110 protein-coding genes (1 of these 110 cut by a window edge) are annotated in these 112,876 nt (G+C 61.9%); 47 read left to right on the forward strand and 63 right to left on the reverse strand.

The window, feature by feature from the left end:
- Window positions 1-35: 35 nt before the first annotated feature.
- The 3 genes from HX851_RS04395 to dksA are packed head-to-tail and all read right to left on the reverse strand — an operon-like array spanning window position 36 to window position 2,329.
- Entirely contained in the window at window positions 36-686 is a 651-nt protein-coding gene (locus HX851_RS04395) for a DUF1826 domain-containing protein (protein WP_177063284.1), read from the reverse strand.
- The gene (gene zigA / locus HX851_RS04400; RefSeq protein WP_177063283.1) at window positions 686-1,897 is read right to left on the reverse strand and encodes a zinc metallochaperone GTPase ZigA; all 1,212 of its coding nucleotides are present in this window, start codon (window positions 1,895-1,897) and stop codon (window positions 686-688) included. The genes HX851_RS04395 and zigA overlap by 1 nt, the downstream gene beginning before the upstream one ends.
- 27 nt (window positions 1,898-1,924) lie before the next feature.
- Entirely contained in the window at window positions 1,925-2,329 is a 405-nt protein-coding gene (dksA, locus tag HX851_RS04405) for an RNA polymerase-binding protein DksA (RefSeq protein ID WP_017129362.1), read from the reverse strand.
- A 123-nt stretch (window positions 2,330-2,452) separates the two neighbouring features.
- On the opposite strand from dksA, the gene HX851_RS04410 reads away from it, so the two are divergent.
- Window positions 2,453-2,830 carry a glutamine synthetase gene (locus HX851_RS04410; protein WP_177065151.1) on the forward strand — a complete coding sequence of 126 codons (378 nt, stop codon included), beginning with the start codon at window positions 2,453-2,455 and terminating at the stop codon, window positions 2,828-2,830.
- Window positions 2,831-2,984: 154 nt separating this feature from the next.
- On the opposite strand, the gene HX851_RS04415 is transcribed toward HX851_RS04410, so the two are convergent.
- On the reverse strand, window positions 2,985-4,217 hold the full coding sequence (locus HX851_RS04415; RefSeq protein WP_177063281.1) for an N-acetylmuramoyl-L-alanine amidase: 1,233 nt from the start codon (window positions 4,215-4,217) through the stop codon (window positions 2,985-2,987).
- A gap of 131 nt (window positions 4,218-4,348) precedes the next feature.
- On the opposite strand from HX851_RS04415, the gene folE2 reads away from it, so the two are divergent.
- From folE2 to thrS, 8 genes are read left to right on the forward strand one after another with little or no spacing between them, the layout of a single operon-like run.
- A complete protein-coding gene (gene folE2 / locus HX851_RS04420) occupies window positions 4,349-5,245 on the forward strand; it encodes a GTP cyclohydrolase FolE2 (RefSeq protein WP_177065153.1) in 897 nt (298 codons plus the stop codon).
- Entirely contained in the window at window positions 5,242-5,910 is a 669-nt protein-coding gene (locus HX851_RS04425) for a metal ABC transporter ATP-binding protein (RefSeq protein ID WP_177065155.1), read from the forward strand. Before folE2 ends, HX851_RS04425 begins: the two co-directional genes overlap by 4 nt.
- 2 nt (window positions 5,911-5,912) lie before the next feature.
- A complete protein-coding gene (locus HX851_RS04430; protein ID WP_177063286.1) occupies window positions 5,913-6,779 on the forward strand; it encodes a metal ABC transporter permease in 867 nt (288 codons plus the stop codon).
- 11 nt (window positions 6,780-6,790) lie between these two features.
- A complete protein-coding gene (locus tag HX851_RS04435; protein WP_177063278.1) occupies window positions 6,791-7,678 on the forward strand; it encodes a metal ABC transporter substrate-binding protein in 888 nt (295 codons plus the stop codon).
- Window positions 7,675-8,109, forward strand: a complete 435-nt coding sequence (hisI, locus tag HX851_RS04440; protein WP_177063277.1) for a phosphoribosyl-AMP cyclohydrolase — start codon at window positions 7,675-7,677, stop codon at window positions 8,107-8,109. Before HX851_RS04435 ends, hisI begins: the two co-directional genes overlap by 4 nt.
- Complete coding sequence (locus tag HX851_RS04445; protein ID WP_017129354.1) at window positions 8,106-8,666, forward strand: gamma carbonic anhydrase family protein; 561 nt, start codon at window positions 8,106-8,108, stop codon at window positions 8,664-8,666. The genes hisI and HX851_RS04445 overlap by 4 nt, the downstream gene beginning before the upstream one ends.
- 2 nt (window positions 8,667-8,668) lie before the next feature.
- The gene (locus HX851_RS04450; RefSeq protein WP_177063276.1) at window positions 8,669-10,006 is read left to right on the forward strand and encodes a dihydroorotase; all 1,338 of its coding nucleotides are present in this window, start codon (window positions 8,669-8,671) and stop codon (window positions 10,004-10,006) included.
- Between the two features lie 38 nt (window positions 10,007-10,044).
- Entirely contained in the window at window positions 10,045-11,937 is a 1,893-nt protein-coding gene (gene thrS, locus HX851_RS04455; RefSeq protein ID WP_177063275.1) for a threonine--tRNA ligase, read from the forward strand.
- A gap of 177 nt (window positions 11,938-12,114) precedes the next feature.
- Here thrS and HX851_RS04460 read toward each other — a convergent pair whose 3' ends face one another.
- Window positions 12,115-12,630 carry a DUF3617 domain-containing protein gene (locus tag HX851_RS04460; protein ID WP_177063274.1) on the reverse strand — a complete coding sequence of 172 codons (516 nt, stop codon included), beginning with the start codon at window positions 12,628-12,630 and terminating at the stop codon, window positions 12,115-12,117.
- 128 nt (window positions 12,631-12,758) lie between these two features.
- On the opposite strand from HX851_RS04460, the gene cls reads away from it, so the two are divergent.
- Window positions 12,759-14,198 carry a cardiolipin synthase gene (gene cls, locus HX851_RS04465; RefSeq protein WP_177063273.1) on the forward strand — a complete coding sequence of 480 codons (1,440 nt, stop codon included), beginning with the start codon at window positions 12,759-12,761 and terminating at the stop codon, window positions 14,196-14,198.
- A gap of 23 nt (window positions 14,199-14,221) precedes the next feature.
- Here cls and cfaB read toward each other — a convergent pair whose 3' ends face one another.
- From cfaB to hflK, 8 genes are all read right to left on the reverse strand, one after another.
- Entirely contained in the window at window positions 14,222-15,406 is a 1,185-nt protein-coding gene (cfaB, locus tag HX851_RS04470; RefSeq protein WP_177063272.1) for a C17 cyclopropane fatty acid synthase CfaB, read from the reverse strand.
- Between the two features lie 85 nt (window positions 15,407-15,491).
- A complete protein-coding gene (locus HX851_RS04475; protein ID WP_177065157.1) occupies window positions 15,492-16,280 on the reverse strand; it encodes an HvfC/BufC N-terminal domain-containing protein in 789 nt (262 codons plus the stop codon).
- Window positions 16,271-17,116, reverse strand: a complete 846-nt coding sequence (gene bufB, locus HX851_RS04480; RefSeq protein ID WP_177063270.1) for an MNIO family bufferin maturase — start codon at window positions 17,114-17,116, stop codon at window positions 16,271-16,273. The genes HX851_RS04475 and bufB overlap by 10 nt, the downstream gene beginning before the upstream one ends.
- 69 nt (window positions 17,117-17,185) lie before the next feature.
- Window positions 17,186-17,437: a BufA2 family periplasmic bufferin-type metallophore gene (gene bufA2 / locus HX851_RS04485; RefSeq protein WP_177063269.1), complete on the reverse strand. Its 252-nt coding sequence runs from the start codon at window positions 17,435-17,437 to the stop codon at window positions 17,186-17,188.
- A 398-nt stretch (window positions 17,438-17,835) separates the two neighbouring features.
- Window positions 17,836-19,758: a cation-translocating P-type ATPase gene (locus tag HX851_RS04490; protein ID WP_177065159.1), complete on the reverse strand. Its 1,923-nt coding sequence runs from the start codon at window positions 19,756-19,758 to the stop codon at window positions 17,836-17,838.
- Window positions 19,755-20,813 carry an SPFH domain-containing protein gene (locus tag HX851_RS04495; protein ID WP_177065161.1) on the reverse strand — a complete coding sequence of 353 codons (1,059 nt, stop codon included), beginning with the start codon at window positions 20,811-20,813 and terminating at the stop codon, window positions 19,755-19,757. Before HX851_RS04495 ends, HX851_RS04490 begins: the two co-directional genes overlap by 4 nt.
- A complete protein-coding gene (hflC, locus tag HX851_RS04500; RefSeq protein WP_177063266.1) occupies window positions 20,810-21,850 on the reverse strand; it encodes a protease modulator HflC in 1,041 nt (346 codons plus the stop codon). Before hflC ends, HX851_RS04495 begins: the two co-directional genes overlap by 4 nt.
- Window positions 21,847-23,808: a protease modulator HflK gene (hflK, locus tag HX851_RS04505; protein WP_177065163.1), complete on the reverse strand. Its 1,962-nt coding sequence runs from the start codon at window positions 23,806-23,808 to the stop codon at window positions 21,847-21,849. Before hflK ends, hflC begins: the two co-directional genes overlap by 4 nt.
- 682 nt (window positions 23,809-24,490) lie before the next feature.
- Between hflK and HX851_RS04510 the strand changes: the two genes are divergently transcribed.
- The 8 genes from HX851_RS04510 (at window position 24,491) to lpdA (ending at window position 32,544) form a co-directional block, all read left to right on the forward strand.
- Window positions 24,491-24,829 (forward strand): hypothetical protein, encoded by a 339-nt coding sequence (locus HX851_RS04510; protein ID WP_177063264.1) that lies wholly within the window; start codon window positions 24,491-24,493, stop codon window positions 24,827-24,829.
- Between the two features lie 239 nt (window positions 24,830-25,068).
- Window positions 25,069-25,683, forward strand: a complete 615-nt coding sequence (locus tag HX851_RS04515; RefSeq protein WP_177065165.1) for a CDP-alcohol phosphatidyltransferase family protein — start codon at window positions 25,069-25,071, stop codon at window positions 25,681-25,683.
- Window positions 25,684-25,767: 84 nt separating this feature from the next.
- Window positions 25,768-27,525, forward strand: coding sequence for a bifunctional alpha/beta hydrolase/class I SAM-dependent methyltransferase (locus HX851_RS04520; protein ID WP_177063262.1), 1,758 nt, complete (start codon window positions 25,768-25,770; stop codon window positions 27,523-27,525).
- The gene (locus tag HX851_RS04525; RefSeq protein WP_177065167.1) at window positions 27,522-28,883 is read left to right on the forward strand and encodes a phosphatase PAP2/dual specificity phosphatase family protein; all 1,362 of its coding nucleotides are present in this window, start codon (window positions 27,522-27,524) and stop codon (window positions 28,881-28,883) included. The genes HX851_RS04520 and HX851_RS04525 overlap by 4 nt, the downstream gene beginning before the upstream one ends.
- Complete coding sequence (locus tag HX851_RS04530) at window positions 28,873-29,328, forward strand: hypothetical protein (RefSeq protein WP_177063260.1); 456 nt, start codon at window positions 28,873-28,875, stop codon at window positions 29,326-29,328. Before HX851_RS04525 ends, HX851_RS04530 begins: the two co-directional genes overlap by 11 nt.
- Window positions 29,329-29,337: 9 nt before the next feature.
- Window positions 29,338-29,958 (forward strand): lysophospholipid acyltransferase family protein, encoded by a 621-nt coding sequence (locus HX851_RS04535; protein WP_177063259.1) that lies wholly within the window; start codon window positions 29,338-29,340, stop codon window positions 29,956-29,958.
- Window positions 29,959-30,891, forward strand: coding sequence for a phosphatidate cytidylyltransferase (locus tag HX851_RS04540; protein WP_177063258.1), 933 nt, complete (start codon window positions 29,959-29,961; stop codon window positions 30,889-30,891).
- A gap of 252 nt (window positions 30,892-31,143) precedes the next feature.
- On the forward strand, window positions 31,144-32,544 hold the full coding sequence (gene lpdA / locus HX851_RS04545) for a dihydrolipoyl dehydrogenase (RefSeq protein WP_177063257.1): 1,401 nt from the start codon (window positions 31,144-31,146) through the stop codon (window positions 32,542-32,544).
- A 1-nt stretch (window position 32,545) separates the two neighbouring features.
- On the opposite strand, the gene HX851_RS04550 is transcribed toward lpdA, so the two are convergent.
- Window positions 32,546-33,019 carry an Lrp/AsnC family transcriptional regulator gene (locus HX851_RS04550; RefSeq protein ID WP_177065229.1) on the reverse strand — a complete coding sequence of 158 codons (474 nt, stop codon included), beginning with the start codon at window positions 33,017-33,019 and terminating at the stop codon, window positions 32,546-32,548.
- Between the two features lie 152 nt (window positions 33,020-33,171).
- Between HX851_RS04550 and HX851_RS04555 the strand changes: the two genes are divergently transcribed.
- Window positions 33,172-33,807 carry a LysE family translocator gene (locus HX851_RS04555; protein ID WP_177063256.1) on the forward strand — a complete coding sequence of 212 codons (636 nt, stop codon included), beginning with the start codon at window positions 33,172-33,174 and terminating at the stop codon, window positions 33,805-33,807.
- Between the two features lie 262 nt (window positions 33,808-34,069).
- Window positions 34,070-35,572, forward strand: a complete 1,503-nt coding sequence (locus tag HX851_RS04560) for an aldehyde dehydrogenase family protein (RefSeq protein WP_177063255.1) — start codon at window positions 34,070-34,072, stop codon at window positions 35,570-35,572.
- Window positions 35,573-36,309: 737 nt separating this feature from the next.
- Here the strand turns inward: HX851_RS04560 and HX851_RS04565 are convergent.
- The 4 genes from HX851_RS04565 to HX851_RS04580 form a co-directional block, all read right to left on the reverse strand.
- Entirely contained in the window at window positions 36,310-38,355 is a 2,046-nt protein-coding gene (locus HX851_RS04565; RefSeq protein WP_177065169.1) for a 2Fe-2S iron-sulfur cluster-binding protein, read from the reverse strand.
- 55 nt (window positions 38,356-38,410) lie between these two features.
- The gene (locus HX851_RS04570) at window positions 38,411-39,040 is read right to left on the reverse strand and encodes a glutathione S-transferase family protein (protein ID WP_177065171.1); all 630 of its coding nucleotides are present in this window, start codon (window positions 39,038-39,040) and stop codon (window positions 38,411-38,413) included.
- Window positions 39,041-39,184: 144 nt separating this feature from the next.
- A complete protein-coding gene (locus HX851_RS04575) occupies window positions 39,185-40,087 on the reverse strand; it encodes a LysR family transcriptional regulator (protein WP_177061869.1) in 903 nt (300 codons plus the stop codon).
- Between the two features lie 85 nt (window positions 40,088-40,172).
- Complete coding sequence (locus tag HX851_RS04580) at window positions 40,173-40,988, reverse strand: alpha/beta fold hydrolase (protein WP_177061871.1); 816 nt, start codon at window positions 40,986-40,988, stop codon at window positions 40,173-40,175.
- Window positions 40,989-41,220: 232 nt separating this feature from the next.
- On the opposite strand from HX851_RS04580, the gene HX851_RS04585 reads away from it, so the two are divergent.
- Window positions 41,221-41,670 carry a hypothetical protein gene (locus HX851_RS04585; RefSeq protein WP_177061873.1) on the forward strand — a complete coding sequence of 150 codons (450 nt, stop codon included), beginning with the start codon at window positions 41,221-41,223 and terminating at the stop codon, window positions 41,668-41,670.
- A 73-nt stretch (window positions 41,671-41,743) separates the two neighbouring features.
- Entirely contained in the window at window positions 41,744-42,136 is a 393-nt protein-coding gene (locus tag HX851_RS04590; RefSeq protein WP_177061874.1) for a YciI family protein, read from the forward strand.
- A 13-nt stretch (window positions 42,137-42,149) separates the two neighbouring features.
- Here HX851_RS04590 and HX851_RS04595 read toward each other — a convergent pair whose 3' ends face one another.
- Window positions 42,150-43,052: a LysR family transcriptional regulator gene (locus HX851_RS04595; protein ID WP_177065173.1), complete on the reverse strand. Its 903-nt coding sequence runs from the start codon at window positions 43,050-43,052 to the stop codon at window positions 42,150-42,152.
- A gap of 122 nt (window positions 43,053-43,174) precedes the next feature.
- On the opposite strand from HX851_RS04595, the gene HX851_RS04600 reads away from it, so the two are divergent.
- Window positions 43,175-43,813 (forward strand): glutathione S-transferase family protein, encoded by a 639-nt coding sequence (locus tag HX851_RS04600; protein WP_177065175.1) that lies wholly within the window; start codon window positions 43,175-43,177, stop codon window positions 43,811-43,813.
- Window positions 43,814-43,839: 26 nt separating this feature from the next.
- Window positions 43,840-44,946: an alkene reductase gene (locus HX851_RS04605; RefSeq protein ID WP_177065177.1), complete on the forward strand. Its 1,107-nt coding sequence runs from the start codon at window positions 43,840-43,842 to the stop codon at window positions 44,944-44,946.
- 39 nt (window positions 44,947-44,985) lie between these two features.
- On the opposite strand, the gene glmS is transcribed toward HX851_RS04605, so the two are convergent.
- The 22 genes from glmS to rpmH form a co-directional block, all read right to left on the reverse strand.
- A complete protein-coding gene (gene glmS / locus HX851_RS04610) occupies window positions 44,986-46,821 on the reverse strand; it encodes a glutamine--fructose-6-phosphate transaminase (isomerizing) (protein ID WP_177061882.1) in 1,836 nt (611 codons plus the stop codon).
- An 11-nt stretch (window positions 46,822-46,832) separates the two neighbouring features.
- Entirely contained in the window at window positions 46,833-47,600 is a 768-nt protein-coding gene (locus tag HX851_RS04615; protein ID WP_177061884.1) for a DeoR/GlpR family DNA-binding transcription regulator, read from the reverse strand.
- A 316-nt stretch (window positions 47,601-47,916) separates the two neighbouring features.
- Complete coding sequence (glmU, locus tag HX851_RS04620) at window positions 47,917-49,284, reverse strand: bifunctional UDP-N-acetylglucosamine diphosphorylase/glucosamine-1-phosphate N-acetyltransferase GlmU (RefSeq protein WP_177061887.1); 1,368 nt, start codon at window positions 49,282-49,284, stop codon at window positions 47,917-47,919.
- Between the two features lie 113 nt (window positions 49,285-49,397).
- A complete protein-coding gene (locus tag HX851_RS04625) occupies window positions 49,398-49,823 on the reverse strand; it encodes a F0F1 ATP synthase subunit epsilon (protein ID WP_177061889.1) in 426 nt (141 codons plus the stop codon).
- Window positions 49,824-49,868: 45 nt separating this feature from the next.
- Window positions 49,869-51,245 (reverse strand): F0F1 ATP synthase subunit beta, encoded by a 1,377-nt coding sequence (gene atpD, locus HX851_RS04630; protein ID WP_177065179.1) that lies wholly within the window; start codon window positions 51,243-51,245, stop codon window positions 49,869-49,871.
- Window positions 51,246-51,272: 27 nt separating this feature from the next.
- Complete coding sequence (atpG, locus tag HX851_RS04635; protein ID WP_017129297.1) at window positions 51,273-52,133, reverse strand: F0F1 ATP synthase subunit gamma; 861 nt, start codon at window positions 52,131-52,133, stop codon at window positions 51,273-51,275.
- 50 nt (window positions 52,134-52,183) lie between these two features.
- Window positions 52,184-53,728 (reverse strand): F0F1 ATP synthase subunit alpha, encoded by a 1,545-nt coding sequence (gene atpA, locus HX851_RS04640; protein ID WP_177061893.1) that lies wholly within the window; start codon window positions 53,726-53,728, stop codon window positions 52,184-52,186.
- 21 nt (window positions 53,729-53,749) lie between these two features.
- Entirely contained in the window at window positions 53,750-54,286 is a 537-nt protein-coding gene (locus HX851_RS04645; RefSeq protein ID WP_017129295.1) for a F0F1 ATP synthase subunit delta, read from the reverse strand.
- A 12-nt stretch (window positions 54,287-54,298) separates the two neighbouring features.
- Complete coding sequence (locus HX851_RS04650) at window positions 54,299-54,769, reverse strand: F0F1 ATP synthase subunit B (RefSeq protein WP_017129294.1); 471 nt, start codon at window positions 54,767-54,769, stop codon at window positions 54,299-54,301.
- A 57-nt stretch (window positions 54,770-54,826) separates the two neighbouring features.
- Window positions 54,827-55,084 (reverse strand): F0F1 ATP synthase subunit C, encoded by a 258-nt coding sequence (gene atpE, locus HX851_RS04655; protein ID WP_002555987.1) that lies wholly within the window; start codon window positions 55,082-55,084, stop codon window positions 54,827-54,829.
- A gap of 133 nt (window positions 55,085-55,217) precedes the next feature.
- Window positions 55,218-56,087, reverse strand: coding sequence for a F0F1 ATP synthase subunit A (atpB, locus tag HX851_RS04660; RefSeq protein ID WP_017129292.1), 870 nt, complete (start codon window positions 56,085-56,087; stop codon window positions 55,218-55,220).
- A gap of 16 nt (window positions 56,088-56,103) precedes the next feature.
- On the reverse strand, window positions 56,104-56,511 hold the full coding sequence (locus HX851_RS04665; protein WP_177061895.1) for a F0F1 ATP synthase subunit I: 408 nt from the start codon (window positions 56,509-56,511) through the stop codon (window positions 56,104-56,106).
- A 148-nt stretch (window positions 56,512-56,659) separates the two neighbouring features.
- Window positions 56,660-57,532, reverse strand: coding sequence for a ParB/RepB/Spo0J family partition protein (locus HX851_RS04670; protein ID WP_177061898.1), 873 nt, complete (start codon window positions 57,530-57,532; stop codon window positions 56,660-56,662).
- A gap of 9 nt (window positions 57,533-57,541) precedes the next feature.
- Window positions 57,542-58,336, reverse strand: a complete 795-nt coding sequence (locus tag HX851_RS04675; RefSeq protein ID WP_042937020.1) for a ParA family protein — start codon at window positions 58,334-58,336, stop codon at window positions 57,542-57,544.
- A gap of 18 nt (window positions 58,337-58,354) precedes the next feature.
- On the reverse strand, window positions 58,355-58,999 hold the full coding sequence (rsmG, locus tag HX851_RS04680) for a 16S rRNA (guanine(527)-N(7))-methyltransferase RsmG (RefSeq protein ID WP_177061899.1): 645 nt from the start codon (window positions 58,997-58,999) through the stop codon (window positions 58,355-58,357).
- Window positions 58,996-60,894, reverse strand: coding sequence for a tRNA uridine-5-carboxymethylaminomethyl(34) synthesis enzyme MnmG (mnmG, locus tag HX851_RS04685; protein ID WP_177061901.1), 1,899 nt, complete (start codon window positions 60,892-60,894; stop codon window positions 58,996-58,998). The genes rsmG and mnmG overlap by 4 nt, the downstream gene beginning before the upstream one ends.
- 543 nt (window positions 60,895-61,437) lie before the next feature.
- Complete coding sequence (locus HX851_RS04690) at window positions 61,438-61,887, reverse strand: MEKHLA domain-containing protein (protein ID WP_256262801.1); 450 nt, start codon at window positions 61,885-61,887, stop codon at window positions 61,438-61,440.
- A 5-nt stretch (window positions 61,888-61,892) separates the two neighbouring features.
- A complete protein-coding gene (gene mnmE / locus HX851_RS04695) occupies window positions 61,893-63,263 on the reverse strand; it encodes a tRNA uridine-5-carboxymethylaminomethyl(34) synthesis GTPase MnmE (RefSeq protein WP_177061904.1) in 1,371 nt (456 codons plus the stop codon).
- Window positions 63,264-63,344: 81 nt separating this feature from the next.
- Window positions 63,345-65,024 carry a membrane protein insertase YidC gene (yidC, locus tag HX851_RS04700; protein ID WP_177061906.1) on the reverse strand — a complete coding sequence of 560 codons (1,680 nt, stop codon included), beginning with the start codon at window positions 65,022-65,024 and terminating at the stop codon, window positions 63,345-63,347.
- Window positions 65,025-65,026: 2 nt separating this feature from the next.
- Window positions 65,027-65,272 carry a membrane protein insertion efficiency factor YidD gene (gene yidD / locus HX851_RS04705; RefSeq protein ID WP_039792602.1) on the reverse strand — a complete coding sequence of 82 codons (246 nt, stop codon included), beginning with the start codon at window positions 65,270-65,272 and terminating at the stop codon, window positions 65,027-65,029.
- Window positions 65,265-65,666 (reverse strand): ribonuclease P protein component, encoded by a 402-nt coding sequence (gene rnpA / locus HX851_RS04710; RefSeq protein ID WP_042937055.1) that lies wholly within the window; start codon window positions 65,664-65,666, stop codon window positions 65,265-65,267. The genes yidD and rnpA overlap by 8 nt, the downstream gene beginning before the upstream one ends.
- 16 nt (window positions 65,667-65,682) lie before the next feature.
- Window positions 65,683-65,817, reverse strand: coding sequence for a 50S ribosomal protein L34 (gene rpmH, locus HX851_RS04715; RefSeq protein ID WP_003213577.1), 135 nt, complete (start codon window positions 65,815-65,817; stop codon window positions 65,683-65,685).
- 566 nt (window positions 65,818-66,383) lie between these two features.
- Between rpmH and dnaA the strand changes: the two genes are divergently transcribed.
- The 5 genes from dnaA to HX851_RS04740 all read left to right on the forward strand — a co-directional run bounded on the left by dnaA (window position 66,384) and on the right by HX851_RS04740 (window position 73,245).
- Window positions 66,384-67,895 carry a chromosomal replication initiator protein DnaA gene (gene dnaA / locus HX851_RS04720; RefSeq protein ID WP_177061908.1) on the forward strand — a complete coding sequence of 504 codons (1,512 nt, stop codon included), beginning with the start codon at window positions 66,384-66,386 and terminating at the stop codon, window positions 67,893-67,895.
- Window positions 67,896-67,933: 38 nt separating this feature from the next.
- Window positions 67,934-69,037: a DNA polymerase III subunit beta gene (gene dnaN / locus HX851_RS04725; protein WP_017129282.1), complete on the forward strand. Its 1,104-nt coding sequence runs from the start codon at window positions 67,934-67,936 to the stop codon at window positions 69,035-69,037.
- Between the two features lie 35 nt (window positions 69,038-69,072).
- Complete coding sequence (gene recF / locus HX851_RS04730; RefSeq protein ID WP_177061910.1) at window positions 69,073-70,176, forward strand: DNA replication/repair protein RecF; 1,104 nt, start codon at window positions 69,073-69,075, stop codon at window positions 70,174-70,176.
- A gap of 4 nt (window positions 70,177-70,180) precedes the next feature.
- On the forward strand, window positions 70,181-72,598 hold the full coding sequence (gyrB, locus tag HX851_RS04735) for a DNA topoisomerase (ATP-hydrolyzing) subunit B (RefSeq protein ID WP_177061912.1): 2,418 nt from the start codon (window positions 70,181-70,183) through the stop codon (window positions 72,596-72,598).
- Window positions 72,599-72,840: 242 nt separating this feature from the next.
- Window positions 72,841-73,245, forward strand: coding sequence for an ImmA/IrrE family metallo-endopeptidase (locus HX851_RS04740; RefSeq protein WP_177065181.1), 405 nt, complete (start codon window positions 72,841-72,843; stop codon window positions 73,243-73,245).
- A 246-nt stretch (window positions 73,246-73,491) separates the two neighbouring features.
- Here the strand turns inward: HX851_RS04740 and HX851_RS04745 are convergent, their stop codons facing one another.
- Complete coding sequence (locus HX851_RS04745; protein ID WP_177061917.1) at window positions 73,492-74,379, reverse strand: LysR family transcriptional regulator; 888 nt, start codon at window positions 74,377-74,379, stop codon at window positions 73,492-73,494.
- Window positions 74,380-74,514: 135 nt separating this feature from the next.
- Here HX851_RS04745 and HX851_RS04750 point away from each other — a divergent pair, with 135 nt between their 5' ends.
- Together HX851_RS04750 and HX851_RS04755 are read left to right on the forward strand one after the other, a co-directional pair.
- Window positions 74,515-76,164, forward strand: coding sequence for a GMC family oxidoreductase (locus HX851_RS04750; protein WP_177065182.1), 1,650 nt, complete (start codon window positions 74,515-74,517; stop codon window positions 76,162-76,164).
- 220 nt (window positions 76,165-76,384) lie between these two features.
- Window positions 76,385-78,007: an MFS transporter gene (locus tag HX851_RS04755; protein ID WP_177065183.1), complete on the forward strand. Its 1,623-nt coding sequence runs from the start codon at window positions 76,385-76,387 to the stop codon at window positions 78,005-78,007.
- A 174-nt stretch (window positions 78,008-78,181) separates the two neighbouring features.
- On the opposite strand, the gene HX851_RS04760 is transcribed toward HX851_RS04755, so the two are convergent.
- From HX851_RS04760 to glyQ, 4 genes are read right to left on the reverse strand one after another with little or no spacing between them, the layout of a single operon-like run.
- Window positions 78,182-78,976 (reverse strand): lysophospholipid acyltransferase family protein, encoded by a 795-nt coding sequence (locus HX851_RS04760; RefSeq protein WP_177061923.1) that lies wholly within the window; start codon window positions 78,974-78,976, stop codon window positions 78,182-78,184.
- A 59-nt stretch (window positions 78,977-79,035) separates the two neighbouring features.
- The gene (gene gmhB, locus HX851_RS04765; RefSeq protein WP_177062144.1) at window positions 79,036-79,575 is read right to left on the reverse strand and encodes a D-glycero-beta-D-manno-heptose 1,7-bisphosphate 7-phosphatase; all 540 of its coding nucleotides are present in this window, start codon (window positions 79,573-79,575) and stop codon (window positions 79,036-79,038) included.
- A gap of 3 nt (window positions 79,576-79,578) precedes the next feature.
- Entirely contained in the window at window positions 79,579-81,633 is a 2,055-nt protein-coding gene (gene glyS / locus HX851_RS04770) for a glycine--tRNA ligase subunit beta (RefSeq protein WP_177065184.1), read from the reverse strand.
- A complete protein-coding gene (glyQ, locus tag HX851_RS04775) occupies window positions 81,630-82,583 on the reverse strand; it encodes a glycine--tRNA ligase subunit alpha (protein ID WP_177061927.1) in 954 nt (317 codons plus the stop codon). Before glyQ ends, glyS begins: the two co-directional genes overlap by 4 nt.
- Window positions 82,584-82,665: 82 nt before the next feature.
- On the opposite strand from glyQ, the gene HX851_RS04780 reads away from it, so the two are divergent.
- The 3 genes from HX851_RS04780 to HX851_RS04790 all read left to right on the forward strand — a co-directional run bounded on the left by HX851_RS04780 (window position 82,666) and on the right by HX851_RS04790 (window position 84,472).
- Window positions 82,666-83,229 carry a DNA-3-methyladenine glycosylase I gene (locus tag HX851_RS04780; protein WP_177061929.1) on the forward strand — a complete coding sequence of 188 codons (564 nt, stop codon included), beginning with the start codon at window positions 82,666-82,668 and terminating at the stop codon, window positions 83,227-83,229.
- A gap of 33 nt (window positions 83,230-83,262) precedes the next feature.
- Window positions 83,263-84,150, forward strand: coding sequence for a lysophospholipid acyltransferase (locus HX851_RS04785; RefSeq protein ID WP_177065185.1), 888 nt, complete (start codon window positions 83,263-83,265; stop codon window positions 84,148-84,150).
- A gap of 76 nt (window positions 84,151-84,226) precedes the next feature.
- Entirely contained in the window at window positions 84,227-84,472 is a 246-nt protein-coding gene (locus tag HX851_RS04790) for a PilZ domain-containing protein (protein WP_177061939.1), read from the forward strand.
- On the opposite strand, the gene HX851_RS04795 is transcribed toward HX851_RS04790, so the two are convergent.
- From HX851_RS04795 to def, 5 genes are all read right to left on the reverse strand, one after another.
- Window positions 84,459-84,782, reverse strand: a complete 324-nt coding sequence (locus HX851_RS04795; protein ID WP_177061941.1) for a tetratricopeptide repeat protein — start codon at window positions 84,780-84,782, stop codon at window positions 84,459-84,461. The genes HX851_RS04790 and HX851_RS04795 overlap by 14 nt on opposite strands.
- A gap of 112 nt (window positions 84,783-84,894) precedes the next feature.
- Window positions 84,895-86,268, reverse strand: coding sequence for a Trk system potassium transporter TrkA (trkA, locus tag HX851_RS04800; RefSeq protein ID WP_177061944.1), 1,374 nt, complete (start codon window positions 86,266-86,268; stop codon window positions 84,895-84,897).
- A gap of 22 nt (window positions 86,269-86,290) precedes the next feature.
- Window positions 86,291-87,601 carry a 16S rRNA (cytosine(967)-C(5))-methyltransferase RsmB gene (rsmB, locus tag HX851_RS04805; protein WP_177065186.1) on the reverse strand — a complete coding sequence of 437 codons (1,311 nt, stop codon included), beginning with the start codon at window positions 87,599-87,601 and terminating at the stop codon, window positions 86,291-86,293.
- Window positions 87,598-88,557, reverse strand: a complete 960-nt coding sequence (gene fmt, locus HX851_RS04810) for a methionyl-tRNA formyltransferase (protein WP_177061947.1) — start codon at window positions 88,555-88,557, stop codon at window positions 87,598-87,600. Before fmt ends, rsmB begins: the two co-directional genes overlap by 4 nt.
- 108 nt (window positions 88,558-88,665) lie before the next feature.
- Window positions 88,666-89,172, reverse strand: coding sequence for a peptide deformylase (gene def / locus HX851_RS04815; RefSeq protein ID WP_177061949.1), 507 nt, complete (start codon window positions 89,170-89,172; stop codon window positions 88,666-88,668).
- 154 nt (window positions 89,173-89,326) lie between these two features.
- Between def and HX851_RS04820 the strand changes: the two genes are divergently transcribed.
- The 3 genes from HX851_RS04820 (at window position 89,327) to tsaC (ending at window position 92,260) form a co-directional block, all read left to right on the forward strand.
- Window positions 89,327-90,349 (forward strand): LysM peptidoglycan-binding domain-containing protein, encoded by a 1,023-nt coding sequence (locus HX851_RS04820; protein WP_177061951.1) that lies wholly within the window; start codon window positions 89,327-89,329, stop codon window positions 90,347-90,349.
- Between the two features lie 205 nt (window positions 90,350-90,554).
- Window positions 90,555-91,655, forward strand: coding sequence for a DNA-processing protein DprA (gene dprA, locus HX851_RS04825; RefSeq protein WP_177065187.1), 1,101 nt, complete (start codon window positions 90,555-90,557; stop codon window positions 91,653-91,655).
- Window positions 91,656-91,702: 47 nt separating this feature from the next.
- Window positions 91,703-92,260, forward strand: coding sequence for an L-threonylcarbamoyladenylate synthase type 1 TsaC (tsaC, locus tag HX851_RS04830; RefSeq protein WP_177061962.1), 558 nt, complete (start codon window positions 91,703-91,705; stop codon window positions 92,258-92,260).
- 358 nt (window positions 92,261-92,618) lie between these two features.
- Here the strand turns inward: tsaC and HX851_RS04835 are convergent, their stop codons facing one another.
- The gene (locus HX851_RS04835) at window positions 92,619-93,596 is read right to left on the reverse strand and encodes an NADPH:quinone reductase (protein ID WP_177065188.1); all 978 of its coding nucleotides are present in this window, start codon (window positions 93,594-93,596) and stop codon (window positions 92,619-92,621) included.
- Between the two features lie 171 nt (window positions 93,597-93,767).
- Between HX851_RS04835 and hemF the strand changes: the two genes are divergently transcribed.
- A complete protein-coding gene (hemF, locus tag HX851_RS04840; protein WP_177061967.1) occupies window positions 93,768-94,688 on the forward strand; it encodes an oxygen-dependent coproporphyrinogen oxidase in 921 nt (306 codons plus the stop codon).
- Window positions 94,688-95,509, forward strand: coding sequence for a shikimate dehydrogenase (gene aroE / locus HX851_RS04845; RefSeq protein WP_177065190.1), 822 nt, complete (start codon window positions 94,688-94,690; stop codon window positions 95,507-95,509). The genes hemF and aroE overlap by 1 nt, the downstream gene beginning before the upstream one ends.
- A 139-nt stretch (window positions 95,510-95,648) precedes the next feature.
- Here the strand turns inward: aroE and HX851_RS04850 are convergent, their stop codons facing one another.
- The 3 genes from HX851_RS04850 to betC form a co-directional block, all read right to left on the reverse strand.
- A complete protein-coding gene (locus HX851_RS04850) occupies window positions 95,649-97,217 on the reverse strand; it encodes a SulP family inorganic anion transporter (RefSeq protein ID WP_177061971.1) in 1,569 nt (522 codons plus the stop codon).
- A gap of 259 nt (window positions 97,218-97,476) precedes the next feature.
- Window positions 97,477-98,397 (reverse strand): choline ABC transporter substrate-binding protein, encoded by a 921-nt coding sequence (choX, locus tag HX851_RS04855; protein ID WP_177061974.1) that lies wholly within the window; start codon window positions 98,395-98,397, stop codon window positions 97,477-97,479.
- 19 nt (window positions 98,398-98,416) lie between these two features.
- Window positions 98,417-99,931, reverse strand: a complete 1,515-nt coding sequence (gene betC / locus HX851_RS04860) for a choline-sulfatase (RefSeq protein WP_177065192.1) — start codon at window positions 99,929-99,931, stop codon at window positions 98,417-98,419.
- Window positions 99,932-100,045: 114 nt separating this feature from the next.
- Between betC and HX851_RS04865 the strand changes: the two genes are divergently transcribed.
- On the forward strand, window positions 100,046-100,996 hold the full coding sequence (locus HX851_RS04865; protein WP_177061978.1) for a choline sulfate utilization transcriptional regulator: 951 nt from the start codon (window positions 100,046-100,048) through the stop codon (window positions 100,994-100,996).
- A 38-nt stretch (window positions 100,997-101,034) separates the two neighbouring features.
- Window positions 101,035-101,364, forward strand: coding sequence for a DOPA 4,5-dioxygenase family protein (locus HX851_RS04870; protein ID WP_177065194.1), 330 nt, complete (start codon window positions 101,035-101,037; stop codon window positions 101,362-101,364).
- 138 nt (window positions 101,365-101,502) lie between these two features.
- Here the strand turns inward: HX851_RS04870 and HX851_RS04875 are convergent, their stop codons facing one another.
- From HX851_RS04875 to trpB, 5 genes are all read right to left on the reverse strand, one after another.
- Window positions 101,503-101,946 (reverse strand): anti-virulence regulator CigR family protein, encoded by a 444-nt coding sequence (locus HX851_RS04875; RefSeq protein ID WP_177061982.1) that lies wholly within the window; start codon window positions 101,944-101,946, stop codon window positions 101,503-101,505.
- 186 nt (window positions 101,947-102,132) lie between these two features.
- Entirely contained in the window at window positions 102,133-103,269 is a 1,137-nt protein-coding gene (locus tag HX851_RS04880; protein ID WP_177065197.1) for a hypothetical protein, read from the reverse strand.
- A 140-nt stretch (window positions 103,270-103,409) separates the two neighbouring features.
- A complete protein-coding gene (locus HX851_RS04885) occupies window positions 103,410-104,504 on the reverse strand; it encodes a hypothetical protein (protein WP_177065199.1) in 1,095 nt (364 codons plus the stop codon).
- A 208-nt stretch (window positions 104,505-104,712) separates the two neighbouring features.
- Window positions 104,713-105,522 (reverse strand): tryptophan synthase subunit alpha, encoded by an 810-nt coding sequence (trpA, locus tag HX851_RS04890; RefSeq protein ID WP_177061988.1) that lies wholly within the window; start codon window positions 105,520-105,522, stop codon window positions 104,713-104,715.
- The gene (trpB, locus tag HX851_RS04895; RefSeq protein WP_177061989.1) at window positions 105,522-106,742 is read right to left on the reverse strand and encodes a tryptophan synthase subunit beta; all 1,221 of its coding nucleotides are present in this window, start codon (window positions 106,740-106,742) and stop codon (window positions 105,522-105,524) included. Before trpB ends, trpA begins: the two co-directional genes overlap by 1 nt.
- A gap of 111 nt (window positions 106,743-106,853) precedes the next feature.
- On the opposite strand from trpB, the gene HX851_RS04900 reads away from it, so the two are divergent.
- A complete protein-coding gene (locus HX851_RS04900; protein WP_177061992.1) occupies window positions 106,854-107,750 on the forward strand; it encodes a LysR family transcriptional regulator in 897 nt (298 codons plus the stop codon).
- 144 nt (window positions 107,751-107,894) lie between these two features.
- Here the strand turns inward: HX851_RS04900 and HX851_RS04905 are convergent, their stop codons facing one another.
- Window positions 107,895-108,221 carry an ElaB/YgaM/YqjD family protein gene (locus HX851_RS04905; protein WP_177061994.1) on the reverse strand — a complete coding sequence of 109 codons (327 nt, stop codon included), beginning with the start codon at window positions 108,219-108,221 and terminating at the stop codon, window positions 107,895-107,897.
- 150 nt (window positions 108,222-108,371) lie between these two features.
- Between HX851_RS04905 and HX851_RS04910 the strand changes: the two genes are divergently transcribed.
- Together HX851_RS04910 and HX851_RS04915 are read left to right on the forward strand one after the other, a co-directional pair.
- The gene (locus HX851_RS04910) at window positions 108,372-108,587 is read left to right on the forward strand and encodes a dodecin (protein WP_017129246.1); all 216 of its coding nucleotides are present in this window, start codon (window positions 108,372-108,374) and stop codon (window positions 108,585-108,587) included.
- A 134-nt stretch (window positions 108,588-108,721) separates the two neighbouring features.
- Window positions 108,722-108,949: a DUF1161 domain-containing protein gene (locus tag HX851_RS04915; protein WP_177061996.1), complete on the forward strand. Its 228-nt coding sequence runs from the start codon at window positions 108,722-108,724 to the stop codon at window positions 108,947-108,949.
- A gap of 60 nt (window positions 108,950-109,009) precedes the next feature.
- On the opposite strand, the gene HX851_RS04920 is transcribed toward HX851_RS04915, so the two are convergent.
- A complete protein-coding gene (locus HX851_RS04920; RefSeq protein WP_177061998.1) occupies window positions 109,010-110,011 on the reverse strand; it encodes an LLM class flavin-dependent oxidoreductase in 1,002 nt (333 codons plus the stop codon).
- A 358-nt stretch (window positions 110,012-110,369) separates the two neighbouring features.
- Here HX851_RS04920 and HX851_RS04925 point away from each other — a divergent pair, with 358 nt between their 5' ends.
- Window positions 110,370-110,801, forward strand: coding sequence for an OsmC family protein (locus HX851_RS04925; RefSeq protein ID WP_177062000.1), 432 nt, complete (start codon window positions 110,370-110,372; stop codon window positions 110,799-110,801).
- Window positions 110,802-111,046: 245 nt separating this feature from the next.
- Window positions 111,047-111,286, forward strand: a complete 240-nt coding sequence (locus tag HX851_RS04930) for a DUF1161 domain-containing protein (protein ID WP_177062002.1) — start codon at window positions 111,047-111,049, stop codon at window positions 111,284-111,286.
- 6 nt (window positions 111,287-111,292) lie between these two features.
- Here HX851_RS04930 and HX851_RS04935 read toward each other — a convergent pair whose 3' ends face one another.
- On the reverse strand, window positions 111,293-111,706 hold the full coding sequence (locus tag HX851_RS04935) for a PA0061/PA0062 family lipoprotein (RefSeq protein WP_177062004.1): 414 nt from the start codon (window positions 111,704-111,706) through the stop codon (window positions 111,293-111,295).
- Window positions 111,707-111,870: 164 nt separating this feature from the next.
- Here HX851_RS04935 and HX851_RS04940 point away from each other — a divergent pair, with 164 nt between their 5' ends.
- Window positions 111,871-112,876 carry the 5' portion of an aminopeptidase gene (locus HX851_RS04940; protein WP_370590649.1) on the forward strand. It continues 71 nt past the right edge of the window, so only the first 1,006 of its 1,077 coding nucleotides appear in the window; the start codon lies at window positions 111,871-111,873; its stop codon lies off the right edge, out of view.

Below are 112,876 nucleotides of genomic sequence, written 5' to 3' on the forward strand. Positions count from 1 at the left end.
CATCGCCGGCTTGCCGGCTCCTACAACATCCGTAATCAGGCCAGCCAATCCAGGGTCAGGATCAGTCGCCGCTCGCCTTCGGCCACTTGCGGCGAGCGATGCACCAGGCCAAAGCCTTCATTGCCATGCCAGCGTTCGCCCTTGAGCAAGGCCACCGCACCGCTGTCCACCTGACGGATCAGCGCAGCAGCCGTGGGTTCCGCCGCCGGATCGCCCAACTGCCGACGATCGAGCGCACCTTCCTCCAGCCACTCGCTGCCCACCCCGGCGTAAGTGGTGATCAGCCTGACCGGCACATGGTCGACGTGAAACCTTGGACACATGGCCTTGTCCAGCACCCGCAGGCGCAAGCCGATCCGCCGCGCTCCCAGCAGGCAGGCATAGGCACTGACCAACCAGGACACATCGGTCAGAAAACCTTCATAGCCCTCCAGATCACTGAAGCCCGAGGCCAGACCATGCAGGTTCGGCAGCGCCTCGTCATCCGGCATTTCCAGGCTCAGCGACTCCGCCAACGGCTCGCCCAGGGACAGCAGCAGATGGGCGAAATCAGCGATATGGCTGGGCAACTGACGCTGCCAGACCGCCAGGTTCACGCCATCCTCGAAGATCTCGCCAAGGACGGTCGGCGTCTCACCCCGGACCTGACGAACCGGCGGGCGCGCCTGCAAGCGCGGCGCCAGCATCAGGCGGCCGCCTCTTCGTCGTGCCACGGACCGAACGGATCGCGCAACAGCTGCCAGCCTTCGACGCCCAGGGCCATCTCGTCATCGGTCAGCAGGCAGCTGTCCAGGCGCGCGGTCATCTGCGCGAAGTCGATGTTCTGGCCGATAAACACCAGCTCCTGACGGCAATCGCCGGTGTCGACCGTCCAGTTCTGCATGATCGCCGCCGTGCTCTCGGCATCCTGCGGCCAGTGCTGCTTCGGCACGAAACGCCACCAGCGCCCGGCGAAACCGTGACGCATCAGGCCACCGGCCTGGGACCAGCTGCCCGCCTCCTGGTATTTGCTCGCCAACCAGAAGAAGCCCTTGGAGCGCAGCAGCTTGCCGTTCACCCAGGGCCGGTTGATAAAGTCGAAGAAGCGCTCGGGATGGAACGGCCGCCGCGCGCGATAAGCAGTGGAGGCGATGCCGTATTCCTCGGTTTCCGGCACGTGCTCGCCGCGCAATTCCTGCAACCAGCCGGGGGCCTGGGCCGCCCGTTCGAAGTCGAAGCGACCGGTGTCGAGAATCTTCGCCAACGGCACTTCGCCCATCACCATCGGGATGATTTCGGCCTGGGAATTCAGGCGCTCGAGGATGGCGATCAGTTCCTCGCGCTCCTGGCTGCTGATCAGGTCGATCTTGCTGACCAGGATCACATCGGCAAATTCGACCTGCTCGATCAGCAGGTCGGTGATCGAACGCTCGTCTTCCTCGCCAAGGGTTTCGCCACGGGAGGCCAGGCTTTCCGCAGCCTGGTAGTCGAGCAGGAAGTTCATCCCGTCGACCACCGTGACCATGGTGTCGAGCCGGGCGATATCGGCCAGGCTCTGGCCCTCTTCGTCGCGAAAGGTAAAGGTCTCGGCCACCGGCAGCGGCTCGGAGATACCGGTGGACTCGATCAGCAGGTAGTCGAAGCGGCCATCGCGGGCGAGCTTGCCGACCTCTTCCAGCAAGTCCTCGCGCAAGGTGCAGCAGATGCAACCGTTGCTCATCTCGACGAGTTTTTCCTCGGCACGGTTGAGACTGACGTCGCGCTGGACCTCGCTGCCATCGATGTTGATCTCACTCATGTCGTTGACGATCACCGCCACCCGCAGGTTCTCGCGGTTGCGCAGGACATAGTTGAGCAGGGTACTTTTACCGGCGCCGAGAAAACCGGACAGCACGGTAACGGGAAGACGTTGGGTCATGGTTGATTCCTCATCAGGTCGGCCGGGTCAAAGCGCCCGTTTATGGCGTTCGCGCAGCTCTTCACGTTCTTTGGCTTCGATGCACAGGCTCGCGGTAGGCCGCAGCAGCAGGCGCTTGAGGCCGATCGGTTCGCCGGTCTCGCGGCACCAGCCGTATTCACCACGGGCCAGGCTGTCGAGGGTCTGGTCGATCTTGTCCAGCAACTTCTTCTCCCGCTCCAGCAGGCGCAGTTGCCATTGCCGTTGCTCTTCGGCACTGCCGATGTCCGCCGGGTCGCTGCTCGGTTCGTGTTCGCGCAGGACGTCGAACTCGCCGCTGATACGCTCCTGCAGCTCACGGCGCTGGCTCAGCAACAGCTCGCGGAAGAACCCTTGCTGCGCGTCGTTCATGTAATCCGCCTCGGGCTGGGCGAGCAGTTCTTGTTCAGTCATGGGAGGTCAGGCATCGGGGATTTATTTAATGTTATATTATAACAATGCAATTTAGCCAATCCCCGCTTGCTCGCCGCGACGAAGGGCGCAATGCTGGAGCCGATTCCGCCCACGAGAACGCCGATGCGCCCTGCCCTGAAATGCTCGCTGCTGAGCCTGCTGCTGTTTGCCGCCGACGCCTCGGCACAGATCCCCGGCCCGCTGACCAGTTGCACCCGCAGCGCCACCCTGCTGGCGTGCAAGGACGCCGCCGGCAACGCCTATGGCGTCGCCACGGTGGGCAAGACGATTTACCTGCAGGGTTTCGAAGTGATCGGCAAGCGCTACTGGGCGCAGACCAGCAGCCGCTACGGGCAACTGACCTTCTTTACCGGCATCGCCTCGGATGGCGAAGCCTGGGTCGGTTACAGCCGACGCGTCGGCTGGACCACCCAGAACCGGTTTTCCAGCTCAGGCGGGTTGAGCCGGAAATTTGTCTGTGACCGGATGGTGGGCTGCTAGGCAATTCCATGAAATGCAAACTTGTAGGAGCCGACTTGCCGGCGATGAGGCCCTTGAGACCTGCATCGCCCGAACAGACGCCATCGCCGGCAAGCCGGCTCCTACAGGAGTAGCGTTCCTCAAGCACTGCGTGTCCATCGATGCCGCGCAGGATCTATACCAGCGCTTCCTGGCTTTCCTGCTGCCGCCAGGCGATATAGCTGTCCTGCGGCGGATTCTTCTCGAAGTAGGTCTTCAGGCCCTGGAACAAGCCATCGGCGATCGCCTGCTGGTGCCGGGCGGTGACCAGGCGCTCGCTGTCGCGGACGTTGGAAATGAAGCCGGTCTCCACCAGGATCGACGGCACGTCCGGCGACTTCAGCACCGCGAACCCGGCCTGCTCCACGCGTTTCTGGTGCAGGGTGGTGATGCCTTCCAGGCTGCCGAGCACGGTGTGGCCCAGTTGCAGGCTGGCGGCAATGGTGGCGTTCATCGACATGTCGAGGATCACCCCGGCCAGCATCGGATCCTTGTCCTTGAGGTTGAGCAGGCTCTGGGCACCGATCAGGTCGGCGCCGTTTTCGCGCTGGGCCATGAACCGCGCGGTGGTCGAGGTCGCGCCGCCTTCGGACAGGCAATACACCGAAGCCCCCGACGCGGTGATGCGCGGCGCCGCATCGGCATGCACCGAGATAAACATGTCGGCGTTGTTCTTGCGGGAAAACTCCACGCGCTTGCGCAGCGGCACAAAGAAGTCGTCGTTGCGCACCAGGCGTACATCGAAGCCCTTCTCGCGCTTCAGGCGCTTGGCCAGCAGTTGGGCGATGGACAGCACCACATCTTTCTCGCGTTGGCCCTTCGAGCCCAGGGCTCCCGGGTCCTTGCCGCCGTGTCCCGGATCGACCACCACCATGATGTCGCGCTTGGGATGCGGCTTGCCGGGCGCGGTTTCATGGCGCACCTGCGGTGCCGCCGCAGTCGCCGCCAGGGTTTGCGGCGCCACGGCCGCGGTGCCATTGCTGGTCAGGTCGAGCACCAGCCGATGACCCTGGCCGTCCTGGGGCGGCAGCAGGAAGCTGTTGAGCTGGATCGGCGTCGCCAGGTCCAGGACGATCCGCGTATCGCCCTGGCCGAAATGCCCGGAGCGGATCGAACGGATCACCGTGTTCTTCAAGGCCAACTGGCTGAAATCGCCGGTCAGCTTCGCCCCGCTCAGGTCGATGATCAGCCGCTCGGGCGAGGTCAGGGAAAACGTCTTGTATTGCACCGGGCCGCTGAGATCGAGCACCAGGCGCAGCTTGTCGCCGGTACGCCACAGGCGCGCATTCTGGATCTGTGCCGCGGACAGGCCCAGGGGTATGAAGGCCGCACCGGCCAACAGGAAATTGAGCAACTGACGTCTATGCATGAACCGATAACCAAAAATTAAGGGAGCGTCCGTACTCGATATCGCTGTGTGAAAGCCCCAGCAAAAAAGGCATCGTCGACAGAATAGTTATAATATAACATGTCATTTTATTTCCGACGATGGACCTGCTCATGAATGCGTTGACGCTGCCGGATATCGCCGCGCAGTCATCCCGGCAAGCCTTGCCCCTTGAGTGGGTGGGCATGTGCGGCATTGCTCTACCGGTCGCAATTGACGGCCACCGTCTCAATGCGCAAGCCGACGCTGGCGTCAGTCTCGACGACGGCGAGGCGCGTGGTATCCACATGTCGCGCCTGTACCTGGCCCTGGAGCGCCTGGAACAGCAGGAGCTAACGCCCGCGCTGATCCGTGAAGTGCTGCAACAGTTCCTCGACAGCCACGACGGTTTGTCCCACAACGCCTACCTGCGCATTCATACCGATCTGTTGCTCAAGCGCCCGGCGCTGGTCAGTCCGCTGGCCGGCTGGAAAACCTATCCAGTCAGTGTGTTAGCCGAACTGAAAAACGGAATGTTCCACGTGGAACTAAAAATTGACGTGGCCTATTCCTCGACCTGCCCCTGCTCGGCAGCCCTCGCCCGACAACTGATCCAGCAACAATTCGCCAACGACTTCGCCAACAAGCCTCTGGAGCACAGCGATATCCTCAGCTGGCTCGGCGGTACCCAGGGCATCGTCGCTACACCGCATAGCCAGCGCAGCATTGCACACCTGCAAATTCATCTTGATGAAAAAACGTATCGGTTTCCCTTCGAGGCCTTGATCAACGACGCCGAAGCCGCGCTCGGCACCGCCGTGCAGACCGCCGTGAAGCGCGCCGACGAGCAGGCCTTTGCCCTCGCCAACGGCCAGAACCTGATGTTCTGCGAAGACGCGGCACGTCGCCTCAACCTGGCGCTCAAGCGCTCGGACGCGGTACAGGGTTTCCAGTTGCGGGTGGTGCATGCCGAAAGCCTGCACGCCCATGACGCGGTGGCCGAAAGCCGCTGGAACTGGAGGCAGTCATGATCCGCTGCCAAGGCCTGCGCTGGGGCGCACCGGGCCAACCTCTCACGCCCGCGGTGGATTTCGAACTGGCCGCCGGCAGCCTGACGGGCGTGATCGGCGCCAACGGCACCGGCAAAAGCAGCCTGCTGAAGGTGATCGCCGGGCTGCAAAAACCCTTGGCGGGCAAGGTCATCCTCGATGTTCCACGCCGTGGCAACCTGTCTTTCCTGCCGCAGCAACAGCACCTCGACCGGCAATTTCCCATCAGCCTGCAAGAGCTGGTAGCGGCCGGTTTCTGGGGCATCAAGCTGACGCCGCAGCAACGTAGCGAACGCCTGGAGGCGGTGCTGGAAGACTGGTGCCTGAGCGGCCTGGAGCACCGGCCGTTGATGGCCTTGTCCGGTGGCGAATTGCAACGCGCCCTGCTCGCCCGCCTGAGCCTGGCCGAAGCGCCGATCCTGCTGCTCGACGAACCCCATGCCGCGCTCGACGAGGATGGCAATGCCCTGCTGTGGAAACATATCCATGCCTGGCACGCGGCGGGTCGCACCCTGGTGGTGGTCTGCCATGACCTGGCCTCCGTGCGTCACCACATCCCCGACGCCTTGCGAATCAAGAGCAGCGGCTGCGTGCTGGCGCCGAGCACCGAACTGATCGTGCAACAACCGATCACGCAGGTGGCCTGATGCTGATGTTTGCCCACCATCTCTGGCAGCCGTTCCAGGATTTCGTCTTCATGCGCCGGGCCTTGCTCGGTGGCCTGGTACTGGCCTGCAGTACCGCACCGCTGGGGGTGTTCCTGATCCTGCGGCGCATGAGCCTGATCGGTGACGCGGTGGCCCACGGCATCCTGCCGGGCGCCGCCCTCGGTTTCTGGATCGCCGGCCTGAGCCTGCCGGCCCTGACCCTCGGCGGACTCGGCGCGGGCATGGGCATGGCCGGCCTGTCGGCGTGGATCACCCGCCGCACCGGCCTGCGCGAAGACGCCAGTCTCGCGGCGATCTATCCGATCTCCCTGGCCAGCGGCGTGCTGATCCTTGGCATCGCCGGCAAGCGCCTGGACCTGCTGCACCTGCTGTTCGGCTCGGCGCTGGCGGTGGACGGCCCGACCCTGACCGGCATGCTCTGGGTCTGCGGCATCAGCCTGGTGCTGCTGGCGGCGATCTATCGGCCGCTGCTGCTGGACACCCTCGACCCATTGTTCCTGCAGACCGTCAGCCGCCTCGGCCCGTTGGCCCACGGCGTGTTCCTGACCCTGGTGGTACTCAACCTGGTGATCGGCTTCCAGGCCATCGGCGCGCTGATGGTGGTCGGCCTGATGATGCTGCCGGCCATCGCCTCGCGTTTCTGGAGCCGGCGCCTGCCGGTGCTGATGGCGATCGCCGCGCTGATCGGCTGCGTCTCGGTCGCCCTCGGATTATTGCTGTCGTTCTACTACTCGCTGCCCAGCGGCCCGGCCATCGTGCTGGTGGCTGGCGGCTTTTACCTGCTGTCCGTGGTTTTCGGTCCGGTGCACGGTCTGCTGCGCCGCCCGCCTTCGCTTACATCCCAATGAGGTGTCACCCGATGCGCGCTTTACTCGTGTTGTTCAGCTCCATGCTGGCCTTGTCATTGAACCTGTCCAGCGCCCAGGCGGCGGACAAGCTTCCCGTGGTCGCCAGCTTCAGTATCCTGCGAGACATCACCCAACAGATCGGCGGTGACCATATCGAGGTCACCGGCATGGTCGGCCCGGACGCCGACGCCCACACCTACGAGCCGACCCCGGATGACGCCAAGGCGTTGCTCAAGGCCAGGCTGATCGTCAAGAACGGCCTGGGCTTCGAGCCCTGGCTCGATCGCCTGGTGACCAGCACCGAGACCAAGGCCACCGTGGTCACCGCCAGCAAGGGCGTGATTTCCCACACCATGGAAGAGGACGGCGAGACCATTCCCGATCCGCACGCCTGGCACAACCTGGCGAACGCCGAACTGTATGTGAACAACATCACCAAGGCGCTGATCCAGGTCGACCCGGCGAACAAGGACGACTACACCCGCAACAGCCAGGCCTACCTGAAGCAGATCTATCGCCTGCTGGCCGAAGCCAAGGTCAAGCTCGGCAACCTGCCGGCCGGCAATCGTCGCATCGTCACCTCCCATGATGCCTTCGGTTACCTGGGCCAGGCCTACGGTATCCAGTTCCTCGCACCCCAGGGCCTGTCCACCGAACGCGAGCCGTCCGCTGCCGAAGTCGCCACGCTGATCACCCAGATCCGCAAGGACAAGGTCAAGGCCGTGTTCATGGAAAACATCAAGGACGCCCGCCTGCTCAAGCAGATCGCTGACGAGAGCGGCGCGCAGATCGGCGGCACCCTGTATTCCGACGCCCTCGCGGCCGAAGGTCCGGCGAGCACCTTTACCGGTCTGTTCGAATACAACATGAACACCCTGCACGCGGCGCTGAGCAAATGACCGCGCGGCCGCCCCTGTCGATGCTCGATCTGGAGAGCGCCGTTACGGGCAGCCGCTGGTCCCTCGCGGCAGTGCTCGATGCACTGCCGTGGAACGATGACGGCCTGATCGCCGCCATCGCCCAGCAACACGACAGCGGCGAAGTGCTGATGCTGGCCTGGATGAATCGCCAGGCCCTGGCAGAAACCCTCGAACAACGCCAGGTCTGCTACTGGTCGCGCTCGCGCCAGCGCCTGTGGCGCAAGGGTGAAAGCTCCGGACATCACCAGCGCCTGGTGGAAGCCCGTCTCGATTGCGACGGCGACGCCATCCTGCTGTTGGTCGAACAACAGGGCCCGGCCTGCCATACCGGGCGCCCCAACTGTTTCTACAACGCGATTCGTGATGGCGCGGTGGAAGTCATCAGTGCCCCCCAGGAGACCTCTGCATGATTCGCAAGAACCCTTCCGGCGACCTGCCGGTGATCGCCGAGTCCGCCTATGTGGACAAGACCGCGATCATCTGCGGCAAGGTGGTCATCGGCGAGAACGTCTTTGTCGGCCCCTACGCGGTGATCCGCGCCGACGAAGTGAATGAACGCGGCGAGATGGACCCCATCGTCATCGGCGCCAACTCGAATATCCAGGACGGCGTGGTGATCCACTCCAAGTCCGGCGCGGCAGTGACCATCGGCGAGTTCACCTCCATCGCCCACCGCTCGATCGTCCACGGCCCCTGCACGGTCGGCAACCGGGTCTTCATCGGTTTCAACAGCGTGCTGTTCAACTGCGCGGTGGGCGACGGCAGCGTGGTGCGGCACAACTCGGTGGTCGACGGTCGTGACCTGCCCCCCGGCTTCTATGTGCCTTCCACCACTCGCATCGGTCCGAGCACCGACCTGTCGCAGTTCCCTCCGGTGAGTGTCAGTGCCTCGGAGTTTTCCGAGGACGTGGCGCGCACCAACGTCGACCTGGTCCGGGGCTACAAGGCCCTGCAAAACGAGTTCTGAACATGAGCAGCCTGCTGATCCGCAATGCCCGCGTGGTGAACGAGGGCCGAGAGTTCGACGCCGATATCCGGGTGAGCAACGGCCGCATCGAGCACATTGCCCCACAGATCAGCAACGCCAGCGCCGACCGGGAAATCGACGCCGCCGGCGACTGGCTGCTGCCGGGGATGATCGACGACCAGGTGCATTTCCGCGATCCCGGCGCGCCGGACAAGGGCAGCCTTTATACCGAGTCCCGCGCGGCGGTGGCCGGCGGCATCACCAGCTACATGGACATGCCCAACACCCGCCCGGCGACCCTGACCCTCGACGCCCTGGCCGACAAGAAACGCCGGGCGGCGATCAACTCGGTGGCCAACTACGGTTTCCATTTCGGGGTCAGCAACGACAACCTCGACACCGTGGCGGCCCTCGATCCGCGACTGGTGGCCGGGGTCAAGGTGTTCATGGGCGCCTCCACCGGCAATATGCTGGTGGACGACCCGCGAGTGCTCGAACGGCTGTTCGCCGAGGTGCCGACCATCCTCCTGGCCCATTGCGAACATACACCGACCATCGATCAACGCATGGACAACCTGCGCGAATTGTTCGGCGACATGATCCCACCCGCCGCCCACCCGCTGATCCGCAACGCCGAGGCCTGTTATCGCTCCTCGTCGCTGGCGGTCGAGCTGGCCCGGCGGCATGGCACCCGACTGCATGTCCTGCACCTGACCAGCGAACGCGAGCTGGCCCTGTTCGAGAACAAGCCGCTGAGTGAAAAGCGCATCACCGCCGAGGTCTGCCTGCATCACCTGCTGTTCGATGACCGTGACTACCCGCGCCTGGGCAACCTGATCAAATGCAACCCGGCGATCAAGCACCAATCGGATCGCGATGCCTTGCGCGAAGCGCTGCTGAGCAACCGGCTGGATGTGATCGGCAGCGATCACGCCCCGCACACCTGGGAAGAAAAGCAGCGCCCCTACAGCGAAGCGCCTTCCGGCTTGCCATTGGTCCAGCACGCGCTACCGGCACTGATGGAACTGGTGGCGGCCAAGGTCCTTCCGCTGACCACCCTGGTGGAAAAGACCAGCCACCGGGTCGCCGACCTGTTCGCCATTGCCGAACGCGGCTATCTGCGCGAAGGCTATTGGGCCGACCTGGTGCTGATCAACCGCCAGCCGGTGAGCCGCGCGGTGAGCAACGAACCGATTCTCTACCAGTGCGGCTGGACGCCATTTGTCGAGCGCAGCTTTCGCCATCACGTCGGCACCACCGTGGTGTCCGGACAGCTCGCCTGGCATGCCGGGCAGGTCCATGACAGCTGCCAGGGCCAACCCCTGCAGTTTCTTCGCTGATTCACCTCTATCGCCTGATCGACCAAGGACACCCACCGATGATCCGCATCACCCTCCCCGACGGCTCGCAACGCGAGTACGACCAGCCGCTCTCGGTCTTCGAAGTGGCCGCCAGCATCGGCATCGGCCTGGCCAAGGCGGCGGTGGCCGGGCGGGTCGACGGCCACCTGGTGGACTGTGCCACCCTGATCGAACGGGATGCGCGCGTGAGTATCGTCACCGGGCGGGACGACGAGGGCCTGGAGATCCTCCGGCACTCCTGCGCGCACCTGCTGGCGATGGCGGTCAAGCAACTGTATCCCTCGGCCCAGGTGACCATCGGTCCGGTGATCGAGGACGGCTTTTTCTATGACTTCGCCTACGAACGGCCCTTCACCCCCAAGGACCTGGAACTGATCGAGGCGCGGATGCAGGCCCTGGCCGCGACCAATCATTCGATACGCCGGCGCACCTTGCCGCGCGCCGAAGCCATCGAATACTTCGAGGCCCTGGGCGAGCACTACAAGGCCGAGCTGATCCGGGCGATACCGGAAGGTGAAGCCTTGTCGCTGTATCGCCAGGGCGATTTCGAGGACCTGTGCCGCGGCCCCCATGTGCCGTCGACCGGCATCCTCCAGGCGTTCAAGCTGACCAAGGTGGCAGGCGCCTACTGGCGCGGCGATGCGAACAACGCGCCGCTGCAACGGATCTACGGCACCTGCTGGGCCAACGCCAAGGATCTCAAGGCCTACCTCAGCCGCCTGGAAGAAGCCGGCAAGCGCGACCACCGCAAGCTCGGCGCGCAACTGGACCTGTTCCATTTCGACGACTGCGCGCCGGGCTCGGTGTTCTGGCATGCCAAGGGCTGGACCCTGTTCCAACAGTTGATCGGCTATATGCGCAAGCGCCAGGAACAGGCCGGCTATGTCGAGGTGAACACCCCGGACGTCATGGACCGTGGCCTGTGGGAAACCTCCGGGCACTGGCAGAACTACCGCGATCACATGTTCACCACCACCACCGAGGATGAGCGGGTGTTCGCCCTCAAGCCGATGAACTGCCCCGGCGCGGTGTCGATCTTCGGCCATGGCCTGAAAAGCTACCGCGACCTGCCGTTGCGGATCGCCGAGTTCGGCAAGGTGCATCGCTACGAACCATCAGGCGCCTTGCACGGGCTGTTGCGGGTACGCCACTTCACCCAGGACGACGCCCACATCTTCTGCACCCCGGCGCAGATGCAAACCGAGTGTGAAACGGCGATTGCCCTGGTGTTCGATATCTATCGCGAGTTCGGCTTCGAGGATGTCGTGGTGAAGCTGTCGACCCGTCCGCTCAATCGCATCGGCAGCGACGAGACCTGGGATCAGTTGGAAGGCGCGCTGATCGGTGCCCTGGGACGGATGGGCATCGAGTACCGGATCAATCCCGGCGAAGGCGCCTTCTACGGGCCTAAACTGGAATTCGTACTGCGCGATGCCATCGGTCGCGACTGGCAGTGCGGCACCTTGCAGGTGGACCTCAACCTGCCGGAGCGTTTCGACATCGGTTACATCGGCGAAAATGGCGAACGCCAGCGGCCGGTGATGCTGCATCGGGCGCTGTTCGGCTCGCTGGAGCGGTTTATCGGGATCCTGATCGAACACTACAGCGGTGCCCTGCCGCTATGGCTGGCACCACGCCAGGCGGTGGTACTGAATATCAGCGAGGGCCAGGCCGATTATGCCCGGGAGCTGGCCGAGGGTCTGAAGAGCCGTGGTATCCGCGCCGTGGCGGACCTGCGCAACGAGAAGGTCGGCTACAAGATCCGCGAGCACAGTCTGCAGAAGGTGCCGTACCTGCTGGTGGTGGGTGAGAAGGAAAAGGCCGCGGGGCTGGTCAGCGTGCGCAGCCGGCAGGGAGAGGATCTGGGGGTGATGAACCTGGAGGCGGCGGTTCAGCAACTGACGCCATAACCCCTTGTAGGAGCCGGCTTGCCGGCGATGAGGCCCTTCTGATCGTTGATCGTTCCCACGCTCCGCGTGGGAACGCCTCTCTGGACGCTCCGCGTCCGCTCTTGTGACGCGGAGCGTCACGGGCTGCATTGCCCACGCGGAGCGTGGGAACGATCAGTTATCGGCGATCCGTGGGTTTCAGGAACGCGGCTTGACCGCCCCGCAGTCCTGCCCCAGCCAGACCGCCTTGGTGTCCATGCTGCCGTTCTGCTGGATACCCGTGGCATTGAAGGTGCCACTGACCTGGGTGGTGAACTCGCGATCACTGACAAAATGCGCCGTGCCCGCACCCTGGGCCTTCGGACAACTGAACTTGAACTTCCAGTTCGGCCCATTGCGTTCGGTGATCTGCTGGCTGCAGCCGGACTGCGGATCGGTCAACGGAATCGACTCGGAGGCCACCTGCTGCGGAGTCAGGCACATCCGCACGCCCTGCCCGCCGAGATTGATGCCCTGCTTTTCCAGGGCCGCCCGCTGCTCCGGCGTCGTGTTCTGCTTGAGCACACCCAGCAGCATGCCGACATCCAGCGACTGGTTTTCCACCTGCACATTGCTGGAGGTCAGCTCCCACAAACCGGGCTGCAGCACTTGCGCCTGGGCCACGGGAATCACGAAGGCACAGGCGATGGCCAGACCCGGCAGACGAAGGTTCATCGTATTGCTCCTAGAGAATTGTCCTGCTTAGACGTCAGAATGATGCTTGGGTTGCGTGATGAATTAAATAGCGACAATCGTGATGGAACATGGTCTGTTAGGCATTGAGAAATAAGGATCAGGACCTTATGGATTATTTTGGCCCCCATGTTTTCGGCTATCTGATTGCACTGATTCATTCACTCGGGACCATCGCGGCGATCCATGCCGTACTGACCGTGCGCACCGCACAGGGCTCGATTGCCTGGGCGCTGTCGCTGATCTTCATTCCCTACCTGACGCTGATCCCCTATCTGGTCTTCGGCCGCAGCACCTTCGATGCCTACATCAAGGCCCGGCGCCAGGCCAACGTGGAAATGCGCAAGGCCATCGCCGACCTGAACTGGCGTCCCTGGGTCGAGGAAGCCCTGGCGGCGCGCAACTCCCAGGCCTATGCCGCACTGCGGGCGATGCCCAAGCTCGGCCGCATGCCGTGCCTGGCGAATAACCAGGTGCGCCTGCTGATCAATGGCGAAGCCACGTTCGAGGCGATTTTCCAGGCCATCGGCCAGGCCCGTCATGCCGTGCTGGTGCAATTCTTCATCGTCCATGACGACCAGCTCGGGCGCCGCCTGCAAAGTCTGCTGTTGGAAAAGGCCGCCGAAGGGGTCGAGGTCTATCTGCTGTATGACGGTATCGGCAGCCACGCCCTGCCCCATGGCTACGCCGACACCCTGCGCGAAGGCGGTGTTCGGGTAAAGGCCTTTGCCACCCGCAGTGGCTGGCTCAACCGGTTCCAGGTGAATTTCCGCAATCACCGCAAGGTAGTGGTGGTCGATGGCCTGACCGGCTTTGTCGGCGGGCACAACGTCGGTGACGAATACCTCGGTGCCAAACCGCCGCTGTCGCCCTGGCGCGATACCCATGTGCAGGTCAGCGGCCCGGTGGTGGCCTGCCTGCAGGAGTCGTTCGCCGAAGACTGGTTCTGGGCCGCGCGGCAGTTACCACCGCTGATCCTGCCGGATGCCTATCCGGACGACGGCGTGCTCTGCCAGTTGCTCGCCAGCGGTCCGGCCGATCCCTTCGAAACCTGTTCGCTGTTCTTCGTCGAGGCGATTCACGCCGCCCGCGAGCGGGTCTGGATCACCAGCCCCTACTTCATCCCCGACGAAGCCGTGTTCGCCGCCCTGCGCCTGGCCGTGCTGCGCGGGGTGGACGTGCGCCTGCTGCTGCCCTCGCGGCCGGACCACCGGATCGTCTACGCCGCCTCCAGCCTCTATGCCTTCGAAGCGGTGCGCGCCGGGGTCCGGGTATTCCGCTATGGCCCGGGGTTCCTGCATCAGAAAGTGGTGCTGGTGGACAACGAAATCAGTGCCATCGGCAGCGCCAACCTGGACAACCGCTCGTTCCGGCTGAATTTCGAGTTGATGCTGCTGACGGTCGACGAAGCTTTCGCCAGCGACGTGGAGACCATGCTCCTGAAGGACTTCGACCTGGCCAGGGAAGTCACCCGCGAAGACAGCCGGGAAACCCACCGCCTGCAACAGCTCGGCATGCGGGTTGCCCGACTGATCTCGCCGATTCTCTAGATTACGAGCTCTAGCTTGCGAGCCTAGCGATACAAATCGTCGCGGGTCCAGGGCAGGTCGTGGCTGCCATCGGCGAAAGGTTTTACCGCGAGGATCTGGTGCAGATTGATCCAGCCTTTCTCGAAGGCGTAGGCGCAACCGGCCAGGTACAGCCGCCAGATCCGCAGGGCCTTTTCCGGAACCTGCCGGGCCGCGGCTTCCAGGTTGTTTTCCAGGCGCTGGCTCCAGATATTCAGGGTCTTGGCGTAGTGCAGCCGCAGGCTTTCCACATCGACCACTTCCAGTCCGGCTTCGCTGACATACGCCGAGATCATCGACAGGTGCGGCAGCTCGCCATTGGGGAACACGTAGCGATCGATAAAGTCCCCGGCCCCGCGCCCCACCGGACGCCCGTCGGTATGCTTGGCGGTAATGCCATGGTTCATCACCAGGCCGCCCTCGCGCACCGCGCCGAAAAGGATATCGCTGTACTGCTTGAGGTTGGCATGGCCGACATGCTCGAACATGCCGACACTGACCACCTTGTCGAAACGTCCGTCCTGCGGCAGGTCGCGGTAGTCGAGCAGTTGCAGGTCGACCTTGTCCTGCAAACCTTCGGCAATCACCCGTTCCTTCGCCAGGGCCAGTTGCTCCTTGCTCAGGGTAATGCCGAACACCTTGACCCCGAACTCGCGGGCCGCGAAGCGCGCCAGGCCACCCCAGCCACAGCCGACATCCAGCAGGTACTCGCCCGGCTGCAGGCGTAGCTTGCGGCACAGATGGCGGAACTTGGCCTGCTGGGCTTCCTCCAGGGTCGCGTCTTCAGTTTCGAAATAGGCGCAGGAATAGACCATCTCGCGGTCCAGCCAGAGCTGGTAGAACTCGTTGGAAAGGTCGTAGTGATAGGAAATCGAAGCCGCGTCGGTTTCCTTGTCGTGGGCCTGGCGCACCGGAAGGCTGTCCCCTTCGTCTTCCAGCAAGGCCTGGCTCAACTCGTCACAGACCCGCACCACCTCGCTGACCGAGCCTTCGAGCTCCAGCTTGCCCTCGACAAACGCAGTACCCAGCAGATCCAGCGTGGGATGCGTGAATTGCGCGACCAGCTGCGGGTCCTTGACGATGATGGTGACACTGGGTGTCGGCCCGAGATTGAATTCATGGCCGTCCCAGAGTCTCAGGCGTAGCGGAAGCTGAAGATTCTGTAAGGCCGGTGGAAGTTGCGCGAGCATGAGTAGTCCCCCCTTGTTTCAGACGTCTGATTAAAGGGTAGCGCATCCACGGAAACTGTCAGCCTATCGAGATAATAGTCCCGAACTATGAGGTTCGCCGCTGCACCAGGCCATCGTTCACCCACTGCTTGAGCCAGGTCACCGCCTGCAACGGCGCGCCCTCGCCCAGGCTGTCCGCCAGTTCGCCGCACAGTTGTGCGAAGCTCCAGCCGTCACGGGCCATGCCGCTCAAGGCCAGGGCTTCGGCCGGCTCCAGGCTGCGATAATGGCAGACCAGGCCAGCGCGCCAGACCAGGCAAGTCTGTGGTGCATCCAGCCGCTCGCTGTCCGGAAACGCGGTTTCAGCCTTCACTGCCCGCCACATCGCCAGGCTGTTGAAGGCGCATTCGAGCCAGCGGACGCTGGGCACCAGCTCAAGCTGCAGTCCCGGCCAGTCCTCGGGCGGCAGGGTCGCCATGCGCTCCAGGGTCATGGGGTCGCCGGGCAAGGCATCGAAGGCCAGGGTGAAGGCCCATTCCAGGCGGATCAGGTCGGTCAGCGGCGCACTTTGCTCCGCGATCAGGTGGCGCTGGACAAAGGCTTCGAATCCCGCCCCCAGCCAGCGCAGGCTGTAGTTCGACGAGGGGCACTCACGCAGGTAGGCGTGGGTCAGCGCATCGAATTCGTCGTCGCCCAGCCAGTTCCAGACCGTCGGGAAATCGCTGAGCAGGGTTTCCTGCAACCGCGAGCGATAGGCGTTGTGGTAGATCGCCAGGCCGGTTTCGACATCCAGCGTCGGCCCGCCGATCAGGCTCTCGCTCAAGACCGCACTGGCGCCGGGCGCCTCGCCCAGCAGGTAGCGTTCAAAGGCCAGTTGCCAATCGTTCAAGCGCATAACGGTCTCCGCGCCAGCGCAGCGCTGCCCAGCTCGCGGGCCTTGCCCAGCTCCGTCACCAGCTCTTCCAGCGGTGGGAAGTGATCGTCGCGCTCCAGCAGGGTCGCCACCGGCCCGAGGTGTTCCAGGGTGCGCTGGTAAAGGTCCCACACCGGGTCGCAGACCGGATGGTCATGGGTATCGATCACATAGTCGCCATAGTCGGCGTGTCCGGCCAGGTGCAACTGGCGGATCTTGCGCGCCGGCAGGCTTTGAATAAAGGTCCAGGGATCGAAACCGTGGTTGCGCCCGCTGACATAGACATTGTTGACGTCGAGCAACAGCTCGCAGTCGCTGAGACGGCTCAGGGCCTCGAGGAATTCCCATTCGGAAAACTCGTCGGAAGCGGCGCGCACGTAACTGGAGACGTTCTCCAGTACCAGCGGCTGTTGCAGTACGTCCTGCACCTGGCGCACCCGGCCGGCCACGTAATACAGGCTTTCTTCGGTGTAGGGCAGCGGCAACAGGTCGTGCAGTTGATGGGCGTTGCCACGGCTCCAGCACAGATGGTCGGAAATCCACGCGGGCTTTACCCGGTCGGCCAGCTGCTTGAGATTCTTGAGGTACTGCGCATCGAGTTCATGGGGCCCGCCGATGGACAGCGACACGCCATGCATCACCAGCGGATAGCGCTCGGCGATGGCATCCAGGTAATACAGCGCCTTGCCGCCCTGGACGAGGTAATTCTCGGAAACGATCTCGAACCAGTCCACAGCCGGCGACTGCTCGAGAATCTCCTGGTGGTAGTGACTGCGCAAACCCAGGCCATAACCCAGGAAAGGACGGGAAGCGGACATGCTGGACTCCTTGCAAAGTGTCCGCAGCGGCATGGGGGGCCGACCGCTGCGGGAGCACTCGGTCGTCGATTATTCGCCGACTTTACCGCCAGCCGCGTCGCAGGCCGACTTGCTCATTGCCTTGAAGCCCTGGCCTTTGCAGGAACCCTGGCCTTTGCAGGCGTGATCCTTGGTTTTGCAATCGTTCTGGCCTTTGCAGGCGTTGACGCCATAGCAGTGAACCTGAGCATCGGCAGCCGACGCCTGGGTCACAACGCCCGCAAACATGGTGGCAGCAGCGAGAGCGAGAGCAGCACCGGCGGCAGCAGATTTGATGTTCATGTTTTATATCCTCGAAATGATCGCTAGGGGTGTCGGTCCGAACGGAATGTTCAGTCTCGACATAGCACTAGAGAGCGCTCGCTTTCGGCTGTTACAGCGAGCGACAAATATTTTCGAGAGAAACCCTGAGTCCTGCCTTTGGGGGTGACGCGGAGCGTCACAGGCTGCATTCCCACGCAGAGCGTGGGAACGATCAAAGCCCTTTGTGTACCCTCGGAAAACAGTGAACCCTGTGGGAGGGGGCTTGCCCCCGAAGCTCTTGGCGCCCGCCAGGACGCCTTCGGGGGCAAGCCCCCTCCCACATTCCTTCCCACATTCCCTCCCACACATTCCCTCCCACACATTCCCTCCCACACATTCCCTCCCAAACAAGCCAGCCTTCACACAAGCTTTGCTGCTTATTCGGGCAATTTGAGCAGCGGCTCCTGGAAGCGCAACAGGCGTCCGGCATTGCCCAGCACCAGCAAGGTACTGAGGTTGTGCAGCAGCGCCGCGATCATCGCCCCTGCCGCCCCCAGCCAGCCGAAAGCCGCCGCCGCGACAATCGCCAGGGTCCAGCCCAGGCCGATCACCACGTTGACCTGCAAGGTCCGCCGGCACTGGCGGCTCAGGCGCACGCAGGTGCCCAGGCGGCGCAGGTCGCTGCCGATCAGGACCACGTCCGCCGAGGCCAGGGCGATATCCGCCCCGCCCGCGCCCATCGCCACGCCGACCACACCGGCCTTGAGCGCCAGGGAGTCGTTGATGCCGTCCCCCACTACCATAGGCCGGAAACCGCTGCCGATCTCGCCGAGCACACGAGTGAGCTTGTCTTCGGGCAAGGCCTGGGCCTCGATATCGCTGATCCCGACTTCCCGCGCCAGGCTGTCCGCCACGCTCTGGCGATCGCCAGTCAGCAGCAGTTGTCGCCCCAGCCCCAGTTCACGCAATTCGGCCAGCGCCTGCCGCGCTTCCGGCTTGACGCTGTCGGCCAGCAACAGCCAGGCGAGAAACTCGCCATTGAGCGCCAGCCCGGCAATCGGTCCGTCGTGCTCGGGCACCGCCGGGGTGGTGATCGCCAACTGCTTGAACAACTCGGGCCGGCCCAGTGCCGCCTGCCCCTGGGCGGTGCTCGCCACCACACCGAGCCCCTGGCGCTCATGGACTTCGCTCAGCTCGATCCACTGCGTCGGCGCCACCAACCCGGCCAGCGCACGGCTGACCGGATGGCTGCTGGCCGAGCCGAGGCTCGCTGCCAGGCTCAGCAATGGCGCCTGATCGGCAACGTCAGTCTGCAGCGATTGCAGGCGCAAGGTGCCATAGGTCAGGGTGCCGGTCTTGTCCACCACCAGCGAGGTCAGGTCCGCCAGCTCTTCGAGAAACGCCGAGCTGCGAATCAGGATCCCGTGGCGCGCCGCCACGGCAATCCCGGCAATCGCCGTCGCCGGTGCCGACAACACCAGCGCACAGGGACAGGCCGCCACCAGTACCGCGAGCATCGCCTGGGCATCGTTGGTGATAAACCAGGTCACCGCCGCAATCATCAGCACCAGCACCATGTAGCTGCCGGCGTAGCGTTCCAGCAGGCGGGTGATCGGCGGCTTGGAACGCTCGGCGCTCTGCATCAGCGCGATGACCTTGCCCAGGGTCGATTCGTCGCCGGTGCGGGTCACTTCGATGCGCAGCAACCCGTCGAGGTTGATCGCCCCACCGAACACCTGCACACCGGGGCCGGCCTCCAGCGGCACCGACTCGCCGGTGATCGGCGCGGTATCGAGGCTCGCCTGACCGGACAGCACCACGCCGTCGGCGGGCACCCGGTCGCCGGCGCGCACTTCCACCTGGTCACCAGCCTTGAGCGTGGCGTTATCCACTTCCACCACGCTGCCATCGGCCTGCACCCGGCGGGCATGGCTGCGGGTCAGGCGGCCGAGGGCGCCGATGGCTTCCTGGGAACCGATGACACTGCGCTCTTCGAGCACATGGCCGAAGATCATGATGATCGGCAACAAGGCGGCGGTCAGCAGGTCGCCGGTGGCCCAGGCGCCGAGCATCGCCAGGGCGATCAACTGGTCGGTGATCCCGTGCAGGCTCGGATAACGCAGGCTGTACCAGGCCGAACGCATGACCGGCACGGCCACCAGGACAGAGGCGAAGCCCAGCAACAACTGGCTGACACCGACCTGTCCGGGCGCCAGCCAGCGCCATACCAGGCCCAGCCCGAGCAGGCCGAGGGCAAGCATCGCCAGTACCAACTGGCGCGCCGCACTGCGTTGTTCGGCGCTGCTCAACAGACTGGGCGCGGGGCTCGCAACGTGGCTGCTCACAACATGGCTACTCATTGTTCAGCTCCCTGAATGATCAGGCGGGAATCGTCCCGTGGGTCGACCGTGGTCACCGACCCGGCCTGACCGAGAATCTTCGGCAAACGCTCGCGGTACAGGCGCAGCAACAGGCCCGGATCGCTGCCGTCCTGCTGCGCCCTGGCCAGGCTCACCACCGTTGCCGTATCGGCCTGGGCCTTGGCCAGGCGCTCGCTGGCCTGGGCCTCGGCGACCCGCACCAGGCGGTCGGCATCCTGGGTCGCCGACTGGCTGAGCTTGGCCGCTTCGTTATGGGCATTGGCGACCGCCTTGTCGGCCTGCTGGCTGGCGGTCAGCACCGCATTGAAGGCATTCACCGCCGGGCCCGGCAGGCTCGACTGGACGTCGACCCGCGCCACTTCGACGCCGATCCCCTGCCCCGTCGCTGCCAGCTCGACCAGCCGCCGGTTGACCCCTTGCAGCAGATCGCCGCGCAGACGCTCGCGGCGTTCGGCGGCCTGGCTGTCGCTGCCGATCAGTTCCGGGCGGGCCACCAGAATGGTGTCGAGGTCGCGCGCCGCCGTCAGCGCCACGGCGCTACGAGTGACGATACGATCGAGGGCCGGCAGCACATGCCCGGCCTGAAGCACAAAGGCGTAGGGATCGGTGACCTTGTAGAACACCCGCACATCCAGTTGCACCACCCCGGCATCGCCGGTCAGCAGGTAACCGGAGCCGGCCAGCGCATCGTTGACCGGCGTCGCCAGAGTCGCCTGGCGATCGGCCTGCAGGGCGGCGTCGGAGCGCAGCAGGCCTTCCACCCGCCGCTCGATCACCCGGTCCGCCGCCGGCAGGATCACCACCTGCTCGAATGGCCGCGGCCAGGCCAGCAACAGCCCGGCATTCTGGATCCGCTCCAGGGCGCCGAGACGCAGGACCACCGCACGGTCCTGCGGGTCGATCTGCCGGACATTGGAAAAGGCCCAGGCCAGCGCCGCCAGCAGCGTCACCGCATACAGGCCGAGAAACGCCAGGCGCCCGGCCTGGATCCACGGGCTGCTAAGGCCCACTTCCTGTTCAGGCCGCTCGCTCATGGCTGCGATCCGGTCTTGTCAGCCGACCCGGGCGGACCGTCCACCAATACCCGGAACGGCGCCGCATCGGTACGCAGGATCAGCTTGGTGCCGGGGGTGACAATGGTGCCGAGGGTGTCCAGCGAGCGCAGCAGGTTGTACAACTGCGGCGAACCGGCGTAGGCACGACCATAGATCCGCGCCGCCTCGACCCGCGACTGCGCCTCGATATCCGCCGCCTTGACCGTGGCATCGGCTTGCAGGATGCGCGCATCGCGTTCGGCGGCGGAGCGGATCTGCGCCGCTTCACGCTTGCCGATCGCCGTGCGTTCGGTGGCGATGGTTTCTCGCTCGGCGCGCATCCGGTCGACGGTGGCCGAGAGCGTGACCGAAGGCAGGGTCAGGCGCTCGACACCCACCTGCAGGACCCGCACGCCATAGGTCGAGAGCAATTGCTGGTCGATCTGCTGGCGCAGCTGGGCTTCGAAATCGGCGATCCGCACCTGGCTGGCATCGGTGTTGACCAGGCTCGACAGGTCGAAGCTGGCCGCGGTGGTTTCCAGGGCCGAACCGACGAAGGTGCGAATCTGCCGCGCCGCTTCGTCCGGCTGGTTCTGCACCGCGCGCATGAAGCGCTCGACATTCTGCGGATCGCCCTGCACCTGCCACGCCACATAGGCCTGGATGATGATGCGCAAACCGTCGCGGGTCCCGACATCCTGCAGGCCGCTGGAGGTGGTGCGCAGGCGCAGGTCGACCGGGATCGCCGCTTCGAACGGTGCCGGCCAGCGCCAGCCGAGGCCCGGCTCCAGCAGGACCCGCGACGGGTTGCCGAAACGGGTGATCACCGTGGCCTCGCCGGAACGCACCTGCACCAGACTCGCCGCCGCGACCGCGAACAGGATCAGCAACAGCGCCCAGCCCATGCGGCGCCACGGAAAAGGCCCGCCGCTCTCGCCCGCGCCATGGTGATGATGGTGGTGGCCGTGATGATGACCGTGACCGGCGTGATCGTGGCCCGCGTGATCGTGATGATCGTGTGAATGAGACAGGCTCAAGGGGTGACTCCTTGCTGAACGGCTTTACGCGGCGGCGCAGGATCGGCCGGCGGCGTGAATGAACGCAGATCGATGGTGGGCGCGCTGTTGCCACCCAGGCGATGATCGAGAATAAGCAGCCTGGCCTTGCCCAGGCCCTGGCTCAGTTGCGCCAGGTACTGCTCCAGCACGAAGGCCCGGCCGGCCTGGGCATAGGCTTTCTGTTCGGCGCTGAAACGCAGGTCCGCCGCCCGGGCGCCGGCCTGCACTTCATGCGCGGTGGCCTGGGCCTGGTCGCGGACAATGCTGGCCTGCAACTGCGCCTGGTTGGCCTGTTCGCTGGCGGCGCCGCGTTCGCGGGAGATCAGGGCCTGGGCGCTGATCTGCGCGGCCTGCACCGCGTGATAGGCATTGGCCGCGCCGGCCGGCGGGTGTATCGCCTCGACCACCGTGGCGAGGATCTCCACGCCACTGTCGAGTTGCTGCAGGTCGGCCTGCACCGCACGGCCGATATCGTCGGCCAGGGCACTGCGCTGTTCGCCCAGCAGGCCATCGAGGGTGCGGGAAGCGAAGTCATGCACCAGCACCCGGCTGGCGGTGCTGCGGATCAGCGTCGGCACATCGGCACTGTTGTAGGTGGCGGCCAGCGCCGCCTGATCGCTCAGGCCGATACGGTAGACAAAGCGCACGTCCATGTTGACGATCTGGAAGCCCTGTTTATCGCCACTGCTGCTGGCGATCACCTGGGATTTTTCGTTGACATGGCTGGCGTCCCACAGGCGGTTGGCGCTGGCCGGCGGCAGGCCCTCGGCCGGTTCGAGTTCGGCTGGGGCGGCGGCGTCGACGCTGGTCGCCAGTTCGTGGACCACGCCGTTCTCTACCGCCAGCACACGGCCCAGCGGCCAGGGCAGGCCGATATGCAGCCCGGGGCCGAAGACTTCCACGGGTTTGCCGAAACGTTCGTAGATGCCACGGCCCTGCAGCGGCACTTCGCTGATCCCGCTGAGCAGCCAACCGACCGCGAGCACCACCGCCAGCACCGGGGCAAACGCCCGGCGCATGTAGCTGAAGGCCCAGATCTGGCGCAGGTCGATACCGAAGCGGTTATGCAGTTCATGTTGCAGCGCCATCAACGGCCGGGGCGGCCAGCGCAGCAATCCGGCGACAAAACTGGTGGCGATCAGCCGTGGCTCAAGGCGTTCACGGCGCGGGCTGAACAGCGACAGCAACGCCCGCAGCAGCAACTCCGCCGCCACCAGTACCGGCAACAGGCCGATCAGCGTGGCCAGGCGTACCGGCCACACGGTGTCCGGACCGGTGAACAACAGGCACAGGGCACTGAGCACCAGCACCGTGATCGCGACCCTGCTCACCTGGGCCAAGGCCTGCGCCTCCGGCCATTCGGCCTCGTGGGCCTGGGCGAACTGACGCTCCAGCACCAGCAAGGCGAATGCCAGCAACAGACCCAGCGCCGCCGCGACGGAACCGCTCAACCCCAGGTTCGTCCCGACCAGCGCCAGGTTCCAACTCTGCTCGACACTCAACAGGACCAGCAGCGACCAGCCGACCAGCCACAGCGTGTCGGCACCGATCTGCGCCAGGGCGTTGCGCCAGGCGCCATTGAAGCGCTCGACCAGGCGATCGTAGAAACCGGGCGGCTCGACCGGCGATTGCGCCGCCACCTCGTCGGTCGCCACCGCCAGCGGTGCCCGCGCCTGCTCGCGCCAACGCGCCAAGCCGGCGGCCGACTGCAACGCCGCGACCACCACCAGCAGCGCAGCGGCGTTATTGCTCAGCAGGGTCGGCCAGATCGAAACCGGGGCAAACAACCCGACAAAGAACCCCAGTACCAGGCCACTGATCGCCAGCACGGCCAGGCCAATGCCCAGGCGGCGCAGCCGGCGAGCCTGGTAGCCCGCCTGTTGGAAACGCGGCAGGCCTTCCAGATCGGCCCCCGGCGCTTCAAGATCCACTCGCATGTCCACTCCAGACCCGATGCAACCATCGAGGTCATCCATCGTCGAAATCACTGGCGCGCCGGAACGCACATCGAACCGCCATGAAAGGGCGCGTTGCCGGACACCTTGAAGCATTTGGTTACGATATAACAGAAAGAGTGAATTTTCTGTTCACAGAACGCTTTTTATTCACATCGCTGGCAGATCCCGGCATTGCTCCGGGCACGCCGATAGACCGCAGGGCCTTAATATAAAAAGGAAGACCCCCGAAAAAAGGCAAGCCTGAATTTTTTTGTTATAGCGTTGGACAACTAAAGCAGATCGCTCTTACATACAACTTATATAGCTCCTACAAACTGATATACGCCGATAGATTGTTATTGTTCAGGGTTTGACCAATGTAACAAAATCCAACAACTACGCGACTTGATCGACGAATCACCAGTGACTAACATCCTGCCACTTGAATATTTATATGGCACCTTTTTCAGCGAGCCCACTCCGTTAAAACGAAGCCACTGAAAAGGTTGAAGATAAAGCCCGGCGCCTGCCAAACGGGCCTGGATATTCATGTAATGAAATACAATAAGTTCGAAACCCCATAACTATAGGCCGAACGGCCAAGACACTTGATACCCCTGTGCATGCTGGTGACCCATACTATCGCCAACACTCGGCATGCATTCCGAGCGACGGAGCCGCCATGAGTCAAGATCTGAATCAATATCGTTATTTTCAACGGTCGCCAAGGCCTGCCGGTCACTCCGGCAGAACCAGTTGCCTGACCATCAATCAACCCGGGGCACGCCTGGCACTGAACAACCTGCTGGATCTGATCAGCCATGAAATCCGCCAGGAAGACGATGAGAAAGTTCATCGCCTGACCTTCAAGAGCGGCCAGACACTTTGCATCACTATCGACGCCAGCCTGATCACGGTCCGAGGATCACGTGTCGATTTCCACACTGACTCGCGTTATCCCCATACCACCTATCTTGAAGATCCTTCCCTGATCAGTACTAGCAATAAGCTATCACTTTGAGTGTCCCGCCCATGAATCCAGGGGACTGACAGCTGGATTCATGGCGTGATCTGCACCTTCTGCGTGGGCTGTCCGAAGTTTGTTTCCAGAATATGTCCAGCCGCACGCATTTTTATCCGGAACCTAATGTCAGCCCTTGTCATTTGTGGCAATAATTCAGTTGCGCAAAAAACAGCCGTGCCTGCTTGCGCAAATCCTTCCCGGAACCGCTTCCCTCTCAGACAAGGACCGTCGCTTCCATGCCTTCGATCTACCAGCTCAAGCCTCGCTTCCAGAACCTGTTGCGGCCCATCGTCCAGCGCCTCTTCGACAATGGCACCAGCGCCAACCAGGTGACCCTGAGCGCGGCGATCATTTCCCTGCTGGTGGGTGCCGTGGTGGCGACCTTTGCCGTTCATCCCGGGGTGTTCCTGATCATCCCGCTGTGGATGATCCTGCGCATGGCCCTGAATGCCATCGACGGCATGCTGGCCCGGGAGTTCGGCCAGCAATCGAAGCTGGGCGCCTACCTGAACGAGCTGTGCGACATCGTCGCCGACAGCGCGTTGATCCTGCCATTCGCGTTGCTGCCCGAAGTCAGCCTGCTCGCGGTGCTGCTGGTGACCCTGCTGGCACTGTTCAGTGAGTACGCCGGCGTAATGGGGCCGCTGATCGGTGCCTCGCGGCGCTATGACGGCCCCATGGGCAAGAGCGACCGCGCCTTTGTCCTGGGTGTGATCGCCACCGCCGTGGCCTTCGGCCTGATCAATGCCCTGTGGATAAACGGCTTGTTCCTGCTGATGGCGGCACTGTTGCTGGTCACCCTGGTCAACCGCGTACGCCAGGGCCTGAAAGAGGTTGCCACGGCACCCTGACAGCGGCTCAGGAACCAGAAATCATAAAAATACAGACCTGCCCAAGCTCCCCACCGATCTGCGACACAGCACAAGGATATTGCAATGCGCGACGAGCAAGCCCGCACCTTCAGCACCCACGATGGCGTCGAACTGTTTTATCGTCACTGGCCGGCCAGCGCGCCCGTCGCCGGCGAGCCGCGCAAGGCCATCCTGCTGTTCCACCGGGGCCACGAGCACTCCGGGCGCATTGCCCATCTGGTGGATGAACTGAACCTGCCGGACTTCGATTTCTTCGCCTGGGACGCCCGTGGCCACGGCCAGTCGCCGGGCGCACGGGGCGACAGCCCGAGCTTCGCCACCAGCGTGCGCGACGTACAGACCTTCTGCGATCACCTCGGCGCCACGTTCGATATCGCCGAGGAAAATATCGCCGTGGTCGCCCAGAGCGTCGGCGCGGTGATCGTTGCCACCTGGGTGCACGATTACGCTCCACGGATTCGGGCCCTGGTGCTGGCCTCACCGGCCTTCAAGGTCAAGCTCTACGTGCCTTTCGCCCGGCCGGGCCTGGCCCTGATGCGGCGCTTTCGCGGCAACTTTTTCGTCAACAGCTACGTCAAGGCCAAGTTCCTCAGTCACGACCCGGAGCGCATTGCCTCCTATGACAGCGACCCGCTGATCACCAAGGCCATTTCGGTGAACGTGCTGCTCGGGCTCTACGAGGCCGCCGACCGGGTGGTCGCCGACGCCAATGCGATCCAGGTGCCGACCCAACTGCTGATCTCCGGTGCGGACTTCGTCGTCCATCGCAAACCCCAGGAGCAATTCTTCCAACGCCTGGGCAGCCTGAAAAAGGAGTTGCACATACTGCCGGGGTTCTTCCACGACACCCTCGGCGAACGCGACCGGCACCTGGCCGTCAGCCGTGCCAAACGCTTTATCGAGCAGAACTTCCTCAGCCCGGTCAATCGCCCGGCACTGCTCGACGCCGACCGTATCGGCGATACTTGCGCCGAATCCGAGGCACTGGCCGCGCCGCTGCCGCACAACTCGCCGCGCGATCTCTACTGGCGCCTGACCCGCGCCAGCATGGGCCTGGGCAGCAAGTTGTCGGCCGGGGTCAAGCTCGGCTTCGACACCGGTTTCGATTCCGGCAGCACCCTGGACTACGTCTACCGCAACACCCCCACCGGGCACAGCGCCCTCGGCCGGATGATCGACCAGAACTACCTGAACTCGATCGGCTGGCGCGGTATCCGCCAACGCAAGTTGCATGTCGAAGAGTTGTTGCGCCAGGCCATGGCCCAGTTGCGCGAACAGGGCCGCGAAGTACGTATCGTCGACATCGCCGCCGGCCACGGGCGCTATATCCTCGAAGCCCTGCAAGGGGTGACGCCACTGCCGGAATCGATCCTGTTGCGCGACTACAGCGATATCAACGTGCGCGACGGCAGCGCCCTGATCGTCGAAAAGGGCCTGGAAACTATCGCCCGCTTCGTCAAGGGCGACGCCTTTGACCGCGCCGACCTCGCCGCACTGGAACCCAAGCCGAGCCTGGCGGTGGTATCGGGCCTGTACGAACTGTTCGCCGACAACACGATGGTCGGCAACTCCCTGGCCGGCCTGGCCGAGGCCTGCGAGCCGGGTGCCTATCTGGTCTACACCGGGCAGCCGTGGCATCCGCAGCTGGAGCTGATCGCCCGGGCGCTGACCAGTCACCGCCAGGGCCAGGCCTGGGTCATGCGTCGGCGCAGCCAGGCGGAAATGGACCAGTTGGTGGAAGCCGCCGGGTTCCGCAAGATCACCCAGCGCGTCGATGAATGGGGGATCTTCAGCGTATCCCTGGCCCAACGGGTGCAATGATGATCGCCACCGTGCGCGAAGCCGGCCTGCTGAAACGGGCCGTGCTCTGGCTGATCCTGCTGGCGCCGCTGTTCTTCGCCAGCTACGGCTTCGCCACCTGGTACACCAGCCAGCGCAGCGATGTCGGCAGCTACGTGTTCGACTGGGAAAGCCACATGCCGTTCTGGGCCTGGACCATCGTGCCCTACTGGTCCATCGACCTGCTGTACGGCTTGTCGCTGCTGCTGCCCGGGAGCAAGCGCGAGCTCGACCGGCACGCCTTGCGCCTGCTCACCGCCCAAGTGATCGCCGTCTCCTGCTTCCTGCTCTGGCCGCTGACCTTCACCTTCAGCCGACCACCGCTGGACGGCGTGTTCGGCTGGCTGTTCGCGGTGCTGGCGGGCTTCGACAAGCCCTTCAACCAGGCACCGTCGCTGCATATCGCGCTGCTGGTGATCCTCTGGGTCATGTATCGCCGGCATTTCGCCGGGGTCGGACGCTGGCTGGTACATGGCTGGTTCGCCCTGATCGGGGTGTCGGTGCTGACCACTTATCAACACCACTTTATCGATGTCCCCACCGGCGCCCTGGCCGGCTGGCTGTGTGTCTGGCTGTGGCCGGACGATCGCTCCAGCCCTCTCGCCGTGGCGCGCCTGGCCCATGACGGCAAACGCCTCGGCCTGGCCGTGCGCTACGGGCTGGGAGCGGCGCTGTTGGCCATCGCCGCCTGCGGTTTTGCCGGTGTCGCCTTGTGGCTGCTGTGGCCGGCGCTGGCCCTCGGGCTGGTGGCGCTAAACTATGCGCTGCTCGGTGCCGCGGGCTTCCAGAAACGCGCCGATGGCAGCCTGAGCCCCGCCGCACGCTGGCTGTTCGCTCCCTACCGGGCTGGCGCCTGGATCAATTCACGGCTGTGGACAAGATCCCATCCACAGCCCGACCAGGTTGTGGATAACCTTTGGCTGGGGCGCCTGCCGAGCCGCCGCGAGCTGCAGGCCGGTCCGTTCAGGGCTGTTGTCGACCTGTGCGCCGAGCTGCCGCTGGCGCCACAAGGCCGGGCCTACCGGAGCATTCCGCTACTGGATCTGATCGCCCCGTCCGCCGAGCAATGCCGGCAAACGGCGCTGAGTATCGAGGAACTGCGCCAGCACGGGCCGCTGCTGGTCTGCTGTGCCCTGGGTTATTCGCGCAGTGCCACGGCACTGGCGGCCTGGCTGCTGCACAGCGGCCGGGCAGCAGAGATCGATGGTGCGCTGGCGCTGATCCGCGCGGCACGTCCCGGCGTGGTCTTGCATCCGCACCATCGCCAGGCGCTGGAAGCCATGCTCCACCTGGCGCCCGAGCCGACGCCCGGCAACCTGGGGATCGCCGATGTCCGCTGACATGCCGCTGCAAGTGGTCGCCAGCCTGCTGCGACGCGGGCGCTCGCTGGATCAGTTATCCACAGGGCTGACGCTGCTCGGCGTGCTGCTGGGACTGGCGCCGCTGCTGATCGGCACAATCAGTCACTGGTGCCTCCTGCTCAGCGCCTGGCTGGTGCTGTCGGGCCTGCTGCAGAAATACTGGGCCTTTCGCGTCGCCTTCGATGCCGACCTGTTCCAACTGATGGCGGGGGAACCCAGCGTCCTGGGCGACCGCACCGAAGCCCTGGACCAGGCGCTGCATGACCTCGACCTGCAACCACGGCAGGTGCCGACGCGGCCCTGGGCCGAACGCAGCCGCGGCGCGCTGGGTCTGCTCAAGCGCCAGGCGCTGCTGTTGATTGTGCAAATTTCCCTGCCACTGATCGTCATTCTGGCCAGCCCCTGGCTGCCCTTCGCCAGATAAGGAATCGTCATGTTCGAACCTGTGGTTGCCACCCTGATCACTTCCGGCGCCCGCCTCGTTACCGGCGCCCGCAGCCTGTGGATAGGTTGCGGGCCAGACCCGGTGCAGCGGATCTACTTCGCCAACCACAGCAGCCACGGCGACTTCGTGCTGCTCTGGGCCTCGCTGCCGCCAGCGCTGCGCAAGCTGACGCGGCCGGTGGCCGGCGCCGACTACTGGAACAAGAGCGCACTGCGCCGCTACATCATCCGCCGGGTGTTCAACGGCGTGCTGATCGACCGCGAACGCAAGGAGCCTGGGGATAACCCGCTGCAACCGATGCTCGACGCGCTGGAACAGGGCCACTCACTGATCATCTTTCCCGAAGGCACGCGCAACCAGGAAGACGGCCTGCTGCCATTCAAGAGCGGGATCTTCCATCTGACGCGGACTTATCCACAGGCGCAGCTGATTCCGGTGTGGATCGCCAACCTCAACCGCGTCATGCCCAAGGGTAGAGTCTTGCCCTTACCGCTGTTGTGCACCACCAGCTTCGGCGCCCCGCTGCGGCTCGAAGAAGACGAAAGCAAAGAACACTTCCTGCAACGCAGCCGCGATGCGCTGCTGGCCCTGGCACCGGAGCAACACTGAATGGATAGGCAGACCCTGATGTTGTTCGCCGGGATCGGCATGATCCTGGTCCTGGCTTCGCTGATCGGCTTCGCCCTGCAATGGCGTAGCCGCGGCACGCCGAACGCGGTGATCGACAACCTCAACGCGCGGATCAATGCCTGGTGGGTGATGGTGCTGGTGATCGGCGTGGCCTTCTGGCTCGGTACCGGCGCGGTGATCCTGCTGTTCTATGCGGTGTCGTTCTACGCCCTGCGCGAGTTCCTGACCCTGACACCGACCCGGCGCAGTGACTATCCCGCGCTGGTGGCGGCGTTCTACCTCGCCCTGCCGCTGCAATACCTGCTGATCTATAGCGACTGGTACGGGCTGTTCTCGATCTTCATCCCGGTCTACGTGTTCCTGCTGCTGCCGATCCTCGCCTCGCTGGGCGGTGACAGCACGCACTTCCTGGAACGGGCCTCGAAGGTGCAGTGGGGGCTGATGATCGCGGTGTTCTGCGTGTCATTCGTACCGGCGCTGCTGACCCTGGATATCGCCGGCTACGAAGGTCGCAACTTGCTGCTGATCGCTTACCTGGTGATCGTGGTGCAACTGTCGGATGTGCTCCAGTACGTCTGCGGCAAGCTGTTGGGCAAACGCAAGATCGCGCCCAACCTGTCGCCATCGAAGACCGTCGAGGGCTTTGTCGGCGGCATCACCCTGGCCTCGCTGATCGGCGGCGCGCTGTTCTGGATTACTCCGTTCAATCCCTGGCAGGCATTCCTGATCGCCTTGCTGATCAACCTGCTGGGCTTTGCCGGCGGCATCGTCATGTCGGCGATCAAGCGCGACCGTGGGGTCAAGGACTGGGGTCATATGATCGAAGGCCACGGCGGCATGCTCGACCGGCTGGATTCGGTGTGCTTCGCCGCGCCGATCTTCTTCCACCTGGTGCGCTACTGGTGGACCTGAAGCCGGCCTTGAAGAGATAAAACCTTGTGGCGGGTACGCTCGCCACACAGGTTGCCGCGTGGCAGCGAAGAGGCCCATGAAGCCGCTAAAAGCTTCGCTGGCAAGCCAGGCTCCTACAGGGTCCGTGTTCATCTTGACTGACAGGCATTGGGGCTTGTGCTGCCCGGTCGCTTGACCGGCGCTCTTCAATGCGCTCATATTATACTCATAATATTTTTACCCCCTCGCGACAAAACTTGCAGGAGAACAGCCATGAGCAGCTACGACGTCATCATCATCGGCGGCGGACCAGGCGGCTACAACGCGGCCATCCGTGCCGGCCAGCTGGGCCTGAAGGCCGCTTGCATCGAAGGCCGGGAAACCCTCGGCGGCACCTGCCTGAACGTCGGCTGCATGCCATCCAAGGCCTTGCTGCACGCTTCCGAGCTGTATGAAGCGGCGGTTGGCGGCGAACTCGCCAATCTCGGGATCGAGGTGACGCCCAGCCTCAACCTGGCGCAGATGATGAAGCAGAAGGACAACAGCGTTGCCGGGTTGACCCAGGGCATCGAGTACCTGTTCCGCAAGAACAAGGTCGAGTGGATCAAGGGCTGGGGCCACATCACCGGGCCGGGCCAGGTCGAAGTGACCAACGCCGCGGGCCACAAGACGCTGCTGCAAGCCAAGGACATCGTGATCGCCACGGGCTCCGAGCCGACGCCATTGCCCGGCGTGGCAATCGACAACCAGCGCATTCTCGATTCGACCGGCGCCCTGTCGTTGCCGCAAGTGCCCCGGCACCTGGTGGTGATCGGCGCCGGGGTGATCGGCCTGGAACTGGGTTCGGTCTGGCGGCGACTGGGCAGCCAGGTCACGGTGGTGGAATACCTGGACCGCATCTGCCCCGGCGTGGATGCCGAAGCCGGCAAGACCTTGCAACGCGCCCTCGCCAAACAGGGGATCGGCTTCAAGCTGGGTACCAGGGTGACCCGCGCGACGACCTCCGCCAGCGCCGTGCAACTGCGGCTCGAACCGGCGGCAGGCGGCGAAGGCGAACTGATCGAGGCCGATTACGTGCTGGTGGCGATCGGTCGCCGTCCTTTCACCCGCGGCCTCGGCCTGGAAAATGTCGGCCTGACTACCGACCCGCGCGGCTTGCTCGCCAACCGCGGGCACCGTACCGAGGCGGCGGGAATCTGGGTGATCGGCGATGTCACCTCGGGCCCGATGCTCGCCCACAAGGCCGAGGACGAGGCCATGGCCTGCATCGAACAGATCGTCGGCAAGGCCGGCGAGGTCAACTACGCGCTGATCCCCAGCGTGATCTATACCCGTCCGGAACTGGCGAGCGTGGGCAAGACCGAGGAACAGCTCAAGGCCGAAGGCCGCGCCTACAAGGTCGGCAAGTTTCCCTTCAGCGCCAACAGCCGCGCCAAGATCAACCACGAGACCGAAGGTTTCGCCAAGGTCCTGGCCGATGCCCAGACCGACGAGATACTCGGCGTGCATCTGGTCGGACCGAGCGTCAGCGAAATGATCGGCGAATACTGCGTGGCCATGGAGTTCTCGGCCTCCGCCGAGGATATCGCCCTGACCTGCCACCCACACCCGACGCGCTCCGAAGCACTGCGCCAGGCGGCGATGAATGTGGAAGGCCTGGCAACGCAGATCTAGATCAGTCGGGCAGATGGTCCAGCGGCAGCGGTCCGGGCGTCTTCACCGCCTGGATCGCGAAGTTGCTGCGGATGTCCCGCACGCCCGGCAGCCTCAGCAATTCACCGGTGAGAAAACGCTCGTAGGCACGCAGGTCGGGGACCACCACCTGCAGCAGGAAGTCCGATTCACCGGACACCAGGAATGCCGAGATCACCTGCGGCAAGGCCGTGACCGCCAGCCGGAAGGCCTCGGCGTCGGCTTCGTGGTGCCGCTCGACCTTGACCCCGACAAACACCGTCAGCCCCAGGCCGACCTCATCCCGGTCCAGGTTCACCTGGTAGCCGCGAATCACCCCGGCCTCTTCGAGCATGCGCACCCGCCGCAGGCACGGTGACGCCGACAGACCGATCTGCTCCGCCAGCTCGACATTGCTCAGGCGGCCGTCCCGCTGCAGCGCGGAGAGAATCTTGCGGTCGTAGGCATCGAGTTTTATTTTTGGCATATCCGACTACCTCTTCCGTCATGATTGGCATGAAGTGCCAAGTCTAAGGCTTTATCGGGTCGAATACGCAAGCACCTGCCCCGCTCTTCCAGCATAGACTTTTCCCTGGTTTCCCTTCGGACTTTTCACCCCGACCTCGGAGAATGGTAACGATGCTCCTCTACCTGCTCGCGCTGGCAATGATCTATCTGCTTCCCGGCCCTGACATGATCCTGCTGCTGCAAACCGGCGCACGGCATGGGCGCAGCCTGGCCCTGACCACCGCGCTGGGCCTGGGCATGGCCCGTGCCTGCCATGTCGGCCTGGCTGCCCTGGGCCTGGCGGCGCTGTTCAAGACCGCGCCCTGGACCTTCGATACAGTGCGTCTGCTCGGGGCCGCCTACCTGTTGTGGATCGGCGTGCGCATGCTGCGCCCCGGCACCCTGACCGCCCTGGGCGCCGACAGCGAAAGTGAGCGGGTGCACCGGCTGAACTGGCGCGGAGCGCTGCGCCAGGGGCTGTTGACCAATCTGCTGAATCCCAAGGCGCTGCTGTTCTGTTCGGTCCTGCTGCCGCAATTCATCGATCCCCGGGCCGGGGCGGTCGGCGCGCAGTTTCTCGGGCTCGGCGTGACGCTAGTGGTGATCGGCCTACTGTTCGACAGTTGCTATGCCCTGGCAGGAGCCTGGATTGGTCGATGGCTGGACAACAGTCCACGGGCCCAGCGTGTGCAGCAATGGCTGTTCGGCGGTTTGCTGATCGGCTTCGCCGCCAGGTTGGCGTTTATCCAGCAGGCCTGAGGAGCGGGCTGCCTGGCCCCTGACACAACACCTACCTTGCCACTGACACGCCACACCAACCTTGTGGGAGCCGGCTTGCCGGCGATGAGGCCCTTGAGCCTTGCATCGCCTGTCATACCGCCATCGCCGGCAAGCCGGCTCCTACACCAGAACATGTTCCATCGAAGGTGTAATGTCGTGCAAAAGAAATACGGTTAGCAGGTGAGCCGACGGCGTTTTTCTTATACATTTTGCCCTTCCTTTCCTGACTAGTTTGCGAACCATGACCAGCACGCTCGATCGTCTTATCGCCGGCACTCCCATTCTCTACGCGGGTAACCGGGTTTCCCCGGTGCCGCCGGAATTGGCCGAGCGTTTCCAGCCGGGCGATCACCTGCTGGTCGATCAGGGCAGCGGCGAACTGCTGTTGATCCCGCAGGCCGTGCAACAGATCGCGGCCAAGGCCATCGACACCGCGCAGGGTGCATTCACCGCCCTGGCGCAGGTGTCGGACGAAGCCATCAGCCGCTTCTTCGACCTGTTCGCCGAGCACCTGGAAACGCCCGCCTCCTGGTCCCTGATCGAGGCGGCGAACCAGGCCGACCTGGCCCGGGCCAAAGCCCTGGGACGCTCCACCACCCGTCTGCTGGCCAGCGAAGCCATGCGCCGCGACATGATCGCCGGGCTGCGCGCCTGGCGCGATGCACCGCTGATTCGCGGGCGAGTCCGCGAGTCCGTGGAACATGCCGGCTGGAAGGTCGAGCAGGTGGTCGCGCCGCTGGGCGTCGTGGCGTTTGTCTTCGAAGGTCGACCGAACGTGTTTGCCGATGCGGCCGGGGTCCTGCGTACCGGCAATACCGCCGTACTGCGGATCGGCAGCGATGCCCTCGGCACTGCCCAGGCGATCGTCAAGCATGCGCTGGACCCGGCGTTGCGTGAGGCCGGCCTGCCGGCGGGCGCGGTGTCGCTGGTGGAAAGCATCGATCGCGCGGCGGGTTGGGCGATGTTCGCCGACCGCCGCCTGTCCCTGGCGGTGGCGCGGGGTTCGGGCCATGCGGTGAAACAGCTCGGCGGCATCGCCCAACAGGCCGGTACCGTGGTCAGCCTGCATGGCACCGGCGGTGCCTGGCTGGTGGCGCACCAGGATGCCGATGCGGCGCGTTTTGCCGAGGTGGTGCGCAACTCCCTCGACCGCAAGGTCTGCAATACTCTGAATGTCTGCGTGATCCATCGCCAGCGCGCGGCCGAACTGGTGCCGCTGTTTCTTGAAGCGTTGACTCAAGCCGGCGTGGCCCGCGGCCAGAGCTGCAAGCTGCATATCGTCAGCGGTGACGAAGGTGTCCTGCCCGAGCAGTGGCTGAAGGCCCGGGTACGGATCCAGCGCGCCGATGGGTATCAAGAGGAAGCGCAGACCGAGTCCCTGGCCGAAGAGCAACTTGGCCGCGAGTGGGAATGGGAAGAGACGCCGGAAGTCAGCCTGAAGATCGTCGACGACCTAGACCAGGCCATCGGCCTCTTCAACCGCTACAGCCCGCAGTTTACCGTGTCGCTGATCAGCGCCGAGCGCCAGGCCCACGACTACTTCTACAACAGCATCAATGCGCCATTTGTCGGTGACGGATTTACCCGCTGGGTCGATGGGCAATATGCGCTGAACAAGCCGGAGCTGGGGCTTTCGAACTGGGAGGACGGCCGGTTGTTTGCCCGCGGGGCGATTCTGTCGGGCGACGGCGTGTTCACCCTGCGCAGCCGGATGAGCCAGATCGATACCGCTTTGCGGCGCTAAGACGCCCTACTGTAGGAGCTGGCTTGCCAGCGATGAGGCCCTTGAGCCCTGCATTGCCTGATCAGCCGCCATCGCCGGCAAGCCGGCTCCTACAAGTTTGTGCCTAACCGCAAAATATCGTTGCTACCACAGCCCCCTGTAGGAGCTGGCTTGCCAGCGATGAGGCCCTCGAACCCTGCATCGTCCGAACGGACGCCATCGCCGGCAAGCCGGCTCCTACAAGTTTGTGCCTAAGCGCAAAATATCGTTGCTGCCACGGTCCGTGTAGGAGCCGGCTTGCCGGCGATGAGGCCCTCGAACCCTGCATCGCCCGAACGGACGCCATCGCCGGCAAGCCGGCTCCTACAAATTTGTGCCTCACCGCAAAATATCGTTGCTGCCACGGTCCGTGTAGGAGCTGGCTTGCCAGCGATGAGGCCCTTGAGTCCTGCATCGCCCAAACGGACGCCATCGCCGGCAAGCCGGCTCCTACAAGATTGTGCCTAAGCGCAAAATATCGTTGCTGCCACAGCCCCCTGTAGGAGCTGGCTTGCCAGCGATGAGGCCCTTGAGTCCTGCATCGCCTGACCGCCCGCCATCGCCGGCAAGCCGGCTCCTACAAGATTGTGCCTAAGCGCAAAATATCGTTGCTGCCACGGTCCGTGTAGGAGCTGGCTTGCCAGCGATGAGGCCCTCGAACCCTGCATCGCCCGAACGGACGCCATCGCCGGCAAGCCGGCTCCCACAGAGATCGAGATTCAGATGTCCAGCAACAACGGCTCCGGGCTACTGGCTGGGATCGCACAACAGATCAGCACCTGCCCCTCGCCCGGCAGTTCGGCCGGGGGGTATGGATAATGCACCTGTCCACTGATCAAGCGTGTGCTGCAAGTCCCGCATGAACCAACCCGGCAACTGAATTCCGGACGCAATCCGCGACTTTCCGCCAACTCCAGCAGGCTGCCACCGTCCGGTTGCCAGCGGGCCTCCTTAGCCGACTGATGAAACACTACCGGTACCGCAACCGTCGCGGCAGGTGGCTGTTCGATCGGGCTCAAGCCAGGGTCCAGTTGTCGCCGCAAGGTCGACGGGCCGAAGGTCTCGGCGTGGATATGGTCATCGCGAATATCCATCTCCCGCAGTTGGTCGTACAGACTCTGGGTAAAACCGCCTGGCCCACACAGCACGAAATCCACCGCGTCATAGTCCTCGACCAGCAACAACGAACGCATGACTTCGACACTCAACCGCCCCGGCAGGTCGTAATCCTCACCCGGCACCGCCTCCGGTTCCGGCTGACTCAGCAAGCGCAGCACCTGCACGGTTTCGCCGCCGCGCTCCAGCAGTTCATCCAGTTCGTCGCAAAAAGGTAATTCCGCCTTGGACCGGGCACTGAGAAACAGCACGGTGGGCCGCATGCGCCGCGTGCGTTTTCCCTGGTATACCACTTCCCGCAACATCGACAGCAAGGGCGTGATGCCGACTCCCGCCGCGAGCAATACCAGTGGCCGTCGTTCATTCGCCGCCACCGTGAAGTGCCCTTGAGGAGCACGGGCTTCGATCCGGTCGCCCACCCGCAATTGGTCATGGATATGCGACGAGACTTGGCCATCACGCTTGACGCTGATCCGCAGAAACGAATCCGAGGGTGCGCCGGACAGACTGTAGGTCCGAATATAGCTTTGCCCATCGATGTCGAAGCGCAGGGGCAAATGTTGCCCGGCGAGAAATACCGGCATCCCTGCTCCATCGATGGGTTCCAGGTACAACGAACGAATGGTCGAACTCTCTTCGACAATCCGGGTGATCTGCAACGGCCGCCAGCTGTTGCCAAGGGCTTCGGCCTGCAAGCGGGCGGCGGCTTGCGGCCAGTTGCCGGTCATCAGGCTGTTGGGTGAAAAGGCTTCGAACTTCCAGCGCAAGGTCGATGCCGCCGGACGACGCACGGAATGTTCCACGTGGAACGTCCACAACCGCTCGGCACCCTGGAAGGCTTTCACCAGGGGACCGTCAAGAATGACTTCGGTACGTCCGCTGAGTTGCAGCAGATCACCGCTGTTGAAATCGATAAACAGCAAGCCGGCACGGGGATTGAGCAGCAGATTACCCAGGGTATTGAAGTGCAGGTTGCCGGCAAAATCCGGGATGGTCAGGCAATCGCCTTCCACCTGGACAAAACCGCTTTGCCCGCCGCGATGGGAAACGTCCACCGAACGGACTCCGTCAATGTCGACATAGCTGGCGACAAAGAAGGTATCGGCGGCACGAATCATCGCCGTCGCTTCCGGATCCAGCGTCTGGGCGCGGTGTACGACCTGCAGCGCCGGGTCAATCGCCGCCACCCGCCGAAACTGGCGCAACTGGATATATTGCGGGCAGTTACCGAAGCTGTGTTCCACGGCGATGTTCAGGCCTTGATCACCCCGGCTCTCGATATGTCCGTTGAGCCGATTACGCCGCCGCGTGTGCAATTCGATGCCCAACAAGCCCAATGCGGCACCCGCCTGCAATGCCGAAAAGGTCGGGTCCTGGGGCTGCGCGAAGCTGTCGAGCAGCAGATGCCGGGGATCGGGAGACAGGGCAAAACCGGGGTCGCCCTCGAACAGGCTCGCCCAGGGGCGACCTGCTTCATCCACCGCGCCGAACAGCATGAAGGGCAGTTGGCGATAGAAGTCGCGATGCTGGTCCGGCATATAGTCACGGACTACCTTGGAGCCCAGCTCCGCCATCCGCTCGGCCACGCCGACTTGCGTCTGCATCTGCCGCTCGCCCGCATGCCAGGGTGAAACTCCGGGTTCGTTCATCACGACTTCTCCACTGCAAAGGTCCCGGCCGGAACAGACCGGGACTTTATCCGTCTCAGGCGCTCTGCAAACCGGCAACGGTCCGCGGCATCGGCACAAAACCTGGCAAGGCTTCGATACGCGCCAGCCAGGCCCGGACATTCGGGTAGTCCGCCAGCGAGACATTGCCTTCCGGTGCATGGGCGATATAGCTGTAGCCGGCAACATCGGCAACGGTCGGCTCGCTGCCTACCAGATACAGCGTATGGCTCAGTTCCTGCTCGACCACCTTGAGCAGTGCGTGGGAACGGCTGATGGCTTCATCGGCGTCGAAGGAAGCGCCGAACACCGTGATCAGCCTGGCCCGCGCCGGACCGAAGGCAATCGGCCCCGCCGCCACCGACAGCCAGCGTTGCACACGGGCAGCACCCACCGGATCGGTCGGCAGCCAGCGCCCGTTGCCGTACTTCTGCGCCAGGTACACCAGGATCGCGTTGGAGTCGGCCAGGACCACGCCCTGGTCGTCGATCACCGGCACCTGGCCGAAAGCGTTCAGGGCCAGGTACTCGGGCTTCTTGTGGGCACCGCTGGGCAGGTCCACATGGATCAGTTCGACCGGAAGGCCAAGCAGGGACAGCATCAATTCGGCACGATGGGCGTGGCCGGAACGGGAGAAGTTATAAAGCTTGATGGCGGTCTGGGACATGATGGACTCCGCGGGCAGCGGCACGAACCGGGATGGATCGCACCAGTGGAGTCATCTTCCGCCTTCGCTGAAAACAACAGAATCACCAAAAATGGCAATCCAGTATTTCATGCAGCGAAATAAACCAGGTCTTTCCGCGCCGGTTCAGCCTTTCAGCGCCGGGTGTTCGCGCAGAGCCGCCACCACGAAATCGACAAAACTGCGGACCCGCACCGGGGCCTTGCGCCCGCCCTGGAACACGACATGGATCGGCAGCGGTGGCAGTTCGAAGTCTTGCAGCACCACCTCCAGCTCGCCGGAGACCAGTTTGTCGGCCACCTGGTAGGACAGCACCCGGGTCAACCCTGCACCCAGGCAGGCCGCACGGATCGCCGCCTGGTTCGCGGTCACCGCCAGGCGCGGCTCCAAGCGGATGCTCAGCGGCTTGTCGCCATCGACAAACTGCCAACTGCGCACCTGGGATGCCGCCGAGGTCATGACGATCCGCGCCTGGCGCAGTTCGTCCGGATGAGTGGGCCGCCCATGCCTGGCCAGGTAGCCAGGCGAAGCACAGACCACCCGGCGCACCTGCCCTACCCGCACCGCATGATGGCCGCTGTCCGGCAACTCGCCGATGCGTATCGCCACATCGATGCCGTCCTCGACGATGCGCACCACCCGATCGACCAGCAAGGCATTGATGTCCACGGCCGGATACTGGTCGAGATAACGCACCATCACCGGCGTGACGTACAACTCGCCGAACAACACCGGCGCGGTCACGGTCAGTTGCCCGCTGGGCTGCGCGTGACTGGCCGCCGCCGACGCATCGGCCTCTTCCAGTTCGCCGAGAATACGTCGGCAGTCTTCGAGATAACGCAGGCCGGGCTCGGTCAGGTGCACGTTGCGCGTGGTGCGGACCAGCAACTGCGCGCCGATACGTTTTTCCAGGGCCGCCACCGCCCGGGTGACGCTGGGCGCCGACAGGTTCAGGCGCCGCGCCGCCGCCGAGAACCCCTGCTCCTGGGCCACGGCAACAAACGCCTGCATTTCCTGGAATCTGTCCACGGCACGCCCTCGGTCAAATCAGTAAAGAAAAGAGCCGCATCGGCGGCTCTGTCTGTTCTATCAGCGTACCCAAAAGCCGGGCTGATTACCCGGGCAGTTTCGCCAGGAAAGCCAACAGCGCCTGGTTGACGAATTCCGGGTTCTCGATGCTGGAGATATGACCGGCTTCGGGGATGCCGATATACGCGCAACCGATCAACTCGGCCATTTCCCGTGCTTCGCTCGGTGGACGCGGTTTGTCCTGCTCGCCACACATCACCAGTGTGGTTTCCGCGTCCAGGGCCGCAAGCGCTGCCAGGCGGTCGTCCCGGCCAAAGATCAGACGGCCCAGGGGCACGATGCTGTTGCGCAGACGCTCGCTGGAATAGGTCGTCAGGGAGCTGCGCAAAGCCTGGTAGAACGAGGCCTCGGGGTCGACGCCGGCCTTGAAGAAAATCGGTACGATGGCATCGAGCAGGGGTGGCGGAATGCTGCCGGCGTCCTCGATCATCTTCAACATCGAGAAGTAATACTGCCGGGTGGCTTCCGGTTCGGCGCCGGCATAGGTATCCATCAGCACCAGCCCGCGAATACGCTGCGGCGCGGCCAGCGCCAGACGCGCGCCCCACATGCCACCGACCGACAGGCCGACCAGGCTGAAACGCTGGATATCCAGGTGATCGAGCAGGGCCAGGGTCTGGTTGGCCAGGTCATCCAGGGCCCGGGTATTTTCCGGCAGAGGTCCGGACTGCCCATGACCCCAGAGCTCCGGCACGATCACCCGATAATGCCGGGCCAGAACAGCGATCTGCGGCGCCCACATGGCGCTGTCCCACAGGTAGCTGGAGCCGAGGACAACCACCTCGCCCGCCCCCTGGTCCAGGTAATGAAGCGATTGCCCATCGATAGTCACAACTGGCATTGAATCCCCCTCAGGTCGTGGATCAAACAACGAATGCCCAAAGGCACTGATAAGCGAGCGAACAGTATTGGCCGTAGAGGCCACGCACGCCAGAAGCCCGATGTAACAGAACACCCGGCTGCGGGGTTTTATTCCATGACGATCGCACTTTTACACTTTGAAACCTTCGTTTTCCGCCGGGTCCAGGCGACTGCGCTAACCTCGTGGGCTTTCAAGCACAGAAATTGCCTTCATGACTTCTACCCAGTTTCTCTGCGCTGTACTGCTGTTTTCCCTGGCCGGATGCGACCAGTCAACGGCCTCCAAGGACGCGGTTCCGAAAAACGCCCTGTCCGAGCATGCCCTCAGCGACCCTAACTCGCCCTGGGCCCAGGCCAAGCAGCGCAATATCAGCTTTCGCGCCGTGGGCAATGAACCGGGTTGGTCGGTGGAAATCGGCCGGGGAGAAACACCGGCGCTGCATCTGGAAATGAACTACGGCGAACAGAAAACCGATGTCGCGAAGACCGAGACGACGCCCGAGGGTTTCTTCGGCAATGCCGCCGACGGCACCGAGATCCAGGTCCTGATCGACAGGGAAACCTGCACCGACGATATGAGCGGCCAGGAGTTCGAGGCGAGCGTCCTGCTCAAGGTCGGGGACCGGGACTACCGCGGCTGCGGTGTTTCCCTGGTGGACTGAAAAAACGCTTAATCCGTCGATAATCAGACAGCCCCTAAATGAGCAGACTTATTATCTTTATACGGGTAGCAGCATGGAACACAACCGAGTCACTCGCGAGCAGGTTCTTGCAGCCAGCAAGGGCATGTTGCAGAAGCAGTTCTATGCCGTGTTTTCGACGCCTGCAAACGGGATGGGCCCGGTGATGGACAACCTTCCCGTCCACCTCGAGCATCAATGCAAGATCGAGCGCGAAGGCATCCTGGTCGCCGCCGGGCCTCACTGGAGTGACGATGAGCAGTACTGGGATGGTGACGGCCTGTTCATCATCCGCGCCACCTCGATTGAACATGCCAGGGAAATTGCCGCGCAGGACCCCATGCATCAGTGCGGAGCACGCAAGTTTTCCATTCGGCCCTGGCTGGTCAATGAAGGGCGGCTGAATCTGAAAATCGAGTTCTCGACCGGAAAAGTCACTGTGGACTAATTGCCTTGGCGCCTCAGGCATCCACTTCGGCAACGTTCCCCATCAACTGCTCCACATAGGCGACAAATGCCCGGGCCTTGGCACTTGCCATGCGCCCGGTCGGGAAGATGGCCCAAAGGTCCATATCCGGCAGCGTCCAGTCCTCAAGCACCGACACCACCTCGCCGCTGGCCAACTCGGGCGAGAACATCCACTCCGAAGAGAGCGTGAGGCCATAGTTTGACAAGACGGTGGTTCGAACGCCCTCGGCAGCGCTGACTCGCACCCGGCCGCTGATGGTGACCGACTGTTCGGTGGCGCCTTTCTTGAACAGCCATGACGTTCCACCCCCGCCCAGCGAATAGATCACCGCTTCATGATCTGCCAGGTCCGCGGGGGACTCGGGTAGGCCACACCGTTCGAAATAGGCCGGCGTCCCCAGCACAAGCCGTCGGCAGCGGGCGATCCTCCTTGCCGTCAAACCCGAATCACTGAGGTTGCCCATGCGCAAGGCGACGTCGACGCCCTCCTCGATCAGGTTCACCGAACGGTCGTCCAGGCGCACGTCAACGTCCAGCAGAGGGTGCATCTCCAGGAACCTGCCCAGGTGGGGAAGAATATGCAATCGGGAGAACGTTACCGTCGTGGAAATACGCAGTGTGCCGCTCAACCCGGCACCCGCCCCGCGTGCGGCGAGTTCGGCTTCGCTGGCCTCCTCGATGACCTTCTTCGCCCGTTCGAAAAACAGCGTGCCGGCCTCGGTCGCGGATAACCCGCGCGTCGAACGGGTCAGCAGACGAACACCAAGGCGCTCTTCCAGCTGTGCGATGTTTTTTGAAATAGCCGGCTGCCCGACGTTCAGACGCCTGGCCGCCGCGGAAAAAGAACCCGTCTCCACGACGTAGACAAAGGTTTCCATGGCAGCCAGCCGATCCATCTTATTCTTCCCCGGAATGATTCATATCACTTCGAGCAGTCTGCCGGTATTGCCTGGGGGCATGCAAAATTTTTCTGTCGGTCATGAAACACCATGCCCCTCAAACCCCACAGGTAATCGACATGCTGCAAGTCCTCGCTTTTGCCACACCTAACAGCTTGAAGGTGCCCATCGCCCTGGAAGAGATGGGCCTGGAATATGAATTGCGGGCAATCAACGTTCGTCAGGGCGAACAAAAATCGCCCGAGTTCATCGCGATCAATCCAAACGCCAGAGTCCCTGTTTTGATCGACCCAGAAGGCGCCAACGGCCAGCCATTGGTGTTGACCGAATCAGCGGCAATCCTGGTTTACCTGGCCGAAAAACACGGTCGTCTTCTTCCGGCAGACGCTGAAACCCGCGCCCGGATATTTGAGCAGTTGTTCTTCCATGCATCGACCTTGGGCCCCGCGTTCGGCCATGCGGGCTTTTTCCTCAAGCACGCGCCCGAACCGCTGCCAGTTGCGATTGCGCGTTTTCACGGTGAAGCCCGACGCGCGCTCAGCGTGCTGAACGGTGTACTGGCTCGCTCGGAATTTGTCGCGGGCCATGAGTTTTCAATCGCGGACATCGCACATTTCGGATGGATGTGGCGCCGTGAGTTCGCCGATGTGGATTTCTCGGCATCGCCTCATGTTCAACGCTGGCATGAAACAGTCTCTGCACGACCTGCGGTCATTCGTGCCATCGAGCGTATCAACGCTCTGGTCCCCCAAGCCTGAACACTCCGAACTGAAGGTGAATGCTGATGAGTAACCTGTTCTCTCCGACGACCGTAGGTCCCTACAACCTCCAACATCGCGTCGTCATGGCGCCGCTCACTCGCCTGCGCTCCAGCGCGGGTGACGTGCCCGGTGACCTGATGGCGGCTTATTACGCGCAACGTGCAACCGCAGGCGGTCTGATCATCTCTGAAGCCTCGCCGGTTTCCGAATACGCTTATGGATATGCCCATGCACCCGGCATCTATACACAGGATCAGGTTGCCGGCTGGCGCAAGGTTATCGCCGCTGTGCACGGCAAGGGCGGGCGGATTTTCCTGCAGCTGTGGCACGTAGGTCGCCAATCCCACTCGTCACTGCAACCCGACGGCGGTGACCCGGTGGCCCCGTCAGCCATTCAGGCTGAAGGCGATGCGTACGCGGACAGCGGCCCCGTCCCCTTCGGCATGCCCCGAGCACTGGCCCTGGACGAAATTCCAGGCCTTATCGAGCAGTTCCGCAACGCTGCGCGGTTAGCCCTTGAAGCCGGGTTTGACGGTGTCGAGATCCACGGCGCGAACGGTTATCTGCCGGATCAGTTCCTTCAGGACGGCACCAACAAGCGCACTGATGTGTACGGTGGCTCCATCGAAAACCGCGCACGGTTCATGCTCGAGATTACTCGTGCCGCCATTTCTGTCTGGGGTGCAGGCAAGGTGGGTGTGCGTATCAGCCCAAGCAGCAGCTTCGGGTCGATGCATGACAGCGATCCCTGGAATACTTTCGGTTACCTCGCCGCGCAATTGAACGACCTGGGCCTGGCTTACCTGCACGTCGTCGAACCACGTATCAAGGGCACCGAAACCGTGGACGAACATGCAGGCCCTGTCGCCGTCGAATATCTGCGCAGGATTTTCAAAGGCCCGATCATTGCTGCCGGTGGTTTCAGCGGTGCCAACGCCGAAGCACTGCTGGCCAGCGGCGACGCGGACATGGTTGCCTTCGGTCGAGCGTTCATTGCCAACCCGGACCTGCCGAAGCGCTTGCGCGACGACCTGCCGTTGAACCCGCACGACCGCGACACCTTCTACGGTGGCGGCGAGCGCGGCTACATCGACTATCCGTTCGCCACGCCGGCAACTGAAGCGGTTTAAAGCAGTAAGCCGGCCTGATTGGCCGGCGTCCCTTATTTCTTACTCCACGGTCACCGACTTCGCCAGGTTGCGCGGCTGGTCGACGTCGGTGCCCTTGAGCACTGCCACGTAATAAGACAGCAGTTGCAGCGGGATGGTGTAGAGGATCGGCGCCAAGGTGTCGTGGATGTGCGGCATGGTGATGACGTGGGTGCCCTCGCCGTTGCTCATCCCGGCCTTCTCGTCAGCGAAGACGATCAGCTCGCCACCGCGGGCACGTACTTCCTGCAGGTTGGATTTGAGTTTCTCCAACAGCTCGTTGTTCGGCGCCACTGTGACGATCGGCATGTCGTTGTCGACCAACGCCAATGGGCCGTGCTTGAGCTCACCCGCCGGATAAGCCTCGGCGTGGATATAGGAAATTTCCTTGAGCTTGAGCGAACCTTCCATCGCCACCGGGTACTGCGCGCCACGACCGAGGAACAGAGTGTGGTGCTTGTCGGCGAACAGCTCGGCAATTTTCTCGACCTTGGCGTCCATCGCCAGGGTTTCGCCCAGGCGGGTCGGCAGGCGACGCAGCTCTTCCACCAGTTCCGCCTCGACACCCGGTGCCAGGGTGCCGCGTACCTGGCCCAGGGCCAGGGTCAGCAGCAGCAGGCCGACCAGTTGGGTGGTGAAGGCCTTGGTCGAGGCTACGCCGATTTCGCGACCGGCCTGGGTCAGCAGGGTCAGGTCCGATTCACGCACCAGCGAGCTGATACTGACGTTGCAGATCGCCAGGCTGCCGAGGAAGCCGAGCTCCTTGGCATTGCGCAGGGCCGCCAGGGTGTCGGCGGTTTCACCGGACTGGGAAACGGAGACGAACAGGGTGTCCGGTTGCACCACCACCTTGCGGTAGCGGAACTCGCTGGCGACTTCGACCTGGCACGGGATGCCCGCCAGGCCTTCGAGCCAGTAACGGGCAACCATGCCGGCGTGGTAGCTGGTACCGCAGGCGACGATCTGCACATTGCGCACCTTGGCGAACAGCTCGGCGGCCTGGGGACCGAAGGCCTGGACCAGCACCTGGTTCTGGCTCAGACGGCCTTCCAGGGTGCGTTGCACCACCGAAGGCTGCTCGTGGATTTCCTTGAGCATGAAGTGGCGGAAAGCGCCCTTGTCGGCGGCTTCGGCACCGTCGCGGTACTGCACCGCTTCGCGCTCGACGGCCTGGCCGTCGACATCCCAGATCTGCACGCTGTCACGGCGGATCTCGGCGATGTCGCCCTCCTCCAGGTACATGAAGCGGTCGGTCACCTGGCGCAGGGCCAGTTGGTCGGAGGCGAGGAAGTTTTCCCCCAGGCCAAGACCGATCACCAGCGGGCTGCCACTGCGGGCGGCAACCAGGCGGTCAGGCTGCTGCGCATTGATCACCGCCAGGCCATAGGCACCGTGCAGTTCCTTGACCGTGGCCTTCAGCGCCTTGGTCAGGTCGCCGAGGTCCTTGAGCTTGTGATTGAGCAGGTGGGCGATCACTTCGGTATCGGTGTCCGAGGTGAAGACGTAGCCCAGGCCCTTGAGTTGCTCGCGCAGGACTTCGTGGTTCTCGATGATGCCGTTGTGCACCACGGCGAGATCCGCGCCGGAAAAATGCGGGTGGGCGTTACGCTCGCACGGCGCGCCATGGGTGGCCCAGCGGGTGTGGGCGATGCCCAGGCGGCCGGCCAGCGGTTGGCCGGCCAGGGCCTGGTCCAGCTCGCTGACCTTGCCGGTACGCCGGGTGCGCTCCAGCGTGCCGTTATGGGTGAAGACGGCGACACCGGCGCTGTCATAGCCGCGGTATTCCAGACGCTTCAGGCCTTCGACCAGGATGGCCGTGATATTACGTTCAGCAACTGCACCGACAATTCCGCACATGCTCTTTTCTCCTAGCTGACAGCCGCGCAAATCAAATGTATACCGCGGGCCTGAATCTGTTCGCGTGCCTCAAGCGGCAAGCGTTCATCGGTAATAAGGGTGTGGACACTGCTCCAGGGCAGTTCCAGGTTGGGGATGCGCCGCCCGATCTTGTCGGCCTCGACCATGACCACCACTTCCCGGGCGACCTGGGCCATGACCCGGCTCAAGCCCAGCAATTCGTTGAAGGTGGTGGTACCGCGCTGCAGATCGATGCCGTCGGCACCGATAAACAGCTGGTCGAAATCATAGGAACGCAGCACCTGTTCGGCAACCTGCCCCTGGAACGACTCGGAATGCGGGTCCCAGGTACCACCGGTCATCAGCAACACCGGTTCGTGTTCCAGCTCGCTCAGGGCCCGGGCGACATGCAGGGAATTGGTCATCACCACCAGGCCGGGTTGCAGGCCCAGTTCCGGGATCATGGCGGCGGTGGTGCTACCGCTGTCGATGATGATCCGTGCGTGCTCACGCAAGCGCGCGACGGCGGCCCGGGCAATCGCCTGCTTGTACTTCGACACCGAGTGGCCCGGATCGCTGACCAGTTCATGGGGCATGCTGATCGCACCGCCATAGCGACGCAGCAGCAGGCCATTGCTTTCGAGGGCGGCCAGATCCTTGCGAACCGTAACTTCGGAAGTTTCGAAGCGCCTGGCCAGCTCGTCCACGCTCACCTCACCCTGCTCATTGAGCAAGGCAAGAATGCTGTGGCGACGTTGAGGTGTATTGCGTTTCGACATGGGAGTCTAAGTTTCGATTCGAAAGATAACGAACGCAATCAAAACCTATTGAAAGAAAATCGTCAAGCAAGAGATGCACAATCTTCAGGAGTCGGCTCGCCAGCGACGAGGTCCTTGAGCTATGCGGTGACCCTCCGGACGCCATCGCCGGCAAGCCGGCTCCCACAAGTTTTCGCCTCACCGCCAAATATCGTTGCTGTCACGGCCCCTGTAGGAGCCCGGCTTGCCGGCGATGAGGTAGTCATGGGCGCTGCAAGTCTCAAGGGCCTCATCGCCGGCAAGCCGGGCTCCTACAGGTAATCGAGCTGTGGATAACTCAGCTCTTCTTGATTTTCACCGGCCGTTTCCAGCCTTCGATATTGCGCTGGCGCGCACGAGCCACGGCCAGTTGCCCTTCGCCGACGTTCTGGTTGATGGTCGAACCCGCTGCCGTGCTGGCACCGTTGGAGATATCCACAGGCGCCACCAGGGAGTTGTTGGAGCCGATGAAGACGTCTTCACCCAACACCGTCTGGTGCTTGTTGGCCCCGTCATAGTTGCAGGTGATGGTGCCGGCGCCGATATTGGTCCGCGCGCCGATCCGTGCATCGCCCAGGTAGCTGAGGTGGCCGGCCTTGGCATCGTCGGCCAGGTGCGCGTTCTTCAACTCGACAAAGTTACCCACATGGGCACGCGCGCCCAGCACACTGCCGGGACGCAGGCGGGCGAAAGGACCGGCATCGCTGCCTTCACCGAGGATCGCGCCGTCGAGATGACTGTTGGCCTTGACCGTCACGCCTTTGCGTAGCGTGGTGTCCTTGATTACGCAGTTCGGGCCGATCACCACGTCGTCCTCGATCACCACGCGACCTTCGAGGATCACGTTGATGTCGATGAGAATATCGCGACCCACGCTGACTTCACCGCGCACATCGAAGCGTGCCGGGTCACGCAGGGTCACGCCCTGGGCCATCAGGCGCAGCGCCGCGCGCTTCTGGTAATGCCGTTCGAGCTCGGCCAGTTGCTTGCGGTCATTGGCGCCCTGCACTTCCATGGCGTCATGGGGCTGTTCGGTTTCCACCACCAGGCCATCACCGACCGCCATGGCGATCACGTCGGTCAGGTAGTACTCGCCCTGGGCGTTGTTGTTCGACAGACGGCTCATCCAGTCGCCGAGTCGCTGGGCCGGCAGCGCGAGGATACCGGTGTTGCCTTCGGTGATGGCACGCTGCGCCTCATTGGCATCCTTCTGCTCGACGATCGCACAGGCCTCACCCTGGGCATTGCGCACGATACGGCCGTAGCCGGTCGGGTCCGCCAGCTCGACGGTCAGCAGCGCCACCTGTTCAGGCGTGGCGTGCTGCAGCAGACGCTGCAGGGTTTCCACTTCGATCAGCGGGACGTCACCGTAGAGCACCAGCACGGTATCGCCGGTGATAAAGGGCACTGCCTGGGCGACCGCGTGACCGGTGCCCAGTTGCTTGTCCTGTAATACGAAGTTCAGGTCATCGGCCGCCAGTTGTTCGCGTACCTGGTCCGCGCCGTGGCCGATCACCACGTGAATGCGCTGTGGATTCAATTGCCGGGCGCTGTGGATAACATGTCCAAGCATCGAATTGCCGGCTACGGGGTGAAGAACCTTCGGCAACGCCGAACGCATGCGAGTGCCTTGACCTGCAGCGAGGATAACGATTTCGAGAGACATGACTGGCTACCAATCCTGGGTGGTCAGCGGCTGTGACCAGGTGATGAACATCGGAAAAGAAAAAAGGGTAGCCGAGGCTACCCTTTTTAATCAATCACACAACAAGCAGCGACTTAACCGCCGAACTTCTTGCGGATCTGCTGGACGGTGCGCAGCTGGGCTGCGGCTTCGGCCAGACGTGCAGCAGCGGAACCGTAGTCGAAGTCCGCGCCTTTTTCATTCAGGGCCTTCTCGGCAGCCTTGACGGCTTCCTGAGCGGAGGCTTCGTCCAGGTCGGCAGCACGTTGCACGGTGTCGGCAAGAACCTTGACCATGTTCGGCTGAACCTCGAGGAAACCACCGGAGATGTAGAACACCTCGGTTTCCCCGCCCTGCTTGATCAAGCGGATCGGGCCCGGCTTGAGATTGGTGATCAGCGGCGCGTGGCCAAGGGCGACACCCAGGTCACCCAGTGCACCGTGCGCAATCACCATCTCGACCAGGCCGGAGAAGATTTCCCCTTCCGCACTGACGATATCGCAATGGACTGTCATAGCCATCTGATTGCCTCAACCTAAATTAGCGCCCGTTGCCGGGCGCCGGGATTACAGTTTCTTGGCTTTCTCGATCGCTTCTTCGATGCCGCCAACCATGTAGAACGCTTGTTCTGGCAGGTGGTCGTAGTCACCGTTGAGGATGCCTTTGAAGCCAGCAATGGTGTCTTTCAGGGAAACGTATTTACCCGAGGCACCGGTGAAGACTTCAGCCACGAAGAACGGCTGCGACAGGAAGCGCTGGATCTTACGAGCGCGGGATACCAACTGCTTGTCGGTTTCCGACAGCTCGTCCATACCCAGGATCGCGATGATATCCTTCAGTTCCTTGTAGCGTTGCAGAACGTACTGGACGCCGCGAGCGGTGTCGTAGTGGTCCTGGCCGATCACGTTCGGGTCCAGCTGGCGCGAAGTCGAGTCCAGTGGATCGACCGCCGGGTAGATACCCAGGGAGGCGATGTCACGGGACAGTACGACGGTGGCGTCCAAGTGGGCGAAGGTGGTCGCTGGCGACGGGTCGGTCAAGTCGTCCGCCGGTACGTATACCGCCTGGATCGAGGTGATCGAACCTTCCTTGGTCGAAGTGATGCGCTCTTGCAGCACGCCCATCTCTTCAGCCAGGGTCGGCTGGTAACCTACTGCCGAAGGCATACGGCCCAGCAGTGCGGATACTTCGGTACCGGCCAGGGTGTAACGGTAGATGTTGTCGACGAACAGCAGAACGTCGTTACCTTCGTCACGGAACTTCTCGGCCATGGTCAGGCCGGTCAGGGCTACGCGCAGACGGTTTCCCGGCGGCTCGTTCATCTGGCCGTAGACCAGTGCCACTTTGTCCAGAACGTTGGAGTCCTTCATCTCGTGGTAGAAGTCGTTACCCTCACGAGTACGCTCACCCACACCGGCGAACACGGAATAACCGCTGTGCTCGATGGCGATGTTACGGATCAGTTCCATCATGTTTACGGTCTTGCCGACACCGGCACCACCGAACAGACCGACTTTACCGCCCTTGGCGAACGGGCAGACCAGGTCGATAACCTTGATGCCGGTTTCCAGCAGGTCGTTGCCGCCCGCTTGTTCCGCGAAGGATGGCGCCGGGCGGTGAATGCCCCAACGCTCTTCGGTGTCGATCGGGCCAGCTTCGTCGATCGGGTTGCCGAGGACGTCCATGATCCGGCCCAGGGTCGCTTTACCGACCGGTACGGAGATGGCAGCGCCAGAGTCGACAACGTCCAGACCGCGCTTCAAGCCTTCGGTGGAACCCATCGCAATGGTACGAACCACGCCGTCGCCCAGCTGCTGCTGAACTTCCAGGGTGGTTTGCGCGCCTTGTACTTTCAGCGCGTTGTAGATGCTCGGTACGCTGTCGCGTGGAAATTCCACGTCGATAACGGCGCCGATGATTTGAACGATACGTCCGCTACTCATAGCTGGATCCTCTGAATATTTGAACCGTTAAACCGCGGCAGCGCCGCCGACGATTTCCGAGATCTCTTGGGTGATCGCAGCCTGACGCGCCTTGTTGTAGATCAGCTGCAAATCGCTGATCAAATCACCGGCGTTGTCGGTAGCGTTCTTCATCGCGATCATCCGCGCAGCTTGTTCGGCCGCGTTGTTCTCGACCACCGCCTGGTACACCTGCGACTCCACGTAGCGCACCATCAGGCCGTCAAGCAGCTCTTTGGCGTCCGGTTCGTAGAGATAGTCCCAGTGGTGCTTGAGTTCTTGATCCGGGGTTGCCACCAGTGGAATCAACTGCTCCACGGTAGGCTGCTGGGTCATGGTGTTGATGAACTTGTTGGACACCACGGACAGGCGGTCAATACGGCCATCCAGGTAGGCATCCAGCATCACCTTGACGCTGCCGATCAGGTCATTGATCGACGGCTCTTCACCCAGGTGGCTGATAGCTGCAACGACGTTACCGCCGAAGTTGCGGAAAAACGCCGCACCCTTGCTACCCACTACACACAGATCAATCTCGACGCCGTTTTCGCGGTTTACCGCCATGTCCTTGACCAGGGCCTTGAACAGGTTGGTGTTCAAGCCACCGCACAGACCACGGTCACTGCTCACCACGACGTAACCGACGCGCTTGATTTCGCGGTCGATCATGAACGGGTGGCGGTATTCCGGGTTGGCGTTGGCCAGATGCCCAATTACCTGGCGGATACGCTCCGCATAAGGACGGCTAGCAGCCATGCGCATTTGTGCCTTGCGCATTTTGCTGACCGCCACTTTTTCCATGGCGCTGGTAATTTTTTGCGTGCTTTTGATGCTCGCAATCTTACTGCGAATCTCTTTTGCGCCTGCCATGTAACACCTATCAGGTTAGCAAGCGGGAGCCTTGCGGCTCCCGCTGCGGCTTACCAGGTTTGGGTGGCCTTGAACTTCTCGATACCGGCTTTCATGCCAGCGTCGATTTCGTCATTGAAGTCACCCTTCACGTTGATCTTGGCCATCAAATCGGCGTGATCGCGGTTGAAGTAAGCAATCAGCGCTTGTTCAAAGCTGCCGACCTTGGCGATTTCGACGTCAGTCAGGAACCCACGCTCAGCGGCATACAGCGACAGCGCCATGTCAGCGATCGACATCGGTGCGTATTGCTTCTGCTTCATCAGCTCGGTAACGCGCTGACCATGCTCAAGTTGCTTGCGGGTCGCTTCGTCCAGGTCAGAAGCGAACTGAGCGAATGCCGCCAGTTCACGGTACTGGGCCAGGGCGGTACGGATACCACCGGACAGCTTCTTGATGATCTTGGTCTGAGCGGCACCACCTACACGGGATACCGAAACACCGGCGTTCACAGCAGGACGGATCCCGGAGTTGAACATGGCCGATTCCAGGAAGATCTGACCGTCGGTGATGGAGATCACGTTGGTCGGAACGAACGCGGAAACGTCGCCAGCCTGGGTTTCGATGATCGGCAGGGCGGTCAGGGAACCAGTCTTGCCAGTCACGGCGCCGTTGGTGAACTTCTCGACGTACTCTTCCGAAACGCGGGATGCGCGCTCCAGCAGACGGGAGTGGAGATAGAACACGTCGCCCGGGTAGGCTTCACGGCCTGGTGGACGGCGCAGCAGCAGGGAAATCTGGCGGTAGGCCACTGCTTGCTTGGACAGATCGTCATAAACGATCAGCGCGTCTTCACCGCGGTCGCGGAAGAACTCGCCCATGGTGCAACCGGAGTACGGTGCCAGGAACTGCAGCGCAGGAGATTCGGAAGCGCTGGCAGCCACGATGATGGTGTTGGCCAGGGCGCCGTTTTCTTCCAGCTTGCGAACCACGTTGGCGATGGTCGATTGCTTCTGACCGATCGCTACGTAAACGCAGAAGATGCCGCTGTTTTTCTGGTTGATGATCGCGTCGATCGCCAGAGCGGTCTTACCGATCTGACGGTCACCGATGATCAGCTCACGCTGGCCACGGCCGACCGGGATCATGGCATCGACAGCCTTGTAGCCAGTCTGTACAGGCTGGTCTACCGACTTACGCCAGATCACGCCTGGAGCAACTTTCTCGACCGCGTCGGTCTCGGTGTTGTTCAGCGGACCTTTGCCGTCAACTGGGTTACCCAGTGCGTCGACAACGCGACCCAGCAGTTCCTTACCAACCGGAACTTCGAGGATGCGGCCGGTGCACTTGGCACTCATGCCTTCAGCCAGACTGGTGTACGCGCCCAGTACCACGGCACCTACGGAGTCTTGCTCCAGGTTGAGGGCCATACCGTAGACGCCGCCCGGAAACTCGATCATCTCGCCGTACATGACGTCGGCCAGACCGTGAATCCGCACGATACCGTCAGATACGCTGACGACAGTGCCTTCGTTACGGGCTTGGGAGGTCACATCGAGCTTGTCGATGCGGCCCTTGATAATTTCACTTATTTCGGAAGGATTGAGTTGCTGCATTGCTCTGCTGCCCCTTCAAACTCAAGATTTCAATGCTTCGGCCAATTTCGCGAGTTTGCCGCGAACTGAGCCATCGATAACCAGGTCGCCGGCGCGAATGACAACACCCCCGATGAGGGATGAATCTTCCGCAACTTGCAGGCGCACTTCCCGGTCGAGTCGTGCACTGAGAACCTTGGCGAGTTTGTCTTGCTGTTCTTGGTTCAATGCAAAAGCACTGGTGACTTCCACGTCTACCGATTTCTCTTGCTCGGCCTTGTACAGGTCGAACAGAGCGGCAATCTCCGGCAACAGCGGGAGACGGTCGTTTTCAGCAACGACGTGGATGAAATTCTGTGCCTTGGCATCGAACTTGTCGCCACACACGTCAATAAACGTGGTGGCCTTGTCTGCGCTCGTCAGTCGCGGGGCCTTGAGCACGCGCCGCATGGTGTCGTCTTGCGACACCGCTGCAGCCAGGCCGAGCATGGCTGACCAATTGGCCAGTTGCTGGTGGGCCTGAGCGTGCTCGAAGGCCGCCTTAGCGTAAGGTCGGGCCAACGTGGTCAGTTCTGCCATGATCGCCCTCGCTTAAATTTCAGCAGCCAGTTTGTTAACCAGCTCCGCGTGCGCGTTTTGATCGATTGTGGCACCCAGGATCTTCTCGGCACCGCCGACGGCCAGGCTACCCAGTTGGGCGCGCAGCGCGTCTTTGACGCTGTTCAGTTCCTGCTCGATCTCGGCCTGAGCCGAAGCCTTCACGCGTTCAGCTTCGACGCGGGCTTTATCAACAGCCTCTTCGACGATCTGGTTACCGCGTTTCTTGGCTTGCTCAATGATCTCGGCTGCCTGTGCTTTTGCGTCGCGCAGTTGGTGACCCGCTTTCTCTTGGGCCAACTCCAGGTCGCGAGCTGCACGGGTGGCAGCGTCCAATCCATCCGCGATCTTCTTCTGACGTTCGTGCAAAGCCGCGATGACCGGAGGCCACACGAACTTCATGCAAAACAGTACAAAAATGAAGAACGCAACGGACTGGCCAATCAGGGTTGCATTAATGTTCACGCCAACACCTCGCTCGTTCGTTGTCCATCACACCAATCAACTCGAAAATTCGAGTGATCAGCCAGCGAGTTGACCAACGAAGGGGTTCGCGAAGGTGAAGAACAGAGCGATACCAACGCCGATCATGGTTACGGCGTCGAGCAGGCCGGCCACGATGAACATTTTAACTTGCAGCATTGGAACCATTTCTGGCTGACGCGCTGCGCCTTCCAGGAACTTGCCGCCCAGCAGGCCGAAACCAATTGCGGTACCCAGTGCGCCCAGGCCGATCAACAGTGCAACAGCGATAGCGGTTAGACCAACTACAGTTTCCATCTTTCCTCCCGACTTTTACGTCGTATGGTTTAGGTTTTTTAGATTTTAAAGCGGTAAAACAAATCGTTTCATAGCCCCGGAGGGCCCCCTTCCCGTGTTACCGGGAAGGACATCAGACTAGTCGAGACTGGTCTTAATGGTTTTCTTCGTGCGCCATCGACAGGTAGACGATGGTCAGCATCATGAAGATGAACGCCTGCAGGGTGATGATCAGGATGTGGAACACGGCCCACGCCCACTGCAGTACCACGCCCAGGCCGCTGAGCCAGAGCAGGCCGCTGCCGAACATCACAGCGATCAGGATGAATACCAGCTCACCGGCGTACATGTTGCCGAACAGACGCAGTGCCAGGGAGATAGGCTTGGCGATCAGGGTGACGAACTCCAGCAGGAAGTTCACCGGAATCAGCAGGGCCTGGATGAAAATGTTCTTGCTGCCGAAAGGATGCAGGGTCAGCTCGCCGATGAAACCGCCGATGCCCTTGACCTTGATGCTGTAGAAAATGATCAGCGCGAACACCGAGAAAGCCATGGCCAGCGTGGCGTTCGGGTCAGTGGTCGATACGGCGCGGAACGGAATCTCGTGGTTGCCGGAAATGGCCGCGGCCAGTTGCGGGATCCAGTCGACCGGTACCAGGTCGACGGCGTTCATCAGGAACACCCAGACGAAAATGGTCAGCGCCAGCGGTGCAATCACCGGGCTGCGGCCGTGGAAGCTGTCTTTCACGCTGCCATCGACGAATTCGACCAGGACTTCAACGAAGTTCTGCAGCGCGCCCGGCTGACCGGAGGTCGCCTTTTTCGCCGCCATGCGGAACAACAGGATGAAGATCAGCCCCAATGCGACAGACCAACCCAGGGTATCCAGGTGGAATGCCCAGAAGCCCATTGCCTTGGCTTCTGCTGCGGAATGGGCAAAGCCCCAGCCGCCGGTAGGTAGCTGACCGAAGGTCAGGTTCTGCAAGTGGTGCTGGATATAGCCCGAAGCGGATTCTGCTGCCATGGTTGCCTCAAACGCCCTAAGGTCTCGAAAGTCTTGTTTTCATTAGCAGGGGAGCAAACCAGCTGACCGACTGGGTCAACACGAAGACGCCGAAGACTGCTATCGGCGCCAGTGGCTTCACACCTGCGAACGTCAGTGCAAACAGCACTGCCGTCAAAATTAACTTGCCCGCCTCGCCGGCATAAAAAGACCGGACGATGGACTGGGCTGCTCGGGCGCCGGAAAACCGAAAGGCCCTGTGAGCAAAATACACATTGGGTAGCAAGGCTATCAGGCCTCCGCAGAGTCCTGAGTATCCGGCAACGACACCGTGCCATTGCCAAAGCGCCAATGCGGCCACCAGCAATACGACCAATTGAGCCAATAAAACCGGAAATACCGCCAAGCGATGGAACGGCAACCTGTTTGGCCTGCGGGTTTCCATCACTCACGCTCCTCAAGGGTCGGCTGCCAGAAATCAATAACTTGGCATAAATTGTGCCGACAAAATGCGCGCAGAGTATAGGGGCGGTTCAGCCCCTATTCAACTGCCGGGTAGTGATTTCCGACTGCGCGCTACATGAGGAAATGTTTCAGCGGATGTGGGCAAGTACCCCTTGTAGTTCATCCAAGGAGTTATAGCGAATCACCAATTGGCCTTTTCCTTTCTGCCCGTGGCGAATCTGCACCGCAGAGCCCAGGCGCTCGGCGAGGCGCTGTTCGAGACGGCTGATGTCCGGGTCCGCCTTGGGCGGTTCGACCGGGGCCGGTTTGCCGCTCAGCCACTGGCGAACCAGTGCCTCAGTCTGGCGCACGGTGAGGCCACGTGCGACAACATGTCGCGCCCCTTCGACCTGCCGGTCATCCGGCAAACCAAGCAAGGCACGGGCATGACCCATTTCGAGGTCGCCATGGGACAACATGGTCTTGATGACTTCCGGCAGCGCGATCAGGCGCAGCAGGTTGGCCACGGTCACCCGGGACTTGCCCACGGCCTCGGCGACCTGTTGCTGGGTCAGCTGGAACTCCTGCTGCAGACGCTGCAGGGCCACGGCTTCCTCGATCGGGTTGAGGTCTTCGCGCTGGATGTTCTCGATCAGCGCCATGGCGATGGCGGTTTCATCCGGCACGTCGCGGACCATGGCCGGGATGGTTTCCTGGCCGGCCTGCTGGCTGGCGCGCCAGCGCCGTTCACCGGCGATGATTTCAAAACGCCCACTGCCGATCGGACGAACCACGATCGGCTGCATCACGCCCTGGGCCTTGATCGAATTCGCCAGTTCTTCCAGCGCCTGTGGGTCCATGTCGCGGCGCGGCTGGTATTTGCCGCGCTGGATCAGGTCCAGCGGCAGGTGTTGCAGTTCGCGTTCATCGGCCTGGACGGCCTGCTCTTCCAGCGAGCTGACAGTCGGACCACTCAGCAGTGCATCCAGTCCACGTCCGAGACCTCGTTTCTTGACGGCCATGGGGATTCCTTAAGTTGCCGGAGCGGCGGCGCGTGAATTTTTACGTTGCCGACGAACCATCTCGCCCGCCAGGGCCAGGTAGGCCACGGCGCCGCGCGATTGCTTGTCGTACGCCAGGGCCGGCATGCCGTAGCTCGGGGCTTCGGCCAGACGGATGTTGCGCGGAATCACGGTGTCGTACAGCTGGTCACCGAAATGTTCCTTGAGCTGTGCGGAAACGTCGTTCATCAAACTCAGACGCGGGTCGTACATGGTCCGCAGCAGGCCTTCGACCTTCAGCTCCGGATTGAGCAGCTCGGCGATGCGCTTGATGTTATCCACAAGGTCGCTGAGTCCTTCGAGGGCAAAGTATTCACACTGCATGGGGATAATCACCCCGTCAGCGGCGACCAGGGCGTTGAGGGTCAGCATCGACAGCGACGGCGGGCAGTCGATCAGGATGAAGTCGTAGTTCTCGCGGATCGGGGCCAGGGCGCTGCGCAGACGGCTTTCCTTCATCTGCATTTCCAGCAGCACCACTTCGGCCGCCGTCAGGTCACGGTTGGCCGGCAGCAGTTGATAACCGCCGTGTTCGGAAAAGTGCATGGCCTGCGCCAGATCGCATTCGCCGATCAGCACATCGTAGATGGAGTTTTCCAGGCCGTGTTTATCCACACCGCTACCCATGGTGGCGTTGCCCTGTGGATCGAGATCGATCAACAGCACCCGGCGCTTGGTGGCGACCAGGGATGCTGCGAGGTTGATACAGGTGGTGGTCTTGCCCACACCACCTTTCTGGTTCGCTATCGCGAATACCTTAGCCATTCTTGCTTGTGTTCCCAATCATGCCGTGCGGCGCAGTATCAGCAGATGACGTTGGCCTTGGCAACCGGGTACGGCCAAGGCGTGTTCGCTATCGAGGTGGAAGTCTGCCGGCAATGCTACCAGCTCATCCGCCGGATGGACGCCCTTCATTGCCAGCCAGCGTGTGTCAGTGTCGCCAAGATGGCGAGTCCAGTTGCTGAAGTTCTCCATGCTGCTGAAGGCCCGGGAAATAATCCCGTTGAACGGCTGCGGCGGCTGGAAGGCTTCGACGCGACTGTGGATAACTTGCAGGTTATCCAGTTTGAGTTCGAGTTTGACCTGGGTCAGGAAGCGGGTTTTCTTGCCGTTGCTGTCCAGGCAGGTCACTTGCGACCGTGGAAACAGGATCGCCAGGGGAATGCCCGGCATCCCGCCGCCGCTGCCGACATCGAGCCAGCGGCCATTTTCGATGAAGGACATCACGCTCAGGCTGTCGAGCAGGTGCCGTGAAACCATTTCGTCCGGATCGCGCACGGCGGTCAGGTTGTAGGCCTTGTTCCATTTGATCAACAGGGCCAGGTAACCCAGCAACTGTTCGTGCTGGGTTGCGGTCAGGTTGACACCGAGCTGGCGAGCACCTGTGGATAACTCTTCGGCGTGTTGCGAGGTGACCAACGAACTCAAGCGCTTTGCTCCAACTGACGGCCCGCGCCGCGTTTTTTCAAGTGAATCATCAACAGGGAAATCGCCGCCGGCGTCACACCGGGGATCCGCGAAGCCTGGCCCAGGGTCTCGGGCCGGGTCGCGCCGAGCTTGCTCTGGATCTCTTTCGACAGGCCGGAGATGTTCGTGTAATCGATATCCACAGGCAGTTTGGTGTCTTCGCTGGCGCGCAGCCGGGCGATCTCGTCCTGCTGGCGGTCGATGTAGCCGGCGTACTTGGTCTTGATCTCGACCTGCTCGGCGACCTGTGGATCTTCCGCGCCCTGTCCGGTCACCGCGACCAGACCAGCGTAGTCGATTTCCGGACGGCTCAGCAGATTCAGCAAATTGTATTCATGGGTCAGCGGCGTGCCGAACTTCTCGGCGATCGCATCGCCCTGCTCGGTGCCCGGACGGACCCAGGTGCCTTTCAGGCGCTGTTCTTCCAGCTCGATGCTTTCGCGTTTCTTGCAGAACGCCGCCCAGCGCGCATCATCCACCAAACCCAGTTCGCGACCTTTTTCGGTCAAGCGCAGGTCGGCGTTGTCTTCGCGCAGGATCAGCCGGTATTCGGCACGGGAGGTGAACATCCGATACGGTTCCTGGGTCCCGAGGGTGATCAGGTCGTCGACCAGTACCCCGATGTACGCCTCGTCACGACGCGGGCACCAGCTGTCCTTGCCCTGGGCACGCAACGCGGCGTTGGCGCCGGCCAGCAAACCCTGGGCACCGGCTTCTTCGTAACCGGTGGTGCCGTTGATCTGTCCGGCAAAGAACAGGCCGCCGATGACCTTGGTTTCCAGGCTGTACTTCAGGTCACGGGGATCGAAGTAGTCGTATTCGATGGCATAGCCCGGGCGAACGATATGGGCGTTTTCCATGCCGCGGATCGACTGCACGATCTGCAACTGCACATCGAACGGCAGGGATGTGGATATCCCGTTCGGGTACAGCTCGTGGGTCGTCAGGCCTTCCGGTTCGATAAAGACCTGGTGACTTTCCTTGTCGGCGAAGCGATGGATCTTGTCTTCGATCGACGGGCAGTAGCGCGGGCCGATGCCTTCGATTTCGCCGGCAGCGGAATACATCGGCGAACGGTCGAGGTTCGCCGCGATGATTTCGTGGGTGCGGGCATTGGTGTGGGTAATCCAGCAGCTGACTTGCCGTGGATGCTGTTCCTTGTTGCCCATGAACGACATTACCGGGATCGGCGTATCGCCCGGTTGCTCGGCCATGACGGAGAAATCCACGGAACGGCCGTCGATCCGCGGCGGCGTACCGGTTTTCAAGCGGCCTACACGCAATGGCAGTTCACGCAGACGGTGAGCCAGCGCAATCGACGGTGGATCACCGGCGCGCCCGCCGGAAAAATTCTGCAAACCGATGTGGATAAGTCCGCCGAGGAACGTACCGGTGGTCAACACCACGGAATCAGCGAAGAAACGCAGACCCATTTGCGTGACAACACCACGGACTTGTTCCTGCTCGACGATCAGGTCATCGGCGGCCTGCTGAAATATCCACAGGTTCGGCTGGTTCTCCAGGATTTCCCGCACGGCAGCCTTGTACAGCACACGGTCGGCCTGCGCACGGGTGGCGCGCACGGCGGGGCCTTTACGGCTGTTGAGGACACGGAACTGGATGCCGCCTTTATCGGTGGCGATGGCCATCGCGCCGCCGAGGGCATCGATTTCCTTGACCAGGTGGCTTTTACCGATGCCACCAATGGCCGGGTTGCAACTCATTGCACCGAGGGTTTCCACGTTATGCGTCAGCAACAGGGTTTTTGCCCCCATGCGTGCTGATGCTAGTGCTGCCTCGGTACCGGCATGACCGCCGCCGATGACGATCACTTCAAAACGGGAAGGGAAATCCACCACGCACCTCGTGCCTGCTTCCAGGTAGGTAAATAAGAAAAATTTGGACTCAACGAACAAGTATAGGGAATTAGCCCTTCCTAAAGAACCCTTTGCACAAAATTTAACCAGCTGTGGATAATCATGGGTAATAGAAATTAAAAGAGAGAAATTTATTAAAGCTTTGTTTTTATGTTTATTCTTAGTCAGCACCCTTTCTGTGGATAATCTTCTATAGGCCTTATTATACAATGTGTACAGAGACTCATAAGTCTGTGGTCATGTACCCTGGAGGGGTTGGGATAACCGGTGTAAGCCTGTGGATTAAACTGCTGCTTATCCACAAGCGGGTTCATCCTCAGTTTTCGGGCCTGGTTATCAACCGAGCTGAAGGGCGGTTATTCACAGGGCTTAATCCACAGAAAAACGCTTTCCTGGCGAATCACAGGCACGCAGAAACCTTCCGTGAGCCGGAATTCATCGAGAGAAGGGAAGGATCAGTGCGGCAAAAAGAGAGGAAGCACCGGGATCAGGCCCGATGCTTTTGTGAAACAGTGACTGAAATCAGACGTCGTCCCAGCTGTGAAATACAGCAGCCTGGCCGTGGATCACGCCTTCGGCATCCTGCAATTGCCAGACAAGGCCCTCGCGGATCCAGAAACGTCTGCCAGTCCTGGAGATACGAATCCCGGTGTAGCCGCTGGCATAACCCTGCTGGTGCACACGATCCAGCAAGGACTGGCGTTCCGCACGGTTCGGCGCCTCGGCCGATAGTCGCGACGGCAGCTGGGTGAATTGCGCCCAGTCATAGTCGAAACAGTGTTGCGCAGCCCGGTTGGCATAGATAAACCGTGGATCGGCATCGGTATTGTGGGACAGCACGCAAAAGGGCGCCTGCTCATACAACCAGGTCGCATCACTGTCCTGCGGCACCAGTGGCTGACCGACGAGCCGTTGATAACTCCCGGTCAGAAGTTCGAAAAAGGCTGGATCAATGGCTAACGAACTCATCATTCAGATTATTTCCCGATACAAAAACTCGAAAAGATTCTTCCCAGCAAGTCATCGGAGCTGAATGCGCCGGTGATTTCTCCAAGGAATTGCTGCGCCTGACGCAAATCCTCTGCCAACAGCTCTCCGGCACCTGCCAGGGTCAACTGTGCATGACCGTGCTCAAGGGCCGAACTGGCGAAGCGCAGGGCTTCCAGATGGCGCCGGCGGGCGCTGAAGCTGCTTTCCGATGTCTGTTCATAACCCATGCAGGCCTTGAGGTGGTCGCGCAGCAACTCCAGGCCATCGCCACCGGCCTTGGCACTGAGGCTGATGGTGACATGGCCATCCTCGCTAACTTCCAGGGCGATGCCCTCACCCGTCAGGTCGGCCTTGTTGCGGATCAGCGTCACTTTCGCCGGATCCGGCCGCTGTTCGAGAAACTCCGGCCACAGGGCAAAAGGATCCACAGCCTCCGGCGCGGTGGCGTCCACCACCAGCAATACCCGATCGGCCTCGCCAATGGCCTTGAGGGCGCGCTCCACACCGATCTTTTCCACATGGTCGTCGGTGTCGCGCAACCCGGCTGTGTCGACCACGTGCAGCGGCATGCCGTCGATGTGGATATGTTCGCGGAGGATATCCCGGGTGGTTCCGGCGATCTCGGTGACAATGGCCGCTTCGCGACCTGCCAGGGCATTGAGCAGGCTCGATTTGCCGGCGTTTGGCCGGCCGGCGATCACCACGGTCATGCCATCGCGCAACAATGCACCCTGCCCGGCTTCGCGCATCACTGTGGATAACTCGTCGCGCACGGCATCGAGCATCGCCAGTACATGGCCGTCGGCGAGGAAGTCGATTTCCTCCTCGGGAAAATCGATGGCTGCCTCCACGTAGATCCGCAGGCTGATCAACTGCTCGGTGAGGTTATGCACACGCTGGGAAAACGCGCCCTGCAATGAACGCAGGGCGTTGCGTGCAGCCTGGGCCGAGCTGGCTTCGATCAGATCGGCGATCGCCTCGGCCTGGGCCAGGTCGAGCTTGTCATTGAGGAACGCCCGTTCGCTGAACTCACCAGGTCGAGCCAGCCGGCAGCCCAGTTGCAGACAACGCTGCAGCAGCATGTCGAGGACAACCGGACCGCCATGGCCCTGCAGCTCCAGGACATCCTCGCCGGTGAACGAGTTCGGTCCAGGGAAATACAGCGCGAGACCTTCATCGAGTACCTCGCCGGCATCGCCGTGGAACGGACCATAGTGAGCAAAACGCGGTTTCAGTTCGCGACCGCTGATGGCCAGCGCCGCACTCTGCGCCAGAGGCCCGGAAATACGGACGATGCCGACACCGCCACGGCCCTGGGCGGTGGCAACGGCGGCGATGGTTTCCCGAGGGACGTTCATGGAGCGGGCCTCAAAGCAGAAAGTGACAGATAGCAAAACGCCCCACTAGGGGGCGTTTTGAGTGGTTATCCACAGAGTAAGTTACGCAGCGGCTTTTTTGGTAGCGGCTTCGATCTTACGGGTGATGTACCACTGCTGGGTGATCGACAGGCAGTTGTTTACAACCCAGTACAGCACCAGACCGGCAGGGAACCACAGGAAGAAGAAGGTGAAGATGATCGGCATCAGCTTCATCACCTTGGCCTGCATCGGATCCGGCGGAGTCGGGTTCAGACGCTGCTGGATGAACATGGTCGCGCCCATGATGATCGGCAGGATGAAGAACGGATCCTTGATCGACAGGTCGGTAATCCACAGGATGAACGGCGCCTGGCGCATTTCCACGCTTTCCAGCAGAACCCAGTACAGCGAGAGGAAAACCGGCATCTGCACGAGGATTGGCAAGCAACCACCCAGCGGATTGATCTTCTCTTTCTTGTACAGCTCCATCATGGCTTGCGACATTTTCTGCCGGTCGTCGCCATGTTGCTCTTTCAGCGCAGCCAGTCTCGGGGCAACGGCACGCATGCGGGCCATCGACTTGTAGCTGGCAGCCGACAAGGGGAAGAAAAGCCCTTTGATCAGCATGGTCAGGACGATGATCGAGAAGCCCCAGTTGCCGAGCAGGCTGTGGATATGTTGCAGCAGCCAGAAGATCGGCTGGGCAATGAACCACAGGATGCCGTAGTCAACGGTCAGTTCCAGACCTGGGGACAACTCTTTCAGCACGGCCTGGCTCTTCGGACCGGCGTAGAGGATCGCGCTGGTTTCGACTTTCTGGCCTGGTGCAACGGTCAGCGAAGGACCGGTGTAGCCGATGATGTAGTTACCCTGGCTGTCCTTGCGGGTGGTCACGACATTGCTGTCGCCCTTGGCAGGGACCCACGCGGTCACGAAGTAGTGTTGCAGCCAGGCTACCCAACCACCTTGTACGGTTTCTTTCAGCGGGCCCTTGTCGATATCTTTCATCGACACTTTCTTGTACGGCTCGGAACTTGTCCACAGGGCGGCGCCCAGGTAGGTCGCGGTGCCGGTGGCGGTGCTGGAAGACGGGTCGCTGCTGGCGTCGCGTTTCAACTGGGCGAACATCGCACCCGACCAGGGCTGGGCGCTTTCGTTGTCGATCAGATAGGAAACGGTCACGTCATACAGGCCGCGTTTCAGACTGAAACGCTTGATGTAGTTGACGCCGTTCTCGCTGAACTTCAAGTCGACGACCAGTTTGTCCTGACCGTCAGCCAGTTGATAACTCTTCTGTTCGGAAGAGTACAGAGGGCGACCGGCGGAGCTGGAGTCGGGACCGTTGGCGCCGATCAGGCCGCTTTGTGCCAGATAGGTACGCTCGCCGCCGTTATCGAACAGCTGGAACGGGATTTCCGGGTGATCCTGGCGACGTGGATACAGCGGCAACTTCAGTTGCGCAACATCCCCACCTTTTGGATCGATAGCCAGGTCGAGCACATCCGTCTTGATATGGATGAGGTCTTTGCTGGCGGCAACCGGTGCTTCAACGGGAGCACTGGTGTCATTGGCAGCTCGTGGAATGTCATCACTGGCGGCGGCATTGCTGCCGGTTGCGGTATCCGGCAAGCCAGAAACGGTGGTGCTGGCAACATTCTGAGTCGGCAGGGCAGCCTGACCGTAGTCCTGGTTCCATTTCAGGACCCCGACATAGGTCACGATTGCCAGGGCGACGATCAGGATCGTGCGTTTGATATCCATGATTACTCGGCCATCGAAGAAGAACGGGAGGTAGGGATAGGTGGAACCGGGTCATAACCACCGGCATTCCACGGATGACAGCGACCTAAACGACGAAAGGTCAGCCAGCCACCGCGCAGGAGTCCATGAGTTTCGATGGCTTCGTACGCGTAGCAGGAACAACTGGGGTAGAAACGACAGTGGCTGGCCATCAGGGGACTGATGGCGTAGCGGTAAAACTGGATCGGAACGAGCGCCAGTTTACGCATCTGGACTGTCTACCCCTGCAGGTTCGGTTTTGACGGTGGCTGCCGGCGCATTACGGGCCAGGCGCTTCCACAGTTTGCCGAAATGCTGAATCAATTCGGGGTTTTCTACGTCCCCCAAACCTTTGCGCGCGACGATAACAATGTCCCAGCCGACCAGTGAATCCTGGTGCAGACGGAACGATTCGCGCATCAGACGTTTGAGGCGATTGCGCTCAACGGAGAGCTTCACGCTCTTTTTACCGATAACCAGCCCCAGACGGGGATGATCGAGGTCGTTGTTGCGCGCAAGGAGCAGGAGATTTTTCCCCGGAACCTTGCCGGTAGGGGAGTCAAAGACTGCCTTGAAATGTCGTGGCGTAAGCAGACGCTTTTCCCGACTGAAGTCCTGACTCACCACCAGTGCCGGATTATCAAACTGCCAGACGAGCGCGGCCTTTGGCGCGACGACGCGACAGGACGGCACGGCCGTTCTTGGTTGCCATGCGAGCACGGAAACCGTGGGTGCGGGCGCGTTTGATAGTGCTGGGTTGGAAAGTACGTTTCATGGCGTTGCTACCTGGTTCGTCACAACGGGCCGGAATGGCCCCCGTTTTAAGAGACCGGGGATTCTAGAGAAAGCAAGCCTCTAGGTCAATTTCCAACCAGCTTTTACTTCTTATAGGTATTCGCCGTCCCCGTGCTTGATCAGCTCGTGACCTAGATATAGAAATAAAGAAGGGAATTATTTAAAGCTTTTCTGTAAAGCTTATAAAAGCTTAGGACGCCATCCTCTGTGGATAAGTACCTTAAGGCCTTTAATCACCTACTGTACAGAGAATGACAACACGGTGGGGAAACGGTGTCCTGCCTGTGCTGCGCTATCGGATAAGCTGTGTGTGGAATGGCCTGTTATCCACAGGCGGGTTACCCACAGACTTTCGACCCCACTTGTGCAACGGCCTCAAGGGCGGTTATCCACAGAGCTTATGCACATACCATTTGTCGCTTTGTTCACAGATAAGATGTTGATTCATTGGGTTCTCCCTTCAATCGACGTGTGGATAAGTGCTCTGCCTGCCGGTACAATGGCCGCTTGTTTTTGCCTCACCGGCTTTCAACTTAGGGGATATCCGTGTCAGTGGAACTTTGGCAGCAGTGCGTGGAGCTTCTGCGTGATGAGCTGCCTGCCCAGCAATTCAACACCTGGATCCGTCCACTACAGGTCGAAGCCGAAGGCGACGAGTTGCGTGTCTATGCACCGAACCGTTTTGTGCTCGACTGGGTGAATGAAAAGTACCTGGGACGTTTGCTCGAACTGTTGAACGAGCACGGTAATGGCCTGGCGCCTGCCCTTTCCTTATTAATAGGCAGCAAGCGCAGTTCCGCTCCGCGTGCTGCACCGAATGCGCCGCTGGCTGCTGCTGCCTCCCAGGCGATGGCGGCCAGTGCTGCTCCGGCACCGGCGCCCACACCGGCACAACAAGCCCCGACGCAGAAGCAGGTGGTCGAGGTCAGCGAAGAGCCGTCCCGTGACAGTTTCGACCCCATGGCCGGCGCCAGCTCGCAGCAGGCCCCCGTGCGTTCGGAACAACGTACCGTCCAGGTCGAGGGCGCGCTCAAGCACACCAGCTACCTGAACCGCACCTTCACTTTCGAGAATTTCGTCGAGGGCAAGTCCAACCAGCTGGCACGTGCCGCGGCCTGGCAGGTGGCGGACAACCCCAAGCACGGCTACAACCCGCTGTTCCTGTATGGCGGTGTCGGCCTGGGTAAGACCCACTTGATGCATGCCGTGGGTAACCATCTATTAAAGAAGAACCCGAACGCCAAGGTGGTCTACCTGCATTCGGAGCGCTTCGTCGCGGATATGGTCAAGGCGTTGCAGCTCAACGCCATCAATGAATTCAAGCGTTTCTACCGTTCGGTGGACGCCCTGCTGATCGACGACATTCAATTCTTCGCTCGCAAGGAACGTTCCCAGGAAGAGTTTTTCCACACCTTCAACGCCCTGCTCGAAGGCGGTCAGCAGGTGATTCTCACCAGCGACCGTTATCCGAAGGAAATCGAGGGTCTGGAAGAACGCCTCAAGTCGCGCTTCGGCTGGGGCCTGACCGTTGCGGTCGAGCCGCCGGAACTGGAAACCCGGGTCGCGATCCTGATGAAGAAGGCCGACCAGGCCAAGGTCGAACTGCCTCACGACGCGGCGTTCTTCATCGCCCAGCGTATCCGTTCCAACGTTCGTGAACTCGAGGGTGCGCTGAAACGGGTGATAGCCCACTCGCACTTCATGGGGCGCGACATCACCATCGAGCTGATTCGGGAGTCGCTGAAGGATCTGCTGGCCCTGCAAGACAAGCTGGTGTCTGTGGATAACATCCAGCGCACCGTGGCCGAGTACTACAAGATCAAGATTTCCGACCTGCTGTCCAAGCGCCGCTCGCGCTCGGTGGCACGTCCGCGTCAGGTCGCGATGGCCCTGTCCAAGGAACTGACCAACCACAGCCTGCCTGAAATTGGTGATGTCTTTGGCGGACGCGACCATACTACGGTCTTGCATGCATGCCGCAAGATCAACGAACTTAAGGAATCCGACGCGGACATCCGCGAGGACTACAAGAACCTGCTGCGTACACTGACCACTTGAGAACTGCAGCGCAGCTTACTAAGGCAAGGGACTAGACCATGCATTTCACCATTCAACGCGAAGCCCTGTTGAAACCCCTGCAACTGGTCGCAGGCGTCGTCGAGCGCCGCCAGACCTTGCCGGTGCTCTCCAATGTTCTGCTGGTTGTCGAAGGCCAGCAACTGTCGCTGACCGGCACTGACCTGGAAGTCGAGCTGGTCGGTCGCGTCCAGCTCGAAGAGCCCGCCGAGCCGGGGGAAATCACCGTGCCGGCGCGCAAGCTGATGGACATCTGCAAAAGCTTGCCGAACGATGCCCTGATCGACATCAAGGTCGACGAGCAGAAGCTGGTGGTGAAAGCCGGTCGTAGCCGTTTCACCTTGTCGACCCTGCCGGCCAACGACTTCCCGACCGTGGAAGAAGGCCCTGGTTCGCTGACCTGCAGCCTGGATCAAAGCAAGTTGCGCCGCCTGATCGAGCGCACCAGCTTTGCCATGGCCCAGCAGGACGTGCGCTATTACCTCAACGGTATGTTGCTCGAAGTCTCTGCCGGGGTGATCCGTGCCGTCGCTACCGACGGCCATCGCCTGGCGATGTGCTCGATGCAAGCCGATATCGGTCAGCCTGACCGTCACCAGGTGATTGTGCCACGCAAAGGTATTCTCGAACTGGCTCGCCTGCTGACCGAACCGGAAGGCAATGTCAGCATCGTGCTGGGTCAACACCATATCCGTGCCACCACGGGTGAATTCACCTTTACCTCGAAGCTGGTCGACGGCAAGTTCCCGGACTACGAGCGCGTCCTGCCCAAAGGTGGCGACAAGCTGGTACTGGGCGACCGCCAGGCACTGCGTGAAGCTTTCAGCCGTACCGCGATCCTGTCCAACGAGAAGTACCGTGGTATTCGTCTGCAACTGGCCAACGGTCAGTTGAAGATCCAGGCCAACAACCCGGAGCAGGAAGAAGCCGAGGAAGAAGTGGGCGTCGACTACAACGGCGGCTCCCTGGAAATCGGCTTCAACGTCAGCTACCTGCTGGACGTGCTGGGCGTGATGACCACCGAGCAGGTTCGCCTGATCCTGTCCGACTCCAACAGCAGTGCGCTGGTCCAGGAGTCGGATAACGATGACTCGGCCTACGTCGTCATGCCGATGCGTCTGTAACGGTGCCTCGCCTCTTCATGCCCAGCACACGTTAGATGTCCCTCAGTCGTGTTTCGGTCACCGCGGTGCGCAACCTGCACCCGGTGACCTTCTCTCCCTCCCCGCGTATCAATATCCTTTACGGCGCCAACGGCAGCGGAAAAACCAGCGTGCTGGAAGCTATCCACTTGCTCGGTCTCGCCCGTTCGTTCCGTAGTACCCGCCTGCTGCCAGTGATCCAGTATGAGCAACTCGCCTGTACGGTATTTGGCCAGGTCGAACTGGCCGAAGGTGGACACAGCGCCTTGGGAATATCCCGTGATCGCCAGGGCGAGTTCCAGATCCGCATCGACGGCCAGAACGCCAAGAGCGCCGCACAGTTGGCCGAGATCCTGCCGCTGCAGTTGATCAACCCGGACAGCTTTCGCTTGCTGGAGGGCGCGCCGAAGATTCGTCGACAGTTCCTCGACTGGGGAGTGTTCCACGTGGAACCACTTTTCATGTCGACCTGGCAGCGCCTGCAGAAGGCCCTGCGGCAGCGGAACTCATGGCTGCGGCATGGTACACTTGACGCCGCTTCGCAAGCGGCCTGGGACCGGGAATTGTGCCTGGCCAGCGCCGAAATCGATGAATACCGCCGCGCTTATATCAAAGCCTTGAAACCAGTCTTTGAGCAGACCTTGAGCGAGCTAGTCGAACTCGAGGGCTTAACGCTTAGCTATTACCGTGGTTGGGACAAGGACAAAGAGCTGAGTGCCGTGCTCGCCTCATCCCTGCATCGGGACCAGCAAATGGGTCATACCCAGGCCGGACCACAACGAGCTGATTTGCGCCTCCGATTGGGCGCACACAATGCCGCGGACATCCTGTCGCGGGGTCAGCAGAAATTGGTGGTCTGTGCATTGCGTATCGCTCAGGGGCATTTGGTCAGTCAGGCCCGGCGCGGCCAATGTATTTATCTGGTGGATGACTTGCCGTCCGAGCTGGACGAGCAACATCGTCACGCGCTGTGTCGCTTGCTTGAAGACTTACGCTGCCAGGTATTTATCACCTGTGTAGACCACGAATTATTGAGGGAAGGCTGGCAGACGGAAACGCCAGTCGCTTTGTTCCACGTGGAACAAGGCTGTATCACCCAGACCCACGACCATCGGGAGTGAAGGCATGAGCGAAGAAAATACGTACGACTCGACCAGCATCAAAGTGCTGAAAGGTTTGGATGCCGTACGCAAACGTCCCGGTATGTACATTGGCGACACCGATGATGGTAGCGGTCTGCACCACATGGTGTTCGAGGTGGTCGATAACTCCATCGACGAAGCTCTGGCCGGTCACTGCGACGACATCAGCATCATCATCCACCCGGATGAGTCGATTACCGTACGCGACAACGGTCGCGGCATTCCGGTCGACGTGCACAAGGAAGAAGGCGTTTCCGCAGCCGAGGTCATCATGACCGTGCTGCACGCCGGCGGTAAGTTCGACGACAACTCCTACAAGGTATCTGGCGGCCTGCACGGTGTAGGTGTGTCGGTGGTGAACGCACTGTCCGAACTGCTGGTGCTGACCGTACGTCGCAGCGGCAAGATCTGGGAACAGACCTACGTCCACGGTGTGCCTCAAGAGCCGATGAAAATCGTCGGTGAGAGCGAAACCACCGGTACCCAGATTCACTTCAAGGCTTCCGGCGAAACCTTCAAGAACATCCATTTCAGCTGGGACATCCTGGCCAAGCGGATTCGTGAACTGTCCTTCCTCAACTCCGGTGTCGGCATCGTCCTCAAGGACGAGCGCAGCGGCAAGGAAGAGCTGTTCAAGTACGAAGGCGGTCTGCGTGCGTTCGTTGAATACCTGAACACCAACAAGACCCCGGTCAACCAGGTGTTCCACTTCAACGTCCAGCGTGAAGACGGCATCGGTGTGGAAATCGCCCTGCAGTGGAACGACAGCTTCAACGAGAACCTGTTGTGCTTCACCAACAACATTCCGCAGCGCGATGGCGGCACTCACCTGGTGGGTTTCCGTTCGGCGTTGACCCGTAACCTGAATACCTACATCGAAGCGGAAGGTCTGGCGAAGAAGCACAAGGTCGCCACCACCGGTGACGATGCCCGTGAAGGCCTGACCGCGATTATTTCGGTGAAAGTGCCGGATCCGAAGTTCAGCTCCCAGACCAAGGACAAGCTGGTTTCTTCCGAAGTGAAGACCGCGGTCGAACAGGAAATGGGCAAGTACTTCTCCGACTTCCTTCTGGAAAACCCGAACGAAGCCAAGCTGGTGGTCGGCAAGATGATCGACGCCGCCCGTGCCCGTGAAGCGGCGCGCAAGGCCCGTGAGATGACCCGCCGCAAAGGTGCACTGGATATCGCTGGTCTGCCGGGCAAATTGGCTGACTGCCAGGAAAAGGACCCTGCCCTTTCCGAACTGTATCTGGTGGAAGGTGACTCTGCTGGCGGTTCCGCCAAGCAGGGTCGCAACCGTCGTACCCAGGCGATCCTGCCGTTGAAGGGCAAGATCCTCAACGTCGAGAAAGCCCGTTTCGACAAGATGATCTCGTCCCAGGAAGTGGGTACGCTGATCACCGCACTGGGCTGCGGTATCGGTCGTGACGAGTACAACATCGAGAAACTGCGTTATCACAACATCATCATCATGACCGATGCTGACGTCGACGGTTCGCACATCCGTACCCTGCTGCTGACCTTCTTCTTCCGCCAATTGCCGGAACTGATCGAGCGCGGCTACATCTATATTGCCCAGCCACCGCTATACAAGGTGAAGAAAGGCAAGCAGGAGCAGTACATCAAGGACGACGACGCCATGGAAGAGTACATGACGCAGTCGGCCCTGGAAGATGCGAGCCTGCACCTGAACGAAGACGCACCGGGTATTTCCGGTGAGGCGCTGGAGCGTCTGGTGAACGACTTCCGCATGGTGATGAAGACCCTCAAGCGCCTGTCACGCCTGTATCCGCAGGAGCTGACCGAGCACTTCATCTACCTGCCGGCGGTGAGCCTGGAGCAGCTGGGTGATCACGCGGCGATGCAGGAATGGCTGACCAAGTATGAAGTCCGCCTGCGCCTTAACGAGAAGTCCGGCCTGGTCTACAAGGCCAGCCTGCGCGAAGACCGTGAACGTAATGTCTGGTTGCCGGAAGTCGAACTGATTTCCCACGGCCTGTCGAACTACGTCACCTTCAACCGCGACTTCTTCGGCAGCAACGACTACAAGACCGTGGTGACCCTGGGCGCGCAACTGAGCACCCTGCTCGACGAGGGTGCCTACATCCAGCGTGGCGAACGCAAGAAAGCCGTGACCGAGTTCAAGGAAGCCCTGGACTGGTTGATGGCCGAGAGCACCAAGCGCCACACGATCCAGCGCTATAAGGGGCTGGGTGAAATGAACCCGGATCAGCTCTGGGAAACCACCATGGACCCGGCGGTACGCCGCATGCTGAAAGTGACGATCGAAGACGCCATCGGCGCCGACCAGATCTTCAACACCTTGATGGGCGATGCGGTAGAGCCACGCCGTGACTTCATCGAAAGCAATGCACTGGCGGTGTCCAACCTGGATTTCTGACGAGTTGCAGGTTCACAGAGTAGTTGTGCATTTACACACGTATAAATGGTTCGGCCAACCCCCTCGGGTTGGCTGACCATACCCAAAGGAGGCCCGCTGTCAGCGGGCTTTTTTTGGGTGCGGTAAAAGTGGGTAGAACGAGAGAAATATCAGGTGTCAACTTAAGTTTGACCAAAAAACTTGACTTGTGCAGAATCGCAACTCATTTTTAGCGTGCCAACCCATTGATACGAGGAGGCCGAATGGAGTACCGCACTGCAAACGACGTCCTTCAAGCGCATTGGGATGGACGTCTCCCCGTGAATCCTCAGGCAATTGCCGTAGCCATGGGGATCGAGGTGAAATCTCTCACACCCTTCCAACCGGAAACATGGAAGGAAAATGAGAGCGGCCACTATTCCTATCGTGAAGGAAAGCCTCTGATCACCTACAACTTCACGGACGCCCCTGTTCGACAGCGTTTTACTATCGCTCATGAAATTGGCCACCACGTGCACGGAGATCTTGATGCCCCACGAGACACCTCCGAACAGTTCAGTGCAAAGGCTCGCGATCCAAAAGAGATTGCCGCAAATAGGTTTGCCGCTGCTTTGCTGATGCCGGCGGCGCTGGTTAAGCACCTTGTGCTTGAGCAAAGAGATCACTGATCTGTCCCGCTTGGCTAGAACCTTCGGTGTCTCGACAGCCGCCATGGAGTTCAGACTGAAGGCGATTGGGCTTTTATGACCGATACCAGCGACGACTTATCTCTTGGCGAGGTCGACAATCCAGAATTGATCAGTGATTACCTAAAGAAAGAAGCCTGGAGGATGCGATGAAAGGACCGCAGCACTGATTCGAAGTCTATCCTCCCGCAAAGCTTCCCATTGCTTATGTTGGCGCTAGCCCTACACTCATTCGGCCAGCAGTAGCTCTTGCTCCTTCGCACACAACTCCAACAGAAAATCCCACACCACCCTCAGCCGCACCGACTTGTGCAGCTCCCTGCGGGTGCTCATCCAGTAACTGCGCTGGATCGTCTCCTGGGGCAGTATGCGCATCAGTTGCGGATCGTCCTTTGCCATGTAGTTGGGCAGCACCGCGATGCCCAGGCCGGCCCGTGCGGCGATCTGCTGGGCGATCACGCTGGTGCTGCGGAAGGTCACGTTCGGCGAGCGGCAGAAGTCGTCGAGAAACAGCAACTCCTGGCTGAACAGCAGGTCGTCGACATAACCGATCCACTGGTGTTGCGAAAGATCGTCGCGGCTTGTCAGCCGTGGTGCCCGGGCCAGGTAGGCCGGGCTGGCATAGAGGGCCAGGCGGTAGTCGGTGAGTTTGCGGGTGATCAGCATATCGGCGTGGGGCCGGTCGAGGTGGATACTGATCTCGGCCTCGCGGTTGAGAATGCTGACGAAGCGTGGCACCGCCACCAGTTCGACTTCCAGCCCGGGGTAGCGCTCGAACAGGCCACCCATGCGCGACGTGAGAAACATGATGCCGATGCCTTCGGTCACACCCAGGCGAATCTTGCCCAGGGGCGCGATGGCCTGGGTGATTTCCTCCTGGGCCAGCAGCGCGACGTTCTCCATGGCTTCGGCGTGCTTGAGCAAGGCCTGGCCCGAGGGCGTCAGTTCATAACCCTGGGCATGCTGGACGAACAGCGCGGTGCCCAGGCTCTGTTCGATGGTTTCGATATGCCGTGCGACCGTGCTGTGGGTGGTATTCAGCCGCTTGGCTGCTGTCAGCAAACGTCCGCTACGCTGTAGTTCGAGGAAAAATCGCAGATCGTTCCAGTCAAACATAGGGCTCCTTGTGAATCGTCGGGTTCACCTGCCTTGCTTGAAAACGCACAGCACTTGCGCAAAAACGAACGTTTTCATCTCGAAATTAATCAATAACATGAGCTGATACAAGAACAATAAACGGCGAGGTTGCTGATGCCATCTGCCCATTTGCCTTATGACTATGTGATCGTCGGTGCCGGGCCCGCCGGCTCTGTGCTGGCCAATCGGCTATCCGCCGACCCGCGGAACAATGTGCTGCTGCTCGAAGCTGGCGGTCAGGATAACTACCCGTGGATTCATATTCCGGTCGGTTACCTGTTCTGCATCGGCAATCCACGCACCGACTGGTGCTTCAAGACCGAATCCCAACCCGGCCTGCAAGGTCGTAGCCTGAGCTATCCGCGCGGCAAGGTGCTTGGTGGCAGTTCGTCCATCAACGGCATGATCTACATGCGCGGCCAGGCCGGCGACTATGATCGCTGGGCCGAACAGGGCAATCCGGGCTGGGCCTGGAAAGATGTGCTGCCGTTGTTCAAGCACAGCGAAAACCACTTCGGCGGTGCCGGCGAATTCCACAGCGACCAAGGCGAATGGCGGGTGGAACAACAGCGTTATTCCTGGCCGATCCTCGACGCTTTCCGCGACGCCGCCGCTGAAAATGGTATTGCCAGCGTCAGTGATTTCAACGCTGGGGATAACCAGGGCTGTGGTTATTTCCAGGTCAACCAGCGTTGCGGAGTACGCTGGAATTCAGCCAAGGCGTTTCTGCGACCGGTGCTCAAGCGCCCCAACCTGACCATCCTCACGGGCGTGCAGGTCGACCGGGTCAGCCTGGAGAACGGTCGGGCGACGGCGGTTCTGGCCCGTTGGCAAGGTGAGGAGCATCTGTTCCCGGCCCGCCGGGAAATCATTCTCTGCGCCGGCTCGGTCGGCTCTCCCGGGATCCTGCAACGCTCGGGTATCGGTCCGCGCCCGCTGCTGGAAAGCCTTGGGATTGCCGTCCGCCACGAGCTGCCGGGCGTGGGTGGCAACCTGCAGGACCATCTGCAACTGCGGCTGATCTACAAGCTCAGCAATGCCCGCACCCTCAACCAGGTGGCTAACAGCCTGTGGGGCAAGGCCGGCATGGGCCTGCGTTATCTCTACGACCGCAGCGGCCCATTGGCGATGGCACCTAGCCAGTTGGGCGCTTTTGTGAAGTCGAGCCCGGAGCAGAGTTCGGCCAACCTGCAATATCACGTGCAGCCGTTGTCGCTGGAGCGTTTCGGCGAGCCGCTGCATCGCTTCCCGGCTTTCACCGCTTCGGTGTGCAACCTGCGTCCGCTGAGTCGGGGCCGCATCGATATCCGTTCGGCCAATCCGGACGATGCACCGCTGATCGACCCCAATTACCTCAGCGATCCCGAGGACCTCAAGGTCGCCGCCGAATCCATTCGCCTGACCCGGCGCATCGTCGACTCCCCCGCCCTGCGCAGGTTCAAGCCCGAGGAGTACCTGCCCGGCGCTTCCCTGCAAAGCGAAGAACAGCTTTACGAGGCCGCGGCGAAGATCGGCACCACCATCTTCCATCCGGTCGGCACCTGCCGCATGGGCAACGGCCCGCAGGATGTCGTCGATGCCCAGTTGAGGGTGCATGGCGTGCCGGGGTTGCGAGTGGCGGATGCCTCGATCATGCCCCAGATCACCTCCGGCAATACCTGCTCGCCGACGGTGATGATCGCCGAGAAAGCCGCACAGATGATTCTGCAAGATGCCCCGGCCATTCATGACCGACGAACGGAGGAGATCCCCGTCCCCCTGTAGGAACTGGCTTGTGTAGGAGCTGGCTTGCCAGCGATGGCGTCGGCATGGGCAGCGCATGACCCAAGGGCCTCATCGCCGGCAAGCCAGCTCCTACAAGGACTGTGTTTCTCCGGTAGGGAATGTAAATACAGCAAAAGCGGATTCCGGTGGCAGTCAGCCGGAATTCACAGTGGAACAACAACAATAATCACTGTGGCCCACAAGGCCGAGGACATAACGCATGTCGGACTATATCGAGCAACAGTCAACGTCGGTGCCCGCCAGCACGGGCAAGGAAGAACGAAAGATCATTTTTGCGTCATCCCTCGGGACCGTTTTCGAGTGGTATGACTTTTTTCTCTATGGCGCCCTGGCGGCGGTGATCAGCAAGCAGTTCTTTGCCGGGGTCAACGACACCACCGCGTTTATCTTCGCCCTGATGGCCTTTGCCGCCGGCTTCCTGGTGCGGCCGTTCGGCGCGCTGGTGTTCGGCCGGCTGGGGGACATGATCGGGCGCAAATACACCTTCCTCATGACCATCATTCTGATGGGCCTGTCGACCTTTGCCGTGGGCCTGTTGCCGACCTACACCAGCATCGGTATCGCCGCGCCGATCATCCTGGTGCTGTTGCGAATGCTCCAGGGCCTGGCGCTGGGCGGTGAATATGGCGGTGCCGCGACCTATGTGGCCGAACACGCACCGGCCGGCAAGCGGGGTTTCCACACCGGCTGGATCCAGTCCACGGCGACCCTCGGCCTGCTGCTGTCGTTGCTGGTGGTTCTGGCCAGTCGCTACATCAGCGGCGACCAGTTCGAAGTCTGGGGCTGGCGCCTGCCGTTCCTGCTGTCGATCTTCCTGCTGGCGATCTCCACCTGGATTCGCCTGAGCATGCACGAGTCGCCGGCCTTCGTGAAAATGAAGGCCCAGGGCAAGGTCAGCAAATCGCCGATCCGCGAGTCCTTCGGCTCCTGGCCGAACCTGAAGATCGTCCTGACCGCGCTGTTCAGCATCAACGCCGGGCAGGCGGTGACCTTCTACACCGCCCAGTTCTACGTGATGTTCTTCATGACCCAGATGCTCAAGATGGACCCGACCCAGGCCAACACCCTGCTGATTATCAGCGTGGTGATCGGCGCACCGTTCTTTGTCCTGTTCGGCTGGCTTTCGGACAAGATCGGACGCAAACCGATCCTGATGCTCGGCCTGTTGCTGGCGACCGTCTGCTACTTCCCGCTGTTCAAGGCCCTGAGTCATTACGCCAACCCGCAGGTGGACGCCGCCAGCCGGCAGGCGCCCATCGTCGTGATGGCCGATCCGGCCGGTTGTACCTTCCAGTTCGACCCTGTGGGTAAAGCCCGTTTCGACAGCCCCTGCGACAAGGTCAAGACCTTCCTGGTCAAACAGGGCCTGCCCTACGATTCCCAGGCGGCGGCGCCTGGCTCCACGGTGATGGTTTCAGTGGGCGAGCAGAAGATCACCGGCTTCGACGAAGCTGCGATGCGTGCGGCCATCACCCAGGCCGGCTACCCGGCCAAGGCCGACGCGGGTTCGGTGAACGAGCCGATGGTGGTCCTGCTGATCGTATTACTGATCCTGATCGCCACCATGACCTACGGCCCATTGGCGGCGGTGATGGTCGAGTTGTTCCCGACCCGGATCCGCTACACTTCGATGTCATTGCCCTACCATATCGGCAACGGCTGGTTTGGCGGATTCCTGCCGACCGTCTCGTTTGCCCTGGTGGTCTACACCGGCAATATCTTCTACGGCCTCTGGTACCCGGTGCTGGTTACCGGGATCAGCCTGGTGGTCGGGCTGTTCTGCCTGAAAGAAACCAGGGATGTGGATATCGACAAGGTCTGAGGTTTTCACGGGCATGAAAAAACCGGCATTAGCGCCGGTTTTTTTATCGCCGGGAAAAACTTATGCACGATTTCCGTTGAAAAGTCATACCGAGAAATAAGTAGATAAATCATATACTTACAACATTTTTTCGGAAGAAATCAAAATCTTGTGCACAAGTTATCCACAATATCGTCAGGCCGCGCTCGGTGTTTCCGCCACGGCTTGCGGCGGTAGTGAACCCATTTCGCGCTGGGTATTCTCGTTCCATGCCTGAACCCGGTCGTTCAGCTCGGCAATGGCCCGTGGACCGCTGCCTTCGGCAAACATCGGCGCACCGATCACCACGGTGATGGTGCCGGCTTTTTTCGCCCAGCCGGTCTTCGGCCAGAACTTGCCGGCGTTGTGGGCGATCGGCAGCACCGGCAGTTCGGCGTTGACCGCCAGCGCCGTGCCGCCACGGGAAAACTTGCCGACGGTGCCGAAGGGTACACGGGTGCCTTCCGGGAAGATCAGCACCCAGACATTGTCCTTGAGCAGTTCGTCGCCCTTCTTCGCCACGTGCTTGAGCGCCGCCTTCGGGTTGTCCCGGTCAATGGCGATCGGCCGCAGCATGGCCATGGCCCAGCCGAAGAACGGCACATAGAGCAATTCACGCTTGAGCACCTGGCTCAATGGCGAGAAATAGGCCGACAGAAAGAATGTTTCCCAGGTGCTCTGGTGATTCGACAGGATCACGCAAGGGCGCTCGGGCACATTCTGCGCACCCTTGATCTCGACCGTGATGCCCAGGAAGACTTTGGTCAGCCACAGGGCGCAACGGCACCAGTACACGTTGATAAAGCGGTAACGTGCCTTGAACGGCAGGAACGGGGCGATAAAAAAGCTCAGGGAGCACCACAGCAGCGAACTGGTGCCCAGCAGCAGGTAAAAGAAAAAGGTTCTGATGGCCTGCAGGATCGACATAGCGGCATTTACCGTTGCGGGCATTGCCCGCCTGTTAATAAGTGCACCCCCGAACAGTCCTTGGTCAGGAAGTCAGAGAAGCGCTAATTGTGGATAAGTTCAGCGGCAACCGCCGCCAGATCGTCAAAAATCAAAGTGCCCACCGGCAGGGTTTTCCCCAGTGTCTTCTCGCCTTTACCGGTCTTAACCAAAACTGGCTGACAATCGACGGCGCTGGCGGCTTCCAAGTCACCCAGGCTGTCGCCGACAAACCATAGCCTAGCCAGTTCGACGCCGTAATGCGCGGCGATGGTCTTGAGCATGCCCGGCTTGGGCTTGCGACAATCGCAGCCCTCGTCCGGCCCATGGGGGCAATACACCACCAGCCCGAGCTCGCCACCCTGTTGTGCCACCAATGAGCGCAGGCGCTCGTGCATGGCATCCAGGGTCGCGAGATCGTAGTAACCGCGAGCGATGCCGGACTGGTTGGTCGCGACGGCTACCGTCCAGCCGGCCCGGCTCAGCTGCGCGATGGCCTCGATCGAACCGGGGAGTGGAATCCACTCCTCCAGCGACTTGATGTAAGCGTCGGAGTCGTAATTGATCACTCCGTCCCGATCGAGAATCAGCAGCTTCAAAACCAGCCCTCAGCCCAGCAGCGAAATGTCGGCGACGCCGAGGAACAGGCCCCGCAGGCGTGCCAGCAGCGCGTAACGGTTGGCCCGCACCCTGGCGTCGTCGGCATTGACCATCACCGCTTCGAAGAACGCATCCACCGGTTCGCGCAAGGCGGCCAGGCGTGCCAGCGATTCGTTGTACTGGCGTGCCGCGGCCATTGGCTGGACAGCATGGTCCGCCTGCTGGATCGCCGAGTACAGCGAGAACTCGTTGGCGTTGTCGAAGTATTTCGCCTCGACCGTGGCCGGGATGCTGCCTTCGGCCTTGCTCAGCAGATTCGATACGCGCTTGTTGACGGCGGCCAGTGCCGCGGCTTCCGGCAACTGGCGGAATTTCTGCACCGCCTGTACACGCTGGTCGAAGTCCAGGGCCGAACCCGGCTTCAGGGCACGCACCGACAGGTAGGTCGCGACGTCCACGCCTTCGTCTTCATAACGGGCACGCAGGCGGTCGAAGATGAACTCCAGGACCTGGTCGGCGAGGCCGGCAGCCTTGACCTTGGCACCGAAAGCGCTGACCGCGAAGGCCACGGTTTCGATCAGGTCGAGATCGAGTTTCTTGTCGATCAGGATCCGCAGCACGCCCAGGGCGGCGCGACGCAGGGCGTAGGGATCCTTGCTGCCGGTCGGCAGCATGCCGATGCCGAAGATGCCCACGAGGGTGTCGAGCTTGTCGGCAATCGCCACGGCCGCACCGGTCAGGGTGGTCGGCAGTTCGGCACCGGCACCGCGCGGCATGTACTGCTCGTTCAGGGCCAGGGCGACGTCTTCCGGCTCGCCGTCATTGAGGGCGTAGTAGTAACCGGCGACACCTTGCATCTCCGGGAACTCGCCGACCATCTCGGTCGCCAGGTCGCACTTGGACAGCAGGCCGGCACGGGCCGCGCGCTGGGCATCGCCGCCGATGCGTGGGGCAATGAAGGCGGCCAGCTTGGAGACGCGCTCGGCCTTGTCGTAGACGCTGCCCAGCTTCTCCTGGAACACCACGTTCTGCAGGCGCAGGTTGAAGTCGGCGAGCTTCTGCTTCTTGTCCTGCTTGAAGAAGAACTCGGCGTCGGTCAGGCGCGGGCGTACGACTTTCTCGTTGCCGGCGATGATCTGCTGCGGGTCCTTGCTCTCGATGTTGGCGACCGTGATGAAACGCGGCAGCAACTTGCCATCGATATCCAGCAGGCAGAAGTACTTCTGGTTGTCCTGCATGGTGGTGATCAGGGCTTCCTGCGGCACATCGAGGAAACGCTCCTCGAACGAGCACACCAGCGGCACCGGCCATTCGACCAGGGCGGTCACTTCGTCGAGCAGGGCCGGCGGCACGATCGCGGTGCCTTCCTGCAGCGTCGCCAACTCGGCGGTACGCTTGCTGATCAGTTCGCGACGTTCGTTGGCGTCGGCCAGCACGTAGGCGCCGCGCAGGTCGTCAAGGTAGCTGGCCGGCGAGCCGATGCGCACGCTGTGCGGATGGTGGAAACGGTGGCCACGGGAATCGCGACCGGCTTTCTGGGCGAGGATGGTGCAGTCGATGACCTGGTCACCGAGCAGCATCACCAGCCATTGGGTCGGACGGACGAATTCTTCCTTGCGCGCGGCCCAGCGCATGCGCTTGGGAATCGGCAGGTCGTTCAGCGAGTCTTCGACGATGGTCGGCAACAGGCTGGCGGTCGGCTTGCCAGGGATGTTCTGGCTGTAGCGCAGTTTTGGCCCGCTCTGGTCGATTTCGCTCAGCTCGACACCGCACTTCTTGGCGAAGCCCAGGGCGGCCTGGGTCGGGTTGCCTTCGGCGTCGAAGGCGGCCTGACGTGGCGGGCCGTCGAGGTTGATGCTGCGGTCCGGTTGCTGGGTCTGCAACTGGGTCAGCAATACGGCCAGGCGGCGTGGCGCGGCATAGACCTGTTTGGCTTCAAAGCCCAGGCCGGCGGCCTGCAGGCCTTTTTCGATACCGGCGAGGAAGGCCTCGGCGAGGGTATTGAGGGCCTTGGGTGGAAGTTCTTCAGTGCCCAGTTCTACCAGAAAATCTTGCGCACTCATTGTGCCGCCTCCAACTTAGCCAACACTTCATCACGCAGGTCCGGGGTTGCCATCGGGAAGCCCAGCTTGGCGCGTGCCAGCAGGTAGGCTTGGGCGACGGAACGCGCCAGGGTGCGCACACGCAGGATGTATTGCTGGCGTGCGGTCACCGAGATGGCCCGGCGCGCGTCCAGCAGGTTGAAGGTGTGCGAGGCCTTGAGGACCATTTCATAGCTCGGCAACGGCAGCGGCTGATCCAGCTCGATCAGGCGCCTGGCTTCGCTTTCATAGAAATCGAACAGTTCGAACAGCTTCTCGACGTTGGCGTGTTCGAAGTTGTAGGTCGACTGCTCCACTTCGTTCTGGTGGAACACGTCGCCATAGGTCACCTTGCCGAACGGACCGTCGGCCCAGACCAGGTCGTAGACCGAATCGACACCCTGCAGGTACATCGCCAGGCGCTCGAGGCCGTAGGTGATTTCGCCGGTGACCGGGTAGCACTCGATACCGCCCGCCTGCTGGAAGTAGGTGAACTGGGTGACTTCCATGCCGTTGAGCCAGACTTCCCAGCCCAGGCCCCAGGCGCCGAGGGTCGGCGATTCCCAGTTGTCTTCGACGAAACGGATGTCGTGCACCAGCGGGTCGAGGCCGACGTGCTTGAGCGAGCCCAGATACAGTTCCTGGAAGTTTTCCGGGTTCGGCTTCAGGACCACCTGGAACTGATAGTAGTGCTGCAGGCGGTTCGGGTTTTCGCCGTAGCGGCCGTCAGTCGGGCGACGGCTGGGTTGTACATAGGCGGCGTTCCAGGTTTCCGGGCCGATGGCGCGCAGGAACGTGGCGGTATGAAAAGTGCCGGCGCCTACTTCCATATCGTAGGGCTGAAGTACCACACAACCTTGCTCAGCCCAGTATTGCTGGAGGGCGAGGATCAAGTCTTGGAAGGTACGCACGGCTGGCGTAGGCTGGCTCACGAAATTCACCTGTTACTTGGGCTGCGATTTAAAAGGCGGGAGTATACCCGATTCGGTCGCGCCTCCACCCCCTTGGAGCCTTATGCCACGCTGCTTTTGGTGCAACGACGAGCCTTTGTACATGGACTATCACGATCAGGAGTGGGGCGTGCCGCTGCGCAACGAGCAGCGATTGTTCGAGTTGCTTTTGCTCGAAGGGTTCCAGGCCGGGCTTTCATGGATCACGATCCTGAGAAAACGCGAGCACTACCGCAAGGTCCTGTTCGGTTTCGATGTGCGCAAAATCGCGGCAATGAGCGACGACTATATCGAGACCCTGATGCTTGATCCGGGCATTGTGCGCAATCGCCTGAAACTCAATGCGGCCCGGCGCAACGCCCAGGTCTGGTTGCAGACAAAGGACCCGGTGGCCCTGCTCTGGTCGTTTGTCGGCGGCCTGCCGCGGATTCATCACTTCAAGGATCGCAGCGAGGTCCCGGCCGTCACGCCCGAGGCCGAAGCCATGAGCAAGGCCCTGAAGAAACGCGGCTTCAGCTTTGTCGGCCCGACCATCTGCTACGCCTTCATGCAGGCCTCGGGGATGGTCATGGACCACACCACCGATTGTCATAGCTATGCCGCGCTGGCCGTGCCACGGCTACAATAGCCGGCTGACGAGTGAGCACACCGGGAGTGACCTGTGGAAAAGTTTAAAGGCGCCATGCTGGTGGGGGCGTTGCGGTTGTTCGCGATGCTGCCCTGGCGTGCCGTGCAGCGTGTCGGCGCGGCCATCGGCTGGCTGATGTGGAAGCTGCCCAACCGTTCCCGCGACGTGGTGCGGATCAATCTGGCGAAGTGCTTTCCCGAGCTCGACCCGGTAGCCCGCGAACAACTGGTCGGGCAGAGTCTCAAGGATATCGGCAAGTCCCTGACCGAAAGTGCCTGCGCCTGGATCTGGCCGGCCCAGCGTTCCATCGACCTGGTGCGCGAAGTCGAAGGCCTCGACGTGCTCAAGGATGCCCTCGCCTCGGGCAAGGGCGTGGTCGGTATCACCAGCCACCTGGGCAACTGGGAAGTGCTCAATCATTTCTACTGCAACCAGTGCAAACCGATCATTTTCTACCGTCCGCCCAAGCTCAAGGCGGTCGATGAACTGCTGCGCAAACAACGCGTGCAACTGGGCAACCGGGTGGCGGCCTCGACCAAGGAAGGCATCCTCAGCGTCATCAAGGAAGTGCGCAAAGGTGGTGCGGTGGGCATTCCCGCCGACCCGGAACCGGCCGAATCCGCCGGGATCTTCGTGCCGTTCCTGGGCACCATGGCCTTGACCAGCAAGTTCGTGCCGAACATGCTGGCCGGCGGCAAGGCGGTCGGGGTGTTCCTGCATGCGCTGCGCCTGCCCGACGGCTCGGGCTTCAAGGTCATTCTCGAAGCGGCTCCAGAAGCGATGTACAGCGCCGATACAGAGACTTCGGCGGCGGCGATGAGCCAGGTGGTCGAGCGTTATGTGCGGGCTTATCCGAGCCAGTACATGTGGAGCATGAAGCGCTTCAAGAAGCGTCCGGCGGGTGAACAGCGCTGGTACTGAAACACCTCATTGGCATGATCTGTGGATAAAATCGCCAGTGATTTATCCACAGCGGCTTTATCCAAGGGCGCAATAGATGTCCGATAACAAGAATTACCTGCGTATCAAGATCCAGCACCCCAGTATTGGCGAGTGCCTGGGACAGACGCGCAATCTCTCCAGCAAGGGTGTGTACGTGCAGCACCCGAGCCTGTCGCGCCTGCCGACCGGGGCGGTGGTCTATGGCCAGGTGCAGGACCTGCCGGTGGCCGCGCCGCGTATTCGCATGGAAGTGATCCGGGTCGACGCCGAGGGCATCGGCCTGCGCTTCATCGATCTTTGAGCGCGGCTTTTTCCAGCTTCTTCAGGAACACCGTCATTTCCTTTTCCGCCTGCTTGTCGCCATGGGCGCGGGCGGCTTCCAGTCCCCGTTCCCACGCCTGTTTCGCCGCGTCGGTGTCACCGCCGGCCTGATGGGCCTTGCCCAGCAATTTCCAGGCAGCGGAGTATTTCGGGTCGAAGTCGACGCAGCGCTGCAGGTGTTCGGCCGCCTTGATGTGGTCGCCAAGATCCAGGTAACCCTTGCCGAGGCCAAAGCGCAGCAGGGAGTTATCCACACCCTTGGCGAGCATTTTTTCCAGTGATTCGAGCATGGCGGTCCTTCTGCGTTGTGGTTGAGATAGTCATCGCCGGCAAGCCGGCTCCTACAGGGTCCATCGATTTGCCCGCTCCTTGTAGGAGCCGGCCTTGCAGACGCCGCACTGCCTAGAAAAAACTCAGGCCGACGTGGAACAGCTTCTCCACATCGCGGATATGTTTTTTATCCACAAGGAACAGGATCACATGGTCGCCGGCCTGGATCACCGTGTCGTCGTGGGCAATCAGCACTTCTTCGTCGCGAATGATCGCGCCGATGGTGGTTCCGGGCGGTAGCGCGATATCTTCGATGGCCCGGCCGATCACCTTGCTCGACTTCGCATCGCCGTGGGCAATCGCCTCGATGGCTTCCGCCGCGCCGCGCCGCAACGAGTGCACGCTGACGATATCGCCACGGCGCACGTGGGCGAGCAAGGTGCCGATGGTCGCCAACTGCGGGCTGATGGCGATGTCGATATCGCCGCCCTGGATCAGGTCGACATAGGCCGGGTTGTTGATGATGGTCATCACCTTCTTCGCCCCCATCCGCTTGGCCAGCAGCGAGGACATGATATTGGCCTCGTCATCGTTGGTCAGGGCGAGGAACAGGTCGGCGTCGTTGATGTTCTCTTCCATCAGCAGGTCGCGGTCCGAAGCGCTGCCCTGCAGGACCACGGTGCTGTCGAGGGTGTCGGACAGATGCCGGCAGCGTGCCGCGTTCATCTCGATGATCTTCACCTGGTAGCGGCTTTCGATCGCCTCGGCCAGGCGCTCGCCGATCTGTCCGCCACCGGCGATGACGATGCGCTTGTAGCTCTCGTCGAGCCGGCGCATTTCGCTCATCACCGCGCGGATATGCGCCTTGGCGGCGATGAAGAACACTTCGTCATCGGCTTCGATCACCGTGTCGCCCTTGGGCATGATCGGCCGGTCGCGGCGGAATATCGCCGCCACGCGTGTGTCGACATTCGGCATGTGCGCGCGCAGCTGGCGCAGTTGCTGGCCCACCAGCGGCCCGCCGTAATAGGCCTTGACCGCCACCAGTTGGGCCTTGCCGTCGGCAAAGTCGATGACCTGCAAGGCACCCGGGTATTCGATCAGGCGTTTGATGTAGTGGGTGACCACCTGCTCGGGGCTGATCAGTACGTCCACCGGGATCGCATCGTTGTCGAACAGGCCGGCGCGGGTCAGGTAGGCGGCCTCGCGCACCCGGGCGATCTTGGTCGGAGTATGGAACAGGGTGTGGGCGACCTGGCAGGCGACCATGTTGGTTTCGTCGCTGTTGGTCACCGCCACCAGCATGTCGGCGTCATCCGCGCCGGCCTGGCGCAGGATCGTCGGGAACGAGGCGCGGCCCTGCACGGTGCGGATATCCAGGCGGTCGCCGAGGTCGCGCAGGCGCTCGCCGTCGGTGTCGACCACGGTGATGTCGTTGGCTTCGCTGGCCAGGTGTTCGGCCAGGGTGCCGCCGACCTGTCCCGCGCCGAGAATGATGATTTTCATCGGATGACTCCGTTCAACCCGGTTAGCCGCGTGCGGCAGCGATCTTGATCAGTTTGGCGTAGTAGAAACCATCGTGGCCGCCTTCCCGGGCCAGCAGTTGGCGACCGTGGGGTTGCTTGATGCCGAACGGCCCGGCGATATCCAGCTCGCGGGCACCGGAGGTACGGGCCAGGAACGCTGCGATCACCTCGGTGTTTTCGGTCGGCAGGGTCGAACAGGTGGCATAGAGCAGGATGCCGCCGACGTCCAGGGTCGTCCACATCGCGTCCAGCAGTTCGCCTTGCAGGGCGGCCAGGGCGGCGATGTCGTCGGGCTGGCGGGTCAGCTTGATGTCAGGGTGGCGACGGATCACCCCGGTGGCCGAGCACGGCGCGTCCAGCAGGATCCGCTGGAACGGCTTGCCGTCCCACCAGGTCGCGGTGTCCCGGCCATCGGCGGCGATCAGCTCGGCGGCCAGGCCCAGGCGTTCGAGGTTTTCGCGCACCCGCACCAGGCGCTTGGCTTCCAGGTCGACCGCGACCACGCCGGCCAGTTGCGGCTCGGCTTCGAGGATATGGCAGGTCTTGCCGCCGGGGGCGCAGCAGGCATCCAGCACTCGTTGGCCGGGGGCCAGGTCGAGCAGGTCGGCGGCCAGTTGCGCGGCTTCGTCCTGGACGCTGATCCAGCCTTCGGCAAAGCCCGGCAGGTTGCGCACGTCGCAGGCTTCGTCGAGGACAATGCCGTCCCGGCTGTAGTCGCATGGCTGGGCGGCCACCGCGGCATCGGCCAGCAGCTTGAGGTAGGCATCGCGGTTGTGGTGACGGCGGTTGACCCGCAGGATCATCGGCGGGTGAGCGTTGTTCGCCGCGCAGATGGCTTCCCACTGCTCGGGCCAGAAGGCCTTGAGGGATTTCTGCAGCCAGCGCGGATGGGCGGTGCGCACCACCGGATCGTGTTCCAGCTCGGCCAGCAGCGCCTCGCTTTCCCGTTGCGCGCGGCGCAGCACGGCATTGAGCAGGGCCTTGGCCCAGGGTTTTTTCAGTTTCTCGGCGCAACCGACGGTCTCGCCGATGGCGGCGTGGGCCGGGATGCGGGTGTAGAGCAACTGGTAGAGACCGACCAGCAGCAGCGCCTCGACATCGGCGTCGGCGGCCTTGAAGGGCTTCTGCAGCAGCTTCAGCGCCAGCGCCGACAGGCGTGGCTGCCAACGGGCGGTACCGAACGCCAGGTCCTGGGTCAGGCCACGGTCGCGGGCCTCGACCTTGTCCAGTTGCAGCGGCAGCGAACTGTTCAGCGAGGCCTTGCCGTTGAGCACGGCGGTCAGTGCCTTGGCGGCGGCCAGACGCGGGTTCATTGGCCGAGTACCGTGCCGAGGGCGAATTTCTCGCGGCGGCTGTTGAACAGGTCGCTGAAGTTCAGGGCCTTGCCACCGGGCAGTTGCAGGCGGGTCAGGCACAGCGCGCCGTCACCCGTGGCGACGATCAGGCCGTCCTTGCTGGCGGCGAGGATTTCGCCCGGCTGGCCCTGGCCTTCGGCGACGCTGGCGGCGAGGACTTTCACGGCTTCACCATTGAGGCTGCTGTGGCAGATCGGCCAGGGATTGAAGGCGCGAACCAGGCGTTCCAGCTCGACCGCCGGACGGTTCCAGTCGATGCGTGCCTCGTCCTTGTTCAGCTTGTGGGCGTAGGTGGCCAGGCTGTCATCCTGGACTTCACCGTCCAGGGCTCCCGCGAACAGAGCTCCGGCGGCCAGGCCGGCGATGGCCTGCAGTACCGCCGGCGGGCCGAGTTCGGCCAGGCGGTCATGCAGGCTGCCGCCGGTGTCTTCGGCGCTGATCGCAGTGACGGCCTTGAGCAGCATCGGCCCGGTGTCGAGACCGGCCTCCATGCGCATCACGGTCACGCCGCTCTCGCTGTCTCCGGCTTCCACCGCGCGCTGGATCGGCGCCGCCCCGCGCCAGCGCGGCAGCAGGGAGGCGTGGCTGTTGATGCAACCCAGGCGCGGGATATCCAGCACCACTTGCGGCAGGATCAGGCCATAGGCGACCACCACCATCAGGTCCGGATGGAGTGCCGCCAGTTCGGCCTGGGCGTCGGCATTGCGCAGGGTCGGCGGCTGCAGGACGCTGATGCCATGTTCCAGGGCAAGCTGTTTGACCGGGCTCGGCATCAGCTTCTGCCCGCGACCGGCCGGGCGGTCCGGCTGGGTGTAGACCGCGACGATCTCGTAAGGGCTGTCGAGCAGGGCCTTGAGGTGTTCAGCGGCGAACTCGGGGGTGCCGGCAAAGACGATGCGCAATGGCTGGGTCATGAAGGGGGCTCGCTTGAAAATGTACGAGCCGGGCTTGCCCGCGAAGTTTCCGGCGTTCTCAAGGACGCCTTCGCGGGCAAGCCCGGCTCCTACGGGTGAGGAAGGGGATCAGGCGTTCTGGCGGTGTTTCTTTTCCAGCTTCTTCTTGATCCGGTCGCGCTTGAGCGTGGACAGGTAATCGACGAACAGCTTGCCGTTGAGGTGATCGCATTCATGCTGGATGCACACCGCCAGCAGGCCATCGGCCTCCAGCTCGAACGGCTTGCCGTCGCGATCCAGGGCCTTGATCCGGACCCGGGTCGGGCGTTCGACGTTCTCGTAGAACTCCGGCACCGACAGGCAGCCTTCCTGGTACTCGCCCATTTCGTCGGTCAGCGGTGTGAACTCGGGGTTGATGAACACCCGCGGCTCGCTGCGATCTTCGCTCAGGTCCATGACCACGATACGTTGATGCACGTTGACCTGGGTTGCCGCCAGGCCGATGCCTGGGGCTTCATACATTGTTTCAAACATGTCATCGATCAGTTGCCGCACCTTGTCGTCCACCACGGCCACGGGCTTGGCGATGGTGCGCAGGCGCGCGTCTGGAAATTCGAGGATGTTTAAAATGGCCATAGGCGTATTTGCTGCACATGTGAGGTAAAGTCAGAGACGGTTGCCGATAATGTCCCGGCGGGATTCGGCTACCGTTGTAAAACGTTCTCCCTGGGAGCGAGCCGCGGGGGCTCTGGCGTTTCACGCGAAGGCACATAATAAAGGGATTCACTGCATGAGGAAAACACTACTCGCCCTGCTGCTGGCCTTTACCGGTGTCGTGCAGGCGCAAGTGCAACTCAAGGACGGTTATCCACAGCGCTATACGGTGGTGCGTGGCGACACACTCTGGGACATTTCCGGGAAATTTCTCCGCGAACCCTGGAAGTGGCCGGAAATCTGGCACGCCAACCCACAGATCGCCAATCCGGACCTGATCTACCCGGGCGATATCCTCACGCTGCAGTTTGTCGACGGCCAGCCGCGGCTGGTGGTCGAGCGTGGCGCATCCCGTGGCACCATCAAGCTGTCGCCGCAGGTACGCAGTTCGCCGGTGGCGGACGCGATCCCCAGCATTCCGCTGGAAAAGATCAATGCGTTCCTGCTGAGCAACCGTATCGTCGACAGCCCCGAGGACTTCAAGAGAGCCCCGTATATCCTGGCCGGCAGCAATGAGCGGGTGCTCAGTGGCATGGGCGACCGGATCTACGCCCGTGGCGCGTTCGACCCGACGCATTCGGTATACGGCCTGTTCCGCCAGGGCAAGGTCTACACCGACCCGCAGACCAAGGAATTCCTCGGCATCAACGCCGACGATGTCGGCACGGGCGAGTTGCTGGCAACCGAGGGCGATGTCGGCACCGTGGTGTTGCGCCGTACCACCGAGGAAGTCCGCCTCGGCGACCGGCTGTTCGTCAGCGAGGAACGCCCCATCACCTCGACCTTCATGCCCAGTGCACCCCAGGCGCCGGTCAGCGGCGTGATCATAGATGTGCCACGAGGTGTTACACAGATCGGGGTCATGGATGTGGTCACGATCGACAAGGGCCGCCGTGATGGATTGGCTGAAGGCAACGTTCTTGCGGTGTTCAAGACCGGTGAGACAGTGCGCGACCGCATCACCGGACAGCCGGTGAAGGTCCCCGACGAGCGTTCGGGCCTGCTGATGGTGTTCCGCACCTACGAAAAGCTCAGCTATGGTTTGGTACTCAATGCCACGCGGTCGCTGGCGGTGCTGGACAAGGTGCGCAACCCCTAGGGCTTGGTCGACGATGCTGTACCTGTAGGAGCTGGTTTGCCAGCGATGACGGCGGTGACTCTTGCATCGCTATCGCTGGCAAGCCAGCTCCTGCAGGTGTCCTCAACCCTAACTGATTTAGTTAGCAGGCTAAACAGGTTACTCACAGAGTTATCCACAGCTTGTTCCCGTCATGTCAGGACCGCCACAGATCAAGGATGATCCGATGTCGCTGTCCAATTGCACCTCCCTGTCGCCGGCGGAACTGGAAGCCCGCCTGCGTCTGCATCGCCTGCCGGAGATCGGTTCCCGGCGCTTTCGCACGTTGATCGAAACCTTTGGTTCGGCCTCTTCCGCCTTGAGCGCGCCCACCGCCGCGTGGCGTTCGCTGGGGTTGCCGGTGAGCAGTGCCGAGGCCCGCCGCAGCCCTGCCGTGCGCGACGGCGCCAGCGCTGCATTGGCCTGGCTAGAGCGTTCTAACCAGCATTTGCTGATGTGGGACCAGGCCGATTACCCGGCCCTGTTGGCGGAGATTGACGATGCCCCGCCGCTGCTGTTCGTGGCCGGCAACCCGACGATTCTGGACAAGCCGCAGCTGGCGCTGGTCGGTAGTCGACGCGCCTCGAAGCCTGGCATGGACACCGCCGCGGCCTTCTCCCGCTGCCTGGCCGGCGCCGGCTTTGTCATCACCAGCGGCCTTGCCCTGGGCATCGACGGCGCTGCCCATCAGGCCGCGCTGGATGTTGGCGGGCTGACCATCGGCGTGCTCGGCACCGGTCTCGAGAATTTTTATCCACAGCGGCACCGGACGCTGGCGCAGGCCATGATCGACCGGGGCAGCGCGGTGGTTTCCGAGTTCCCGCTGGATGCCGCGCCGCACCCGGGCAACTTCCCCCGGCGCAACCGGATCATCAGCGGTTTGTCCCTGGGTGTGCTGGTGGTGGAGGCCAGTGTTGCCAGCGGTTCACTGATCACCGCCCGGCTCGCGGCGGAACAGGGGCGCGAGGTCTATGCGATTCCCGGTTCCATCCACCATCCCGGCGCACGCGGCTGCCATCAGTTGATTCGCGATGGCGCGGTGCTGGTGGAGACGGTCGACGATATCCTGCAGAACCTGCGCGGTTGGCAGCGGGTTGCCGCCAGCGCGCCGCCCGCCGCGTCCGATCACCCGCTGCTGGCCTTGTTGCACGCGGCGCCGCATACCAGCGAAGGCCTGGCGCTGGCCTGTGGCTGGAACCTGTCGCGGGTGCTGGCGAGCCTGACCGAGCTGGAACTGGACGGCCGGGTTGCCAACGAAGGCGGACGCTGGTTAGCTCGCATGAGGTAGCCGTACCTGAGTAAACTGCGAGCAGCGTTGAATCCGGAGAACAAGCAATGGTCAAGAGTTGGCGTGTGCAAGAAGCCGCACGAGAAGTTCGCGCAGGAGCGGTGATTGCCTATCCAACCGAGGCGGTCTGGGGCCTGGGCTGCGATCCTTGGAACGAAGAGGCGGTGGACCGGTTGCTGGCGATCAAGAATCGTTCGGTGGACAAGGGCCTGATCCTGGTCGCCGACAATATCCGCCAGTTCGATTTCCTGTTCGAGGATTTTCCGGAAACCTGGCTTGATCGTATGGCCAGTACCTGGCCGGGGCCCAATACCTGGCTGGTGCCGCATCAGGACCTGTTGCCGGAGTGGGTGACCGGTCAGCACGACACCGTGGCACTGCGGGTGAGTGATCATCCGCTGGTGCGCGACCTGTGTTCACTGGTGGGCCCGCTGATCTCCACCTCCGCCAACCCGCAAGGGCGCCCTGCGGCGAAGACCCGCTTGCGGGTGGAGCAGTATTTCCGTGGTCAGCTCGACCTGGTGCTGGGCGGTAATCTCGGTGGGCGCAAGAACCCGAGCCTGATCCGCGACCTGGCGAGCGGCAAGGTCGTGCGCCCGGCTTGAGTCCGGTGTGAGCTGCTTCGCGGGCAAGCCCGCTCCCACAGGAGGGGGGGCACCACGCACTGTCGTCTAGCCCGGGACCTTGTAGGAGCTGACCAGCGATGACGATGCCAGCCGCACCGCCGCTTTCGCGGGCAAGCCCGCTCCCACAGGAGGGGGGGGGCACCACGGACTGTCGTCTAGCCTGGGACCTTGTAGGAGCTGGCTTGCCAGCGATGACGATGCCCGCCGCCCCGCCGCTTTCGCGAGCAAGCCCGCTCCCACAGGTCCGAGTCGTGCCCGCATTTTGTGATCGGCATACATTCTGTGGGAGTGGGCTTGCCCACGAACCGTTGCGCAGCAGCGGCCAGACACCACAGGACTAAGACAGCAGCACCGTCGACCCGGTAGTCCGCCGCGCCGACAGTTCGGTCTGCGCCTTGGCCGCTTCCGCCAGGCTATAGCGCGCGCCGATCTCGATCTTCAACTGACCACCGATAATCAGCCCGAACAACTCATCGGCCATGGCCTGCAGTTGCTGCGGGTTGCTGGCGTAGCTGCCGAGGGTCGGACGGGTCACATACAGCGAGCCCTTGGCCGCCAGGATCCCCAGGTTGACGCCGTCCACCGCGCCGGAGGCGTTGCCGAAGCTCACCAGCAGGCCCCGTGGTGCCAGGCTGTCGAGGGAAGTCAACCAGGTATCCTTGCCGACACCGTCATAGACCACCGGGACCTTCTTGCCGTCCGTCAGCTCCAGCACCCGCTTCGCCACGTCTTCATGGCTGTAGTCGATGGTTTCCCAGGCCCCGAGGGATTTGGCATAGGCCGCCTTCTGCGGCGAGCTGACGGTACCGATCAGCTTCGCGCCGATGGCCTTGGCCCACTGGCAGGCCAGGGCCCCGACACCGCCGGCCGCGGCGTGGAACAACACGGTTTCGCCGGCCTTGAGTTCATGGGTCTGACGTAACAGGTATTGCACCGTCAGGCCCTTGAGCATCACTGCCGCCGCCTGTTCGAAGCTGATCTGCTCCGGCAGTTTCACCAGGTGCGCCGCCGGCAACAGGTGGAAGTCGCTGTAGGCGCCCAGCGGTCCGGTGCCATAGGCGACGCGGTCACCGACCTTGAACCGGGTGACTTCACTGCCTACCGCATCGACGACGCCGGCGCCCTCCCCGCCCAGCCCGGACGGCATGCTCGGCGGTGCATACAGGCCGCTGCGCCAGTAGGTGTCGATGAAATTCAGGCCGATGGCCTTGTTCTGTACCCGTACCTGCTGCGGGCCCGGCTCGGCGGGGGTGTAGTCGACATATTCGAGGACTTCGGGGCCGCCATGGGCATGGAACTGGATGCGTTTGGCCATCGATACTCTCCTTGGGCAGTTTTCATCTTGAGGCTGCGCGAAGGGCCTATCGGACTCCTTCGTTTGACCTTCGTCAACTGCGACGGTCGCGAGGGCAGTGTTATGCTACGCCCCCCTTTGCCGCCGGCCGCCCGACGTGCCGCGTAGCTTTGCCCGATTCAAGGTGATGCCATGACTACCCGCACCGAGGCCGTGAAAGCCTACCTGCTCGACCTGCAAGACCGTATCTGCGCTGCGCTGGAAGCCGAGGACGGTGGTTCGCGCTTCGTCGAAGACGCCTGGACCCGCCCCGCTGGTGGTGGTGGCCGGACCCGGGTGATCGAAAACGGCGAGGTCATCGAGAAAGGCGGGGTGAATTTTTCCCACGTCTTCGGCAGCGGCCTGCCGCCGTCCGCCAGTGCCCACCGGCCCGAGCTGGCCGGGCGCGGTTTCGAGGCGCTGGGGGTGTCCCTGGTGATTCACCCGCACAACCCCCATGTGCCGACGTCCCACGCCAACGTGCGCTTCTTCATCGCGGAAAAGGCCGGTGAAGAACCGGTCTGGTGGTTCGGCGGCGGCTTCGACCTGACGCCCTACTATGGCAACGAAGAAGACTGCATCCACTGGCACCGCGTGGCCGAGCAGGCCTGCGCGCCGTTCGGGGCGGATGTCTACCCGCGCTACAAGGCCTGGTGCGACAGCTATTTCCATATCAAGCATCGCAACGAGCCACGGGGCATCGGCGGCCTGTTTTTCGACGACCTGAACGAATGGGACTTCGACACCAGCTTCGCCTTCATGCGCGCTATCGGTGATGCTTACATCGACGCCTACCTGCCGATTGTCCAACGGCGCAAGGCGGCGGCCTGGACCGAACAACAGCGTGAGTTCCAGGAGTTCCGCCGCGGCCGCTACGTGGAGTTCAACCTGGTCTATGACCGCGGCACCCTGTTCGGCCTGCAATCGGGCGGTCGCACCGAATCGATCCTGATGTCGCTGCCGCCGCAAGTGCGCTGGGGCTACGACTGGAAAGCCGCTCCAGGCAGCGAAGAGGCACGCCTCACCGACTACTTCCTGCAGGACCGCGACTGGCTGGCGGAGGACAACGCCTGATGGATCGTTATGTCGTCTTCGGTAATCCCATCGGCCACAGCAAATCGCCGCTGATCCACCGTCTGTTCGCCGAGCAGACCGCCCAGCAACTGGACTACAGCACCCTGCTGGCACCACTGGATGACTTTTCCGGCTGCGCGCGGGCGTTCTTCCAGGAGGGGCGCGGCGCCAATGTCACGGTGCCGTTCAAGGAAGAGGCCTTTCGCCTGGCCGACAGCCTGACGGCACGGGCGCAGCGGGCCGGCGCGGTGAATACCCTGAGCAAGCTGGCCGATGGCAGCCTGCTGGGCGACAACACCGATGGCGCGGGACTGGTCCGCGACCTGACGGTCAATGCCGGCTTCAGCCTGCAGGGCAAGCGCATCCTGTTGCTCGGCGCCGGTGGCGCGGTGCGCGGGGCGTTGGAGCCATTGCTGGCTTCGCGGCCCGCGTCGGTGATCATCGCCAACCGCACCGTCGAGAAAGCCGAGTTGCTGGCCGAACTGTGCGCCGACCTGGGGCCGGTGTCCGCCAGCGGTTTCGACTGGCTGCGTGAACCGGTGGACCTGATCATCAACGCCACCTCGGCCAGCCTCTCGGGCGATGTACCGCCGATTGCACCGAGCCTGATCGAGCCGGGCAAGACCTTCTGCTACGACATGATGTACAGCAAGGAACCGACCGCGTTCTGCCGCTGGGCCAGTGAACATGGCGCATCGGTGGCGATGGATGGCCTGGGCATGCTCGCCGAGCAGGCGGCGGAAGCCTTCCTGTTGTGGCGTGGCGTGCGCCCGGATACCGCGCCGGTGCTGGCGGAGCTGCGGCGCCTGCTGGCCCTTTGAACCGAAACCTTTTGAACTGAAACCTGTGAGAGCGGGCTTGTCGGAACGCCGCCCGCCGCGAAGCCGTTGGCGTCCTTGAGGGCGCCTTCGCGGGCAAGCCCGCTCCCACAGGATGAGTGTCTGAGGGGGGCGAGTGTGTTCAGTCCTCGAAGCGGATCGGGCACTTATCCACACCCTCCAGCTTGACCAGTTCCTCGACCACCGGGGCCCGCGCCTTTCTCAAGGTCAGGCTGCGGCCGTCCCGCGCCAGGCGCCGGGCTTCCTGGTGCAGCATCTCCACCCCGGAATAGTCGATGAAGTTGATCTGCTGCGCCTCGATCACTACCCGCGGGCCATGCAGCCGTTGCAGGCGTACCTGCAGGTAATGGCTGGCGCCGAAGAAGATCGAGCCGCCAACCCGCAGCACATCCTCGTCACCGTCGCGCCAATGCTGCACCCGTGGCTGTGAGGTACGTTTCAGGTAGAAGAACAGCGACGCCAGCACCCCGGCATAGATAGCCGTCTGCAATTCCAGGAGCAAGGTCGCCACGCAGGTCAGGGCCATCACCGCGAACTCGGCATGGCTGACCCGGAACAGCGCCCGGATACCGCGGTGATCCACCAGGCCCCAACTGATCAGCAAAATGCTCCCGGCCATGGCCGGAATCGGGATATGGGCGATCAGCGCCGAGCCGCACACCGCGAACAACGCCACCCATAACGCCGAGAACACCCCGGCCAGCGGCGAGCAGGCCCCGGCTTCGTAGCTCAGGGCGGCGCGGGTGAACGAGCCGGCGGACAGGTAGCCGGAAAACAGACTGCCGACGATATTCGACAGGCCCTGGGCGCGGACTTCCTGGTTGGCATCGAGCAGTTGTTGCGAACGTGCCGACAGCGAACGGGCGATCGACAGGCTGGTGACCAGCCCGAGCATGCCCACGGCGACGGCACTGGGTAGCAGCCGCAGCACCGTCTCGATATCCAGCGGCAACGGGCTGAACGGCGGCAGGCGCCCGACGAAGCCCTTGACCAGTTGCACATGGCCGAACATCCCCGGCCATAGCCAGACCAGCAGGCTGGCGAATACCAGGGTGATCAGCAAGGTCGGCCAGCGCGGCAGCAGCGACTTGAGCACCAGCCCCAGCAGCAGCGTGCCGAGGCCAAGGGCCAGCGATGGCCGGTCCAGTTCGCCGACATGCCGCACCAGCGCCAGCAGGCTGTTGAGGGCGGTGGCCTGGTTCGCCACATCGATGCCCAGCAGGTTGGGCAATTGCCCCAGGGCGATGACCACGGCGGCACCGAGGGTGAAGCCGAGCACCACCGAGTGGGAGACGAAATTCACCAGGGCGCCGAAACGCAGCATGCCCAACAGCCACTGGAAGATGCCGGCGATAAAGGTCAGCAACAGGATCAGGGTGATGTAGTCCTGGCTGCCGGGCACGGCCAACGGGCTGACACTGGCGAACAGGACAATCGAGATCGCGGCGGTCGGGCCGCAGATCAGGTGCCACGACGAGCCCCAGAGGCAGGCGATCAGCACTGGAATGATGGCCGCGTACAGCCCGTATTCCGGCGGCAGGCCGGCGATCAGGGCGTAGGCGACGGATTGTGGCAACGCGAGAATCGCGCCGCTGAGCCCCACCACCAGGTCACGGCTGACGCTGGTGCGGGTTTGCCGGGGCAGCCAGCTGAGAAATGGCAGGATTTTGTGGCGGTTGGTCCAGCCCATGGGTCTCTCGGTTGGTTGAGTCGGCGTCAGGGTGAAGTATTGGTGTGACAGGAGCGAGAAGCCGTGTCGGATCTTGTGGCGAGCGGGCTTGCCCGCGCTCGGCTGCGAAGCAGTCGTAAAACCGGTCACCTCGGTCTATCTGACGCACCGGGTTCATAGATTTTAGGGCCGCTTCGCGCCCCAGCACGGGCAAGCCCGCTCGCCACAGGTTATGGTGCATCTCAACAGGTTGCGTTGGATCTCACAGGTTGCGCGAGGATTAGAGCTTCGCCTTCACCACCGGCAACGCCTCCTGGCCATCCGCGGTCTTGACGCCGTCCAGCCACTTGTCCAGCACCGCCGGGTTGGCCTTGATCCAGGCCCTGGCCGCATCGGCGTTGCTCAGCTTCTTGTTCGCCACCTCGGCCATGATGCTGTTTTCCATGTCCTGGGTGAAGCTCAGGTTGCTCAACAACTTGCCGACGTTCGGGCAGGCCTGTGCATAACCCTTGCGGGTCACGGTGTAGACACTGCCGGTATCGCCGAAGTACTTCTCGCCGCCCTTGAGGTAATGCATCTTCATCTGCACGTTCATCGGGTGCGGGGTCCAGCCGAGGAAGACCACGAACTTCTGCTTCTTCACCGAACGGGCGACCTCGGCCAGCATTGCCTGTTCGCTGGACTCCACCAGTTTCCACTGGCCCAGGTCGAACTCGTTCTTCTTGATGATCTCCGCCAGCGAGGCGTTGGCCGGCGCGCCGGAGCCGATGCCGTAGAGCTTCTTGTCGAACTTGTCGGCGAACTTGGCCAGGTCGGCGAAGTTATGCACACCCGCGTCCCAGACATAATCCGGGACCGCGAGGGTGAATTCGGTGCCGTCGAGATTCTTCGCCAGTTGGGTGACATCGCCGTTGGCCACGAACTTGTCGTAGAAGCCCTGCTGCGCCGGCATCCAGTTACCGAGGAAGACATCCACCTGGCCATCCTTGAGGCCGCCGTAGGTGATCGGCACCGCCAGGGTGTCGACCTTGGCCTTGTAGCCCAGGCCGTCGAGCAGCAGGCTGGTAATGGCGTTGGTCGCGGCGATGTCGCTCCAGCCCGGGTCGGCCATCTTCACCGTGTCGCAACTCTGCTCGGCATACGCGCTCAGGCTGCTCACGGCCAGCAGCCCGGCGGTCAGTACTGTGGATAACTTCTTCATGGCCTTCCCCTTGTGTTCGTTATTGGTTTTGGCAGGGTTGTGGATAACGAGCCTTGCGCTCCAGATCGTCGAGGTCGATATGGTTGCGCATGTATTGCTGACTGGCGTCTACCATCGGCTGGTGGTCCCAGCTCTTCAGCTTTCCGAGGGTCAGGGCGTCGGCGACGAAACGCCGGCGCCGCTGACTGGCGAGCACCTGTTGGTGGATCGCCGGGATATTCCATTTCGCCCGGGCTTCGGCCAGGAAGTCGTTGAACAGCGCCTGGTGCTGCGGTGACCGGCTGAGTTCTTCCTCTTCGTGTGGGTCGTTGTGGACATCGAAGAGCAGGCACGGGTCGTCTTCGCTGTAGATGAATTTGTAGGCGCCCCGGCGAATCATCATCAACGGGCTGATGGTGCCTTCGGCCATGTACTCGCCGAACACTTCGTCATGCCCGCCCTCGCCGCGCAGGTGCGGCAGCAGCGAACGACCGTCCAGCGGCAGTTCGTCGTGCAAGGTGCCACCGGCCAGCTCGACCAGGGTCGGCAGCAGGTCGGCGGTGGACACCGCGGCGCTGACCCGTGCGGCGGCGAACTGTCCCGGTGCGCTGATCAGCAACGGGACGCGGGCGGCCATCTCGAACCAGTGCATTTTGTACCAGAGGCCGCGTTCGCCGAGCATGTCGCCATGGTCGCCGGAGAACACGATCACGGTGTCTTCGGCCAGGCCGGTGTCTTCCAGGGTCTGCAGGAGTTTGCCGACATTATGGTCGATGTAGCTGCAGGCGCCGAAGTAGGCGCGGCGGGCGTCGCGGATCTTATCCACGGGCAGCGGCTTGTCCCACAGGTCGTAGACCTTGAGCAGGCGTTGCGAGTGCGGATCGAGGCTGTCCTGGACCGGGGTCTGCGGTAGCGGGATATCCTCGTCGCGGTACAGGTCCCAGAACGCCTTGGGAATGGTGTACGGATCGTGGGGATGGGTCATCGACACGGTCAGGCAGAACGGCTGGTCGCCGTCTTCGCGGATATGGTCGAACAGGTACTGCCGGGCCTTGAACACCACCTCCTCGTCGAAATCCAGCTGGTTGGTGCGCACGCAAGGCCCGGCCTGCAGTACCGAGGACATATTGTGGTACCAGCTGGGGCGCACGTCCGGCTCGTCCCAGTTCACCGCCCAGCCGTAGTCGGCCGGATAGATGTCGCTGGTCAGGCGTTCTTCATAGCCGTGGAGCTGGTCCGGTCCGCAGAAGTGCATCTTGCCCGACAGCGCGGTGCGGTAGCCGAGGCGGCGCAGGTAATGGGCATAGGTCGGTACATCGGCGGGGAAATCGGCAGCGTTGTCGTAGGCGCCGATCTTGCTCGGCAACTGGCCGCTGACCAGGGTGAAGCGTGAAGGCGCGCACAACGGGCTGTTGCAGTAGGCGGCATCGAATACCACGCCGTCGGCGGCCAGGCGGTCCAGGTTGGGCAGCTTGATCGGCGACGGACCGTAGAACGGCAACAGGGGCGCGGCCATTTGATCGGCCATGATGAAGAGAATGTTCTTGCGCTTCATGATGTCGCGGCATTCCATAGTGAATTGTTATGCGATAGTGCTGTGATCCAGCATGTGGCCCACGCCATGTGCGGTAAAGCCCATGCCACACAATGACTAGGATAAGTACAGCTTATGTTTGATGCCTTGGGTGACCTGTCCCTCGACATGCTCCGGGTTTTCGAAGCGGCGGCCCGCCATCGCAGCTTTACCGCGGCGGCGGTGGAGCTGGGCACCACCCAGCCGGCCATCAGCCAGCAGATCAAGCGCCTCGAAGAACAGTTGGCGACACGCCTGTTCGACCGTATCTACCGTGGCATCGAATTGACCGAGGCCGGCTCGATCCTGTTCGAGCAGGTGCAGGCCGGGTTGCAGAGCATCGACAGCGGCTTGAGCGCGGTGACTGCCCACAGCCAGCACGAGGTGTTGCAGGTCGCCACCGACTTCGCCTTTGCCGCGTATTGGCTGATGCCGCGTCTGCACCGCTTCCATGCCGCCAATCCACAGGTCGATGTCAGCCTGGTGACCAGCGAGCGTAGCCACAACATGCTGCGCACCGATATCGACGTGGCGGTGCTGTTTGGCCAGGGACGGTTCAAGCAGGGCGAAAGCCATTGGCTGTTCAGCGAGGAAGTGTTCCCGGTGTGCAGCCCGCAATTGCTCCAGGGGCGTGAGCGGCCGTTATCGACCCAGTGCCTGCTGGATTTCCCCCTGCTGCACCTGAAGGGCGAGAACAGCAGCCACTGGTTCGACTGGAGCGGGGTGTTTCGCGAGCTGGGCCTCACCACCGCGCCGGCACCCGGGCAACTGCGTTTCGACAACTACACCTTGCTGATCCAGGCCGCGATTGGCGGCCAGGGCGTGGCCATCGGCTGGCGGCACCTTGTGGATAACTTGCTGGAGCAGGGCCTGCTGTGTCGACCGATCAACGAGAGGGTGCTTTCGACGTTCGGTTATTACGTGGTGCTGCCGCCGCGCAAACGCCGGGGACCGTTGATCCAGCGCTTTTTCGACTGGCTGATGGCCGAGCAGGCCAACAGTGCCCAGTCACTGGTGGGACTGGGATTGCCGTCGATTGCGGTGTAGCGTTGAGCCATTACCCAGGATCAACGAAAGAGAGCGGTATGCAACGTATCAAGGGCTACCACGCCCATATCTACTTCGATGTCTCGACGATGGATCAGGCACGTGAACTGTGTGAGCTGGCGGCGGCGACCTTTCCGTTGCGGATGGGGCGTATGCACCAGCGTCCGGTGGGGCCGCACCCGGACTGGAGCTGCCAGCTGGCATTCGACGCCCAGTATATCGGCGTCGTCTTGCCGTGGCTGGCGCTCCATCGCAAGGGCCTGGTGGTGTTCATGCACCCGTTGACCGGCGATGACCGGGCGGACCACAGCGACCATGCGATCTGGATGGGCGCGATACGGCCGCTGGACCTGTCGATATTCCGGTGATTCTCCTGTTTTGATCGTTCCCACGCTCCGCGTGGTAACGCCTCCCTGGACGCTGCGCGTCCGCTCTTGTGATGCAGAGCGTCACGGGCTGCATTCCCACGCAGGAGCGTGGGAGCGATTAAGCGCTGTGGCGTGCAATCAATAGAGCACGCTGTTCAGCACTTCATAGACGATCCCCGTCCCCACCTCGATCAGCGCGACATCGCCGCCAACCCGACGCCACTCGTAACCGTGGTACACCGGCAGACGCGCCACGGCGCGTGGGTCCAGGCGTTCGCCGTAGTAACCGTGGGGCAGCGGCTGGCCGCGCATCACGCGGATGCCCGGCGGTGGCGGGGCACCACGGGTGAAGTGTTCGCGGTCGTCATGGATGATCTGCCGAACCGGGCCGAAATCCTGTGGCGGACGGCGCCAGTTCTGTTCCCCCGGACCCCGGTCGGGACCTCTTCCCTGCTGCTGGCCATAACCGCCGCGATCGTGATCCGGACCGCGACCGTCATCCTGCGGCGCCGCTTGCAGCAGCGAACTGGCACCGAGCATCAGCACGCCAAGACCGGCAACCAGGCGTTTGGGCATTTTCATCGGGGTATTCCTCACACACAGCTAATACAGCGAAAAAGAGGTTTGAAGACAGAGCTTCAAACCTCCTGGGTCTTGCTGTTTAGTCTGTGTGGGGACGCATAGATTCCTTTGTATCAGGAACTTTACCCTTGGCTGTAAAAGTAAGCTCTACGATACATAAAAATTTCGCCCTGTTCATACATTGAATTATGGGGAGGTTTTCTCCCGTAGGTGAATGGCACTCCGTCCATCCTGTCTTTTTTCTACAGACATGACAGTAAATTCTGTTTTACGCTTGAAAAAAACACCGCTGTCGTTTTCTGATGAGAACTTATAGGGCCGGCCTTCAATGTGAAATAACACGCTATTTTTGTCGTCATCTTTGCCGAAATCTTGCTGTCCAAGGGTGACGGGGAGGAATTTCTTTACCGTTGTCGAGCTGTTTGAGTTCGCCGCAATCCTGTAGTGTCTGAGTTCTTCAATTGATAAAGTGCTGTTGTGGGTATAGGTTTCTATTTTTTCGGCCTTATCGGTCAGGCCGATATTGGCCAACTCCCTGATATGACCAGGCGTAAATGACTTTATGTTCGAGTCCAGGCTTTTGGGTTTACTTTCGCTCCTGCCATTAAGGAAATCGAGGCCGTCCGTGCTGAATAGCAATTCAGCGGCTTTTTTCCCATTCAGCCTGACTTTTTCTGCTTCCGGCTCCAGTTTCTCTATTTTCGAGTTCTTTTCAACCAGTTGGTTTTTCAGCACCACGTACTGCTTGTTTCGTTCATCGAGAGCATCTTGTTGTTTTTTTATATCAATATTATTTCTAATCGTTTGAATAGGAGCTTTCGAGTTGATCTCTGCAAACTCTCTTGGCAGGGCCTCACTGAGATTGCCGAGTATCCGATGGCGAGTCACGGCTTTGTCAACGGAGTCAGGAAAGATGGTTGAATAATCTTTTCCTCGAATCTCGCAATACAATTCACGGGATTTATTTTTAAAACCTTTGTGCGCGCTCAGGTACATGTCTTCGCCGTTGCCGCGTAAGTAAAGCGCATGCTTTTCGGATTTTAATCCGAATTTTTTCAGTGTTCTGATATGAACCGAGTTTTTGTCATCGCCTGGAAGCTGGGATTTCAGGCGGTTGGCTAACTTTATGTTTTGCTCTAATTGAGCTTTATGTTTTTCATGCGCATTTATTTCCTTGTTTATGAATGCAATGTTCTTGGCTTGATCTTCCGCCTGGTTTTGAACCTTGACCAGGTTCTTACAGATGTTCATCTCTTTACGATGGGCAAGATGCTGAGCTGCGCGCACGGGGGCTTTGAAAATATTTATTATGTTGTTGGACACCAATATTCTCCTGGGTTGTCATTTGAATGACGACTTAAATTACAGTGTTGGCGAGAAATGAACGTCAGGCGGGAAGAGAACATTACCGTCGATAATGAGCTCTTCCCTGTTGTTTTTTGAGTTATCGCGTACCGGACGGGTTAAGCCGAGCCGGGCTTGCTCCGAGACTCCCAGAAAGCTTTCATTTGGCCAACCTGCCCCTCCGTTATTCCTGTTGTACTGTTTTCGGGATTGCTCTGGGTTCTATTCAGGTTTTTCAGGAGATCCACTTTTCGCATTTTTCGTATTGGCGTGGAATTCGTCCCGGCTTCCGACTTGCTACGTTTGACGAGTGAGGCTGGCTGCGCACTCTGGTCATCAGGTGTTTTTTGTTCGTTTTTGAATATTTCCTCAAATTCTCGTTCTATATCTTCTGCAGGCATTTTAATAAGCGTTGAGTCTGAGTAAAATAGTTTGTCGAACTCGCTGTCTATAGAATCATCAGCTGTTGGATTGCTATTCGACCGATCAAACATTTTCTCCACGGCTTCGGCTTCGGCTTCGGCTTGGGAGTTTTTGCCAGGAGCGCTTTGACTTCTCTCCAGGATTGCCTTGGATTGTGAAGCGTCTACAGCTTTTGTGGTGTTGTCCGGGGGGGCGCTCAGGCTTCTATCCATATCCCTTTTACGTGGCTTTGGGATCGGCTTGACGCCAGTGCTGGCGCCCGAGTTTTTGCATGCGACCGGTGGCGGTGGCGGATTGAAGTCTGGAGGGGGGAGAGTGTCATCATGCAGCTCCCTGCCCGAGACAGACCTTAGTTTATTCTGCTCAGCAACGTCGATTTTGATAATTGAATTAACCAGCTCGTTATTATGTTCTCTATGCGAGGCTAAACAATTTTTAAGATTTTCTTGAATGGTGACGCACTTTATTTTTTTGCCGAATTTGCCAAGTTCAAAATTTTTCATGTATTGAGGAAGCTCTGAAGCCCCCCCATCACGCAACCTGAATGTTTCCAATATGCTTCTATTTGGACTGAAATATAGACCGCCATTTTCTTTGTTAAAGCGAAGATAACCGCCGCCTTTTACGTTTTGAACGTTGCTGACCTCCGTTACCAATCTTGTAAGAAGCTTTATATTTTTTTGGTTAACCTGAAGTTGTGCTGCCAACTCGGTACGCTTTATGCTCTCGGACCTATTGAACCATTCAGTGTTCTGAGTAGTGCCTGCGGTAGATATTGAACCTGCACCCATTTTTTAACTCCCTTGCCCTATTCCATTATTTATATCTTTCACTCGCCGAACGCGCATGAAAGACAAGCGGGAGATGCTCAGCCACTTTTATCCGGCAACGCTTTCAATAAACGCACACCGAGACGATGATTGGATTATTACGCCCATGAAAAAGGGCTTCAGCGCTGTAGCGCTGAAGCCCTTCGGGTGTTACCGGTGACTCGATGGCTCAGTTGCGCGCGGTGCGCACCCCTTCCGCCAGTGCCGCGCATAGGCTCAGCACGCCATCGACGGCCTGTTCGTCGCTGGTGGCGTTGGCGATGTGGTCGATCAGCGCCGAGCCGACCACCACGCCGTCCGCCAGGCGGGCGATGGAGGCGGCCTGTTCCGGAGTGCGGATGCCGAAGCCGATGCTGATCGGCAGGTCGGTGTGGCGACGCAGGCGGCTCACCGCCTCTTCGACGTGTTCCAGGGTCGCCGAGCCGGCACCGGTCACGCCAGCCACCGAGACGTAGTAGACGAAGCCGGAACTGCCGTTGAGCACGGTGGGCAGGCGCACGTCGTCGGTGGTCGGGGTGGTCAGGCGGATAAAGTCCAGACCGGCGGCCTGGGCCGGGTCGCACAGCTCGCCATTATGTTCCGGCGGCAGGTCGACCACGATCAGGCCGTCGACACCGGCGGCCTTGGCGTCGGCGATAAAGCGCGGCACGCCGTAGTGGTGGATCGGGTTGAAGTAACCCATCAGCACCAGCGGGGTCTCGTTGTTGTCGGCGCGGAACTCGCGCACCATCTGCAGGGTTTTCGCCAGGTTCTGTTTGGCGGCCAGGGCGCGGATATTCGCCAGCTGGATCGCCGGGCCGTCGGCCATCGGATCGGTGAAGGGCATGCCCAGCTCGATCACGTCGGCACCGGCCTTGGGCAGGCCCTTGAGGATCGCCAGGGAGGTGTCATAGCCCGGGTCGCCGGCGGTGACGAAGGTGACCAGGGCGGCGCGGTTCTGTTGTTTCAGCTCGGCAAAGCGGGTTTGCAGGCGGCTCATCAGTGTTTCTCCTGCTGGGATTGCTGCATGTGGTGCATGACGGTTTGCATGTCCTTGTCACCGCGACCGGACAGGTTGACCACCATCAGGTGATCCTTGGGCAGGGTCGGTGCGCGCTTGAAGACTTCGGCCAGGGCGTGGGCGCTTTCCAGGGCCGGGATGATGCCTTCGAGGCGGCAGCACTGGTGGAACGCGGCCAGGGCTTCGTCATCGGTGATCGAGGTGTACTGGACGCGACCGATATCGTGCAACCAGGCGTGTTCCGGGCCGATGCCGGGGTAGTCGAGGCCGGCGGAAATCGAGTGGGCGTCGATGATCTGGCCGTCGTCGTCCTGCAGCAGGAAGGTCCGGTTGCCGTGCAGCACGCCCGGTACGCCACCGTTCAGGCTGGCCGCGTGCTTGCCGGTCTCGATGCCATGGCCGGCGGCTTCGACGCCGATGATTTCGACGCTGGTGTCATCGAGGAACGGGTGGAACAGGCCCATGGCGTTGGAGCCGCCGCCGATACACGCCACCAGGCTGTCGGGCAGGCGCCCTTCCTGGGCCTGCAACTGCTCGCGGGTTTCCTTGCCGATCACCGCCTGGAAGTCGCGAACCATGGCCGGATACGGATGTGGACCGGCGACGGTGCCGATCAGGTAGAAGGTGCTGTCGACGTTGGTCACCCAGTCGCGCAGGGCTTCGTTCATCGCGTCCTTCAGGGTGCCGGTGCCGGCCACCACGGGAATGACTTCGGCGCCGAGCAGCTTCATGCGGAACACGTTGGCCTGCTGGCGTTCGATGTCGGTGGTGCCCATGTAGATCACGCAGTCCAGGCCGAAGCGCGCGGCCACGGTGGCGGTGGCCACGCCGTGCATGCCGGCGCCGGTCTCGGCGATGATGCGTTTCTTGCCCATGCGCCGCGCCAGCAGGATCTGGCCGATGCAGTTGTTGATCTTGTGCGCGCCGGTATGGTTCAGCTCTTCACGCTTGAGGTAGATCTTCGCGCCACCGCAGTGTTCGGTCAGGCGTTCGGCGAAATACAGCGGGCTTGGACGGCCGACGTAGTCGCGCTGGAAGTAGGCCAGTTCCTCGATGAACGCCGGATCGGTCTTGGCGGCTTCGTATTCACGGTTCAGGTCGAGGATCAGCGGCATCAGGGTTTCGGCCACGTAGCGACCGCCGAATGCGCCGAACAGGCCATTGGCGTCGGGGCCGTTGCGCAGATTGGACTGGGTCATGGGAAGCTCCAGAGGGGCGAATGAATGAGCGATGGGTTCACTCTAACCATGACAGGCGCGGATGAAAACCGATAAGATCGCCATAACCTGTCAGGAAAACTCACAGATACCATGAGCCGCGACCTGCCCCCGCTCAATGCCTTGCGCGCCTTCGAGGCCACCGCCCGTCTGAACAGTGTCAGCCAGGCCGCCGAACAACTGCACGTGACCCACGGGGCGGTCAGCCGGCAATTGAAGGTCCTTGAGGAACACCTGGGACTGAGCCTGTTCGTCAAGGACGGACGCGGCCTTAAACTCACAGATGCCGGCCTGCGCCTGCGTGATGCCAGCGCCGAGGCCTTCGAGCGCCTGCGGGCGGTGTGCGCCGAGCTGACCCGGGACTCGGTGGATGCGCCGTTTGTCCTGGGTTGTTCCGGCAGCCTGCTGGCTCGCTGGTTTATCCCGCGTCTCGGCCGACTGAATGCCGACCTGCCGGATCTGCGTTTGCACTTGTCGGCGGGTGAAGGCGATCTCGATCCGCGCAAGCCGGGTCTTGATGCCCTGCTGCTGTTCGCCGAACCGCCGTGGCCGGCGGATATGCAGGTGCATGAGTTGGCCAGCGAACGCATCGGGCCGGTGATGAGCCCGCACTTCGCCCGCTACGGGGCCCTGCTCAACGCGCCGGCCCGGGCCCTGGTCGGCGAGCCGTTGCTGCACACCACGTCACGTCCACAAGCCTGGCCGAGCTGGGCCAGGCACAACGGTATCGATGTCAGCGAGTTGAAGTATGGGCAGGGCTTCGAGCATCTGTATTACCTGCTTGAAGCGGCGGTGGCCGGATTGGGCGTGGCGATCGCGCCGCAGCCGCTGGTGGCGGACGACTTGCGCGCCGGTCGCCTGGTCGCGCCCTGGGGCTTCAACGAAACCCCGGGACGGCTGGCGTTGTGGCTGCCCCGGCGCGCCGCCGATGGACGCGCCGGGCAGTTGGCGCAGTGGCTCAAGACCGAGTTGGAACGGGGCGTTCCCTGATCGGACTGACCGCCGGATGGGCGGCCCCTTGAAAACACCGCATACCCTGTAGGAGCCGGCTTGCCGGCGATGATGCCCTCAAGCCTTGTGGCGCCTGTCTGGACGCCATCGCTGGCAAGCCGGCTCCTACAAGAGGGGTGTCGCTCAATCCCCGCGTTTGCACAGCAGGTAGGCGGCCAGCAGGCCGAGGGCCCCGACCGCGACACCGGCGGTCGTCCACGGATGCTCCTGGGCGTAGTCGCGGGTGGCGATCCCGGTTTCACGGGTCTTGACCTTGACCTCCTCATACGCGTCGCTGAGCAGATGGCGGGAGTGCCGCAGGGCGCTTTCGGCATTGCCCTTCAGGGCCTTGAGGGTTTTGCGCGACTCGTCCGAAGCATCGTCTTTGAGGCTTTCCAGAGACTTGAGCAGGCTCTCGATCTCGGCTTCCATGCTTTGCAACGAGGCTTTGCGTAACGATGAATGGGCCATGTTGGTTCTCCTGCAGTGATGAGTGGCGTGTGAGGATTGGGACTGCACGGGTTTGCGAAAGTGCAGAAAATCTGCCGCCCACCCGCTCAGGGTCACTCGGGAAATCACTGCTAGGCTGTGTTTACTGCCCCGAAAGCCCAGGAGAACGCCATGAGTGATCATCACACCTACAAGAAAATCGAACTGGTAGGTTCCTCGCCCAACAGCATCGAAGAAGCGATCAACAATGCGCTGGCCGAGGCCGGCAAAAGCATCAAGCATCTGGAGTGGTTCGAAGTGCTGGATACCCGCGGCCATATCAAGGACAACAAGGCGGCGCACTTCCAGGTGACGTTGAAAGTCGGCTTCAGGATCGCCAATAGCTGACCGGATACTGGCCTTTTGAACTTCTACGCTGGCCGACTGCCATATTGATTGCTATACAGAAGGCTCTATCAAGCCTCATGTGCGTCGCCCAAAAGCCGACGCACTTTTTTTGATTCGACCAGGGAATGCGAGCGATGAAAAAACTTCTATTGGCGGTAGGTTTGTTGAGCATTGCGGGCACTACCCTTGCCGCGGGTAAGCCATGTGAAGAGCTGGAAGCGGAAATCCGGGCAAAGCTCGACGCAAAGCCAGTCCATGGTTATGCGCTGTCGATTGCCGACAAGGGTACTGGCCAGAATGATGGCAAAGTCGTCGGTACCTGCGAAGGCGGGACCAAGGAAATTGTCTACAAGCGCAAGTAATTTCGGTTGCCCTCAAAGCCGGCGCAGCGCGCCGGCTTTTTCATGGGCGTCGATAAAGCTTCAGCCCTTCATCACCTGCGCCAACAACTCGTAGGAATGCAGCCGGTCGGCGTGTTCGTACAGGTCGCAGGTGAAAATCAGTTCATCGGCCTGGGTCTGTTCGATCAGCACGTCCAGCTTGGCGCGGATTTTCGACGGGCTGCCGACCATCGCCAGGCCGAGGAAATCGCCGACCGCCTCGCGCTCATGGGGCAGCCACAGGCCGTCCATGGTCTTCACCGGCGGGCGCTGGACCAGGCTCTGGCCGCGCATCAGCGCGAGGATACGCTGGTAGACCGAGGTCGCCAGGTAATCGGCCTGCTCGTCGGTGTCGGCGGCCACCAGCGGCACACCGAGCATCACATAGGGCTTGTCGAGGACTTCGGACGGCTTGAAGTGGTTGCGGTACACGCGAATCGCCTCATGCATGAAACGCGGGGCGAAATGCGAGGCGAAGGCGTAGGGCAAGCCGCGCTCACCGGCCAGCTGGGCACTGAACAGGCTCGAACCGAGCAGCCACACCGGCACGTTGGTGTTGGTGCCCGGCATGGCGATCACCCGCTGGTCGGGGGTGCGCGGGCCGAGGTATTTCATCAGTTCGGCGACATCTTCCGGGAAATCGTCGGCGCTGCCCGAGCGCTCGCGGCGCAGGGCGCGGGCGGTCATCTGGTCGGAGCCGGGCGCGCGGCCCAGGCCCAGGTCGATCCGGCCCGGATACAGGCTGGCCAGGGTGCCGAACTGCTCGGCGATCACCAGCGGCGCATGGTTGGGCAGCATCACGCCACCGGAGCCGACACGGATGGTCGAAGTGCCGCCGGCCAGGTAGCCCAGCAGTACGGACGTGGCCGAACTGGCGATACCGTCCATATTGTGGTGTTCGGCGACCCAGAAGCGGTTGTAGCCGAATTTTTCTACGTGTCGGGCCAGGTCCAGCGAGTTGCGCAGGGATTGCCCCGGGCTGCCGTCCTGGCGCACGGGCACCAGGTCGAGGGTGGAAAACTTGACGTCGGACAGTCGCTTCATAAGCCTGCTACTCCTTTTTGGGGCACAGGCTTTCGGCGCGTGGCGAAATACCTGGCAATGTGTTCTGGCAATATGGGCATATACCCGAGTTTCAAGAGCCACCGGAATTTTTAGCCTGCAAAAAACGCAGAAGGCCCCTACACACCCCGATCGTTCCCACGCTCCAGCGTGGGAAGGCTTCTCTGGACGCTCCGCGTCCGCTGTTGTGACGCAGAGCGTCACGGGCTGCATTCCCACGCGGAGAGTGGGAACGATCATCATCACTTGATGATCACGCAGGGTGAACTTTGCAGGGCCGACTATCCTCAGAACCCTAGGTTCGGCGCAAACCCTCGCGCCGGCTTTTGAGGAGGCAGCTATGAGTATCACGAAGAAAGCATCGGCTCATTGGGAAGGCGACCTGAAAACCGGCATCGGCTCCATCTCCACGGAAACCGGCGTGCTGCGCGAGGCGCCCTATGGCTTCAAGGCGCGTTTCGAAGGCGGCCGGGGTACCAACCCCGAGGAACTGATCGGCGCGGCCCACGCCGGCTGTTTTTCCATGGCCCTGTCGATGATCCTCGGGGAAGCCGGGCTCAAGGCGGACAGCATCGACACCAACGCGCAGGTGACGCTGGACCAGGTCGACGGTGGTTTTGCGATTACCGCGGTGCACCTGATCCTCAAGGCGAAAATCCCCGGGGCGAGCCAGCAGCAGTTCGATGAGCTGACCCGCAAGGCGAAGGAAGGTTGCCCGGTGTCCAAGGTCCTGAACGCGAAAATCTCGCTGGATGCAACCTTGCTGAGCTGAGGATGGGCGGGCTTTTGTAGGTGCGGTACCTGTGGGTCTGAACTTGTGTGGGAGCGGGCTTGCCCGCGAAGCTTTTGAGCGATCTCAAGGGCCTCTTCTTCGCGGGCAAGCCCGCTCCTGCACAATGAGTCTGTCCGCGCAGATGTGAGCCGGGTCAGAACTTGGCTTGCCCGGTTGTGGTCCAATCGGGTGTGGCAACCCAGTGCGTACGCCCTTGCGACGCGTTGCCGCGAAGGAGCCTGACCATGAAACGCATTGCCCTGGGAATTTTCTGTTGTGCACTGGCTGCGTCGGCCCTGGCGGCCCCGAAAGATTGCCAGGAGCTGAAGAACGAGATCGAGGTCAAGATCCAGGCCAACGCCGTGCCGTCCTATACCCTGGAGATCGTCTCCAAGGAGGAGGCCGAGAAGCACGATCCCGCCATGGTGGTCGGGACCTGCGAAAACGGCACCAAGGCGATCATCTACCAGAAGAACAACGACTGAGGTCCTCTACGGCATGCAGAGCACATTCTGGCTTTCGCCGATCTGTTCCTGCTTGTCGTTGTAGAGCCGCGCGCTGGCGCTGAAGCTCCAGGAGATGGCTTCCAGGTGATAACGCCGGCCGGCTTCGAAGTGATCGTAGGGCACGGTGATGTAGCAGATGCGCTCCAGCGGATCGGTGTTCATCGCCATGCCGCCCACGTAGACATCGAAGTCGAAGCGCACGGTCAGTTCATGGGCGCCCGGGGTTACCTGGAAAAAGCGCCCGTCATCCAGGCGTTTTTTATCCACGCTTTCGGCCATGACCAGGGTGCCGGTGTGGGTGCCCATGTCGATCCAGGCCATTTGCGGGTCGACCGCCGGCAAAGGGCTGACGCAACCGCCAAGGCTGGCAAGGGCTAGGAAGGAAAGAAGCTTGCGCATGATGGACTTCGCTCGGTGATATGGGATTGAGCATACCCGTGATCGGTGCTTCGGGTCGCCTTGGCCAACATCCGGTGAACACCTGAGCCTCGACAATCATTCATGATTATTTTCCGCTCCGCGCGATAGTCTTGCGGCAAACCCCGACCGGATGACTTCCCATGGTGCACAGGCCGTGCTCAGGCCCCGGGCGACTCCCGCCCCTTTTACGTCCCGCGCTCGCCGGCGTGCTGCTGTTGCTTATCGGCGGTTGCAGCAGCGTGAGTTACTACAGCCAGTTGGCCGGCGGGCAGTTGAGCCTGTTGCGCGCCCGAGAGCCGGTCGACGCGGTGATCGCCGACCCGAGCCGCGATCCCAGGCTGCGCGAGCACCTGGCCCGCTCCCGGGAGGCGCGGACTTTCGCCAGCCAGCAGTTGCATCTGCCGGATAACCGCAGTTATCGCCTGTATGCCGATATCAAGCGGCCCTATGTGGTGTGGAATGTCTTCGCCACGCCGGAATTTTCCCTGACCCCGCGGAGTCACTGCTTCCCCATCGCCGGCTGCGTGGCCTATCGCGGTTACTACGACCAGGGCGCGGCCCGCGGCGAGGCGGCGCTGCAACGCCAGCAGGGCCTGGATGTGTACATTGGCGGGGTCGAGGCCTACTCGACGCTGGGCTGGTTCGACGACCCGATCCTCAACTCGATGATGAACTGGGGCGACGAGCGCCTGGCGACGCTGATCTTCCATGAGCTGGCGCACCAGCGCTTCTATGTGAAGGATGACACCGCGTTCAACGAGTCCTACGCCAACTTCGTCGAACAGGAAGGCACGCGCCAGTGGCGGGCCGTGCGGGGATTGCCGCCGGCCAAGGCCAACGATGTGGCGCAGAAGGATCAGTTCATCGAGTTGGTGCTGCATACCCGTGAACGCCTGCAGGCGCTCTACGCTCTGCCCTTGCCGGCCGAACAGATGCGTCAGCGCAAGGCCGCGGAATTCGAACGCTTGCGCGAGGAGTATCGCCGGGTGCAGGCGACGCAGTGGGCCGGGGACAAGCGCTACGACGCCTGGATCAACTCGCCACTGAACAACGCCAAGCTGCTGCCCTTTGGTCTGTATGACCAATGGGTGCCGGCGTTTGCCGCGCTGTTCCGGCAGGTCAACGGTGACTGGCCGGCGTTTTTCAGTG

Source organism: Pseudomonas gingeri, assembly GCF_013385635.1.
Lineage (GTDB): Bacteria > Pseudomonadota > Gammaproteobacteria > Pseudomonadales > Pseudomonadaceae > Aquipseudomonas > Aquipseudomonas gingeri_A.

What these genes read in the sequence shown, in the direction of transcription:
- HX851_RS04395 (WP_177063284.1), bottom strand. Translation starts at nt 686, where the DNA reads ATGCTGGCGCCGCGCTTGCAGGCGCGCCCGCCGGTTCGTCAGGTCCGG.
- zigA (WP_177063283.1), bottom strand. Translation starts at nt 1,897, where the DNA reads ATGACCCAACGTCTTCCCGTTACCGTGCTGTCCGGTTTTCTCGGCGCC.
- dksA (WP_017129362.1), bottom strand. Translation starts at nt 2,329, where the DNA reads ATGACTGAACAAGAACTGCTCGCCCAGCCCGAGGCGGATTACATGAAC.
- HX851_RS04410 (WP_177065151.1), top strand. Translation starts at nt 2,453, where the DNA reads ATGCGCCCTGCCCTGAAATGCTCGCTGCTGAGCCTGCTGCTGTTTGCC.
- HX851_RS04415 (WP_177063281.1), bottom strand. Translation starts at nt 4,217, where the DNA reads ATGCATAGACGTCAGTTGCTCAATTTCCTGTTGGCCGGTGCGGCCTTC.
- folE2 (WP_177065153.1), top strand. Translation starts at nt 4,349, where the DNA reads ATGAATGCGTTGACGCTGCCGGATATCGCCGCGCAGTCATCCCGGCAA.
- HX851_RS04425 (WP_177065155.1), top strand. Translation starts at nt 5,242, where the DNA reads ATGATCCGCTGCCAAGGCCTGCGCTGGGGCGCACCGGGCCAACCTCTC.
- HX851_RS04435 (WP_177063278.1), top strand. Translation starts at nt 6,791, where the DNA reads ATGCGCGCTTTACTCGTGTTGTTCAGCTCCATGCTGGCCTTGTCATTG.
- hisI (WP_177063277.1), top strand. Translation starts at nt 7,675, where the DNA reads ATGACCGCGCGGCCGCCCCTGTCGATGCTCGATCTGGAGAGCGCCGTT.
- HX851_RS04445 (WP_017129354.1), top strand. Translation starts at nt 8,106, where the DNA reads ATGATTCGCAAGAACCCTTCCGGCGACCTGCCGGTGATCGCCGAGTCC.
- HX851_RS04450 (WP_177063276.1), top strand. Translation starts at nt 8,669, where the DNA reads ATGAGCAGCCTGCTGATCCGCAATGCCCGCGTGGTGAACGAGGGCCGA.
- thrS (WP_177063275.1), top strand. Translation starts at nt 10,045, where the DNA reads ATGATCCGCATCACCCTCCCCGACGGCTCGCAACGCGAGTACGACCAG.
- HX851_RS04460 (WP_177063274.1), bottom strand. Translation starts at nt 12,630, where the DNA reads ATGAACCTTCGTCTGCCGGGTCTGGCCATCGCCTGTGCCTTCGTGATT.
- cls (WP_177063273.1), top strand. Translation starts at nt 12,759, where the DNA reads ATGGATTATTTTGGCCCCCATGTTTTCGGCTATCTGATTGCACTGATT.
- cfaB (WP_177063272.1), bottom strand. Translation starts at nt 15,406, where the DNA reads ATGCTCGCGCAACTTCCACCGGCCTTACAGAATCTTCAGCTTCCGCTA.
- HX851_RS04475 (WP_177065157.1), bottom strand. Translation starts at nt 16,280, where the DNA reads ATGCGCTTGAACGATTGGCAACTGGCCTTTGAACGCTACCTGCTGGGC.
- bufB (WP_177063270.1), bottom strand. Translation starts at nt 17,116, where the DNA reads ATGTCCGCTTCCCGTCCTTTCCTGGGTTATGGCCTGGGTTTGCGCAGT.
- bufA2 (WP_177063269.1), bottom strand. Translation starts at nt 17,437, where the DNA reads ATGAACATCAAATCTGCTGCCGCCGGTGCTGCTCTCGCTCTCGCTGCT.
- HX851_RS04490 (WP_177065159.1), bottom strand. Translation starts at nt 19,758, where the DNA reads ATGAGTAGCCATGTTGTGAGCAGCCACGTTGCGAGCCCCGCGCCCAGT.
- HX851_RS04495 (WP_177065161.1), bottom strand. Translation starts at nt 20,813, where the DNA reads ATGAGCGAGCGGCCTGAACAGGAAGTGGGCCTTAGCAGCCCGTGGATC.
- hflK (WP_177065163.1), bottom strand. Translation starts at nt 23,808, where the DNA reads ATGCGAGTGGATCTTGAAGCGCCGGGGGCCGATCTGGAAGGCCTGCCG.
- HX851_RS04510 (WP_177063264.1), top strand. Translation starts at nt 24,491, where the DNA reads ATGAGTCAAGATCTGAATCAATATCGTTATTTTCAACGGTCGCCAAGG.
- HX851_RS04515 (WP_177065165.1), top strand. Translation starts at nt 25,069, where the DNA reads ATGCCTTCGATCTACCAGCTCAAGCCTCGCTTCCAGAACCTGTTGCGG.
- HX851_RS04520 (WP_177063262.1), top strand. Translation starts at nt 25,768, where the DNA reads ATGCGCGACGAGCAAGCCCGCACCTTCAGCACCCACGATGGCGTCGAA.
- HX851_RS04525 (WP_177065167.1), top strand. Translation starts at nt 27,522, where the DNA reads ATGATGATCGCCACCGTGCGCGAAGCCGGCCTGCTGAAACGGGCCGTG.
- HX851_RS04530 (WP_177063260.1), top strand. Translation starts at nt 28,873, where the DNA reads ATGTCCGCTGACATGCCGCTGCAAGTGGTCGCCAGCCTGCTGCGACGC.
- HX851_RS04535 (WP_177063259.1), top strand. Translation starts at nt 29,338, where the DNA reads ATGTTCGAACCTGTGGTTGCCACCCTGATCACTTCCGGCGCCCGCCTC.
- HX851_RS04540 (WP_177063258.1), top strand. Translation starts at nt 29,959, where the DNA reads ATGGATAGGCAGACCCTGATGTTGTTCGCCGGGATCGGCATGATCCTG.
- lpdA (WP_177063257.1), top strand. Translation starts at nt 31,144, where the DNA reads ATGAGCAGCTACGACGTCATCATCATCGGCGGCGGACCAGGCGGCTAC.
- HX851_RS04555 (WP_177063256.1), top strand. Translation starts at nt 33,172, where the DNA reads ATGGTAACGATGCTCCTCTACCTGCTCGCGCTGGCAATGATCTATCTG.
- HX851_RS04560 (WP_177063255.1), top strand. Translation starts at nt 34,070, where the DNA reads ATGACCAGCACGCTCGATCGTCTTATCGCCGGCACTCCCATTCTCTAC.
- HX851_RS04565 (WP_177065169.1), bottom strand. Translation starts at nt 38,355, where the DNA reads ATGAACGAACCCGGAGTTTCACCCTGGCATGCGGGCGAGCGGCAGATG.
- HX851_RS04570 (WP_177065171.1), bottom strand. Translation starts at nt 39,040, where the DNA reads ATGTCCCAGACCGCCATCAAGCTTTATAACTTCTCCCGTTCCGGCCAC.
- HX851_RS04580 (WP_177061871.1), bottom strand. Translation starts at nt 40,988, where the DNA reads ATGCCAGTTGTGACTATCGATGGGCAATCGCTTCATTACCTGGACCAG.
- HX851_RS04585 (WP_177061873.1), top strand. Translation starts at nt 41,221, where the DNA reads ATGACTTCTACCCAGTTTCTCTGCGCTGTACTGCTGTTTTCCCTGGCC.
- HX851_RS04590 (WP_177061874.1), top strand. Translation starts at nt 41,744, where the DNA reads ATGGAACACAACCGAGTCACTCGCGAGCAGGTTCTTGCAGCCAGCAAG.
- HX851_RS04595 (WP_177065173.1), bottom strand. Translation starts at nt 43,052, where the DNA reads ATGGATCGGCTGGCTGCCATGGAAACCTTTGTCTACGTCGTGGAGACG.
- HX851_RS04600 (WP_177065175.1), top strand. Translation starts at nt 43,175, where the DNA reads ATGCTGCAAGTCCTCGCTTTTGCCACACCTAACAGCTTGAAGGTGCCC.
- HX851_RS04605 (WP_177065177.1), top strand. Translation starts at nt 43,840, where the DNA reads ATGAGTAACCTGTTCTCTCCGACGACCGTAGGTCCCTACAACCTCCAA.
- glmS (WP_177061882.1), bottom strand. Translation starts at nt 46,821, where the DNA reads ATGTGCGGAATTGTCGGTGCAGTTGCTGAACGTAATATCACGGCCATC.
- HX851_RS04615 (WP_177061884.1), bottom strand. Translation starts at nt 47,600, where the DNA reads ATGTCGAAACGCAATACACCTCAACGTCGCCACAGCATTCTTGCCTTG.
- glmU (WP_177061887.1), bottom strand. Translation starts at nt 49,284, where the DNA reads ATGTCTCTCGAAATCGTTATCCTCGCTGCAGGTCAAGGCACTCGCATG.
- HX851_RS04625 (WP_177061889.1), bottom strand. Translation starts at nt 49,823, where the DNA reads ATGGCTATGACAGTCCATTGCGATATCGTCAGTGCGGAAGGGGAAATC.
- atpD (WP_177065179.1), bottom strand. Translation starts at nt 51,245, where the DNA reads ATGAGTAGCGGACGTATCGTTCAAATCATCGGCGCCGTTATCGACGTG.
- atpG (WP_017129297.1), bottom strand. Translation starts at nt 52,133, where the DNA reads ATGGCAGGCGCAAAAGAGATTCGCAGTAAGATTGCGAGCATCAAAAGC.
- atpA (WP_177061893.1), bottom strand. Translation starts at nt 53,728, where the DNA reads ATGCAGCAACTCAATCCTTCCGAAATAAGTGAAATTATCAAGGGCCGC.
- HX851_RS04645 (WP_017129295.1), bottom strand. Translation starts at nt 54,286, where the DNA reads ATGGCAGAACTGACCACGTTGGCCCGACCTTACGCTAAGGCGGCCTTC.
- atpE (WP_002555987.1), bottom strand. Translation starts at nt 55,084, where the DNA reads ATGGAAACTGTAGTTGGTCTAACCGCTATCGCTGTTGCACTGTTGATC.
- atpB (WP_017129292.1), bottom strand. Translation starts at nt 56,087, where the DNA reads ATGGCAGCAGAATCCGCTTCGGGCTATATCCAGCACCACTTGCAGAAC.
- HX851_RS04665 (WP_177061895.1), bottom strand. Translation starts at nt 56,511, where the DNA reads ATGGAAACCCGCAGGCCAAACAGGTTGCCGTTCCATCGCTTGGCGGTA.
- HX851_RS04670 (WP_177061898.1), bottom strand. Translation starts at nt 57,532, where the DNA reads ATGGCCGTCAAGAAACGAGGTCTCGGACGTGGACTGGATGCACTGCTG.
- HX851_RS04675 (WP_042937020.1), bottom strand. Translation starts at nt 58,336, where the DNA reads ATGGCTAAGGTATTCGCGATAGCGAACCAGAAAGGTGGTGTGGGCAAG.
- HX851_RS04690 (WP_256262801.1), bottom strand. Translation starts at nt 61,887, where the DNA reads ATGATGAGTTCGTTAGCCATTGATCCAGCCTTTTTCGAACTTCTGACC.
- mnmE (WP_177061904.1), bottom strand. Translation starts at nt 63,263, where the DNA reads ATGAACGTCCCTCGGGAAACCATCGCCGCCGTTGCCACCGCCCAGGGC.
- yidC (WP_177061906.1), bottom strand. Translation starts at nt 65,024, where the DNA reads ATGGATATCAAACGCACGATCCTGATCGTCGCCCTGGCAATCGTGACC.
- yidD (WP_039792602.1), bottom strand. Translation starts at nt 65,272, where the DNA reads ATGCGTAAACTGGCGCTCGTTCCGATCCAGTTTTACCGCTACGCCATC.
- rpmH (WP_003213577.1), bottom strand. Translation starts at nt 65,817, where the DNA reads ATGAAACGTACTTTCCAACCCAGCACTATCAAACGCGCCCGCACCCAC.
- dnaN (WP_017129282.1), top strand. Translation starts at nt 67,934, where the DNA reads ATGCATTTCACCATTCAACGCGAAGCCCTGTTGAAACCCCTGCAACTG.
- recF (WP_177061910.1), top strand. Translation starts at nt 69,073, where the DNA reads ATGTCCCTCAGTCGTGTTTCGGTCACCGCGGTGCGCAACCTGCACCCG.
- gyrB (WP_177061912.1), top strand. Translation starts at nt 70,181, where the DNA reads ATGAGCGAAGAAAATACGTACGACTCGACCAGCATCAAAGTGCTGAAA.
- HX851_RS04740 (WP_177065181.1), top strand. Translation starts at nt 72,841, where the DNA reads ATGGAGTACCGCACTGCAAACGACGTCCTTCAAGCGCATTGGGATGGA.
- HX851_RS04745 (WP_177061917.1), bottom strand. Translation starts at nt 74,379, where the DNA reads ATGTTTGACTGGAACGATCTGCGATTTTTCCTCGAACTACAGCGTAGC.
- HX851_RS04750 (WP_177065182.1), top strand. Translation starts at nt 74,515, where the DNA reads ATGCCATCTGCCCATTTGCCTTATGACTATGTGATCGTCGGTGCCGGG.
- HX851_RS04755 (WP_177065183.1), top strand. Translation starts at nt 76,385, where the DNA reads ATGTCGGACTATATCGAGCAACAGTCAACGTCGGTGCCCGCCAGCACG.
- HX851_RS04760 (WP_177061923.1), bottom strand. Translation starts at nt 78,976, where the DNA reads ATGCCCGCAACGGTAAATGCCGCTATGTCGATCCTGCAGGCCATCAGA.
- glyS (WP_177065184.1), bottom strand. Translation starts at nt 81,633, where the DNA reads ATGAGTGCGCAAGATTTTCTGGTAGAACTGGGCACTGAAGAACTTCCA.
- HX851_RS04780 (WP_177061929.1), top strand. Translation starts at nt 82,666, where the DNA reads ATGCCACGCTGCTTTTGGTGCAACGACGAGCCTTTGTACATGGACTAT.
- HX851_RS04790 (WP_177061939.1), top strand. Translation starts at nt 84,227, where the DNA reads ATGTCCGATAACAAGAATTACCTGCGTATCAAGATCCAGCACCCCAGT.
- HX851_RS04795 (WP_177061941.1), bottom strand. Translation starts at nt 84,782, where the DNA reads ATGCTCGAATCACTGGAAAAAATGCTCGCCAAGGGTGTGGATAACTCC.
- trkA (WP_177061944.1), bottom strand. Translation starts at nt 86,268, where the DNA reads ATGAAAATCATCATTCTCGGCGCGGGACAGGTCGGCGGCACCCTGGCC.
- rsmB (WP_177065186.1), bottom strand. Translation starts at nt 87,601, where the DNA reads ATGAACCCGCGTCTGGCCGCCGCCAAGGCACTGACCGCCGTGCTCAAC.
- fmt (WP_177061947.1), bottom strand. Translation starts at nt 88,557, where the DNA reads ATGACCCAGCCATTGCGCATCGTCTTTGCCGGCACCCCCGAGTTCGCC.
- def (WP_177061949.1), bottom strand. Translation starts at nt 89,172, where the DNA reads ATGGCCATTTTAAACATCCTCGAATTTCCAGACGCGCGCCTGCGCACC.
- HX851_RS04820 (WP_177061951.1), top strand. Translation starts at nt 89,327, where the DNA reads ATGAGGAAAACACTACTCGCCCTGCTGCTGGCCTTTACCGGTGTCGTG.
- dprA (WP_177065187.1), top strand. Translation starts at nt 90,555, where the DNA reads ATGTCGCTGTCCAATTGCACCTCCCTGTCGCCGGCGGAACTGGAAGCC.
- tsaC (WP_177061962.1), top strand. Translation starts at nt 91,703, where the DNA reads ATGGTCAAGAGTTGGCGTGTGCAAGAAGCCGCACGAGAAGTTCGCGCA.
- HX851_RS04835 (WP_177065188.1), bottom strand. Translation starts at nt 93,596, where the DNA reads ATGGCCAAACGCATCCAGTTCCATGCCCATGGCGGCCCCGAAGTCCTC.
- hemF (WP_177061967.1), top strand. Translation starts at nt 93,768, where the DNA reads ATGACTACCCGCACCGAGGCCGTGAAAGCCTACCTGCTCGACCTGCAA.
- aroE (WP_177065190.1), top strand. Translation starts at nt 94,688, where the DNA reads ATGGATCGTTATGTCGTCTTCGGTAATCCCATCGGCCACAGCAAATCG.
- HX851_RS04850 (WP_177061971.1), bottom strand. Translation starts at nt 97,217, where the DNA reads ATGGGCTGGACCAACCGCCACAAAATCCTGCCATTTCTCAGCTGGCTG.
- choX (WP_177061974.1), bottom strand. Translation starts at nt 98,397, where the DNA reads ATGAAGAAGTTATCCACAGTACTGACCGCCGGGCTGCTGGCCGTGAGC.
- betC (WP_177065192.1), bottom strand. Translation starts at nt 99,931, where the DNA reads ATGAAGCGCAAGAACATTCTCTTCATCATGGCCGATCAAATGGCCGCG.
- HX851_RS04865 (WP_177061978.1), top strand. Translation starts at nt 100,046, where the DNA reads ATGTTTGATGCCTTGGGTGACCTGTCCCTCGACATGCTCCGGGTTTTC.
- HX851_RS04870 (WP_177065194.1), top strand. Translation starts at nt 101,035, where the DNA reads ATGCAACGTATCAAGGGCTACCACGCCCATATCTACTTCGATGTCTCG.
- HX851_RS04875 (WP_177061982.1), bottom strand. Translation starts at nt 101,946, where the DNA reads ATGAAAATGCCCAAACGCCTGGTTGCCGGTCTTGGCGTGCTGATGCTC.
- HX851_RS04885 (WP_177065199.1), bottom strand. Translation starts at nt 104,504, where the DNA reads ATGGGTGCAGGTTCAATATCTACCGCAGGCACTACTCAGAACACTGAA.
- trpA (WP_177061988.1), bottom strand. Translation starts at nt 105,522, where the DNA reads ATGAGCCGCCTGCAAACCCGCTTTGCCGAGCTGAAACAACAGAACCGC.
- trpB (WP_177061989.1), bottom strand. Translation starts at nt 106,742, where the DNA reads ATGACCCAGTCCAATCTGCGCAACGGCCCCGACGCCAATGGCCTGTTC.
- HX851_RS04900 (WP_177061992.1), top strand. Translation starts at nt 106,854, where the DNA reads ATGAGCCGCGACCTGCCCCCGCTCAATGCCTTGCGCGCCTTCGAGGCC.
- HX851_RS04905 (WP_177061994.1), bottom strand. Translation starts at nt 108,221, where the DNA reads ATGGCCCATTCATCGTTACGCAAAGCCTCGTTGCAAAGCATGGAAGCC.
- HX851_RS04910 (WP_017129246.1), top strand. Translation starts at nt 108,372, where the DNA reads ATGAGTGATCATCACACCTACAAGAAAATCGAACTGGTAGGTTCCTCG.
- HX851_RS04915 (WP_177061996.1), top strand. Translation starts at nt 108,722, where the DNA reads ATGAAAAAACTTCTATTGGCGGTAGGTTTGTTGAGCATTGCGGGCACT.
- HX851_RS04920 (WP_177061998.1), bottom strand. Translation starts at nt 110,011, where the DNA reads ATGAAGCGACTGTCCGACGTCAAGTTTTCCACCCTCGACCTGGTGCCC.
- HX851_RS04925 (WP_177062000.1), top strand. Translation starts at nt 110,370, where the DNA reads ATGAGTATCACGAAGAAAGCATCGGCTCATTGGGAAGGCGACCTGAAA.
- HX851_RS04930 (WP_177062002.1), top strand. Translation starts at nt 111,047, where the DNA reads ATGAAACGCATTGCCCTGGGAATTTTCTGTTGTGCACTGGCTGCGTCG.
- HX851_RS04935 (WP_177062004.1), bottom strand. Translation starts at nt 111,706, where the DNA reads ATGCGCAAGCTTCTTTCCTTCCTAGCCCTTGCCAGCCTTGGCGGTTGC.